This window comes from Arthrobacter sp. Ha26, assembly GCF_059091705.1.
In genome coordinates, this window is sequence record NZ_JBNHGX010000001.1 from 285,022 (window position 1) to 396,958 (window position 111,937).

Genomic DNA, 111,937 nt, shown 5'->3' on the forward strand with positions numbered 1-111,937 from the left:
GGCATGCGAGGCAGCGGCGGTGCGCTTGCACTCGGCCACATCCAGAACGGCATTAGTTGCGACCACAACAAGGGTGGTGTTAAGTCCAGGTGCTTCCGGAGCTCCCGGGGTTGGGTCCCTCTGCGCGCTCGGGCGTTCCTCCCCAAGGGCTCCCTCGCCTCGCCAGCTCGGCCAAGGAACCCCGCCGTCGTGGCCCCCGCTGAGACGCGCGCTGCTGGGCCACAGCTCCGCCTGCTCGGTGCCAGCCCGGCCACCAGCTTCATCCCCCACGAATGGGAGCCCCAGCGCGTTAACCACGGCGATTGCCCCGATAACAACACCGTTCTCGAGGGTGATCGAGGCGGTCCCCACTCCGCCTTTGTACGTGCGGGCGATGACTGCGCCGGTTCCGGCGCCCACGTTGCCACGGCCGACGTCGTGACCTTCCTTTTCGGCAGCAGCGGCAACAGTTGCCGCATAGCCCATGTCCGGCGTCGGACGTGCGGAAAAGTCGCCGCCGCGGCCCAGGTCGAAGATCGCAGCCGCCGGGACGATCGGCACCACTCCCCCGGGAACGGCAAATCCCCGGCCGTTTTCTTCGCACCAGCGCTGGGCGCCACCGGCCGAGGCGAGGCCGTACGCGCTGCCACCGGTGAGGACCACGGCGTCAACGGCGCTGACCAGCGTGGTGGGATCTAGGGCGTCCGTCTCATGCGTTGCCGGTCCCCCGCCCTGGACATCAACGGATCCAACGGTGCCAGGTGGTGGCAGGACCACCGTGACCCCGGTGAGCCAGCGGTCGTCGGACTTCTGCACATGCCCAACCCGGATCCCGGCTACATCGGTGATTGCTCCCATGCGCACCATTCTCCCCTGCGACGCGCAGACTCCCCATGGACGCGCAAAATCCCTGGCGCAGCCCATACATGAGCACGCCAGGGATTATCTGTGTCGCCGGAGAATATACGCGTCGAAACTTACGGGATCGGCACCGGGGTGACGCCGAGGGGCACCAGGTGCTCCGCACCGCCGTCGGGCGCTGACAGCACCCAGATGCCCTTCTCGTGGACCGCAACGGAGTGCTCCCACTGGCAGGAGCGCGCACCGTCGGTAGTGATAACGGTCCAGTCGTCCTCCAGCACAGCAGTCTCGATGCTGCCGCGGACCAGCATGGGCTCGATGGCCAGGCACAGGCCGGGCCGGATCTTTGGGCCGCGGTGGCTCGTGCGGTAGTTGAGGACATCCGGCGCCATGTGCATTTCTGAACCGATGCCGTGGCCAACGTAGTCCTCGAGGATGCCCAGCGGCTTGCCGGGAACCGACGAGACGTAGTCGTCGATGGCGGCGCCGATATCGCCCACGTGCTTTCCGGCGGCCAGCGCCGCGATCCCGTGCCACAAGGCTGCCCGGGTCACGTCGGAAAGGCGCTGGTCCTCGGGATCAGCGGTGCCCACAATGACTGTCCGCGCCGAGTCGGAGTGCCAGCCGTTGACAATGGCGCCGCCGTCGATCGAGATGATGTCGCCGTCGTTCAGGACGCGGCTGCCGGGGATGCCGTGAACCACCTCTTCGTTGACCGAGGTGCAGATGGTGGCGGGGAACCCGTGGTAGCCGAGGAAGTTGGACTTGGCGCCGGCCTCGTTCAGGACAGCGGCGAAGACGTCGTCCAGGTGCTTGGTGGTGACGCCGGGAACGGCGGCTGCAACAGCGGCATCAAGCGCACGGCTCAGGACCAGGCCCGCCTCGTGCATGGTGCGCATCTGGGCGTTGGTCTTGTATTCAATGCGGGGCTGGCCAAAGGCCATGGTGCTTCCTTTCAAATGGCTGAGGCTCCTCCCGTGTACCGGGAGGAGCCTCGGAAAAACTTGCCTGGATCAGGCTGCCTGGGCGGCCTTGATGGCCTGCATCACGCGGTCCGTCACTTCATCAATGGGGCCGATGCCGTCCACCTGGGTGAGGATGCCGCGCTCGGCATACTTGGCCACCACTGCTTCGGTCTGCTCGTGGTACAGGTCAAGGCGGTGGCGGATGACGGCTTCATTGTCGTCGCTCCGGCCCGTTTCCTTGGCCCGGCCCAGCAGCCGGTGCACCAGTTCTTCGTCGTCGGCCGTGAGCTGCAGGACCACGTCCAGCTTCTCCTGGTCCTTGGCGAGGATCTCATCAAGGTAGTCCACCTGTGCTGTGGTGCGGGGGTACCCGTCCAGCAGGAAGCCGTTCTCGACGTCGGACTCGCTCAGGCGGTCACGCACCATCTTGTTGGTGACGCTGTCCGGAACGAAGTCGCCGTTGTCCATGTACTTCTTGGCTTCGATGCCAAGCGGGGTCTCACCCTTCACATTGGCCCGGAAGATATCGCCGGTGGAGATGGCCACAACGCCGAGGCGCTCTGAAATCCGCTCCGCCTGCGTTCCTTTTCCGGAACCGGGAGGTCCAATAATCAGCATTCTCGTCATCGCAAAAGCCCTTCGTAGTGACGTTGTTGTAGCTGCGCATCAATTTGCTTGACGGTCTCCAGGCCAACGCCCACCATGATCAGGATCGAGGTGCCACCGAACGGGAAGTTCTGGTTTGCGTTGATCAGTACCAGTGCCACCAGCGGAATCAGCGCCACGAAGCCCAGGTACAGGGCACCGGGGAGCGTGATCCGGGAAAGCACGTACTGCAGGTAGTCAGCGGTCGGTTTACCGGCGCGGATACCTGGGATGAAGCCGCCGTACTTCTTCATGTTGTCGGAGACTTCTTCAGGGTTGAAGGTGATCGCGACGTAGAAGTAGGTAAAGAAAACTATCAGGATGAAGTAGATCGCCATGTAGATCGGGTGGTCACCGCGGGTCAGGTTGTTGTTGATCCATTCAACCCACGGCTGGAGCTGCTCGCCCGGCTTTGGCTGGTTGAACTGGGAGATCAGTCCAGGCAGGTAAAGCATCGAGGAAGCAAAAATGACGGGGATGACGCCGGCCATGTTGACCTTGATGGGGATGTACGTGCTGGTACCTCCCACGGTGCGGCGGCCGATCATCCGTTTCGCGTACTGCACCGGGATGCGGCGCTGCGATTGCTCAACGAAGACCACCAGGGCCACTGTCAACAGGCCCACTGCCAGGACAATGAAGAACGTTCCCGGGCCCTGCGAAGTCCAGATGGCACCCAGCGAGGTGGGGAACTGGGCTGCGATCGAGGTGAAGATGAGCAGGGACATACCGTTGCCCACACCCTTCTCGGTGACGAGCTCGCCCATCCACATGATCAGGCCGGTGCCGGCTGTAAGGGTGATGATGATCAGGATGGTGGTGATCACGCTGGTGTCAGGGATGATCGGCAGGTTGCAGCCGGGAAGGAGCTGACCGGAACGCGCCAGGGATACCAGCGTGGTGGCGTTGAGGAGGCCCAGGGCAATAGTGAGGTACCGGGTGTACTGGGTCAGCTTCGACTGCCCGGACGCGCCCTCTTCGTAGAGCTCCTGGAACCGGGGAATAACCACCCGGAGCAGCTGGACGATGATGCTGGCCGTAATGTACGGCATGATGCCCAGCGCGAAGATGGACACCTGGAGCAACGCGCCGCCGCTGAACAGGTTAACGAGCTGGTACAGGCCACCTGCGGTCTGACCGTTCTGCAAGCATTGCTGGACATTCTGGTAGTTCACACCGGGCGAGGGAATGAAAGCACCCAAGCGGAAGATGGTGATGATTCCCAGCGTGAACAACAACTTGCGTCGCAGATCAGGCGTGCGAAAGGCCCGGCCAAATGCGCTAAGCAAGCGTCCTCCTGGTGATGTGGATAAAAGTGTGTGATGGGGATCTAAGAATCCCAACAACCGAGTCTAACGGTTGGATGCGCCATGCGAACAATCCGGGCAAGGCTGCATGCGCCCGGTGGCGGGAAAAATACGTCCGATGGATGTGAAAAACTCCCGGTACCGGGGCCTGGGCCCCGGTACCGGGAGTTCAACAACGGGCTTTCACCCACCAGCTCTAGAGAGCGGTGGTGCTTCCGCCTGCTGCAGCAATCTTTTCAGCGGCGCTGGCCGAGAATGCGTGGGCGGTGACGTCAACCTTGACGGTGATGTCGCCGGTGCCCAGCACCTTGACGGGCTGGTTCTTGCGAACGGCGCCCTTTTCGACCAGGTTCTCGACGGTGACTGAGCCACCTTCCGGGAACAGCTCGTTGAGCTTGTCCAGGTTCACAACCTGGAACTCAACGCGGAACGGGTTCTTGAAGCCGCGCAGCTTGGGCAGGCGCATGTGCAGCGGCAACTGGCCGCCGGCAAAGCCAGCCTTGATCTGGTAGCGGGCTGCAGTACCCTTCGTACCGCGACCGGCGGTCTTACCCTTGGATGCTTCACCACGACCAACACGGGTCTTGGCGGTCTTTGCACCCGGGGCGGGACGCAGGTGGTGAACCTTCAGTGCGCTCTGCTTCTCAGCAGCGGCGCTCTGAGCCTTTTCAGGAGTGTTCTCTGCCATTGTTACTTCGCCTCCTCTACCTGTACCAGGTGCGGAACCGTGTTGAGCATTCCAACGGTTACGGCGTCGGCGGTGCGGACAACGGTGTGTCCGATCCGCTTCAGGCCGAGGGACCGCAGGGTGTCGCGCTGGTTCTGCTTGCCGCCAATGGCGGACTTGATCTGAGTGATCTCCAACTGGGCGTCGGAGGGAATCAGGTTCTTTGCCATAACTAGACACCTGCCTTCGGGCTCAGGAGTGCCTTCACCAGTGCCGCCGGAGCGATCTCGTCGAGGGGCAGGCCGCGGCGTGCTGCCACTGCTGCCGGCTCTTCGAGGCGCTTGAGGGCATCAACGGTCGCGTGAACGATGTTGATGGCGTTGGAGGAACCGAGCGACTTGGAGAGGATGTCGTGGATGCCCACGCACTCCAGTACTGCACGGACCGGGCCACCGGCGATAACACCGGTACCGGCGGAAGCCGGACGCAGCATAACGACGCCTGCGGCGGCTTCACCCTGAACGCGGTGCGGGATGGTGTTGCCAACGCGGGGAACGCGGAAGAAGGACTTCTTGGCCTCTTCAACGCCCTTTGCGATTGCGGCAGGAACTTCCTTAGCCTTGCCGTAGCCAACGCCGACCATACCGTTGCCGTCACCGACGACGACCAGGGCGGTGAAGCTGAAGCGACGACCACCCTTGACCACCTTGGAGACGCGGTTGATGGTGACAACACGCTCTACGAACTGGCTCTTCTCGGCTTCGCGGCCGCCGTCGCGGCCACCACGGCCACCACGGTCGCCGCGGCCCTGGCCACGGTCGCCACGCTCGCCGCGACGAGCGCCGCCACGGCGGTCGTCGGCAGCTGCGGGGGCAGTGGTCTCAGCGGCAGCTACGTTTTCAGTAGCCTTCTGATCTGCAGACACAGTGTCCTTTTCCTTGTTTGCTTCCGTCACAGTGACAGCCCACCTTCACGTGCACCGTCAGCGACGGCGGCGATCCGGCCGTGGTATTTGTTACCACCGCGGTCGAAGACAACAGCTTCGATACCGGCAGCCTTGGCACGCTCTGCGACGAGTTCGCCAACGCGCTTGGCCTTGGCAGTCTTGTCGCCGTCGAATGCACGAAGGTCGGCTTCCAGAGTGGAGGCGCTCGCTACGGTCAGGCCCTTGGTGTCATCGACAACCTGGACGAATACGTGGCGTGCGGAGCGGTTGACGACCAGGCGAGGACGTGCAGCCGTACCGGAGATGCGCTTACGGATACGAAGCTGGCGGCGGCTGCGCGAAGCAGACTTGCTCTTGTTCGTACGCTTCTTGTTAATTGAGATGGCCATGGTTACTTACCAGCCTTTCCGACCTTGCGGCGGATGACTTCGCCGGCGTAACGGATGCCCTTGCCCTTGTAGGGGTCCGGTTTCCGCAGCTTGCGAATGTTGGCAGCAACCTCGCCGACCTGCTGCTTGTTGATACCTGAAACAGAGAGCTTGGTCGGGGTCTCAACTGCAAAGGTGATGCCCTCCGGTGCGGAGACATTGACCGGGTGGCTGAAACCGAGAGCGAACTCAAGGTCAGATCCCTTGGCCTGAACGCGGTAACCGGTACCGACGATTTCAAGCTTCTTCTCGTAGCCCTTGGTAACGCCCTCGATCATGTTGGAGATCAGGGTGCGGGTCAGGCCGTGGAGTGAACGGGAGGCGCGCTCGTCGTTCGGGCGGGCGACAGTCAGGGTGTCTGCATCCAGGGTGACCTCGATCGGGCTGGCCACAGTGTGGTTCAGCTCGCCTTTGGATCCCTTGATGCTGACGACAGAGCCGTCAACCTTGACCTCAACGCCGGCAGGAACGGTGATGGGGAGACGTCCAATACGTGACATTATTCTCTTCCTTTCCCGTTACCAGACGTAAGCGAGGACTTCGCCGCCCACGCCCTTCTTGCCGGCCTGCTTATCAGTCAGGAGGCCGGAAGAGGTGGACAGGATTGCGACACCCAGGCCACCCAGCACGTGCGGCAGGTTGGTGGACTTTGCGTAAACGCGCAGACCGGGCTTGGAAATACGGCGAACACCAGCGATTGAACGCTCGCGGTTCGGTCCGAACTTGAGCTCGATGGTCAGCTTCTTGCCAACCTCAGCGTCTTCTTCCTTCCAGCCGGCGATGAAGCCTTCTGCCTTCAGGATGTCAGCAACGCGTGCCTTGAGCTTGCTGTACGGCATGGACACGGAATCGTGGTATGCCGAGTTTGCATTGCGCAGACGCGTGAGCATGTCTGCGACAGGATCTGTCATTGTCATTGTGGGCTCTTGCCCTTCCTCATAACGGTTTCCGCGGTCCCGCACCCACAGGTGGGAGCCGTACCGCCGGACCTTTTACGTAGTTAGATTAGTCTTCGGCCTTGAACGGGAAACCAAGCGCCTTGAGCAGCGCGCGGCCTTCGTCATCGGTCTTGGCAGTGGTGACGACCGTGATATCCATACCGCGGGTGCGGTCGATCTTGTCCTGGTCGATTTCGTGGAACATAACCTGCTCGGTCAGACCGAAGGTGTAGTTGCCGTTACCGTCGAACTGCTTGCCGGAGAGACCACGGAAGTCCCTGATACGGGGCAGCGCAAGGGTGACCAGGCGGTCCAGGAATTCCCACATGCGGTCGCCACGCAGGGTAGCGTGCGCACCGATGGGCATGCCTTCGCGCAGCTTGAACTGTGCGATCGACTTGCGGGCCTTGGTTACCTGCGGCTTCTGGCCGGTGATCTGGGTGAGGTCGCGGACAGCGCCGTCGATCAGCTTGGAGTCCTTGGCGGCATCTCCAACACCCATGTTCACAACGACCTTCACCAGGCGGGGAACCTGGTTGACGTTTTCGTACTTGAATTCCTCAATGAGCGTGCTCTTGATGGAATCGGCGTACTTGGTCTTCAGACGAGGAACGATCTTCGTTGCCGGAGTCTCGAGAGTCTCAGTCATTAGATGTCCTTCCCTGAGCTCTTGGCCACGCGGATGCGCACTTCGCGCTGCTTGCCGTTGCGCTCAACGGTTTCAGTGCGGAAGCCGACGCGGGTGGGCTTCTTGGTGGAGGGGTCTACCAGAGCCACGTTGGAGATGTGGATCGGAGCTTCAACAACCTCGATGCCACCGGTCTTGGTGCCGCGCTGCGACTGACCGACCTTGGTGTGCTTGGTGACGCGGTTGATGCCTTCAACCAACACGCGGTTGGTGTCGGTGAACACGCGCAGGACCTTGCCCTGCTTGCCGCGGTCGCCGCCGCGCTCAGCCTTGGCGCCAGTGATGACCTGAACGAGGTCACCCTTCTTGATCTTTGCAGCCATGGACTAGAGCACCTCCGGAGCCAGAGAAACGATCTTCATGAACTTCTTGTCACGCAGTTCACGACCAACCGGTCCGAAGATACGGGTACCGCGGGGGTCACCGTCGCCCTTCAGGATCACAGCTGCGTTCTCGTCAAACTTGATGTAGGAACCATCCGCACGGCGGCGTTCCTTCTTGGTACGGACGATGACTGCCTTGACAACATCGCCCTTCTTTACGTTGCCGCCCGGGATTGCATCCTTGACGGTGGCGACAATGACGTCACCGATGCCTGCGTAGCGACGACCGGATCCACCGAGAACGCGAATGGTAAGGATTTCCTTAGCACCCGTGTTGTCGGCGACCTTGAGCCGCGACTCCTGCTGAATCACTATTTACTCCTTGCGTCGCGCCGGTTCTCAGACCGAAAAACTTCCTACGGAATGAGCCTTGCGGAACGGTTGATCGGGGTGTCTCTTGACCTGCCTGGATTTTGCCAGACCAGGCCTAAACGCCCGTGCCAGAAGCAGTTGCTCCCATCCGGTCCAGGACTGGTCCTGGGCGCAAGGGGGCACTATGCCGTGGCACGCTTGTTTACGAGTTTGATGACGGCGCGCGAAAGGCGCCATACAAACTCAATATCCTAGCACGCTTTCCTCCCATCCCCATATCACCGGCTGGGGCTCCCCCGCAAGACGGACGACGGCGTCACCCACGGCAGCCTATTGGCCCGCCCTGGCTGCCGCTCCCCCGGGAAGCCGTGTCGCCGCCGTCGTACGTTCCCGAGGCTTAAACGAGGAAGCCCCCGCTCTCCGAAGGGAGCAGGGGCTTCAGGCTAGGCAGCAGGTGCTACTTGGCCTTCTCGAGGATTTCCACGAGCCGCCAGTTCTTGGTGGCGGACAGCGGACGGGTCTCGGCGATGACAACGAGGTCGCCGATGCCGGCGGTGTTGTTCTCATCGTGTGCCTTGACCTTGGAGGTACGGCGGATGACCTTGCCGTACAGTGCGTGCTTCACGCGGTCTTCAACCTGGACAACGATGGTCTTTTCCATCTTGTCCGAGACCACATAGCCGCGACGCGTCTTGCGGTAACCGCGCTGCTCAGCCGTGGCTGCGGTAGCAGTTTCGGTCACGTTCTGGTCCTTTTCACTCACTTGGCATCCTCCTCGGTCTCAACCGTCTCAGCCTTCTCGGCCTTCTTGGTTGCAGCCTTCTTGGACTTCTTCTCTTCTTTGGCTTCCACAACAGGTGCGGCAACCTCAGCACGAATGCCCAGCTCGCGCTCACGGAGAACGGTGTAGATGCGGGCGATGTCCTTCTTTACCGCGCGCAGCCGACCGTGGTTCTCCAGCTGTCCGGTGGCGGACTGGAAACGCAGGTTGAACAGCTCTTCCTTGGCCTTGCGGAGTTCTTCAACGAGACGCTCGTTGTCGAAACCGTCCAGCTGTGCGGGAGCCAGATCCTTGGATCCTACTGCCATTTCTATTCACCACCTTCGCGACGCAGAATGCGTGCCTTCAACGGGAGCTTGTGGATTGCCAGGCGCAGTGCCTCGCGTGCTACCGATTCTTCGACGCCGGAGATCTCGAAGAGAACCCGGCCCGGCTTGACGTTTGCGACCCACCATTCCGGTGAACCCTTACCGGAACCCATGCGGGTTTCGGCAGGCTTCTTGGTGAGGGGGCGGTCCGGGTAGATGTTGATCCAGACCTTGCCGCCACGCTTGATGTGGCGGGTCATCGCGATACGGGCGGACTCGATCTGACGGTTGGTGACGTATGCCGGGCTCAGGGCCTGGATGCCGTACTCACCGAAAGTGACCTTGGTGCCGCCGGTAGCAGCGCCGGAACGACCCGGGTGGTGCTGCTTACGGTGCTTGACTCGACGTGGGATAAGCATTTAAGCCTGTCCTCCTTCTGCTGCGGGAGCAGCAGCTTCAGCTGCCGGAGCCTCTGCAGCAGGAGCTGCGTCAGCGGCCGGACGGTCGTTGCGACGGCGGCGGTCACCACGGTCAGCGCCACCCGGGCGGCCCGGACGGTCGCCTGCGCGGCCTCCACGGGACGGGGCGGAAGCGGCCTGCTGGGCCAGTTCCTTGGCGGTGACGTCACCCTTGTAGATCCATACCTTCACACCGATGCGGCCGAAGGTGGTCTTGGCTTCGTAGAAGCCGTAGTCGATGTTCGCGCGGAGGGTGTGCAGGGGCACACGGCCTTCGCGGTAGAACTCCGAGCGGGACATTTCAGCGCCACCCAGTCGACCCGAGCAGGCGATACGGATGCCCTTGGCACCTGCACGCTGCGCGGACTGCATGGCCTTCTTCATCGCGCGGCGGAATGCCACACGTGAAGTCAGCTGCTCAGCAACGCCCTGGGCAACAAGCTGCGCTTCCATCTCGGGGTTCTTGACCTCGAGGATGTTCAGCTGGACCTGCTTGCCGGTGAGCTTTTCGAGCTCGCCGCGGATGCGGTCTGCTTCTGCTCCACGGCGGCCGATGACGATGCCCGGGCGGGCCGTGTGGATGTCCACGCGGACACGGTCACGGGTGCGCTCGATCTCGACCTTGGCGATACCGGCGCGCTCCATGCCCGTGGACATGAGCTGGCGGATGCGGATGTCTTCGCGAACGAAGTCCTTGTACCGCTGGCCGGCCTTGGTGCTGTCAGCGAACCAGTGCGATACGTGATCGGTGGTGATGCCGAGTCGGAACCCGTGCGGGTTTACTTTCTGTCCCACTTAGCGAGCCTCCTCTTTCTCCGGGGTAGCGACTACCACGGTGATGTGGCTGGTGCGCTTCTTGATCTGAAATGCACGACCCTGGGCACGCGGCTGGAACCGCTTCATGGTCGGGCCTTCATCAACAAACGCTTCGCTGATGATGAGGTCGCCTTCGTCAAACGCCAGGCCGTCGCGGTCTGCGAGGACCCGGGCGTTGGAGATTGCCGACTGAACTACCTTGAATACCGGCTCCGAAGCTGCCTGCGGGGCAAACTTCAGAATTGCCAGAGCCTCATTCGCTTGCAAACCACGAACAAGGTTGACGACGCGCCGGGCCTTCATAGGCGTTACGCGGATGTGGCGCGCAATTGCCTTGGCTTCCATTGCTTTCCTTCTCTCGTCTTTGACGTAAGTGCAGGCGCCTAGCGGCGCTTGCCCTTACGGTCGTCCTTGACATGGCCGCGGAATGTCCGCGTGGGAGCGAATTCGCCGAGCTTGTGCCCGACCATCGACTCAGTGACAAACACCGGGATGTGCTTGCGTCCGTCGTGTACGGCGATCGTGTGCCCGAGCATGTCGGGGATGATCATCGAACGGCGGGACCAGGTCTTGATGACGTTCTTGGTGCCCTTTTCGTTTTCCCTGGCTACCTTCACAAAGAGGTGCTGGTCAACGAAAGGACCTTTTTTCAGGCTGCGTGGCATGTGTCCAGGCTCCTATCGCTTGTTCTTGCCAGTACGACGGCGACGCACAATAAGCTTGTCGCTCTCTTTGTTGGGGCGGCGCGTGCGGCCTTCCCGCTTACCGTTCGGGTTGACGGGGTTACGTCCACCGGACGTCTTACCCTCGCCACCACCGTGCGGGTGGTCAACCGGGTTCATGGCGACACCACGGACGGTCGGGCGGACGCCCTTCCAGCGCATACGGCCGGCCTTGCCCCAGTTGATGTTCGACTGCTCGGCGTTGCCCACCTCGCCGACGGTTGCGCGGCAGCGCACGTCAACGTTGCGGATTTCACCGGAGGGCAGACGCAGCTGGGCGAAGCGGCCTTCCTTGGCGACGAGCTGGATCGATGCACCGGCGGAGCGGCCCATCTTGGCGCCGCCACCCGGACGCAGTTCAACTGCGTGGATAACGGTACCCACGGGGATGTTGCGCAGGGGCAGGTTGTTGCCAGGCTTGATGTCAGCGTTGGCACCTGCCTCTACGAAGTCACCCTGGGACAGCTTGTTCGGGGCGATGATGTAACGCTTGGTGCCATCAACGTAGTGCAGGAGGGCGATGCGAGCCGTACGGTTCGGATCGTACTCAATTTCAGCAACGCGGGCGTCAACGCCGTCCTTGTCGTGGCGACGGAAGTCGATCAGACGGTACTGGCGCTTGTGTCCGCCACCCTTGTGACGGGTGGTGATCTTACCGGTGTTGTTACGGCCGCCCTTTTTGGGCAGCGGACGTACCAACGACTTTTCCGGCGTTGACCGCGTGATTTCGATGAAGTCCGCTACGCTCGAGCCGCGACGGCCCGGGGTAGTCGGCTTGTATTTACGGATTCCCATAATTTATTTCCTCGTTAAAGTGGTCTCCGCTACGCGAGCGGACCGCCGAAGATGTCGATGGTGCCTTCTTTGAGGGTGACAATCGCACGCTTGGTGTTCTTGCGGGTACCCCATCCGAATTTGGTGCGCTTGCGCTTACCGGCACGGTTGATGGTGTTGATCGATTCGACCTTGACGGAGAAAATCTTCTCCACGGCCAGCTTGATCTCGGTCTTGTTCGAACGGGGGTCCACCAGGAAGGTGTACTTGCCCTCGTCGATCAGGCCGTAGCTCTTTTCCGACACGACGGGCGCAAGCACGACGTCGCGGGGATCCTTGATGGTGGCTGCACTCACTTGGCATCCTCCTCGTTCTTTGCCACTGCCTTGCCGGCAACGAATGCTTCGTAGGCAGCCTTGGTGAAGACAACGTCATCAGAGACGAGAACGTCGTAGGTGTTCAGCTGGTCTGCGTACAGAACGTGAACACCGGCGAGGTTGCGCACGGACAGTGCAGCAACATCGTTGGCGCGCTCGATGACAACCAGCAGGTTCTTGCGGTCGGAAACGCCGCGCAGCGTTGCCAATGCAGTCTTGGCGGAGGGCTTGGTGCCTTCAACCAGTTCGGCGACAACGTGGATGCGTCCGTTGCGGGCCCGGTCAGACAGTGCGCCGCGCAGTGCAGCAGCAATCATCTTCTTGGGGGTGCGCTGGCTGTAGTCACGCGGGGTGGGACCGTGGACAATGCCACCGCCGGTCATGTGAGGAGCACGGATGGAACCCTGACGGGCGCGGCCGGTGCCCTTCTGCTTGAACGGCTTGCGTCCTGCACCGGAAACTTCAGCGCGGGTCTTGGTCTTGTGGGTACCCTGGCGTGCAGCAGCAAGCTGAGCAACGACAACCTGGTGCAGCAGCGGCACGTTGGTCTGGACGTCGAAGATTTCTGCAGGCAGGTCAACCTGGACAGTGTTAGCCATTGAAACTAGGCTCCCTTCACGGCGGTGCGTACGAGGACGACCTGGCCGCGGGCGCCGGGAACGGCACCCTTGATAAGGAGCAGCGACTTCTCGACGTCAACCGCGTGAACCGTGAGGTTCAGCGTGGTGTGGCGAACGGCGCCCATGCGGCCGGCCATTTTCATGCCCTTGAAGACGCGGCTCGGGGTGGATGCGCCACCGATTGAACCGGGCTTACGGTGGTTCTTGTGGGCACCGTGGGAAGCTCCAACGCCGTGGAAGCCGTGACGCTTCATAACACCGGCGAAGCCCTTACCCTTGGTGGTGCCGATGACGTCGATCTTCTGGCCGGCTTCGAAGACCTCTACGGAGAGCTCCTGGCCCAGCTCGTACTCAGCAGCATCTGCGGTACGAAGTTCGACGACGTGGCGGCGAGGCGTAACGCCTGCCTTCTCAAAGTGACCAGCCAGCGGCTTGGTGACCTTGCGGGGATCGATCTGGCCGTAGCCGATCTGAACGGCTACGTAGCCATCAGCTTCTGCGTTGCGCAGCTGGGTGATGACGTTCGAATCTGCCTGGACCACAGTGACGGGGATGAGCTTGTTGTTCTCGTCCCAGACCTGGGTCATGCCGAGCTTCGTGCCCAGCAGGCCCTTTACGTTACGGGTTGCGGTCATAGTCTCTCAGCACCTCCCTACAGCTTGATTTCGATGTTCACGTCTGCCGGCAGGTCGAGACGCATGAGCGAGTCAACAGCCTTGGGCGTGGGATCGATGATGTCGATAAGACGCTTGTGCGTGCGCATTTCGAAGTGCTCGCGGCTGTCCTTGTACTTGTGCGGAGAGCGGATGACGCAGTACACGTTCTTCTCCGTCGGCAGCGGCACGGGGCCCACTACCGTTGCGCCTGCGCGCGTGACCGTCTCAACGATCTTCCGTGCTGAAGTGTCAATGACCTCGTGGTCGTATGACTTCAGCCGGATGCGGATTTTTTGTCCCGCCATGTCGCCTGACTCTCTTTCAGTCTGTGCTTCCCCTGGTTGGGGCTGCCCTGTTCACTTACTCGTTGTATGGCTGCCGAAGCAATTGAGGTCGTAACCACCATCCGCCGCACAAACTGAATCCGGATGAATCCGGGTTCCTCACCTTGCCGGCGCAACCGACCCCCGCGGTCGGGCGTGTCGCGCTTGGCACGCATACAAATCCGCAATTCCATGGGGAGTGGGTTATGTTTGGTCTTCCACTTGGACCCTGGCACCCGGCATTATCCGGATCGGGACACGAAGAAGCGCTTGAACAACTCATCTAGTATGCCGGAATTTGGCGCCAGAAGCGAATTGGCCCTTTCCCGGGGCCGCTGAAGGGATCATTGCCAACCACCACGCCGAAACGGATGATAGGGGCATGACGCTGGAAAGCACCGAAACCGTGACCGAACTGGCCAGCCGCATGCCGCCGTCGTTCACTTTGGGGGTGGCCGCAGCTGCCTTCCAGATCGAAGGAGCCCTCACATCGGGAGGCCGGGGACCCTCCGGCTGGGACGCCTTCGCCGAGAAGCCGGGAAGCATCACGGACGGGCACTCCCCCGCCATGGCCTGCGACCATTACAACCGGGTCCCGGAGGACATCGCCCTGCTGCAGGAGCTGGGCGTGGACTCCTACCGGTTCTCCCTGTCCTGGCCGAGGATCCAGCCGGACGGACGGGGAGCCTTCAACGCGGAGGGGCTGGACTTCTACGACCGGCTGATCGACCAGCTGCTCGAGGCCGGCATCTCCCCCATGGCAACCCTCTACCACTGGGACACCCCGCTCCCCCTGGAACACCGGGGCGGCTGGATGAACCGGGAAACAGCCGAACGGTTCGGGGACTATGCCGCTGCCGCAGGGGAACGCTACGGAGACCGCGTGGCGCAGTGGGTCACGCTTAATGAACCGGTGTCCGTCACGCTGAACGGGTACGCCCTCGGCGTGCATGCCCCGGGTCATACCCTGATGTTCGACGCCCTGCCATCCATCCACCACCAGCTCCTTGCCCACGGACTGGGTGCGCAGGCCCTGCGTGCTGCCGGCGTCAAGGGCGGGGTGGGAGTCACCAACCTGCACTCCCCTGTCCGTCCGGCTACCAGGAAGCCCGGGGACAGGCTGGTGGCCAGGATGTACGACCTCCTGATGAACAGGATCTACGCGGACCCCGTGCTGCTGGGCCGCTACCCCAGCCTGCCGCTGTACGCCAGGCCGTGGCTGCGCTCCATCGGGCGCATCTCCGACGCCGACCTTCGGACCATCCACCAGCCGCTGGATTTCTACGGCCTTAACTACTACTTCCCCGTGAAGGTGGCGCTCGGCCGGGGGCTGACGCCAATCCCGGCCAATATGTACAAGGCCATGGCCCGGCTCCCGTTCCACGAAGTGGGATACCCCGAATACGAGAGCACCGGGTTCGGCTGGCCGGTGGCTCCGCGCCATCTGGGCGTCCTGCTGAAAGAACTGCAGGACCGGTACGGCGACATGCTGCCTCCGGTGTACATCACCGAAGGCGGAGCCAGTTTTCCCGAGCCGGACCAGGTATCCGGCCCGGTGCAGGATGAGGACCGCGTTCACTACCTCGCCTCGCATCTGCAGGCTGCGCTGGATGCGACCGCTCCAGGCGGACCGGCTTCAGGTGTGGACCTGCGCGGCTACTACGTGTGGACCCTGATGGACAATTTCGAGTGGGCCGCCGGGTACTCGCAGCGCTTCGGACTGGTGCACGTGGACTTCAAGACGCTGGAGCGGACCCCCAAGCAGTCGTTTTACTGGTACCAGGAGCTGAGCAAGGCGCGGAAGGCGCTCCGGGCCTAGCCTCCCTGCCTACTGGTTCTTGTTTGCCCGGTTGATCCGCTTGGCCCGGTCTATCTCGTGGCGGAAATGCTTCTTGGCCCAGAACACTCCGGCCACCACGGCAACCGCAACAATGAGGAAAATAAGCCATCCCATGATGAACTCCTTTCAGTCCAGCAACCCTATCAGCCGCCGTTAACGCAAAAAACAGCCCCGCTGCAGTGCAGCGGGGCTGTTTTTCAGTTCAACAAGAATTACTTGATGATCTTGGTAACACGTCCTGAACCGACGGTGCGGCCGCCTTCGCGGATTGCGAAGCCGAGGCCCTCTTCCATAGCGATGGGCTGGATGAGCGCAACGGTCATCTCAGTGTTGTCGCCAGGCATAACCATTTCCGTGCCCTCGGGCAGGGTGATAACGCCGGTTACGTCCGTGGTACGGAAGTAGAACTGCGGGCGGTAGTTGGAGTAGAACGGGTTGTGACGTCCGCCTTCGTCCTTGGAGAGGATGTAGACGTTAGCCTCGAAGTCGGTGTGCGGGGTGATGGAACCCGGCTTGACGACAACCTGGCCACGCTCTACGTCATCGCGCTTCAGACCGCGGAGCAGCAGGCCACAGTTCTCGCCGGCCCATGCTTCGTCGAGCTGCTTGTGGAACATCTCGATACCGGTAACCGTGGTCTTCTGGACCGGGCGGATGCCGACGATCTCGACCTCGGAGTTGATGGCGAGGGTTCCACGCTCGGCGCGGCCCGTAACAACGGTGCCACGGCCGGTGATGGTGAAGACGTCCTCGATCGGCATCAGGAACGGCTTGTCGCGGTCACGTACGGGGTCCGGAACGGACTCGTCCACGGCAGCCATCAGTTCCTCAACGGACTTGACCCACTCGGGGTCGCCTTCCAGAGCCTTCAGGCCGGAAACGCGAACAACCGGAGCCTCATCGCCATCGAAGCCCTGCGAGCTGAGCAGCTCACGAACTTCCATCTCAACGAGGTCAAGGAGCTCTTCGTCGTCAACCATGTCAGCCTTGTTCAGGGCGACCAGCAGGTAGGGAACACCAACCTGGCGGGCGAGCAGAACGTGCTCGCGGGTCTGCGCCATGGGGCCATCGGTAGCAGCAACCACGAGGATTGCGCCGTCCATCTGGGCAGCACCGGTGATCATGTTCTTGATGTAGTCAGCGTGACCCGGAGCGTCTACGTGTGCGTAGTGGCGCTTCTCGGTCTGGTACTCCACGTGGGAGATGTTGATGGTAATGCCACGCTGACGCTCTTCGGGAGCAGAGTCGATCGACGCGAAGTCGCGCTTCTCGTTGAGATCCGGGTACTTGTCGTACAGCACCTTGGAAATGGCGGCCGTCAACGTCGTCTTACCGTGGTCAACGTGACCAATGGTGCCGATGTTAACGTGCGGCTTAGTCCGCTCGAACTTTGCCTTTGCCACAGGTTCCTCCTAGAACTTTTTCAAATGACATACCCTTCAACCGCGCTTGTCGCGGCAGAAACTCAGGTAAGTCTACTTGGGGGGCTTTGGATTGGTGAAATTGCAGATTCAGGAACTAATACTAGTCCCTCGAGCCTGTTCGTGCAGATGGCCGGAACCGGCGTAACCGGATGAATCCGACCGTTCCCGGCCACCTGCACCGGCTGTGCTTTCCGTTACCGGCAAGCGCACCCGAATTTGTTCGCTGCGAGAGTCCGAAGACTATTCGCCGCGGGTCTTCTGGATGATCTCGTCGGCAACTGCCTTCGGGACCTCGGCGTAGCTGTTGAACGTCATGGAGTACACAGCGCGGCCCTGGGTCTTGGAGCGCAGGTCGCCGATGTAGCCGAACATGCCGGACAGCGGAACGTGCGCACGGATGACCTTGACGCCCTGTGCGTCTTCCATGGACTGCATCTGGCCACGGCGGGAGTTGAGGTCACCGATAACTTCACCCATGTATTCCTCAGGGGTGCGGACCTCGACATCCATCAGCGGTTCGAGCAGAACAGGGTTCGCCTTGCGTGCGGCTTCCTTGAAAGCCATACGGCCGGCGATCTTGAACGCCATTTCCGAGGAGTCAACATCGTGGTACGCGCCGTCAATCAGCGTGGCCTTGATGCCGACAACCGGGTAACCTGCCAGGACGCCGTCGTTCAGTGCATCCTGGATACCGGCGTCAACCGACGGGATGTACTCGCGGGGAACGCGGCCACCGGTGACCTTGTTCTCGAACTCGTACAGCTCGCCCTCGGCGGTGTCCAGCGGCTCGATCGCGATCTGGATCTTTGCGAACTGGCCCGAACCACCGGTCTGCTTCTTGTGCGTGTAGTCGTGGCGTTCGACGGCGCGCTTGATGGTTTCGCGGTAAGCAACCTGGGGCTTGCCCACGTTTGCTTCGACCTTGAACTCGCGGCGCATGCGGTCCACCAGGATGTCCAGGTGGAGCTCGCCCATGCCGGCGATGATGGTCTGACCGGTGTCTTCGTTGAGGGACACCTGGAAGGTGGGGTCCTCAGCGGAGAGCTTCTGGATGGCCGTGGAGAGCTTCTCCTGGTCACCCTTGGTGTTCGGCTCGATGGCAACCGAGATCACGGGCTCCGGGAAGCTCATGGACTCGAGCACGATCTGGTTTGCGGAGTCGCACAGGGTGTCACCCGTGGTGGTGTCCTTCAGACCGATAGCTGCGTAGATGTGGCCGGCGGTAGCGCCCTCGACGGGCATTTCCTTGTTGGCGTGCATCTGGAAGAGCTTGCCGATGCGCTCCTTCTTGCCCTTGGTGGAGTTGACCACCTGGGCGCCTGCCTCCACGTGACCGGAGTACACGCGGATGAAGGTGAGCTGGCCGAAGAACGGGTGCGCGGCAATCTTGAAGGCCAGTGCGGAGAACGGCTCTTCGGAAGAAGGCTTGCGGGTCAGTTCCTTCTCTTCGTCGCGAGGATCGTGGCCGACCATCGGGGGGACGTCGAGCGGGTTCGGCAGGTAGTCCACAACTGCGTCGAGCATGGGCTGCACGCCGCGGTTCTTGAACGCAGAACCGCAGAAGATCGGGTAGAGCTCGGAGTTGATCGTCATCTTGCGGATGCCGGCCTTGAGCTCGTCGATCGAGATCTCTTCGCCTTCGAGGTACTTCTCCATGAGTTCCTCGGAGGATTCCGCGACGGTCTCAACGAGGTTCGCGCGGTACTCTTCGGCCTTTTCCTGGAGGTCAGCCGGGATCTCGCGGATCTCGTACTTGGCACCCATGGTCACGTCACCCTTGGCATCGCCGGGCCACACCAGTGCACGCATGTAGAGCAGGTCCACGACGCCGATGAAGTCGTTCTCGGCACCGATCGGCAGCTGCATAACCAGCGGCTTGGCGCCGAGGCGGCTGATGATGGTGTCTACGGTGAAGTAGAAGTCGGCACCGAGCTTGTCCATCTTGTTGACGAAGCAGATGCGCGGGACGTTGTACTTGTCAGCCTGGCGCCAAACGGTCTCAGACTGGGGCTCAACGCCTTCCTTGCCATCGAAGACGGCGACAGCGCCGTCGAGGACGCGCAGGGAGCGCTCAACCTCAACGGTGAAGTCAACGTGGCCGGGGGTGTCGATGATGTTGATCTGGTTGTTTTCCCAGAAGCAGGTCACGGCGGCAGACGTGATGGTGATGCCGCGTTCCTTTTCCTGTTCCATCCAGTCAGTGGTCGAAGCGCCGTCGTGCGTTTCGCCGATCTTGTGGTTCACACCCGTGTAGAACAGGATGCGCTCGGTTGTGGTGGTCTTGCCGGCATCAATGTGGGCCATGATGCCGATGTTGCGGACCTTACTAAGGTCGGTAAGCACGTCCTGTGCCACGGGGTCTCCTTTTGGGATGGACTACACGTTCGCCGCCGGCTCGGTTGAGCCGGCGGCGGCCGGGGAGTATTACCAGCGGTAGTGTGCGAAGGCCTTGTTGGACTCGGCCATCTTGTGGGTGTCTTCGCGACGCTTCACAGCGGCACCGAGACCGTTGGAGGCATCCAGAATTTCGTTCTGGAGGCGCTCGGTCATCGTCTTCTCGCGGCGGGCCTTGGAGTAGCCAACCAGCCAGCGCAGGGCGAGTGCGGTGGAGCGGCCGGGCTTGACCTCAACCGGAACCTGGTAGGTAGCGCCACCGACACGGCGGGAGCGGACCTCGAGGGAAGGCTTGACGTTGTCCATGGCCTTCTTGAGGGCTGCAACGGGGTCGCCGCCGGACTTGGCACGTGCACCTTCGAGGGCACCGTAAACGATGCGCTCTGCGGTGGACTTCTTTCCGTCAACAAGAACCTTGTTGATGAGCTGGGTCACCAGCGGGGAGCCGTAAACGGGATCTAGTACGAGCGGCCGCTTGGGGGCCGGACCCTTGCGAGGCATATTACTTCTTCTCCATCTTTGCGCCGTAGCGGCTGCGGGCCTGCTTACGGTTCTTGACACCCTGGGTATCGAGGGCGCCACGGACGATCTTGTAGCGGACACCCGGGAGGTCCTTCACACGACCACCGCGGACGAGCACAATGGAGTGCTCCTGCAGGTTGTGTCCCACACCGGGGATGTAGGCGGTTACTTCGACGCCGCCGTTGAGGCGCACACGTGCCACCTTACGCAGAGCCGAGTTCGGCTTCTTCGGGGTGGTGGTGTAGACGCGGGTGCAAACACCGCGGCGCATGGGGCTGCCCTTAAGCGCGGGAGCCTTGGTCTTTGAGACCTTAGGCGTGCGGCCCTTGCGGACCAGCTGGTTAATCGTAGGCACTCTCGTGTTCTCCGTTGGTTTGATCTCTACCGGAACATTCAGGCGTCAGCCGTCTCTGCATCGGTTTTGGCGTTGTCCCTGCAGCCTTGGCGTATCGACTCGTGCTTAGGCGTGCAAAATGGTGGCATTCATTGCGCACCTTACCCGCAACCCGGAAACAAGCTCACACCCGGCATCATGAGAACAAAACCAAAATGATGCCGCGGCGGCCTTCATCCACTGCCACACAGAACAATTACCAAAATTCTAGCACGGCTTGATCCCGGGCCTTAATCGGGTGTATACGAAAGGCCCCGCCTCCCCCTGCGAAAAGCAGGCGGAGACGGGGCCTTCAACTGATCTCCGGGCTACCGGAAGTCGTTGCCCAGGTCGTAGTCATCCAGCGGGATGGCGTGGAACTCAGGAGCTCCGTCGCCGCCCAGCGTGTCGTACGAGAAGTCACTGAACGCGCTGGGGCCGGTGAACAGGTTGGCCTTTGCTTCTTCAGTGGGCTCCACGGTGACCTCGGTGTAGCGCGGGAGGCCCGTGCCGGCCGGGATCAGCTTACCGATGATGACGTTCTCCTTGAGGCCGAGCAGCGGGTCGCTCTTGCCTTCCATGGCCGCCTGCGTCAGGACGCGGGTGGTCTCCTGGAAGGAAGCCGCGGACAGCCAGGACTCGGTGGCCAGGGACGCCTTGGTGATGCCCATGAGCTCAGGACGTCCGGATGCCGGAGTCTTGCCCTCGGACACCACGCGGCGGTTGGCCTCCTCGAAGCGGCTGCGCTCGGCAAGCTCGCCGGGCAGCAGGTCCGATTCGCCGGACTCGATGACCGTGACGCGGCGCAGCATCTGGCGGACGATAACCTCGACGTGCTTGTCGTGGATACCGATGCCCTGGCTGCGGTACACGCCCTGGACTTCGTCCACCAGGAACTTCTGTGCCGCACGCGGGCCCATGATGCGCAGGACCTGCTTGGGATCCACCGGTCCGTTGATCAGCTTCTGGCCGACGGTGACGTGGTCGCCATCCTCGATCAGCAGGCGTGAACGGCGCAGGACCGGGTAGGCGATCTCTTCGGTTCCGTCATCGGGAGTGATGACCAGGCGCATCTGGCGCTCGGACTCTTCGATGGTGATGCGGCCGGCTGCTTCAGCAATCGGTGCAACACCCTTCGGAGTACGGGCTTCGAAGAGCTCCTGGATACGGGGCAGACCCTGGGTGATGTCGTCGCCGCCGCTGGCGGAAACAGCACCACCGGTGTGGAACGTACGCATGGTCAGCTGGGTACCGGGCTCACCGATGGACTGTGCGGCGATGATGCCCACGGCCTCGCCGATGTCCACGGTCTTGCCGGTGGCCAGCGAACGGCCGTAGCACAGGGCGCAGGTACCGACGCTGGACTCACAGGTGAGTACGGAGCGGACCTTGACCTCGGTGATGCCTGCCTTGAAGAGCTCATCGATGACCACGTCGCCACAGTCGGTGCCGGCGGCTGCGAGGACCTTGCCCTCGGAGTCAACGACGTCGACGGCGAGCGTACGTGCGTAGGCACTGTTCTCGACGTTCTCGTCCAGCACCAGCTCGCCATTGGAATCGGCGACGGCGATGGGCGTGACCAGGCCACGCTCGGTGCCGCAGTCCTCTTCGCGGACGATGACGTCCTGGGACACGTCCACCAAACGACGGGTCAGGTAACCCGAGTTGGCGGTACGCAGAGCGGTGTCAGCCAGACCCTTACGGGCGCCGTGGGTGGCGATGAAGTATTCCAGCACCGACAGGCCCTCGCGGTAGGAGGACTTGATGGGACGCGGGATGATCTCACCCTTAGGGTTGGCCACCAGTCCACGGATACCCGCGATCTGGCGGACCTGCATCCAGTTACCACGGGCACCGGAGGACACCATGCGGTTGATGGTGTTCATCGGCGACAGGCTGTCGCGCATTGCCTGGGCAATCTCGTTGGTTGCCTTGTTCCAGATCTCGATCAGTTCCTGGCGACGCTCGTCGTCGTCGATCAGGCCCTTGTCGTACTGTCCCTGGATCTTGGCGGCCCGCTCCTCGTAACCGGCGAGGATTTGCGGCTTTGCGGCCGGAACCTCGATGTCGGAGATGGCAACGGTGACGCCTGAACGGGTGGCCCAGTAGAAACCGGCGTCCTTCAGGTTGTCCAGCGTTGCTGCGGTGACAACCTTGGGGTAGCGCTCGGCGAGGTCGTTGACGATGCGGGACAGTTCGCCCTTGTCGGCAACAGCCTCAACCCAGGGGTAGTCCTCGGGCAGGGTCTCGTTGAAGAGGACCTGGCCCAGGGAGGTCTGGACGAGCGCGGGCTGACCCGGCTCCCAGCCTTCCGGAGCTTCCCAGCCCGCGTAGGGCACGAAGGCTTCGAGGCGGATCTTGACCTGCGAGTTCAGGTGCAGCTCGCGGGCGTCGAACGCCATGATGGCTTCCGAAACCGAACCGAACACGCGGCCCTCGCCAGCCGAACCGACACGCTTGGTGGTCAGGTGGTAGAGGCCGATGATCATATCCTGCGACGGCAGGGTGACCGGACGTCCGTCAGAGGGCTTCAGGATGTTGTTCGAGGACAGCATCAGGATGCGGGCCTCAGCCTGGGCCTCGGGGCTCAGCGGCAGGTGGACTGCCATCTGGTCGCCGTCGAAGTCAGCGTTGAACGCGCCACAGACCAGCGGGTGAAGCTGGATGGCCTTGCCTTCAACAAGCTGCGGCTCGAACGCCTGGATGCCGAGGCGGTGCAGGGTAGGTGCACGGTTGAGCAGCACCGGGTGTTCGGTGATGATCTCTTCGAGCACGTCCCAGACCTGCGGACGGTAACGCTCCACCATGCGCTTGGCCGACTTGATGTTCTGCGCGTGGTTGAGGTCGACCAGGCGCTTCATCACGAACGGCTTGAAGAGCTCCAGCGCCATCTGCTTGGGCAAGCCGCACTGGTGCAGCTTCAGCTGCGGGCCGACCACGATGACCGAACGGCCGGAGTAGTCGACGCGCTTGCCGAGGAGGTTCTGGCGGAAACGGCCCTGCTTGCCCTTGAGCATGTCGCTCAGGGACTTCAGGGGACGGTTGCCCGGCCCGGTGACCGGACGGCCGCGGCGGCCGTTGTCGAAGAGGCTGTCAACAGCTTCCTGAAGCATGCGCTTCTCGTTGTTGACGATGATCTCCGGAGCACCCAGGTCAAGCAGGCGCTTGAGGCGGTTGTTGCGGTTGATCACGCGGCGGTACAGGTCGTTAAGGTCGGAGGTCGCGAAGCGGCCACCGTCCAGCTGGACCATGGGGCGCAGTTCCGGCGGGATCACCGGGACGGCGTCGAGGACCATGCCAAGCGGGCTGTTGTTGGTGGTCAGGAACGCGTTGACCACCTTGAGGCGCTTGAGGGCACGGGTCTTGCGCTGGCCCTTGCCGTTGGCGATGACGTCGCGCAGCAGGTCGGACTCGGCCTGCATGTCGAAGCCTTCAAGGCGCTTCTTGATGGCTTCGGCGCCCATGGAGCCTTCGAAGTACATGCCGTAACGGTCGCGCAGCTCGCGGTACAGGCCTTCGTCACCTTCGAGGTCTGCGACCTTCAGGTTCTTGAAACGGTCCCAGACCTGCTCGAGGCGCTCGATATCGGCGTCGGCACGCTTGCGCACGTTGGCCATCTGGCGGTCGGCGGAGTCGCGGGCCTTCTTCTTGTCGGCAGCCTTGGCGCCTTCACCCTCGAGGCGTGCGATTTCGCCTTCGAGGTCGCGGGCGATCGCCGCGATGTCGGAGTCGCGGTTGTCGATGAGCTGCTTCTTCTCGATGTCGTGCTCAACCTGCAGGTTGGGCAGTTCCTCGTGCCGGGCGGCCTCGTCAACGCTGGTGATCATGTAGGCGGCGAAGTAGATGACCTTTTCGAGGTCCTTCGGTGCCAGGTCAAGGAGGTAGCCCAGGCGGGAGGGAACACCCTTGAAGTACCAGATGTGGGTAACGGGAGCGGCGAGCTCGATGTGGCCCATGCGTTCGCGGCGTACCTTTGCGCGGGTGACCTCAACGCCACACCGCTCGCAGATGATGCCCTTGAAGCGCACGCGCTTGTACTTGCCGCAGTAGCATTCCCAGTCCCGGGACGGGCCGAAGATCTTCTCGCAGAAGAGGCCGTCCTTCTCGGGCTTGAGCGTGCGGTAGTTGATGGTTTCCGGCTTCTTAACCTCGCCGTAAGACCAGCCGCGGATGTCTTCCGCGGTGGCGAGGCCGATCTGCATGAGGCCGAAGGAGGATTCGCTGGACATATGGTCCCTGTTCTCTCTTGTTCTCTAAATTCTGAAGTCTTGGGTGCGGGGAGGAGGGAGGCAAGGTACGACGGCGGGCGGTCACCCGCCGTCGTACCGCACCTGCTAGACCTCTTCTACGGAACTGGGCTCTGCACGGGACAGATCGATACCCAGTTCCTCCGCAGCCGTGAAGACTGCGTCATCAGAGTCGCGCATTTCAATTGTGGTTCCGTCCGTGGAGAGGACTTCCACGTTCAGGCACAGCGACTGCATTTCCTTGATCAAGACCTTGAAGGACTCGGGAACGCCCGGCTCGGGGATGTTCTCGCCCTTGACGATGGCTTCGTAGACCTTCACGCGGCCGTGGATGTCATCGGACTTGATGGTGAGGAGTTCCTGGAGCGTGTATGCGGCGCCATATGCTTCAAGCGCCCACACTTCCATTTCACCGAAGCGCTGGCCGCCGAACTGTGCCTTACCACCCAGCGGCTGCTGCGTGATCATGGAGTACGGGCCGGTGGAGCGCGCGTGGATCTTGTCGTCCACCAGGTGGTGGAGCTTCAGGATGTACATGTAGCCGACCGAGATCGGATCCGGGAACGGCTCGCCGGAGCGGCCGTCAAACAGGCGGGTCTTGCCCGAGGAGTCGATCAGGCGCTGGCCATCGCGGGTCACGTTGGTGGAGTCCAGCAGGCCCGTGATTTCCTCTTCGCGGGCGCCGTCGAACACCGGCGTGGCAACAGTGGTCTGGCCACTCTCGCGCGGCAGGTTCGGCAGCTGCTTGACCCACTCGGGCTCGCCTTCGATCTTCCAGCCGGTCTTGGCAACCCAGCCGAGGTGCGTTTCGAGCACCTGGCCCACGTTCATACGGCCCGGGACACCCAGCGGGTTCAGGACGATATCAACGGGGGTGCCGTCGGCAAGGAAGGGCATGTCCTCGATCGGGAGGATCTTCGAGATAACACCCTTGTTGCCGTGGCGGCCGGCGAGCTTGTCGCCGTCGGTGATCTTGCGCTTGGCGGCGACGTAGACGCGGACCAGCTGGTTCACGCCCGGGGGCAGTTCGTCGTCGTTGTCGCGGTCGAAGACGCGCACGCCGATGACGGTGCCGGACTCGCCGTGGGGCACCTTCAGGGAGGTGTCGCGGACTTCGCGGGACTTCTCACCGAAGATGGCTCGCAGCAGGCGCTCTTCCGGGGTCAGTTCGGTTTCACCCTTCGGGGTGACCTTTCCGACCAGGATGTCGCCGGCTTCGACCTCGGCACCGATGTGGATGATGCCTCGCTCGTCCAGGCCTGCCAGGACTTCCTCGGACACGTTGGGGATGTCACGGGTGATTTCCTCGGCACCAAGCTTGGTGTCGCGGGCATCGATCTCGTGCTCCTCGATGTGGATGGAGGAAAGAACGTCCTCGGCAACAATGCGCTGCGAGAGGATGATGGCGTCCTCGAAGTTGTGGCCTTCCCATGACATGAATGCCACGAGCAGGTTCTTGCCGAGGGCGAGCTCGCCCTGGTCCGTTGCCGGGCCGTCAGCGATGATGCCGCCGACCTCGAGGCGCTGGCCTTCGTTCACCAGGACGCGGTGGTTGTAGCAGTTGCCCTGGTTGGAGCGGGCGAACTTGTTGATGCGGTAGTTGGTTTCCGTGCCGTCGTCGTTGAGCATGATGACGAGTTCGGCGGAAACCTCGGTGACCACACCGGCCTTCTTCGCGATGACAACGTCACCGGCGTCGACGGCGGCGGCGCGCTCCATGCCGGTGCCCACGAACGGAGCCTCGGAACGGACCAGCGGCACGGCCTGGCGCTGCATGTTGGCACCCATGAGTGCGCGGTTGGCGTCGTCGTGTTCGAGGAACGGGATCAGGGCGGTAGCCACGGACACCATCTGGCGCGGGGAAACGTCCATGAACTCGACGTCCTCGGCGGGAACGAGGACGGGCTCGCCTCCACCACCACGGGCACGCACCAGGACGGTGTCCTCGGCGAACTTCTTGTTCTCGTCCAGCGGCGCGTTGGCCTGGGCGATCAGGACCTCAGCCTCGTCGTCAGCCGTCAGGTACTGGACGTCGTCGGAAACGACGCCGTTCTTGACCAGGCGGTACGGGGTCTCGATGAAGCCGAACGGGTTGATGCGTCCGTAGGATGCCAGCGAACCGATCAGGCCAATGTTCGGGCCTTCAGGGGTTTCGATGGGGCACATACGTCCGTAGTGGGACGGGTGCACGTCACGGACTTCCATGCCGGCGCGGTCACGGGACAGACCACCGGGGCCAAGCGCGGACAGGCGGCGCTTGTGGGTCAGGCCCGAGAGCGGGTTGTTCTGGTCCATGAACTGCGACAGCTGGGAGGTTCCGAAGAACTCCTTGATGGCTGCAACCACGGGGCGGATGTTGATCAGGGTCTGCGGCGTGATGGCCTCGACGTCCTGGGTGGTCATCCGCTCGCGGACAACGCGCTCCATACGCGACAGGCCGGTGCGGACCTGGTTCTCGATGAGCTCGCCGACGGCGCGGATGCGGCGGTTGCCGAAGTGGTCGATGTCGTCGATTTCGACGCGCAGGTCCACTTCCTGGCCATCGCGGGTGCCCTTGATGGTCTTCTCGCCGGCGTGCAGCGCAACGAGGAACTTGATCATGGCAACGATGTCTTCAACGTGCAGGACCGAAGCTTCCTTGTCGCCAAGGGAGCGGTCGATGCCAAGCTTGCGGTTGATCTTGTAGCGGCCAACCTTGGCCAGATCGTAGCGCTTGGAGTTGAAGTACAGGTTGTCCAGCAGCGACTGGGCAGCCTCGACGGTGGGCGGCTCGCCCGGACGCAGCTTCCGGTAGATGTCCAGCAAGGCGTCTTCGCGGGTCTCGGTGGCGTCCTTCTCCAGGGTTGCCCGCATGGAGTCGTACTGGCCGAACTCTTCGAGGATCTGGCCTTCGGTCCAGCCGAGAGCCTTCAGCAGCACCGTGACGGACTGCTTGCGCTTGCGGTCGAGGCGGACGCCCACCTGGTCGCGCTTGTCGATCTCGAGCTCGAACCAGGCACCGCGGGACGGGATGATCTTCGCAGTGAAGATGTCCTTGTCGCTGGTCTTGTCGGCGGCGCGCTCGAAGTAGGCACCCGGGGAGCGGACCAGCTGGGAGACGACGACACGCTCGGTGCCGTTGACAACGAAGGTGCCCTTCTCGGTCATCAGCGGGAAGTCACCCATGAACACGGTCTGCTGCTTGATTTCGCCCGTGTTGTTGTTCATGAATTCGGCCTTGACGTACAGCGGAGCCGAGTACGTTGCGTCCCGGTCCTTGCATTCGGCCATGGTGTATTTGGGGTCAGCGAACTCCGGATCGGAGAAGCTCAGGGACATGGTGCCCTGGAAGTCCTCGATCGGGGAGATCTCTTCGAAGATGTCCGAGAGTCCGGACGTGGTGGCGACGCTAAGATCGTTTTCTTCAACAGCCTTCGCTACGCGTGCCTGCCAGCGCTCGTTTCCGACCAGCCAGTCAAAGCTGTCAGTCTGGAGGGCAAGCAGATTCGGAACGTCAAGAGGTTCGTGAATCTTTGCGAATGAAAGCCGGCGAGTGGCACCATCAGTGCTGTCGGCGGTGTTAGCGGTTTCGTTATTAGAGGTGCTCGAGGCGACCAAGAGGGATCCTTCCACAGACCTTCAGGCGTTTTCAGATCTCCCCCGCTGCACCCTGCGGAATGACTCCGCAGTGCTACCATCCGGTTCCGCTATATGACCCGGGGCCGGTGCTGACCATGCTGTGACGTTGTTGACGGCACGTTGATTGCCAGCTGCCAGGCGAAAGCCCACCGCTATATGAAGGCTGAAGGTAAACAGGGAAGACGCAAATATCTACGATACGGCAAAATAACCTACATGTCTACCCCACATCCGGTCCGATTGCAAGCACTGGTTTTTCCAGGCCGCTTCCGAAGAGCCGGTTTAGAGACGCAGGGTGACGCCTTCGGCGGTGCAGGTCCCGGCATTGGCAAACACAGCGTCCCGCAGGGCATCCTTGGATTCCTGCCCGGGTCCGCCGCCGGATTCCGCTGCCGCAGAGTGGTCGATGGCGAGCAGGCTCAGCGCAGCAAAAAGCCCTTCCAGGTCCCCGCTGACAGTGTCCTTGGCGTCTTCAGCCTGCAGGTAGATGTCCTCGAAGCCGTTGGCATCGCCGGCCGGGACGGCCCGGTAGTCCGCGAAGAGGGAGTTGAAGAGTTCGCAGGCTTGCCTGGCTCCTCCCGCAGAGGGAGCGGCGGTTGAGGGAGCGGATGCGGAGGGTTCCCCTGCAGCGCCGGTCCGTGTGGAAGAGGACGACGGCGGCACGGCAGTTCCGCTGCCGGCGGCGGGATCAGGGGCGGAAACGGAGCAGGCAGTGAGTCCGGCGATACCGGCGGCCGCTGCAAGGGCCACGAATTTTTTCACGATGCTGCTCCCAATTCCGGGGCACGGACCTGCTGCCCCCTGCAAAAGTGTCCGCCGTCCACCCTACGCAGGGCGCCGTCGTCGTGCACGTCAGGGAGATGGGGACCTCTCCCCTGCCGCCCGCCGGACCGGGGCGTTACAGTGCGGGGAAAGCCCCGGTCTTTTCGGAATGCCTGCGGTAACTGGGACGTTTGAATAGATGGGTGACCGGCGTCACGGTAGCCTTGGTGGCCTATAACCGGACCAGATCGGGAGAGATAAACATGGGCAACTCCGTTGACAACACTGAGGTTGTCATCCTCGCAGCAGTGCGGACGCCACAAGGCCGCATCAACGGGCAACTGGCGAGCTTCACCGCCGTCGACCTCGGGGCGCATGCCATCAAGGCAGCGCTCGATGCCAGCGGGGTGGATGCCGGCCAAGTGGAGGCCGTGATCATGGGGCAAGTGCTGCAGGCCGGCGCCGGGCAGAACCCTGCGCGGCAGAGTTCGATCGGAGCCGGCATCGGCTGGAATGTTCCGGCCGTGACGGTGAACAAGGTGTGCCTTTCGGGCCTGACAGCCGTGATCGACGCCGCCAGGATGATCCGTGGCGGCGAGGCCTCCGTTGTGGTGGCCGGCGGGCAGGAATCCATGACCCGGGCACCTCACGTGCTGCCAGGCTCCCGGCAGGGCTGGACCTACGGTTCCATCCAGGCACTGGACGTAGCAGCGCATGATGGACTGACCGACGCCTTTGACGGCCAGTCGATGGGGCTGTCCACCGAAACCCGCAACCTCGCACTCGGCATCGACAGGACGTCCCAGGACAACGTGGCCGCGCAGTCGCATCAGCGCGCCGCACTGGCTGCCAAGAACGGAACGTTCGACGACGAGATCGCACCGATCAGCGTCAAGCAGCGCAAGGGCGATCCCCTGGTGGTCTCCACCGACGAAGGCGTCCGCCCCAACGCGTCAGTGGAATCGCTGGCCGGGCTGCGCGCAGCGTTCGCCACAGACGGCACCATCACCGCCGGCAACTCCTCTCCCCTGTCCGATGGAGCTGCCGCACTGGTCCTGTCATCCCGGGCCTTCGCGGAAGAACACGGGCTTGATTACCTGGCCATTGTGGGCAAGCCGGGGCAGGTAGCGGGGCCGGACAACTCCCTGCATTCCCAGCCCTCCAACGCCATCCGGAACGCCCTGGGACGCGCAGGCTGGACCACGGCAGACCTGGATTTCATAGAAATCAACGAAGCGTTCGGCTCCGTTGCGGTCCAGTCACTCAAGGACCTGGACTACCCCCTGGAGAAGTGCAACCTCCACGGCGGCGCCATCGCCCTGGGCCACCCCATCGGGGCATCCGGTGCGCGCCTGGCAGGCCATGCCGCGCATGAACTCAAGCGCCGCGGCACGGGCAAAGCCGCGGTGTCCCTGTGCGGCGGCGGCGGGCAGGGCGAAGCCCTCCTGCTGTACCGCGACTGATGGCGCGCTTGTCCACACATGAAACGGACGGCGTCGGACGGGAACGGTTCCTGGCCGACGCCGCCGCCCGTGGCCTGCAGGTCGAGGTGGTGAAAAGGCCGGCAGCCAAAAGCCTGGAGGAGGCGGCCGGCATCCTGGGGATCAGTCCTGCTGACATCGTGAAGTCCCTGGTGGTCAAGCACAAGGATGGCTCATTCCTGTTTGCGCTGATCCCGGGTGACCGCCAGATTTCGTGGCCCAAGCTCCGCGGCCTTGTGGGGGTCAACAAACTCTCCTTGCCTCCCGCGGACGTGGCGCTTGACGCCACCGGCTATGAGCGCGGCACCATCACCCCGTTGGGCAGCACCACCAGCTGGCCTGTCTACGCGGACGCCACCATCACCGGCCGGAGGATCTCGATGGGCGCCGGCGCGCACGGCTACAGCGCGTTTGTGGATGCCGATGCGCTGACTGCCGCGCTGGGTGCCGTCGTCGCGGACATCTCCGATCCCGCCTGACCTCCGGACAGCACAAAGCCCCGCCCACAAACGTGGACGGGGCTTTGTGCGGAAAAGCGCTGTTACTTGAGGGTAACGGTGGCGCCTGCAGCCTCGAGCTGCTCCTTGGCCTTCTCGGCAGCTTCCTTGGTTGCACCTTCGAGGACAGCCTTGGGAGCGCTGTCAACCAGGTCCTTGGCTTCCTTCAGGCCCAGGGAAGTGATGGCGCGAACTTCCTTGATCACTGCGATCTTCTTGTCACCGGCAGCTTCGAGGACGACGTCGAAGTCAGTCTTCTCTTCAACCTCTTCAGCAGCAGCGCCGGCGGGGCCAGCAACAGCAACAGCAGCAGCGGTAACTTCGAAGGTCTCTTCGAAGAGCTTGACGAACTCGGAGAGCTCGATGATGGTCAGTTCCTTGAAAGCTTCAATGAGCTCTTCGTTGGTGAGCTTCGCCATGGTAGGCGTCCTTCCTGTTGTGGTCCCGGCACAGCGCGAAGCCGTGCACGACACCGGAGTCTGGTGGGGTAAAGAGAATTAGTTCTCTTCGGCAGCAGGAGCTTCGGCCGGGGCCTCTGCTGCTGCTTCGGGAGCTTCTTCAGCGGCAGGCGCTTCGGCAGCTGCCGGTGCACCGTTCTCTTCTTCAAGCTTGAGGCGCAGTGCGTCAATGATGCGTGCAGCTGCGGCGGCGGGTGCCTTGAGGACACCTGCAACCTTGGCGAGCTGCAGCTCGCGGGACTCGAGGGCAGCCAGTGCGGCAACCTCGGTGGCGTCCAGTGCCTTGCCCTCGAAGTAACCGGTCTTGATGACCAGCTGCTTGTTGGTCTTGGCAAAATCCGTCAGGCTCTTGGCAGCGGCAACTGCGTCACCCTTGATGAACGCGATTGCAGTGGGGCCGGCAAGCTGGCCGTCGAATGCTTCGACGCCGGCTTCCTTGGCTGCAATGGCGGTCAGGGTGTTCTTGACGACCGCGAACTTGGTGTCCTGGCCGAGAGAAACACGCAGCTGCTTGAGCTGTGCAACGGTGAGCCCGCGGTATTCGGTCAGGACAGCGGCGTTCGATTCCTTGAAATCGTTAGTGATCTCAGCTACTGCTGAAACCTTGGTAGGCGTTGCCATAACCCTCCTTCCGGGGATAGTGCCGGTATGCGACGGTCCCCGCTCAAGAGAGCTAAAACTAAAAACGCCCCGCGCAGATGCACGGGGCTTGGCTCAACACGGATCAGTCCATGAAGCTTTGCTTCGTTCACCTGCGCCGGCCGCCCTGCGTTGAGGGTCCTTCGTCCAGAAACCCACTGCTTCCCCCGCGCACAACTGCAGAGTTGAGCCATGTTCGAGAGAGTGGATTTCCAACAACCGACGGTCTTTGGTCATCCCAGTCTACGGGAGAGCGTTCGGGTCCACCAAATCGGGGCGTCAGCTCTTGCTGGTGTGCAGGTGCGGGAGCTCCTTCTGCCAGATTCCGGTGACCCCGGCCGTCTGGAAACCGAGCTGCTTGTTGACGGTCAGGAGGTACCGGTTCTCCGGGGCGTTCCACGTGTAGATGACCCGCGCGTCGGGGAACTGCTCGGTGAGCCGCTCCATGTTGGCCACCTTGATCAGCAGGCCCAGCTTGTTGCCACGATGTTCCTGCAGGACCAGCGTGTCGTCCTGGAAGACGACGTCGGTGCGGTGCGCCAGCACGGTGATGGTGGTCAGGCCCACCAGCGTTCCGCTGGCGAGGTGCTCAACGGCGGTGACCACTGTCCGCCTGCCCTGCGCAATGGCAACTTCTTCGGCCTCCCGGAGGATGCCGCCGTCGAACACCATCTCCTGCTCAACGGGAGCGTCCAGGGAGGGATCGACGTCGGCCCCAGCCTGGTTCTCCAAGGCCGCAACAGCCTCCAGCCACTGGTCGGGGCAGCGGTCCGTCCAGTGGTGGAGCCGGTACCGTCCGTTGTTGGCCTCGTCCGCTTCCGCCTGCAGGTCGGCCACCAGCTTTGTGTCCAGCGGCAGCAGGCAGGAGCTGAACTGCTCGATGTGCTGGAGCGTGTACCCGGTCCGCTGCGCGAATTCGACCTCGCGGCTTTCCAAGGGCACGAATCCCTGTCCCGTACCAGGGACAAGCTGGGCACGTTCGAATTCGTGCAGGGACGCCCCGGGGTGGTTGGTGTCCACGAGGATCATGGTGCGGCCCTCTTCACGGGCCAGCTGTTCCGCCGCCTGCAGCAGCCGCCGGCCCACGCCCTGGCGCTGGTACTCAGGCAGGATGTCGAGCGTGAACTCCGCCAGGTCCAGGTTGTCGGTGAGGGGCAGTGCGATGTCCACGGTGCCCACAATCTCCCCGTCCACCTTGGCAACGAGGATGAGCTGACGTTCGTAGGGGTCCTGGAACTCAAGCAGCTTCTCCAGCGGGCCGTAGGCCAGATCGTCACTGCCCCACGTCTGCATCCGGACTTTCCGCCCCACTTCGACGGCGGCGAGGAAGTCGGCGGCGTCCGGCCCGTCCAGTGCGTCGGGGATCCAAAGCAGCTCGATCTTCACGTCTTTTGCCATAGGCGAATCATCCCAGCCGTTTCTGCCACTCGCCTTCAAAACCTGCGGGCTTGAATCCAAGTGCAATATTTATGGCCAGCATATGTTGGTTTTCGTTGGCATTCCATGTCAGGACCGATCGGGCTGATGGCCATCTGGATTGTGCCCGCCGCAGGTTTGCCACTTTGATGAGCATGCCCAGGCGCCGCCCACGGTGTTCGGACCTGACCAGGGTGTCCTGCTGCACCATCGACTCCGGGATCCCTGGGCGCCAGTTCAGTACGGTGTAGGCCACGAGTTCCCCGGTGGTCCGGTGAACAGCAGCTGTTACGGCTGACTGGACCCCGCCCCGCATCAGCGCCTTTTCCTCCTCGTGCACCCGGGCGGCGTCCCAGTCCTCGCGTTCCCAGTCCAGTCCGGCGATGGGAACGTCCGTGCTCATTGTCGCTTTGAGCCGGGCATAGGCGTCCACCAGATTGTCCGGGCAGGTATCGTCCCACCCGGTGATGCTGTAATCCTCCGCCCTGGGTTGGGCCTCTGCCGCCAACCGGTCCAGCGCCACCGGCGGGACGGGCAGCTCGAGCCGGCTGGACCGCTCCACCTGCTCCAGCTGATAACCCGCAGCAACAGCAAAGGCTACCGCCGGCTCGTTCAGCGGCAGGCCGCCGGCCCCGGATTTGGCGGGAACCAGGGCGCCCCCTCCCGCAGCCGCGAGCGGCACCTCGTGGTAGGCGTCCAGGGAAGTCCTGCCGCGGTTTCGGGCGACTGCTTCGGCATGATCCAGCAGGGCCCGGCCCAATCCGCGGCGGCGGTGGGCAGGGGCTACCAGGACGTCAATTCCGGCAGTGTGGGTATTCTCTCGCAGAGGGAGCGTCACCGAGCACATCCCCACCGTTTCCGGTCCGACCCTGGCCAGGTAGAGGTACCGTTCCTCATACTCGTTGCCTCGCCAGTACTCGAGCGCTTCCGGCAAGGTAGGGCAGCGGTCCAGGTTCCCCCACTGGGCCAGCTCGTGGGCTACCCGTAGGGCATGGCATTCCTCGAAATCCGCGGACGCTTCCCTTCCCGCGCCAGCCACACTTCCATCAGTTCCGCTGCCGCGGGCAGGCGGGACCTCGACGGCGGTGATCGTCAGGCCAGCCTCTGCCAGCCGGGTGCGTGCAGCCGCCACTGCATCCGGTTCAAACTCGGGATCGGCCACGCCCCCAGCTTAGGCAGTACCGGCCGGCAAGTTAAGCAAGAACCGCCCGGCGCAGGCGCCGGGCGGTTCTTGTATGCTGCGGAAATCCGCGGCAGGTGCTTCGGGACGACTTACGCGTCGGTCAGAACCTTGGTGACGTTGGGGTCGACGGAGATGCCGGGACCGAACGTGGTGGCAACGGTGGCCTTCTGGATGTAGCGGCCCTTGGAAGCGGACGGCTTCAGGCGAAGCACCTCTTCCAGTGCTGCTGCGTAGTTCTCAGCCAGCTTGACGGAGTCGAAGGACACCTTGCCGATGATGAAGTGCAGGTTGGAGTGCTTGTCGACGCGGAAGTCGATCTTTCCACCCTTGATGTCGTTGACGGCCTTGGTGACGTCGGGGGTCACGGTGCCCGTCTTCGGGTTCGGCATCAGGTTACGCGGACCCAGGACCTTACCGAGGCGGCCAACCTTGCCCATGAGGTCAGGGGTGGCGACGGCGGCGTCGAAGTCGGTCCAGCCGCCGGCGATCTTTTCGATCAGGTCATCGGAACCAACGAAGTCGGCGCCGGCAGCGATTGCTGCCTCAGCCTTGTCGCCCGTGGCGAAAACCAGGACGCGGGCAGTCTTACCGGTGCCGTGGGGCAGGTTGACCGTACCGCGGACCATCTGGTCAGCCTTACGGGGGTCAACGCCGAGGCGGAATGCGACCTCGACAGTGGCGTCGAACTTGGACGGGTTGGTGTCCTTGGCCAGCGTTACTGCCTCGAACGGCGCGTAGAACTTCTCCGCGTCGATCTTGGCGGCTGCTGCCTCATATGCTTTGCTGCGCTTTGCCATGCTGCTTATTTCTCCTTGTGCAGTTGTGGTCTGCGGACCGCGCTGGGCCCTGCCACAGTCGGGGATCCGGCGAGGATCCTCGACATTTCAATGATGTGGTTACCGGTTGCCCGGTGGTTGAAAGCTGGTATTAGCCTTCGACCGTGATGCCCATGGAGCGGGCGGTGCCGGCGATGATCTTCGCTGCGCCTTCGAGGCTGGTGGCGTTGAGGTCTTCCATCTTGGTGGAGGCGATCTCGTTGACCTGGGCCTGGGTCAGCTTGGCAACCTTGACGGTGTGCGGGGTAGCTGAACCCTTGGCGACGCCTGCAGCCTTCTTGATGAGCTCTGCAGCCGGCGGGGTCTTGGTGATGAACGTGAAGGAACGGTCCTCGTAGACCGTGATTTCCACGGGGATGACGTTTCCGCGCTGGGCTTCCGTCGCAGCGTTGTACGCCTTGCAGAATTCCATGATGTTGACACCGTGCTGGCCAAGCGCAGGACCGATCGGCGGAGCCGGGTTGGCGGCACCTGCCTGGATCTGCAGCTTGATGAGGCCGGTGACCTTCTTCTTGGGAGCCAATGTAGGGTCCTTCTCTCAATAACGTCCTGGGACACAGGAGCGTGCCTCAGGTTTTTGGCCGCCATGGCAAGGCGGCCGGCCGTCCCGGTGCTGCTAAAGCGGGCAGCGCCGGGACGAATTCTCGGAATATCAGATCTTGGTGACCTGGTTGAACGCCAGGGTAACCGGCGTTTCGCGCTCGAAGATGGACACCAGTACCACGAGGGTCTGGGATTCGACCTTGATCTCGGAGATCGTGGCGGGAAGGGTCTCGAAGGGACCTTCCTTGACGATGACGGACTCGCCAACTTCGAAGTCCACATCCACGGGAGCCTGGTTCTGCTTGTTGACCGGCTTGCCCTTCTCGGCCTGCTCTTCCTCGAAGACAGGGGCGAGCATGGAGAAAACCTCATCCAGGCGCAGCGGCACGGGGTTGTGGGCGTTACCCACGAAGCCGGTGACGCCGGGGGTGTGGCGGACGGCGCCCCAGGAGGCGTCCGTCAGGTCCATCCGGACCAGGACGTAACCGGGGATGCGGACGCGGTTGATGACCTTGCGCTGAGCGTTCTTGATCTCAACGACTTCTTCCATAGGCACCTGGATTTCGAAGATGTAATCTTCCATGTCCAGGGTCTGGATGCGGGTTTCCAGGTTGGCCTTCACGCGGTTTTCGTAACCGGCGTAGGAGTGGATGACGTACCAGTCACCTTCCTGGCGGCGCAGCTTGGCCTTGAACTCCTCAGCGGGATCGACCTCAGCCTTGGCGGCAGCAGCGGCGAGGGCGTCGGCTGACTCTTCCTCGGAGCCGGCGTCGTCACCCTCAGCGTCGTCATCGGAATCGGCGTCGCTGGCTTCGGGCGCGGAGGATTCAACCTCAGACTCGTCACCGGCTTCTGCCGTGATGTCCGCGGACTCTTCCAGCTCAGTCTCGGTTACCTCGAGCTCCTGCTCAGACACTTGGTCTCCTGCTTCCTCATTGCCTAACATGCCTATTTAAATGGCTCAATTCCGCACACCGGTGTTTCCCTCCGGTTTTCCCGGACGGAAACACGCAGCTGCGGATGGTTCAGCCTTAGCTGTCCGTGGGACCGGTACCGCCGAAGACCCAGCCGACAGCGGTTCCGAAACCGATGTCCAGCAGGCTGACGATGACCATCATGATGGCCACGAACACCAGCACCACGAGCGTGTAATTGATCAGTTCCTTGCGGGTTGGCGCAACAACTTTCTTCAGTTCGCCGATGGTCTGGCGGACAAAGAGTGCAATGCGGGCGAAGAAGTTTGCCTTGGCGTCCTTCTTAGCTGGGCGGCCCTTGGAGCTGCTGGCAGCTGTTTCGGTCACCTGGTCCTCGCTCATCTTTGCAATGTTGGATTACCCGGCCCTGATCAGAACCATGGTTGCTGCGCGTGCCCCGGATTTTCGCCCGGGGCAGCTTGCGCAGGGCAGACAGGACTCGAACCTGCAACCTGCGGTTTTGGAGACCGCTGCGCTACCAATTGCGCCACTACCCTATGGAGTGAATGTCACCTTGACCACGACGAACCGCCAGCTTGCACTGGGGCGCACGTCATCATCTGTGTTTCAACACCGGTGAACCAGTCTACGCAACAACTTCGCGTTCGTCGAACCGGCCCGATTCCGGCCCTTCCAGCTGCCCTCGGCCTGACGCTGGCTGCAGGGCAGTCACATTCAAAACCGGCAACCCGGAGGGTCCGCTGAACAGCATAGAGTAGAACTCGTCGAATCCCACATTCCAGCCTTTCCGGCTGCAAGCGAAGAACGGACCTGCCATGTCTGCCGCCCGCGTTTCCCAGCGCATATCCGCAATTGCCGAATCCGCCACCCTTGCCGTTGACGCCAAGGCGAAGGCGCTGAAGGCAGCAGGCCGGCCGGTTATTGGGTTCGGAGCCGGCGAACCTGACTTCCCCACCCCGGATTACATTGTCCAGGCAGCCATCGAAGCGGCAAGCCAGCCGAAGTACCACCGCTACTCCCCCGCAGCCGGCCTGCCCGAGTTGAAGAAGGCAATCGCCGAAAAAACCCTGCGCGATTCCGGGTACGCCGTGGAGGCTTCCCAGGTGCTGGTGACCAACGGCGGCAAGCAGGCCGTCTACAACACTTTCGCCACGCTGGTGGATCCGGGCGACGAAGTGATCGTGCCCACCCCTTTCTGGACCACGTACCCGGAGGCCATCCGACTCGCCGGCGGGGTGCCCGTTGAGGTTTTCGCCGGCCCGGAGCAGGACTACCTGGTGACAGTCGAGCAGCTTGAGGCAGCCGTCACCGACAAAACGAAGATCCTGCTGTTCGTTTCACCGTCCAACCCCACCGGTTCGGTCTACTCGCCGGAGCAGGTGGCGGAGATCGGCAAGTGGGCCGCGGCGAAGGGCCTGTGGGTGGTCACCGATGAGATCTACGAGCACCTGACATACGACGGCGTTCCTTTCACGTCCATCGCCACCGCCGCCCCCGAACTCGGCGACAAAGTAGTCATCCTCAACGGGGTGGCCAAGACGTACGCCATGACCGGCTGGAGGGTGGGCTGGATGATCGGTCCGGCAGACGTCATCAAGGCCGCCACGAACCTCCAGTCCCACGCCACCTCCAATGTCTCGAACATCATGCAGATTGCCGCCCTGGCCGCGGTGTCGGGCCCGCTGACCGCCGTTGACGAGATGAAGGTGGCATTCGACCGCCGCCGGAAGGCGATCGTCGCCGGCCTGAACGCCATCGAAGGTGTGGAATGCCCGACGCCGAAGGGCGCCTTCTATGTCTACGCGGATGTCCGTGCGCTGCTGGGCAAGGAATTCCCGACGGCGTCCGGCACCTCCACGCCGCAGACCTCCGCCGAACTGGCTGCCTTGATCCTGGACGAGGTTGAGGTGGCAGTGGTTCCGGGCGAGGCTTTCGGGCCGTCCGGCTACCTCCGCCTCTCCTACGCCCTGGGGGACGAGGACCTCGCCACCGGCGTGCAGCGGCTGCAGGACTTCCTGGGCAAGGCCCAGTAAGCACCGCAATCCCCGATGCGCTATCAGTTTTGGTCCTTAACATGATCTGTTGGGGACCAAAACTGATAGCGCATTTTCCATTTAGAGGAGGCGGCGTTCGGCGGCCCACTTGGTGAGTTCGTGGCGGCTGGACAGCTGGAGTTTGCGGAGTACGGCGGAGACGTGGGTTTCCACCGTCTTGATGCTGATGAACAGTTCCTTGGCCACCTCCTTGTAGCTGTAGCCGCGGGCGATCAGGCGCATGACTTCGAGTTCGCGGGCGGAGAGCTTGTCCAGTTCGTCGTCCGCGATGTCTGAAGGGGCGGTGCCGAAAGCGTCCAGCACAAAGCCCGCGAGCCGCGGCGAGAAGACGGCATCTCCCCCGGCCACCCGGTATACGGCATCGGTGATTTCCGCTCCGGAGATGGTTTTGGTGACGTAGCCCCGGGCCCCCGCCCGGATGACCGCCACAACGTCCTCGGCGGCGTCTGAGACGCTGAGGGCAAGAAACCTCGTGCTGGACAGCAGGGGTGCTGAGCCGGAGATGACTTCCCGCCCTCCGCCGCCCAGGCCGCCGGGCAGGTGGACGTCCAGGAGCACCACCTCCGGGCGTTCCCGGGCTATCACGGCAATGGCCTGCTCCACGGTGGCTGCCTCGCCCACCACGTGGATGCTCGGATCCAGGTCTGCTTTCAGGCCGGAGCGGAAGATGGCATGGTCGTCGACGATAACCACCCGGACGGGTGTGGCGGGCCGGACGGGTCCTGTTCCGGCCCCCTGCGTGGTGTTCATGTTTTGCCTTCCGTGCTGTCATGCGGGCTGGCCGGGTAGCCGAGCCGCACTTCCGTGCCTTCTGTGGTGCTGGTGATGGTGGCGGTACCGCCATGGCGGCTCATCCGGCCGATGATGGATTCGCGCACGCCGAGCCGGTCCTCCGGCACATGCTGCAGTTCAAAGCCGGGGCCCCGGTCCTTGATGAACACTTCGGCCCGGCCGCCGGATACCTCCAGGTAGACCGAAACGGTCCCGCCCCCATGCCGGGAGGCGTTCAGCATTGCCTCGCGGCTGGCCTGGATCAGGGCCTCGTGGCCCTCTGTGACGGCGGTGTCACCCACGCTCACCACGTCCACGGCGTTGCCCAGCAGGTCCTCCACCTCGGCAGCAACAGCCTTGATCCGGTCCGACAACTGCCCGGCATCCTTTCCCGGATCGGCGAACAGCCAGCCCCGCAGCTCCCGTTCCTGGGCACGGGCCAGCCGGACGACGTCGTGCTCGTTCGATGCCCGCCGCTGGATCAGGGCCAGTGTCTGGAGCACTGAGTCATGCAGGTGGGCGGCTATTTCCGCACGCTCCGTTTCCCGGACCCGGCCTGCGCGCTCCGCTTCGAGGTCGCGCCAGAACTTCAGTGCCCAGGGAAGCAGGACCAGCACCACGCCACCGAGGACCGCCACTGAGGCGAGCAACGCCAGCCAGGTCTGTTCCCAGGAGCCGGAACCGGACACCATCACCAGGACACCCGCCACCACCAGTGCCAGGCCTGCCGCAAGCCGGGCCCAGCCGCCGGCCTGGTCCGCCTTGGTTTTGTCCACGAGCCCCGCGCGCCGGGTTTCATCCAACTGCATCCAGGCGATGGAGGCCCCGCCAAGGACGGCCGCGGCCGGAATCAGGGTGCCCAGCGGAACGTCGACGCCGAGGATCTGGGCGATCAGGATGCCCGCCACGAGCAGCAGCCCGACGCCGAGCAGGATTTCCTTGCCGTAACGCATCTCCCGGAACCGGAACCAGGGCGGCCGCACCGGCCCCGGCATAATCCCTGCCGTGTCCCCTGCGCCCGGGTATAAGGGGCCGCCCCGGGAGGGCGGAACGACGCCGGGCAGGCCTGCGGTTTGAAGACCTGGCCCGGCCGTTCGGGGATCACCTGGAACCCCACCCGGCGCATCGGTCCGGGCAGCACCCTGCGGAGGGCCTTGGCTCACTGCGGGAGCAATCGGCGACGCCGGGCGGCGCGCCTGACGCCGTGCGCTTTCGTCCGCGGTGGGCACCATGATCCACAGCCAGGCATAGAAGACCAGGCCCGCGCCGCCCGCGAGCGTGGCCAGGACCATGCCCACCCGCACGTTGCGGACCGGCCAGCCCAGGTGCGCGGCAAGGCCGGAGCACACGCCCGCGATGAAGCGGTCGCTGCGCCGGACCAGCGGGGGCCGGATGGGGGCGGTGGTCATGGATCAATCCAAACACGGATCAGGGTTCCCCGGACCCGGTTTGGGCATGAACCGGGGGCCACTCAGGGACCGTTCAGGGTGTCCCCCAGTAGAGCGGAAGCGCCCCGGACGGAAGGATCGAGGTATGAACTCGCAGACCCCCACCCCTGATGACGACCATCGCACGGAACCCCTCCCCGAACGGGACAACGCCCACCCCACCGAGCCCCTGCCCCCGGCCTCGCCGTCCCCGCAGCACCAGGAGCCGGCGCAGGAGTCCAGTGCGGAATCCAACGGTGAAGCCAACCGCGGCTCCAACAACACGGACTCCGCCAGCAGCACCTACACCGGTACGTCGGCCGGACCCCACTCCGCCCCGACGGCGGGCAGTTACGCCTATGCCGGAATTCCCGCCCAGCAGGCGGACTTCTTTGGCTGGGTCCGCAGCCATGGCGTCAGCCGCGGCCAGGACCGTTGGATCGGCGGCGTATCCAGCGGAATTGCCCACCGCCTGGGAATCGACCCGCTGATTGTCCGCGGCGTCTTCATTGTCCTGACCCTCTTCGCCGGCATCGGCGTACTCCTGTACGGCCTGGCGTGGGCGTTCCTTCCGGAACCTGACGGCCGCATCCACGTCCAGGAAGCCGGCGCGGGCCGCTGGACCAGCGGCATGACCGGTTCCCTGATCGCCACGATCCTCGGCTTCAGCGGGCTGGGCGGCGGTTTCTGGGGCTGGGGAAACCATGGTTTCGGCGCCTTCCTCTGGACCATATTCTGGGTGGGCGGCGCCATCTACCTGATCTACTACCTGGTCCAGCGGAACAAGGCCGCAACCGGATCTCCGGCCGGCCTGGCAAGCGCCGGCAACACCGCCTACGCTTCGGGAACCTCCGCAACAGCCACTCCTCCCTACTCAGACGTCGCAGGCACCGGTCCCTTCACCGGCAGCCCCTACGGCGGCACCTCCTCGGGCGCGCGGTCCGGCAGCGGCAATGAGGGCAGCGCGTATGGAAGCGGTGCGTACGGTGGCAGCGGGTCCGGCGGCAACGGCTGGGACAACGGACGGAACGGCGGCCCACGCCCGCCCCAAGGCCCCCCGCCGGCACCCAGGCTACGGCCCGCCGGCCCCGGTGCCCCCGCCGTCGCGATCGTTGCCGGCAGCGCCCTGCTGGCAGGCGCGGGACTCAAGGCCCTGGACGTCACCAACATCATTAACCTCGGCGATTCCACCAACGCCATCGCCTGGGCCAGCGCGGCAGCCGTCCTGGGCCTGGGGATCCTCGCCATGGGCCTCCGCGGCAGGACGTCCGGCATCCTCTCGTTCTTCGCCGTGGCAGCACTGATCATCGGCGGCATCTTCAACGTGGTGGGCAACAACGGCGACCGCGTCCGTTTCCAGGAAGTCAGCTGGACCCCCACGAGTATCGGGCAGGCAAGCGACGGGTTGAACATCACCGCCGGCCGCGGCACCGTGGACCTTACCGAACTGGCCCTGGACGCCCCGCTCCAGTCCGAGGTCCTGGTCCCGCTGGACATTACAGCCAGCAACGTCACGGTGCTCATACCGGACACGGTGCCCGTGGACGTCAAGGCGGACATGACCCTCGGGAACCTGAACGAGGCCGGAAGCCGGCGCAGCGGCATTTCCAGCCGGGAGAGCACCTACAACACAGACAAGCCCGGCAGCCACCTGGTGATCCAGATCGATGGCACCGTCAGCAACGTCACCATCAAGGAAGGTAACTAAGATGAGCAGCCACACTCCGGCCCCGGACCCTTACGGTCCGGATCCGTACACCCCAGGAAGCACGACGGCGGACGCCACTGCTGCCCCAACCTCCGGAGCGCGGGTGGGCACGGTGGTGTGGGGCCTGATCGTCCTGGCCCTCGCCGCACTGATCATCATCGCCCAGTTGGGCATCGTCACGCTGAACGGGACCTACGTCCTGATCGGCCTGATGATTGGAGCCGGCGCGGCCCTGGTGGTGGGTGGACTCCTCTCCGCCCGGAAACGTGACAACAACCCCACAACACGGAAGTCTTGAACCATGGACAAGTTTTTCAGCATCGTCAGGGGCCTTGGCCTGAAGCGCGGACCGGAACGGTGGCTTGGAGGTGTGCTGGGAGGACTCGCGGCAAAGCTCGACGTGGACGTAGCTTTTGTCCGGATTGCATTCCTGGTCTTCTGCCTGCTCCCGGGCCCGGCTGTCATCTTCTACCTCCTGGCCTGGGTGGTCCTGCCGGACCAGCGCAACGTCATCCCGCTCCAGTCATTCCTTGAACGGCGGTCCATCAACCGCCCCTGAGCACGCCAGCCTCAAGGCTCCCGCTCCCGCTCCCGTAATGGGGCGGGAGCCTTTGCGCGTTGGCACTCCATGGCGACGACGCTGAAACCGGGCAGTTCGATGTAACGGGTTTGTGTCGTACCCCACACCCCCTACTAGACTCTAGGTGAGCTCAGCGTGGCGCTCTGCCTGTATAACTTCTCCCCAGGATTTGAGCCAGAGACATGAAAATTGGAATTCTCACCAGCGGTGGCGACTGCCCCGGACTGAACGCCGTGATCCGCGGAGCCGTCCTCAAGGGCATTGCCATCCACGGTCACGAATTCGTGGGTTTCCTTGACGGTTGGCGCGGTGTCGTCGAGGGCGACATCATCGACATCCCCCGCACCATGGTCCGCGGTATCGCCAAGCAGGGCGGCACCATCCTTGGCACCTCCCGCACCAATCCCTTCGAAAACGGCGGCGGCCCCGAAGTCATCAAGGCCCACATGGACCGGATGGGCATCGACGCCATCATCGCGATCGGCGGCGAGGGCACCCTGGCAGCAGCGAAGCGCCTGACCGACGCCGGGCTGAAGATCGTGGGCGTCCCTAAGACCGTGGACAACGACCTCGACGCCACCGACTACACGTTCGGCTTCGACACCGCCGTGCAGATCGCCACCGAAGCCATCGACCGGCTCCGGACCACCGGAGAATCACACCACCGCTGCATGATCGCCGAAGTGATGGGCCGCCACGTGGGCTGGATCGCCCTGCACGCGGGCATGGCCGCCGGCGCCCACGCCATCCTCATCCCGGAGCAGAAGGTCAGCATCGACCAGATCACCGAATGGGTGAAGGAAGCCCACCACCGCGGCCGCGCACCCCTGGTGGTGGTCGCTGAAGGCTTCGTGCCCGAGCACATGGAAACCCCGCACTCCGAACGCGGCCTGGACACCTTCGGCCGGCCCCGGCTGGGCGGCATCGCAGACCAGCTCGCCCCGGAACTCGAAGCACGCACCGGCATCGAGACCCGAGCCACGATACTGGGCCACATCCAGCGCGGCGGCGTTCCCTCGGCCTTCGACCGGGTCCTGGCCACCCGGCTTGGCATGGCCGCCATCGACTCCGTGGTGGAAGGCTACTGGGGCACCATGGTGGCCCTGAAGGGCACGGACATTGAACACGTGGGCTTCCAGGAGGCGCTGGGCCAGCTGAAGACCGTTCCGCAGAAGCGCTACGACGAAGCCGCTGTCCTCTTCGGCTGAGCCCGTCGCGGGACCCGTTTGCTGGGCCGGGCACAGTCCGTGGATGTGTCCTGTTCGGCGCCGCCGGTTGCCCCACCTAGGCTGGGGTTATGACACTTGACCCCGGTTCTGCCGCCATCATCCAGCTTGCGTGGGCCCGGCGCCTGGAACTTGACGACGACGCTTTCGGTTCTGCCCTGGCCTCCGGGGAACGGATTGTCCGCGCCGATGACTCTGCCCGGACCGTGGAGTTCGTGCGCCTGTTTGGGAGTTCGGCGCTGGTGGGGCCGCAGTGGGTCATCGATGCCGCAGCGGGCATTCCGGATGAGGAGATGGCCCAGCACGTCACGCTCCTGACGCTGACCCGGTCCCACGGCGGCCACGGGCTGGGGGCGGCGGCGTTGTTCTTTGCGGACGACCTGCCCCTGAAACAGCCCTCGGAAGACATGACCATTTCGCATGGCAACCCTGAAGCCATCGAGCTGGAGGGCCGCTGCCCGCCGGACGACGTGAACGAGGTGGGCCTTTCGGACCTCGAAAACCGGTACACGATTGTGCACGAGGTGGAGGGCCGGCGCGTTCCCCTTGCCTGCGGCGCCTACTCCGAATGGGTGGGCCTGCTGGCCCACCTCGGTGTTTTGGTGGACCCGGAATGGCGGCGCCGGGGCCTGGGCTCGCTGGCCGTATCCATCGCGGCGCACGAAGCCTTGGCCGCGGGGCTTACCCTGCAGTGGCGCACCGACGTCAGCAACACGGGATCCCTGGCGCTGGCCCGGAAGCTCGGCCTGTCAGCCGGCGGAATCCAGACCAGCGTCCACCTTGGCTGACGGGGAAGTGACGCCCCAGCCCTGAACCGGCTGCGGCTTGGCGAAGAACAGCGCCACGGCCGCGCCCACCAGGATCACGCCGGCGGGCAGCAGCATGGACTGGCCCATCGCCGTCGAGAACCCACTGTGGAGGGCCTCCGGCAGGCTCCCGGAGAACATCATGCCCTCCCCCGCAGCTCCACCCGGTCCGCCCGACGGAAGCTCGGCAGCCAGCCGGGACTGGATCAGCACGGCGATGGCAGCGCTGCCCAGGACTGCACCGATCTGCCGCGTGGTGTTGTAGACGCCTGAGCCGGCACCGGCCTGCCGCGGCGGAAGATTGCGCGTGGCGGTGGTGCTCAGCGGCGCCCAAATGCCCGCGTTCGCAAATCCCAGGACTGCGCTTGGCAGCAGGAACATCAGGATCGGTGTCTCCGGCTGCATCAGGACCGAATTCCACACCAGCGCCACGGCCATCAACACCAGGCCGGCGGCGGTGATGAACTTGGGATTGACCCTGTCGATGATCTTGCCCACCACGGGCGCCAGGCCCCCGGAGATCAGGGCCATGGGCACCATCATGAGGGCCGACTGGGTGGGCGTGAGGCCACGGACCAGCTGGTAGTAGAAGATCAGCGGCAGGCTGAAGGCCGTCACCGTGAAGCCCACGGTGGTGATGCCGATGTTGGCCAGCGAGAAGTTGCGGTCACGGAAAAGGGCCAGCGGCAGCAGAGGTTCGCCCTTGTTGAAACGCTGCCACAACACAAACAACGCCAGGACGGCGATTCCTGCGATGATCAGGCCCCACACGGTGACGGGCCCGGTGATGGTGCCCCAGTTGTACGTTTCGCCTTCCTGGATGCCGAAGACCAGCAGGAAAAGGCCGACGGCGCTGAGCAGCACGCCGGGGATATCGAACCGGTGCGGGTGGGTGCTGAGGGCGGGAACGTTGCGCCAGGCGAGGATGAAGCCGGCGATGCCCACGGGCACGTTGATAAAGAAGATCCACTCCCACCCGAGCCCGTCAACCAGGACACCGCCCAGGATGGGGCCAACCAGCGTTGCCACCCCTGCCGTGGCTCCCCAGACAGCCATCGCGGCACCGCGGCGGTCCGGCGGGAAAATCCGGGTGATCACGGCCATGGTCTGCGGCGTCATGAGGGCTGCGCCGAGGCCCTGCAGGACCCGTGCGGCAATCAGGGTCCGGACATCACCGGACAGGCCGCACCACAGCGAGGCCAGGGTGAAGACCACCAGCCCGGACAGGTAGAGCTTCTTCGGCCCGAAACGGTCGCCCAGCCTGCCGGTGATCAACAGCGGAACGGCATAGGCCAGGAGGTAGGCGCTGGTGACCCAGATGACCGAGTTGATGTCCGCGTCCAGGCCCTCCATGATCCGCGGATTGGCCACGGACACGATCGTGGTGTCGATCAGGATCATAAAGAACCCGATCACCAGGGACCAAAGGGCCGGCCACGGCCTTGCTACGTTTTCCACTGGGTCATCTTTCGTCAGGTGGTGAGCTGCCGGGCGGGCCCGGTGATGCTAGCCCAGGAGGTCAAGGATCTCCTGGCGGGCGAACATTTGCGCGGCGGCGCGGGCCGTCGGTGAACCTGCATCCGGGTCGGCTCCGGCATCCAGCAGGACCCGGGCAACCTCGGTGTAGCCCTTGAACGCTGCACCTGCCAGCGGGGTCTGGCCACGGTTGTTGGCGGTGTTCGCCTCTGCGCCGTGCCTCAGGATCAGCTGAACAGTTTCTGCGTGGCCGTGATAGGCGGCCAGCATCAGGAGTGAATCGCCGGCCGCATTGGTCAGCGTGGCGGGAGCGCCGGCCTCGAGATAGGCCCGCAGCAGTGCCGAGTCCCCCTCCCGGGCGGCCTGGAAGAGCGTATGCGCCAGGGCCAGTGCCTCGTCGTCGGGCTCTCCCTTGGCAAGGTGAGGCTCGGACGGTGCGGCGTTGGACGGTACGGCGTTGTCAGTCATCAGCGTGGCCCCTTGAGGAATCCGGTCTGGCGCCCCACCACCTGGCCGGCGTCCGGGGCAACGATCAGTTCCTGGGCGGCAGTGTATGGCTCGTCCCCGTCCAGGACCGTCAGTATTTCATCCGCCGCCACGGATCGCTTTATGACTGCCAGCGCAACCGGGCCCATCTCGTAATGCTGGGCCACGGAGGTGACCGCTCCCACTTTCCGCTCCCCCACCAGGACGGCGCTGCCGGCCTGGGGCAGCGTGTGCTGTGATCCGTCGAGCTGGAGGAAGACCAGCCGCCGCGGCGGGTGCCCCAGGTTGTGGACGCGCGCGATCGTTTCCTGGCCCTTGTAGCAGCCCTTGGCCAGGTGGACCGCCGTGCGGAGGAGGTCGAGTTCGTGCGGGATGGTTTTATCGTCCGTTTCGGCCCCGATGCGGGGACGCCAGGCAGCCACGCGCAGAGCTTCGGCGGCAAGGACCCCGGCGAGGGGCCGCCCTGCCACGGTTTCCTCCAGCCCGGCGGCAGGAACCAGGTACTCGAACCACGGGCGCTCAAGTCCGGGGTGGTCAGCCGGCGCAACCGTGGCATATGAGTACCCACCCGGGGCCACGTTGGGCCAGGGGTCCTGCCACACCAACAGTTGGGACCACTCGGGCACTGCCCGGGTGCTCCCCAGCACTGCCCAACTGTCCGAGACGTCGGCGATCTCCACCCGCAGCATGAACTTCATCCTGTTAAGGAACTCTGCCAGCGGGGCTGCTTCGGGGGCCTCTACGATCAGCCAGGTGGTCCCGCCGTCGTCGACCACCCGGGCCTCGAAATCGATCCTGCCCTGCACGCTCAGGAGCAGCAGCTCACTGGACTCCCCCGCCTGCAGGCCCGTGACCTGCTGGGAGGACAGCGTGTTCAGCCAGCTCAGGCGGTCCGGCCCGGTGACCGTCACCACGCCGCGGTGGGAGAGGTCGACGACGGCCGTTCCGGCGGCGAGGGCGCGCTGCTCGCGCAGCGGCTCGCCGTAGTGGGCTGCCACGCCGGCGTCGGCACCCGCCGCCTCAACGGCTCCGGGGCGCGACAAAAGAGGGCTGGGAGTAGTCATACTTGGGGCAACGTCCTTTGGTCAGGGAGTATTCCGGAGTTTCAACCCGGCCTGTTAGGCAGGTTCGTTTTCGACCCCGCTCAGCCACCGGCGGCTAGCGGTATTCCGGGTTTTCAAAATCGAAACGGGTTCCGGCGGCCCATTCCTTGGGCAGGTTGCCGTATGCGGGGTAACCGCCCGCATCTTTGAGGGTGCGCGCCAGGTGGAGGAGGTTCCAGGTCATGAACGTGGCGTTGCGGTTGGTGAAGTCGGTTTCCGGACCCCCGGAACCCTCATCGAGGTAGCTCGGCCCCGGACCAACCGGGCCGATCCAGCCTGCATCGGCCTGCGGCGGAATGCTGAACCCGATGTGCTGCAGGCTGTAGAGGACGTTCATGGCGCAGTGCTTGATGCCGTCCTCGTTGCCGGTGATCAGGCAGCCGCCCACCTTGGGATAGAACGCCCACTGGCCCTTGCTGTTCAGTTCACCGGAATGGGCGTAGAGGCGTTCGATGAGCTTTTTGGTTTGGGAGGAGTTGTCGCCCAGCCAGATCGGCCCGGCCACCACCAGGATGTCCGCCTCCTGCACGACGGGATACAACTCGGGCCATTCGTCCGTGGGCCAGCCGTACTCGGTCATGTCCGGGTAGACGCCGCTGGCAATATCGTGGTCCACGGTGCGGATCACCCGGGTGCTGACGCCCTGCTTTTCCATGATGAGCCGGCTGATGGCGATCAGCCCGTCCGTGTTGGAAACCTGCGGAGACCGTTTCAGCGTCCCATTGAAAAAGACGGCCTTCAGGTCGCTGTAGTTCCGCCCGTTCGGCGGTGCCTGCAGGTTCCGGGGATCTTCCATGCGCCGTGCCCCTCTTTCATTCCGCCGGACCTGGGTGGTCAGGAAACTCTTTTGAGGAAAGCCGACGCGTGGGCTTCAAGCCCCTTGCCTTCCTTGCCCCCCACGGCCACATCCCAGCGCCAGAGCAGGTTCCCGTCCACCAGGCCGAAGATGCGGGTGGCAGCACTGTAGTCCTTGGAGTGGCTCCCGCGCATCACCATATCCGTGGTGAGCTGGATCTGCGGGCCCTTGATCTGCCCGTAGTACAGCTCGGAAATGCCCCCGGGATGGGAGATGGACACGGAAATGTCGAAGCCGCCCTCGCTGTTGCGGAGGGCCTCAACTTCGTCCGCGCTCTTCAGTGCCGGCACAATGTCCGCAGGGATCAGGCCGGGGCCGCCGTCGGCATCCAGCTGTTTGCGCTCCAGTGCCCAGAAGCCAGTCTCGACCGTCAGCGGCCGAAGGCGCGTGCCGTCGTCGTCTGTAAGCCAGCTCTCCGCACGGTACTGCAGGTACGGCAGCCCGTTGTGCGTGAAGGACACATGCTGAACGAAGTGCTCAGAATCCTCGTCGCCGCTGCCCAGCCGGCCGCGGCCCTCCCACTCGCCAATGAGCCAGGAAAGGGGGACGAGTTCAGGAGTCAGGTCTGTGGGAATCTCAATCGGCACAGCAATTACCTCGAAAAACCGCTAGCTCCGGAAAGGATCTACTTCTGGCCTTTGAAGAGGCGGTAAACCACAAAGCCGGCAAACCACGCCATGGACAGGCTGGCGATGCCGAGCAGGACAAGGAAGAAAATTTCAAAAGCAAGTACGGACATGATGCCATCCTAACGCGTTAGTAGATGAGTAGTTTGTCTATGAAGTAGGCCAGCGAACCCACCGCTGAGACAGGCGCCAGACCCATGCTAAAGGCAGCGGGAATGTTCAACGGGGCCCCGCGGAGTGTTACGAGACGGCGGAAGCTGACCAGCACCGCGCCCACCACGATGCCGAAAATTGCGGCCGGGAGCACGGCGATGTCGGACAGGACCAGCCCGGCAAGGGGGCCGGCAAGTCCGGCCATAACGATCCCCAGCGGCGCCACGATGCTGTCCGGCCAGCGGATCAGGCCAACCAGCAGGGCCACTGCCGCGCTGATGGCCGCCACGAGGAGCATCTCCCGAACGCCGTTGAAGCGGGCGCCCGCGATCCACCCTGCGCCCAAACAGGACAGCAGGACGCCCACCGAGCAGCCGAGCGTTGATTCCAGCCGCTGGGCCTGTCCCGTTCCCCGGATCAGCTGCACCACAAACACGGCCATGATTCCCAGGGCGATGAAAGGCGGCATCCAGTCCAGGTACCCCGGAGCAGGGGCGTAGGCGGCGGCCAGCGCGGATCCGGCTCCGGCGAGGCCGATCACGGCGGCGAGCGTCTTTTTGGCCGGTATCCGGAGGAAGTGCGGCCAGCCGATGCCCACGGCAGCCGCAATGACCACGGCAACGGCCACAAGGGCCTCGCGGGAGCCGTAGACGCCGGCGATGATTGCCGCCAGTCCCGCCATGCCTGCCACACCGATGGTCCATGAGCCCAGGGAGCGCGCGGGTGCCTGAAGTTCAGCCGTCATTCGGATCCCGGCCGGGGCTTAGTCTCTGCACTCACTGCGCTGCATCCCATCCTGCGTTGACGTTCAAAGGCGACGCCCGCCTCCTGTGCCAGGGCGTCGGGCCCTGCCCCAATCCTGCCTTATATGAACGGGATATGTCGCAAAACGTCCATTGATCCGAGGCTAATCCATGCTTGCTAAGGGGCCGCCGGGTATACTCAAGGCTCAGCTACGTTCCTTGTTCAGGTGGCTGGTTCGCTGCTGTTGGCAGCGGCCCAAACCCGGGGCAGGGAGCCAGTACCGGCCGGTGAGAATCCGGTTCAGTCGCTCAACGATGCGCGGACGGCCCTTGGAGGAACAATGTCGCACATCCTGTTATTGACGAACAGCACCGGTTCTTCGGTTGACATCCTGCCTGCCTTGGAATTGCTGAACCACCGGGTGCACATTCTCCCCGCCGAGCCAACAGCCCTGCTCGAGACGGATCCCTGCGATATTGTCCTTCTGGACGCGCGCAAGGATCTGGTGGGTGCCCGCTCCCTTACCCAGTTGCTCAAAGCCACCGGCCTCAGCGCACCCCTGGTGCTGATCCTGACTGAAGGCGGCATGGCCGCCGTTTCGTCCGCCTGGGCCGTGGACGATATCGTGCTTGAATCAGCTGGCCCCGCCGAGGTGGAGGCCCGCATCCGGCTCTCCGTCGCGAGGGCCGTCCCCGAGCAGGAAGACGCCCCCTCCGAGATCCGGGCGGCCGGCGTCGTCATTGATGAAGCGAGCTACACCGCGCGGGTGAACGGTGCGCCGCTGAACCTGACCTTCAAGGAATTCGAGCTCCTGAAGTATCTGGCGCAGCACCCGGGCCGGGTGTTCACCAGGCAGCAACTGCTCACCGAGGTGTGGGGCTACGACTACTACGGCGGCACGCGCACCGTGGATGTCCACGTCCGGCGCCTGCGCGCCAAGCTGGGCGCCGACCACGAAAACCTCATCAGCACGGTCCGGAACGTTGGCTACCGGCTCACCCTGGTCCGGCAGCAGGAAGACGAGCTGACCGAAGCCTGAGCCGGCTCCCCTGCGGACTGGTGTCCGCCATCCCGTAGCCTTGCTTCATGACTCCAGCGCACCCTGAGAAGTGGCCCGTCCATGTAGTCCAAGGCGGGGTTGACCAGCAGCTCCTGAAGGACTGCCGCGGCCTCCTGGCCGCGGCAGAAGAGTCGGACGGCAACCCGTCCATCTCGGAGCAGACCCTGATCAGCATGCGCACCGGCGACTCCGTCCAACACAAGCTGCTGACCCTGGCCCTTTATGCCCCGGACGAGGACTCAGATCCCTCCTCCGGCCAGGACCTGGCCGGTTTCGCCGCCGTGGTGGAAGAGCCGGACGGCACGGGTGTGGTGGAGATCGCCGTGCATCCGAGCTACCGCAACCAGGGTGTGGCGGACCGGCTGGTGGGCGCCCTGCAGGACCGCCGGGGCTTCCATGGGTTGAAAGCATGGTCCCATGGCAACCACGAGGCGGCCGCCGATCTTGCCGGCCGCTACGGCTACGTGCCCGTGCGCGAGTTGTGGAAAATGCGGATGACGACGACGACCGCGGACCTTCCCGACGTCGTCCTTCCGCCTGGGGTGACCATCCGCGCGTTTGTCCCGGGGCAGGATGAGGACCGCTGGCTGGCAGCGAACCGCGCCGCCTTCGCACACCACCCCGAGCAGGGCAGCCTTACCCGCGCCGATCTTGATGCCCGCATGGCCGAATCCTGGTTCGACCCCGCAGGGTTCCTCCTTGCAGTGGATGAAGAAGGGCGGCTGCTCGGCTACCACTGGACGAAGGTGCATCCGCAGCACGGCTCCCATCCCGCCATCGGGGAGATCTATGTGGTTGGGGTGACGCCCGAAGCCCAAGGGTCAGGTTTGGGCAAGGCCCTCACTGTTGCCGGCATCAAGCACCTGCAGGCCCAGGGGCTGCACGCCGTCATGCTGTACGTCGACGCTGACAACGCACCCGCGGTTGTCCTGTACCGGCGGCTGGGCTTTACCCGCTGGGACATGGACGTGATGTACGGCCCGGCGGAGGGTTAGTCCCCTTCCCGGCCGCGGGCCGGTCCGGCGCTGAATCACGGGCCGTGGCGTACTGAATGCTTGTAAGGTTGAGAAAGAACCGCGCCGGCCGGAAACGGCAGCATCAAGCGCCAGGTAAAGGAGATGCCATGAACCCGGAACCTTCCGGAGCAGCCACGTCCCAAGAGACTCCCGTCCCGGTGCGTGCGCGCTTCGGCTCCTCAGAGGTCCCCGCGTCGCGGGCCACCCAGGACCGGATCGATATCCCCGACTTTGCACCCAACCTTGAGCCTGAAGGGGACATCCGGCCGGACCGTTTCCTGGACCGTGAACTGAGCTGGCTCAGCTTCAACTCCCGCGTCCTGGAACTTGCCGAGGACCCCACCCTGCACCTGCTGGAACGCGTCAGCTTCCTCTCCATCTTCGCGTCCAACCTGGACGAGTTCTTTATGGTCCGCGTGGCCGGCCTGAAGCGGCGCATCGCCACGGGACTGGCTGTCCCCTCCCCCGCCGGCCTGAGCCCCGTGGAGGTGCTGGAAAAGATCGGGGAGGAAGCGCACCGGCTCCAGCAGCGCCACGCGCAGGTCTTCGCCGAGCAGATCCGCCCGGCCCTGGCTTATGAGCACATCCACCTCATGCACTGGGATGAACTCGATGACGCCGCCAAGCAGCAGCTCAGCCAGATGTTCGCCGAAAAAGTGTTCCCCATCCTGACGCCCCTGGCTGTGGATCCCGCGCACCCGTTCCCCTACATTTCCGGGCTTTCGCTGAACCTGGCCGTAGTGGTCCGGAACCCGGTGAGCGACAAGGAGCTCTTCGCCCGTGTCAAGGTGCCGGACCAGCTGCCGCGCCTCATCTCGATCGACGGCCCGCGGGCCGGTGCGGTCGCCGGCCGGGTAGCCCGCTTCATCGCACTTGAGGAAGTCATCGCCGTCCACCTGGACCGCCTGTTCGCCGGCATGGAGGTCCTGGAGCACCACACCTTCCGAGTGACCCGCAACGAGGACGTGGAGGTCGAAGAGGACGACGCCGAGAACCTCCTGCAGGCGCTGGAAAAGGAACTCCTGCGCCGCCGTTTCGGCCCTCCTGTAAGGCTTGAAGTCACCAATGACATCAACCCCAACATCCGCGCCCTGCTGATCCGCGAACTGGGCGTTGAGGAGTCCGAGGTCTACTCGGTCCCCGCACCCCTGGACCTGCGCGGCCTCTCGGTCATTGCGGGCATCGACCGCGCGGACCTGCACTACCCCAAGCATGTTCCGCACACCTCCCGTTACCTCAACGAATCCGAGACCTCGAAGGCAGCCAACGTCTTCGCGGCCATGCGCCGCCGGGACATTCTGCTCCACCACCCTTACGACTCGTTCTCCACCTCGGTTCAGGCGTTCCTGGAGCAGGCGGCAGCGGATCCCAAGGTGCAGGCCATCAAGCAGACCCTGTACCGCACCTCCGGCGATTCCCCCATCGTGGATGCCCTGATCGACGCGGCGGAGGCCGGCAAGCAGGTCCTGGCCCTGGTGGAAATCAAGGCCCGTTTTGATGAGCAGGCGAACATCTCCTGGGCCCGCAAGCTGGAACAGGCCGGTGTGCACGTGGTGTACGGCATCGTGGGCTTGAAAACGCACTGCAAGCTCTCCTTGGTGGTGCGCCAGGAAGTGGACGGGCTGCGCCGCTACTGCCACATCGGCACGGGCAACTACCACCCGCGCACCGCCAGGTACTACGAGGACCTGGGCCTCCTGACCGCCAACGACCAGGTGGGCGAAGACCTGTCCAAGCTGTTCAACCAGCTCTCCGGCTATGCGCCCAAGTCGACCTTCAAGCGGCTCCTGGTCGCCCCGCGTTCGGTGCGCTCCGGGTTGATCGACCGGATCGAGACCGAAATCCGCAATTCCCGGGCGGGCCGGCCGGGCCGCGTCCAGATCAAGGTCAACTCCATGGTGGACGAAGCGATCATCGACTCGCTGTACCGTGCATCGCAGGCCGGCGTGAAGGTGGACGTGGTGGTCCGCGGCATTTGCTCGCTGCGCCCTGGCGTGCCGGGTCTGAGCGACAACATCACCGTCCGTTCCATCCTCGGCAGGTTCCTTGAGCACTCGCGCGTGTTTGCTTTCGCGAACGGCGGTGATCCGGTGGTGTACATCGGCTCGGCTGACATGATGCACCGCAACCTTGACCGCCGGGTGGAGGCCCTGGTCCAGCTGGCCAGCGCTGATGACATCAGCTATGTCCTGGACCTGATGAACCGCTACGTGGCGCCGGAAACGGCCAGTTGGCACCTGGATAACGAGGGGAATTGGACGCGCCATCACCTGGCCGACGATGGCAGGCCGCTTGAGGACGTCCAGTCCTTCCTGCTGGCGTCACGGCCGCGGCAACGCAGCCTGAGCCGACGGTAAGGGCGCGCTTTTGTCCAGCGACGCACTAGTAGCAGACCAGACAGACCACCCAGGTGAACCGGTAGCCGTCACGGCTGCCGGTGCAATCCCGTGGCGTCTCACCAAAGACCAGCTGGAGGTCCTGTTGATCCACAGGCCCCGCTATGACGACTGGTCCTGGCCGAAAGGAAAGATCGACGACGGCGAGACCGTCCCGGAGTGCGCCGTCCGCGAGGTGCGGGAGGAGATCGGGCTGACCGCCTCACTGGGCATACCGCTGCCCCCGATCCATTACCACGTGGCATCGGGCCTGAAGGTGGTCTACTACTGGGCGGTCAGGGTCAACGGCGACAGGCTGGTGCCCGACGGCAAGGAGGTGGACAGCGTGATGTGGTGCGCCCCCGAAAAGGCGGCCCGGCTGCTGTCCAACCCCTCCGACGTCGGGCCGCTTGAATACCTGCGGGAAGCCCATGAGCGCGGCGAGCTGGACACATGGCCCCTCCTGGTGCTCCGCCACGCGAAGGCCAAGCCCCGCTCGTCCTGGTCCAAGGCCGAGGGCGACCGCCCGTTGGCGGCCACCGGAAACCGGCAGGCCCAGGCTGTGGGCCGACTGCTCCAGGCGTGGAAGCCCCCCCGCGTGGTCACCAGCCCGTGGCTGCGGTGCGTGGCCACGGTGGCTCCCTATGCGAAGGCGGCCGGCGCCAAAGTGAAACTGGTCGAGGCGCTGACCGAACAGCGGCATGAGCGGAACCCGAAGAAAACCGCCGCAGTTATGGAGGCCCTCTTTGATAAACAGCGGCCCGTAGTCCTTTGCACCCACCGCCCGGCATTGCCCACCGTGTTTGGGCAGTTGGCAAACCATATGCCGGGGCGCCTTGCAACGCTCCTGCCCGCCAAGGAACCATACCTGTCCCCCGGCGAACTCGTGGTGTGCCATGTGGCCCCGGGGGCTGCAAACAGCGTCGTGGCTGTGGAGCAGTTCAAGCCCTTCGACGACTGATACAGGCAGCCCAGTGCTTGACCACGGAAGTTCCGGATCAAACACTGAGTAGATTGACGCACGATTCTTGGGGGAAATGTGCCTGGTTCCGATGTTGCCGCCTTAGCCTCTGTTGCGCCCTGGGCTGGGCTCTGGCTGTTCCTGCTGGCCGCGGGAGCCTATTTCCTGCTTCGGTGGGTGATCCGGGGGTCGGGCAAGGAAGCGTCCGCAGCCACAGCCTCCCGCCACGCCTTCTGGGTAGGTTTTATGGGCTGGCTGGTCAGCTCGCTGCAGCCGGCCGGCAACGCCGGGATTCTCCCCGCGGATTCAAGGAGTGGGCCCCTCGCCAGCCCGGGCAGCATCATCGCCGCCCTGGCATGGCCGGTGCTGGGCTGCCTTGCTGTTCACGCTGTCGGCCAGTTGAGCTACCTCAGGCCGCGGCCACGGGGGGTGACGGGGCGGGAGGTGCGTCGGATCCGGGATTTTTTGCCCCGCCGGCTCGCCTGGACCACGCTGGCCATCTTTGCCGCAGTGGCACTGGAGATTACGTGGGTGGCAACACTGCCCGGCTTTCCGTCAGTCCCTTACGGCTCCCGGCCGCCCTCGCCCTATGACGCAGCCACCTACGGCGGCGACGGCAGGGTGGCTGGCATGGAACTTGCCGGTTACCTGGGCCCCGCCTTGCTTGTCCTTGCTGCCGGCACGTGGCTGGTGCTTGAGCTCATCACGCGGCGCCGTCCGCTGGAGCCACTGACACAGCGGGAGAACGATCTCCTTCGGACAATTGCCATGAACCGCCTGCTCCGGACCGTGGCAACCATTGCGGCTGGGCTTGGAGCGATCGCGGGCAATCACGCGGCCCGTCCCGATCCTTCGGCAGGAGCTACCGGAGGCTGGACTAACGCTGCCGGGGCTGTTGGACTGGCCGTCCTGCTGATCATGTGGTGGTGGGCCCCACCCAGGCTTGCCGGTGCAGAGGCCGCAAATGACGTGCCTGCAACCAGCGCAGCAACCCACCCGGCCACACGCCTCTCGGTGTCGCTGGGCGCCGCGCTGGGACTGGCGGTGCCGGTTCCGGCGGTGGTAGCTCTGCTCGTCCCGGGAGCCGTTACCGGCCACCCGGCCGTGGTAGTCGCCATATCGGCAGCCTCAGTGCTGGTGGCCACAACCGGTGGGGAACTGCTGATGCAGCGCAATTATGGAACTGTCCAAGCACCCCGGGCGTGGCCGCAACAGGCTGTCAGCCCGGCGCTGCTCGCCACCGGGTCGGCGGCGCTCACTCTACTGGTGGTGTTGGTTGCACTTACTGCCGCTGCCGAGGCGGCAGTGAAGGTTTTGCCGTCGTGGCCCGCTACCGCCTGGACGGCGGCGGCGGTGGCAGCCCTGTCCCTGCTGCCGCTGACAGTCGCGCGCCTGCGCCGGGGAATTCCGGAGGCAGTCCGCGGACTCGATGCGGCCCTTCGTGCCATCACTGTGCACCGGGTTGTCCGGGCGCTGGCAGCCTGCTTCACGGTACAGGCGGGCGTGCTGCTGCTGTCCGCCGGGCCCAGCGTTCGAAGGGCGGCAGCCCTGGAACCCGTGCCGTGGACTTGGCTCTGGGAGGCCTCCGGGGTGCTGGGTTCGCTGCTGGCTGCAACAGGCGTGGTGATCGCCTGCATCCCGGTGCGGAGTTTTGCCCGGCCATCTGCAGGGCGTCCTGCCGGACCTGCCCGGTACTCGGCTGCCAGGACTTGAGCCGCGCCGCGAGGGGCCGGCCAGGGGCAAGTAGACTTTAGGAGTGAGCATCCCAACGCCTTATGAAGACCTCCTGCGCGATGTCCTGGCCTCCGGCACGCACAAATCGGACCGCACCGGAACCGGAACCACCAGCGTTTTCGGGCGCCAGATCCGCTTCGACCTCTCGAAAAGCTTCCCGCTGATCACCACCAAGCGGGTCCACTTCAAGTCCGTGGCAGTGGAGCTCCTGTGGTTCCTCCGCGGCGAAACGAACATCAAATGGATGGTGGACCAGGGCGTCACCATCTGGAATGAGTGGGCAGACGCGGACGGCGACCTGGGGCCCGTCTATGGTGTCCAGTGGCGCAGCTGGCCCACGCCGGACGGCGGGCACATCGACCAGATCGCCGAGCTCGTGGAGAACCTGAAATCCAACCCGGATTCCCGGCGGCACATCGTCTCCGCCTGGAATGTCTCTGAACTCCACGACATGGCCCTGCCCCCGTGCCACGCGTTCTTCCAGTTCTACGTGGCGGACGGCAAACTCTCCTGCCAGCTGTACCAGCGCTCGGCGGACATGTTCCTGGGCGTTCCGTTCAACATTGCCTCCTACGCGCTGCTGACCTGCATGGTGGCGCAACAGGTGGGACTCGAACCCGGTGAGTTCGTCTGGACCGGCGGGGACGTCCACATCTACGAGAACCACATGGACCAGGTCCTCAAGCAGCTGGAGCGGGAGCCGTACGAGTACCCGCAGCTCAAGATCACCCGGAAGCCGGCCTCCATCTTCGACTACACCCTCGAGGACTTCGAAGTGGTGGGCTACAGGCACCACCCCACGATCAAGGCTCCGATCGCCGTATGAGCACCGAGAACTCCACCGATCCGCAGTCGTTCACAGAGGAGCTGGCCGCCTCGGTGACCGGGGTGGGCCTGGTATGGGCGCAGACCCCCGAGGGTGTCATCGGCAAGGACGGCGACATGCCCTGGCACCTGCCCGAGGACCTGAAGCACTTCAACCGGCTCACCATGGGCCATCCTGTGGTGATGGGGCGCAAGACGTGGCTGTCGTTCCCCGACAAGTTCCGTCCCCTGCCCGGCCGCACCAACATTGTGATCACCCGGCAGAAGAGCTGGGCCGGCACGCCTGAGGCGGAGGGCGCCGTCGTGGTTCCTTCACTTGATGACGCGCTGCTTGAGTCCCAGTTTGTCGACGGCGGCGAAACCGTCTGGATCCTGGGCGGCGGCGAGATTTTCCGCCAGTCCACCGAGCTCGCGAACGTCGCCGTGGTCACCACCATCGACGTCGCTGCTGACGGCGACACCTTCGCCCCCCAGCTTGGCACCGGTTGGGAAGCTGTTGCCTCCGTCCCCCCGGACGGCTGGCTGACGGCCGCCAACGGCACACGCTACCGATTCACCAAATGGTCACGGACTGAGGGCTAGGAATGTTGAAGAAACCGGAAACCCTCTTTGTGCTGGGCTATATGCTGCTCCCCCTGCTGGCGCTGCTGTCCGCCATCGTAGGGTTCACCATGATCCTCGGCGGCAACAAGATCGCCGGCGCCATCGTGCTGGTGGTGGTGACCCAGGTGTTCGCCTTCGGTGCGTTCTTCGCCCTGCGGGCGCGCAAGGCAGCGGTGCTGGAGGATTCCGAGCGCAGTTAGGAGCTGTGCCGCATATGGGGAGGACACCCCATCGCGGCGGCTGAATGTTGCCATTAGGCTGAGCTGGGTTTCAGCTTGAAAGACGGCTGGTCGATTATCGGGGGGATTGCCGGGTGGCAGGAAATTTGTGGGGCGCGGACGTTGCCGAGTTGCGGACGCTGGCGAAGCAGTTCGGTAAGACGGCCGATCAGCTGCTGCAGCAGTCCACGCAGCTGACAAGCCACATCAACAGCACCACGTCATGGAGGGGCCAGGACGCCGTTGCGTTCCGCTCCGAATGGAACGGCAGCCACCGGGCGATGCTCCAGCAGGCTGCCTTCGCGCTGCAGCAGGAGTCGAAAAAGCTCCTGGAGAACGCGGACCAGCAGGAGAAAGCGAGTGACGGAGGCACCGGTTCCGGTGGAACCGGCCCCGGCGTAGAGGCAGGCCCCGGAGGGCACGGCCCCGTCCCCGGACAGCGCAGCAATGACCCCTGGGGCCCGGACTGGCTTGCCGATCCGGACTCCCCGTTCCGCGATGGCTGGGACATCTACGGCCTCACTAAGGCGTTCCCCAACCTGCGCGCGGGCCTTTTCGATCTCGGTGCCATGCTTCATAAGTCGCGTATCGGCGACTTTATGGATCCCGCGGCCTGGCGGGCTTTCCAGAACTCCAATGAGTTCAGCAAATTCTTCAACCTGTCCAACAACCTGTTTGAAGGCAAGTTCCACGAAGTGCTGAACCTCGCCGAGGGGTCCAACGCGTTCAAGTACATTGACGGCTTCAGCAAGGGCCTGGGAGTTCTGGGAGTAGGACTGGACACCCTGGACGCGTTCAACAACTTCCAGGAGGGGGACTACGGCTCGGCTGCCTACTCCACCACCAAGGCGCTGCTGGGCGCCGGCTCGTTCCTGCCGCCACCCGCCGGTACCGCCTGCATGGTGGCCAGCGGCGCCCTTGCCCTCTACGACAACGTCCCCCTTGTCCACGATTCCGTGAACTACGTCGGGGATAAGATCGCCGATGGAGCAGAAGCCGTTGGCGGCGCCATCAGCGACGGGGTCGACGCCGTCGGCGACTTTTTTGGCTTCTGAGAACTGAGGAGAACAACCAGTGACTGAAACAACGACAGCCCAGTCCTCGACGTCCGGCCAGGGTTACCCGGATGCGATCGGTTTCGGCTTCGCCGAACTCCTGGTGCTCCTGAACTTGAGGCGCGGCCCGGCGTCGGAGGCGTCCGCCACAGCGCTTCGGCTTAAAGATGAATTGGGCGACGCCTCCCTGCTCTCCGCCGGTGCTTCCTCCCTGGTAGCCCGGGGCGCCGCCACGGTTGGACCGGGCGGTGAACTTTCAGTGGCCGGCCCGGTCGCCGCCGTCACCCATGCCCTGACCGAGGCAACCAAGCGGGTCCAGGTGAACCTCCTGACGGCGGACGCTGTGGACAATGTCCTCTCCGTAGAATCTGCCGAGTACCGGATCCTGCTGCAGCCCCGCGCCTACCTCAGCTGGTTTGCGATGGCCCAGCGTCCCGATTCCACGCCAGCGGAAGCCACCTTCTTCATGGTGCGCAAGCACCTCGAAGACAATCCGTCCGGCGGAGCCACCATCCGGTTGCTGCAGGACGGTGCCGAGAAGCAACTTCTGGTCAAGCGCGGCAGCCAGGGCTGGGCAGTGGGGTATGGCGTCATCGACGCGCCGTCCGAACCGATCCAGGAGCTCACTGGCCTGACTGACGGCCAGGTTCGGGACCACATCCGATCGATCCGACAGGACTAGCGTGCAAAACGGCTTTCCAGGCAACACCCCCGGCAGCAGCCCCAATCCCGACGACCAGGTCCGGGCCTACCACGACCAGGCGCTGGCACGCGGTGACAAGCGGGTCCTCCTCCGAACCGTGGAGGGCAGGCTGCACAGCTATGCCAAGGATGAGCTCGGTGTAGTGACTGCGAGCTCCCACCCGCAAGTGCGGTCCGCCGTCGGATTCCTGGTGTTGGCTGCCTTCTTCGCTGCTTTGACCGTGTTCTCCATCCTGCTGGTGGCCGGGCCCACCAGCCGGGGACAGGACCCCTTGTGGGGCGCCCTGATCCTGACGCTCGCCGGAGCGTGCGGCGTGCTGTATGCCGTCCGCATGGCGGGTATAGCGTCCAAGGCGAAACGGCTCCGCGCGGAACGTGGAATCCCCGAGCCCACCGCCCGCCAGTTCGACAGGTAGCACAGGCTCGCACACGCCGGTGTGGTCCATTGAGCCTGAACCCGTGGGGTGCGTGACGTAACCGACTGCGCCGGGCCGGTTCCGAAGTCTAAACTGTACGAATGACTACAGCAGCTACCCCTTCCGTCGGCCTGGTCGGATGGCGCGGCATGGTCGGTTCCGTCCTCATGCAGCGCATGCAGGACGAGGGCGACTTCGCCAACATCAACCCGGTGTTCTTCTCCACCTCCAACGCGGGGGGTGCAGGGCCGTCTATTGCTGGAACAGCAGGAGGCAGCGCCGGCAAGCTTGAGAACGCGTTCGACCTCGACACCCTCGCGAAGCTGCCCATTATTGTCACCGCCCAAGGCGGCGACTACACCAAGCAGGTCCACGGCGAGCTGCGCAGCCGCGGCTGGGACGGCCTCTGGATCGACGCTGCCTCCACCCTGCGCATGAACGACGACTCCATCATCGTCCTGGACCCCATCAACCGTGATGTCATCGACAAGGGCCTGGTCAACGGCACCAAGGACTTCATTGGCGGCAACTGCACGGTGTCCTGCATGCTGATGGGCCTCGGCGGCCTGTTCAAGAACAACCTGGTCGAATGGGGCACTTCCATGACGTACCAGGCTGCTTCCGGTGGCGGCGCCCGGCACATGCGTGAGCTCCTGAGCCAGTTCGGCACGCTCAACGCCGAGGTCAGCACGGAACTGGACGACCCGGCGTCGGCCATCCTGGACATCGACCGCAAGGTCCTGGCCCACCAGCGCACCGATATCGACGCCACGCAGTTCGGTGTTCCCCTGGCCGGCTCCCTGATCCCCTGGATCGATGCGGACCTGGGTAACGGGCAGTCCAAGGAAGAGTGGAAGGCCGGGGTGGAAACCAACAAGATCCTGGGCACCTCCGACGAAAACCGCATCATCATGGACGGTCTTTGCGTCCGCATCGGCGCCATGCGCTCCCACTCCCAGGCGCTGACCCTCAAGCTCCGCGAGGACCTGTCCGTCGCCGAAATCGAGAAGCTGCTCGACGAGGACAACCAGTGGGCCAAGGTGGTGCCCAACACCAAGGAAGCCTCCATGGCCGGCCTGACCCCCGTGGCTGCCTCCGGCACCCTGGACATCCCCGTGGGCCGCATCCGCAAAATGGAGATGGGCCCGCAGTACATCAGCGCATTCACCGTGGGCGACCAGCTCCTCTGGGGCGCCGCCGAGCCGCTGCGCCGCATGCTCAACATCGCCACCGGGAACCTCTAGCGCTACAGGTTCTGCACGAGCGGCCCTGGCCCGCACAACCGTTGCTGCCCGGCACCGGTTATGCGGTCCAGGGCCGCTCTCGTTTCAGGCGGACATCCGTCGGGAGCGCTCCGCCATAACCTGCAGGCGGAGCCTTAACTCTGCAGGCCGGTCAAGGTGCTTCCAGTTCAGCCGGAGGACCAGCCACCCCTCTTCAGTCAACGCATTCTCCCGCCGGCGTTCAGCAAGAAGAACTTGCTCCGTGGGCCTGTAATCCGTGTACTTCCCGGCACCGTCAAACTCGACGATGATCCTCGCTTTCACGTCAGCGAAGTCCGCCCGGAACAGCCCGGAAGCAGTTGGAATTTCTCATTGGGGCATGAAGCTATGAATGCCAAAGGAACTCAGCAACAGCCTGGTCCGGGTCTCACCCGCAGATTGAGACCGTTCATCCAGTGCATCGAGGAGGACTCGGGCCCGCCGGCTCCCCCTTTTCTCAGGTCCCGTGTTCAGAAGCCGCTGGATTTCAGCGAGTTTAGCCCCCTTGCGCAGCGCGTGGTCGCCGATCACAGCCGCCTGTTCGAGCGGCAGGATCCGCGCGCAGTCCAGCACCGTCCTTTCCAGGCTGGTTACCCTGAAGATTCTCCCGTCGGGAGCCAGGAAAGTGGTGGTGTCAGGAGCCGGTCCCCGATACCGGCCTCGTCAAGCTGCGTGGTGGACGCCAGGTGCTTTGAAGGCCAGGGGTCCTCTATCAACTGCCGGGTTCTCTCGAGCTTCATGGACCAATACTTCGTCCGCCGACAGTGTGGCGGGAAGCCGCGGGCTGCCGGGTGTGGACAACTTTTCACCCTGAATGGGCAGCAGCGGCCGTGCCCCGCTCAAACGGCGGTGCCCAGCACCGTTTATGCGGCCCAGGGCCGCTCGTACGCAGTCAGGACCCGAGGAAGGCCCGGTAGCGTTGGGCGGCGCGGGCGAACGCTGCTTGAGCGGTGACTCCCAGCGGACGGGACGGGTCAAAGAGTTCAGGCACGACGCCGGACTTCGCGCCGGTGCCTTCCCGGGCCCACGTGCCGATCACCTCTCCCCCTGCCACCACGGTCTTCTTGAACACGCCGTTGCCGCCGGGGACGATCTTGTTGGCGTGCTCCGGCGCCAGGACCAGGCTCCGGTCCTGGTACCCCAGCACAAACTCGTCAAAGCCGGGCAGGAGGAGGACGGATCGCTGGCCGGGCACGCCGCCGTCGAGCAATGATGCCGTCTCCAAGGACAGCCAGTAGCTTGTGCCCTCGAATTCCAGCTCCACAAGTTGGTCTTTGATGTCCTCGAACGCTGCCCGGACCTCGGTCAGCGGGATCTGCGTCCACCATGCGAAGTCCCGGACGGTGGCTGGGCCGTGGCTCCGGAAGTAGCGGAGGGCGAACTCGGCAATGGCTTCCTGCCGGCCGAGCCTGCGCGACACGGGGATCCAGCTTTCGAAGTCCACCAGCAGCTGCTGGTTTCCCGCAAGGGGCCCCTGCACCAGCCAGGCGTGCCGGCACAACGTCCCCAGGATGTGGATGCCCCGTTGGCCCTGGGTGGACTGCCCGGCGGCGTCGAAAACCTCGAAAAGCTCACGGCGGCTGACAGCGCCGACGCTGGCTATGCGTTCCAGCGCCAAGTCCCGGCATTTCTCGATATCGGCCCATGCGATACCCAGTTCGCGGTGCCGGGCGGCGATGCCCTTGGTGAGCCGTTCCGCCGTGAGGTCCAGCATCCAGCGCAGGTCCTCCGGCGCCACCAGGTGCAAAGTTCCGCGCATCGGCCACGAGCGAACCACGGCACCCGAATCAAGTGCGGACCGGACATCCGCCAGGCCAGAGCCGGGAGTCCTGACGCCCGCGGCCCACATGGCCGCCTGCAGGTCCTGGGCCTGCATGGCCGTCATCCAACGGACTGTTTCGGCTACGGATGCGCCGCCGTGTGGTCGCCCTGGAACGGCCGGGAGCGGGAGTAGACGTTGGGAGACCAGCCGAAGCCTGCCCAGGGTTCTACGGTCAAGACGGGCCCCCACCTTCACAGTCATGGCCCCCATCCTATGGCCAGGGGCTAGAGTTCCAGGCCGATCAGCAGCGGTTCCGGGTGCAGCTCAATGCCAAAACGGCGTTCGACGCCGGCACGCACCTCGCGGGCCACCGCCACCACGTCTGCGGCCTTGGCTGAGCCGCGGTTAGTGATGGCCAAAGTGTGTTTGGTGGACAAGGAGGCCCTGCCGCCGCTGACGCTGCCCGGCTCGAGTCCAAAGCCTTTACCAAAGCCCGCCTGGTCGATCAGCCATGCGGCGGAGAGCTTCACCAGCCCGTCCTTGCCCGCAGGATAACGGGGTGCGCCCTCGGGAAGGGCCTCAGCCACGTCCGCCGCGACGATCGGATTGGTGAAGAACGAACCGGTGGAATAGGTGTCGCGGTCTGTTGGATCCAGGACCATGCCCTTGGAAGCCCGGAGCCGCAGCACTTCCCGGCGGACGTCTGTGGCGTAGGCGCGCTTCCCCTGCTCCACGCCCAGCGTACGGGCAAGCTCCGCGTACCGGATGGGCGCGCTCATGCGCCCGATGGGCAGCTGGAACTCCACCGTCAGCACCACGTAGCGGGGTGAACCGTTGACGGTGGTCTGCTTGAGGATGGAGTCCCGGTAGCCGAACTTCAGCTCCGAGTTGGTGAAGGTCTTGACGGCGTTCCGCTCACGGTCCCAGGTGCGCACGGCGGCGATGGTCTGGGACACGTCCGAACCGTAAGCGCCGACGTTCTGGACGGGGGTTGCCCCGGTGGAGCCCGGGATACCGGCGAGTGCTTCGATCCCGGACCAGGCGTGAAGGACCGCATGCTCAACCAGTTTGTCCCAGTTGTGGCCTGCCTGCACCACCACGGCGACCCCGCCACACGAGTCCTCGGCGTTGACGGAGAACCCTTCGGTGGCAATACGGACCACGGTTCCGGGAAACCCGTCGTCGGAGATCAGCAGGTTGGAGCCGCCGCTGAGGATCAGCAGCGGCTCCCCGGCCGCATCCGCAGCGCGGACGGCGTCAATGATCTCAGCTTCGGTCCGGGCCTCGATGAATGTGCCCGCGGGGCCTCCGACGGCGGCCGTGGTCAGCTGGGAAAGCAGGGTGGAAGTCACCACACAACCCTATCGCCGAAAGTGGAGCGCGCTTCCCGGCTCAGCTGAGCCGGACGACGGCCTGGGCTTTCATCAAGACTTTCTGCCCGGCGGCAACAACGGTGAGGTCGATACGGGCCGTATTGGCCTCGGCGTCGAGCTTTCCGATGAGGCCGCTGACTTCGATGGTGGCGCCGGGTTCGTCGGTGCCGGTGGTGTCGGTGACCAGGACGGGCTTGGTGAAGCGGGTCTGGAAGTCCACCACGGCGGCAGGGTCACCGGCCCAGTCGGTGACCAATTGCACGGCGGAGCCCATGGTGAACATGCCGTGGGCGATGACGCCGGGCAGTTCCACTCCGGTAGCGAAGGCTTCGTTCCAGTGGATGGGGTTGAAGTCACCGGAAGCACCGGCGTATTTGACCAGATCGGTGCGGGTGACCGCTACGGTGCGGCTGCCGATCTCCTGGCCGGGGCTGAGTTGGTGAATGCTGAGGCTCATGGGTTACTGTCCCTCTCCGCGGACCAGGATGGACGACGTGGTGGTGGTGACCGGCTCGCGGGAGTCATCGGCGCCTAGGGCGAAGATTTCAGAGCGGGTGGTGATCATCGCTCCCCCGCCCATGGCCCGGACGCCGTCCACGTGCAGTTCAGCCACCAGCCGGTCGCCGGCGAAGATGGGCCGGTGGTGGGTGAAGCGCTGGTCGGCGTGGACCACGCGGGAGAAATCGATCCCGGCCTCCGGATCCTCGATGAGCTGGGCATCGGCGCGCTGGGCGATGATGATGGCAAACGTCGGCGGGGCTACAAGATCGGTATGGCCCAGGGCCTTCGCTGCCTCAAGGTCGAAGTGTGCAGGGTGGGTGGCCTTGACAGCGCGGGCGAACTCGCGGATTTTCTCGCGGCCAACGTCGTACACCTCTGCGGCAGGGTAGCTACGGCCCTGCAGGTCCGGATTGATAGTCATGGGTTCCAGCCTATCGTCAGGCCTTTGAGAGGCAGAAAGGGGCCGCTGAAAGATTACCGCCTGAGGTTCTTGCGGATGGCCTGGCCGCGGACCACGATGCCGGCGATGTGCAAGACGAGTCCCAGTCCGATCAATGGCAGTGAAGCCACGGCCAGCGCCTGCTTGCCGCTGGTGTTGCCGATGAGGTTCAGGAGGATACCGGCGGCGATCAGTCCCATCGCGCTGAAAACCAGGACTTTGTAGCGGGTTGGCGCAGTGGCCCAGAATTCGTTCAGCACTGTGCCAGTCTACCGGGGCCTCAGAAAAGCGTTTCCTGGACCGCCGGGACCTCGGAGGAATGGTGCCCCAGTTCGATGGTCCGGCCTTTGAGCCGGCCCAGGTCCAGGACGAACTCCAAACCGCTGCCATCGAGGGCTGCCAGTACAAAACTGCCGCAGACGGAGCGGACGGTGAAGCCGTGGGATCCTGAATCCAAGGGGTGCGGGTAGGTGTGGCGTGATGTCTCCGCGCACAAGCGTCCGGCCAGCCCCGGACGGTTCCAGGTTTCCTTCACCACCTCAAAGCCGTCTTCTTCCGCCCCGGACAGAAGCCGGCGTGCGTCGTTCGCCAGCGCGGCGTTGTGGGAGCTGATCCAGTCCGCAGGTGCCGGAGCTGCGAGGGCGGCCGCCTTCGCCGCGGAACGCACCTGCTGCGGCAGCCCGCCCTCGCGGGTTACGAGGTCCTCGAGGATGCGCACCACGCGGCCGTCGGCGGCGCGGGCGATGTAGCTGCCGGCTACGGCGCCCTGTTCGGCGAGCCGCTGCCATTTTCGACCGTCGGACGCGGTCCCCACCTTGCTGGCCCCGTTGGCGAAGGTTGCGACGTAAAGCCAGTGCGGCTGCATGAGGTAGCTGCGCAGGCCGGGCGGGACGCCGCCGCCCCGGTGGAAGTCGTGCATACGGCGGAAGTCGTCCGCCACAAAGCACCGTTCACACTGATGTCCCCGGGCAGCCGGAGACAGGCCTTTGCACCGGATATGGTCCCGGCGGCCCGGGCCGTGAACGCGGTGGTGCCCCAGGCAGGACTTCCCCTCCGCGGCCAGCCGGAAGCCCAGCCGCGCGCCGTCGTCGAGCGGTATTTCGGTGAACGTTCCGTCCGGGGCCTGCAGCCGCAGGAGAGGAGCGGCTCCATCCACACCTGGACCGTCAGTGGGCCCAGGCCAAAAAACCCCGTGGACCAGATAAGGCGTATCGGTCACGGGGTCTCCTGGAACAATCGGGCGATGCTAGAGCGCGGGCTGCACCCCAAAGGCTACCGCGAGCTTCATGATCTTCTCGGCGCGGCCCAGGCGGGGCAAATCGGAGCCGTCACGGATGACGCGGCCATTGGCTTCGAAATCTGCCATGAAGTCGGTGGCCCAGGCGACGTCGGACGGGGTGGGGCTGATGACCTCATTGATGACAGGCGTCTGGTCGATGGCCAGGCAGAGTTTGCCGGTCATGCCCATCATCACGGTGATACCGGTCTGCTCACGGAGGATGGGGTGGTTGGTGCCGACGGTGGGGCCGTCGATGGGCCCCGGCAGGTTGCCCACCCGGCTGGCGACGACGAGCTTGGCGCGGGGGTAGGCCATCGCTTCGGCGGTGGCGGCCATGCCCGTGTCGCGGCGGAAGTCGCCGGACCCGAAGGCAAGGCGGAACGCGCCCTGGGCCTTGGCGATGTTGTTGGCTTCTTCGATGCCCACGGCGGATTCCACCAGCGGGATAACGGGGGTCTTGCCGTCCATCCGGTGGAAGCTTTCGGTGACCTGGTCCGCGGACTCGGTCTTGGCGAGCATCACGCCGAGCAGGCCCGGAGTACCGCGAAGGCCGGCGAGGTCGTCAGCCCAGAAGGGGCTGGTGGCGTCATTGATGCGGACCCAGGCCTTGCCGCCGGCGGTGAGCCAGTCGACCACGTTGTTCCGGGCCTGGTCCTTCTGCGAGGGGTCCACGGCATCTTCAATATCCAGGATGATCGAGTCAGCGCGGGACACTGCCGACTGGTCAAAAAGCTCGGTCTTCATGGCATTCACGAGGAGCCAGGAGCGGGCGATCTCTGCTGGGATATTGCGTTCCGGCCTTACGGTCTCGGTGGCGATGGTAGACGTCATGTATCTACCGTATCCGCCCCGCAAGCGGCACGGCGAAGAAAATGGCCCGGTTGTGAGGATCAATACGAACTAAACGGGTTATGACCCGGTCCTGCTTAAAGCAGGCAGCAGCAAGTGCCGTCATGAATCGTCCAAACGGCACTTGCTGCTACCTGGTTGGGGTGGCTCAGGGGATGTTGCTGCCGCGCGCGGCCACCCAGAGTTTGTACCAGTCGGCGCGGGTCATGGTCTCGGCTACACGGGCGGCGTCGGCGCATGCCCGGATGCGGCCGGGGTTGACCGTGCCGATCACCGGAGCGATGCCGGCGGGGTGCTTCATCAGCCACCCGAGGAGCACCGATTCGCCGGTGCTGCCGTACTCCCCCGCCAACTCCGCCACGAGCTCCGTGGTCGCGGCCTCTGCGGAGGTGGGGCTCTCCGGTTCCGCGCCCGTGTACGCGCCCTTGGCGAGGGAGCCATACGCCTGCAGGGTGATGCCGTTTCGGACGCAGTACTCCAGCGTGCCGTGCGGGAAGCTGTAGTCCAAGTGCTCGGCGTGGTTCACCAGCACCTGGCTTTCCAGCCATGCCCGCTTGAGCAGGCTCATCTCCAGCTGGTTGGCCACTATTGGGGTCTCCAGCCGGTCCTGCAGCGCCTCGATCTGGACTCCGGACATGTTGGACACGCCAAGCTGCCGGACCTTGCCTTCAGCCATCAGCTGTCCGACGGCGGCAGCCACCTCCGCCGGATCCGCCAGGGGGTCCGGGCGGTGCAGCAGGAGGATGTCCACGTAATCCGTCCGCAACCGTTTAAGGCTTTCGTTGACCCGTTCCAGGATGGCGTTCCGGCTGAGGTCGTAGTGGGTTTGCAGGCCACGTTCATTCAACCTGATCCCGCACTTGGTCTGGAGCCGGATGCGGTCCCGGAGTCCGGGCGTGGCGGCCAGCACCTCACCAAAAACCGCTTCGGACTTGCCTCTGCGGTAGATGTCCGCATGGTCAAAGAGCGAGATCCCGGCATCGAGCGCAGCCTCGACGGCGGCAGCGGCCTCGTCCACATGCTCGCCGGCATGAGGCTCCTCGGACCAGCTCCCGCCCAGTCCCATGCAGCCGTATATCAGTTCCTGCATCAGGCGGGCCGCCCCTCGTTGCTCGAGGACATCAGCGCAGCCAGGCGGTGGTGTTGCCGGGAAGCTTCCCGTCCTCAAGGGGTGCGCTGCTGACCAGCACCTGTCCTGCCGGCAGGTCGACGGCGGTGTCCCCGAAGTTGGTCACGGACTGCCAGCCGTTGGGCCGGCGGAAGTGCAGGACCTCCGGGTTGCCCGTCTCCACCCATGCCAGCTCTTCGTCGGTCAGCAGCTCACGGCGGAGCTTCAGGGCCTTGCGGTAAAGCTCCAGCGTCGAGCCTTCGGTCCCGTCCTGTGCTTCCACGGCGTACTTGCTGAACCAATCGGGCTGCGGCAGGTGCGCGCCGCCGTCGCCGAAGCCGAAGGAGGTCCCCTCAACCTTCCAGGGCAGCGGCACACGGCAGCCGTCGCGGCCGATGTCCACGCCCTTGTTGCGGAAGAAGGACGGGTCCTGGCGCTCGGACTCGGGGATCTCGGCCACTTCCTGCAGGCCCAGTTCCTCGCCCTGGTACAGGTAGGCCGAGCCCGGCACAGCGAGCATCAGGAGCGTGGCGGCGCGGGCGCGCCGTTCACCGAGCTCCACGTCCAGCTGCTCCTTGGGGCCGCCGGCGAGCAGCCAGTCTTTGCCGTCCTGGCCCTTGTGGTGGCCCGTGCCCTTGGCAAGCTGCGGCAGCCCGTAGCGGGTGGCGTGGCGGACAACGTCGTGGTTGGAGAACACCCAGGTGGAGGAGGCGCCGGTTGCTGCAGCTTCAGCCAGGTTGCGGGTGATGATCTCCTGGTACTCGGCGGCGTCGAAGTCGGCCTGCAGGAGGTCGAAGTTGAAGGCCTGGCCAAGGCCCTGCGGGCTGGCGTAGCGGGCCCGCCGGGTCGCGTGGACCCAGGCTTCGGCGACGGCGGTGCGCGGCGGGTTGTACTCGTTGAACACCTCGCGCCATTCGGCGTAGATCTCGTGCACTTCGTCACGGTCCCAGAACGGGTGGGTGCCGTCGTCGAAGCCGTCCACACCCGTGTTGGCGGCACTCAGTTCCAGCTTGGACAGCAGCGGCTCGGTGAGGTCCTTGGTGAGCGCGTGGGCCACGTCCACGCGGAAGCCGTCAACGCCCCGGTCAGACCAGAAGCGCAGGGTCTTCAGGAAATCCTCGCGGATCTCACGGTTGGACCAGTTCAGGTCCGGCTGCTCCTTGGCGAAGATATGCATGTACCACTGGCCCGGGGTGCCGTCCGGTTCGGTGATGCGCTCCCAGGCGGGGCCGCCGAAGACGGAGTCCCAGTCCGACGGCGGGAACTCGCCGTTCGGGCCCTTGCCGTCGCGGAAGATGTAACGGTCGCGGGCGGGTGAGCCCTTGGGCGACGCGAGTGCCTCCTGGAACCACTGGTGCCGGTTCGAGGAGTGGTTGGGCACGATATCCGCGATCAGCTTGATGCCGGCTTCGTGGAGCGCCTTGGCCATCTCGTCAAAGTCCGCCAGGGTTCCCAGCTTCGGGTCCACATCGCGGTAGTCGTCCACGTCGTAGCCCCCGTCGGCGAGCGCTGAGGGATAGAAGGGGCTCAGCCAGACGGCGTCGATCCCCAGGGACTTCAGGTACGGGACCTTGGAGGTGATTCCGTTGAGGTCGCCGATGCCGTCACCGTTGGAGTCCGCGAAGCTGCGCGGGTAGATCTGGTAGACGGAGGCCTGGCGCCACCAGTTCGGATCGGCCAGGCGGTCGGAATCGGACAGGGTTGCCAGCGTGGCGGTGGTGGACAAGGGGTGATCCTTTGCTTCTGATCGACTATATTTATTTTGAATCTAAATTTAGTTGCTCAAGCATTATCCGGCGTGATGTACAGAAAGGTCAACAGCATGGCTGAAACCTCCGCCGCCACCCCTCAGCTGCTGCGCAGGGTCAGCGCCGGCGCGGTGCTGGAATTCATGCGCTCCGCCGCGGTGGTTACGGTCACGGAGGTCATGGAGGCCACCGGGCTGACCCGGGCTACCGCCATCGCCGTGTGTGAGGACCTCAAGGAGCGGGGCTGGATCCGGGAACTGGAAAACCAGCGGGCGTTCGGCGGGTACCAGAAGGGGCGTCCGGCCAGGCGGTTCGAGCTCAACGAGCGCGCCGGTTACGTGCTGGGCATGGACGTGGGCGTCTCCAAGGCCACAGTGGTGGTGTCGGACCTTCGCGGACAGCCCCTGGGCCGGTCCAGCCAGCCGTTCGCGGAAGCGGAGATTTCCGCCGAGGAACGCGTGTCTGTTATTGACCGCACGGCCCTCATGGCGCTGGACCAGGCAGGCGCCTTCCCCCGTTCGGTTCTCGCCGCCTGCGCCGGCATCGCTGCCCCGGTGGACCGCAACGGGGACGTGCTGGCGGCCCAGCACTTCTGGGGGTTGTTCGACGTCGGCCTGAAGGCGGCGCTGCGGGACCGGCGCGGCTGGACGGTGCTGCTGGAAAACGACGCGAACCTTGCCGCCTTGGGCGAGCGCTGGCAGGGCGCCGCCACGGGAATTGACGACGTTGTGGTGATCCTCGCCAGCGAACGCTTCGGCGCAGGAGTGATCGACGGCGGCCGGCTGCTCCACGGCAGCCGCGGCGGCGCCGGCGAGCTGGCGTTCCTTGAACATGTCGAGGGCGTGGGCGACACGTACGGCATCGCCAGCCTTGCCAGGACGTGGGCCGCCGAGGCGCTCGCCGGGAAAGCCGAAACATCCCTGCGTGCCCATGCGCGCGAGGGCGGAGCCGAAGCCGAGCATGTGTTTGCCGCCGCCGCGGACGGCGATGAAGTGGCGCTGCAGATTCTGGAGCGCTTGGCGGACAGGATGGCCCGCATCATTGGTGCCGTGTCCACGTTGCTCAACCCGGAGCTGGTGGTGATCGGCGGTGCGGTAGCCAACTCCGCGGGGGTGCTCCTGGAACCGATCGCCCGGCAGTTGGTGGATCTCACCGCCACACCCCCGCGGGTTGCAGTCTCACCGCTGGGCGACTCGATGGTTACGGTGGGTGCCGTCCGCGCCGCCCTGGACTACGTGGAGAGGCACTCCCTGGACCTGGAGCTGGCGGAAACTGTCAGCTGAGCGAGTCGAGTGCCGCCGCAACCGGCAGTGAACCGTCGCAGAACTCGATAGTCCTGCCGGCAGTCTCCGGCAGGTCCAGTACAGCGGCCGCCACGATGGCCGTGTTGCTGCGCGACGTTGCCCGGTCCCCCGCTGGATCCGGGTCCACAGTGATCATGCCGCTGCCTGGCTTGTCCGTCAGTGCCCCCGGGCCGAGGATGGTCCAGGCGAGGCCGGTTCCCCGGAGGTATTCGTCAGCGGCGGCTTTGGCCTCGGCGTAGGCAAAGAAGGCCTGGTCCTCCGGCACCCCGTGGTCCTTGCGGGCGCCCAGATAGGAGACCATCACGTAGCGGTTGACTGCCGCCTGGGCTGCGGCATCCATGGAGCGGATGGCAGCGTCCCGGTCCACCGCGTAGGTCCGCTCCGGATTTCCGCCCCCTGCCCCGGCGGACCAAACCACCGCATCGTGGCCCCGCAGGGCCTCGGCGAGGGCCATCGTCGTCGAGTTCTCCACGTCGAGGACCGACGGCGTGGCACCCGTTGCCGCGACATCGGCGGCGTGGTCCGGGTTGCGGATGAACGAGGTGACGGCGTGGCCTTCTTCCGTGAGCATGGTGGACAGGTGCAGGGCCACTTTGCCGTGGCCGCCGATGATTGCGATTCGGGTCATGGCCCCATTCTGCTCCCCCGCCGCACAGATGCCACACCCGGGCGGCAGGGGCCGCGCGGGGCCAGTGGGATCAGGAGCTCAATCAGCTGAGGCAGCGGTAGCGGAGGTACACCACGCCGTTGCTGAACCTGCGCTGGTCGAGGAGATCGAGCCGCAGGTTCAGCCCGTCGGGCAGGAACCGCAGGCCGCCGCCTACGGCTACCGGGTTGAGGAAGATCTGGCATTCGTCCACCAGCCCGGCACGGAGCGCCGCTTCAGCCAGGGTGGCGCCGCCGATGCTGATGTTCTTGTCGCTGCCCTCCTTCAGCGCCCGGACCGTCCCGGGGTCGAATGTCCGCTCGATCCTGGTGCGGGCCGTGGATGGGGCGGCGAGCGAGGAGGAGTAGACCACTTTTTCGGCGCCATGCCAGATCCGGGCGTAGTCCTGGATGACGGCAGGTTCATCGCTGGTATCCCAGGACTCCCACACCTTCATCACCTCGTACATGCGCCGCCCAAGAAGGTACGTGCCGGCGTCGCGCTCCACATCGTTCACGAAAGCGTGGACCTCCTCATCCGGCGCACTCCAGTCGAAGTTGCCCTCACTGTCAGCGACGTAGCCGTCCAAGGAGGTGATGCCGGAGTAGATGAGCTGGCCCATCCGCCCATTCTGCCGGTGCAGCGGGGATTGCGTAAGGGCAGGAGCTCCCTAAGCGGAATCCGGCCTGATACTGCCGGCAGGCGGCCGTTCCCGGACGGCGAACTGCTGGGCCAGGGTCCAGATATTCGTGACCGTCCAGTAGACCAGGACGCCGATGGGGAAAAAGACGCCGCCCAGGCCAAACACGAGCGGCAGGCTGTAGAGCAGGATCTTCTGCTGCCGCATAAAGGGGGTTTCCGGGACGCCCCCTGATGCGTTCCGGGCGAAGATCAGCTTCTGGGTGATGAACTGTGCGGCGATCATCGCAAGGATCATCAGGACGGTCAGCACCACGACGGCGGACTGGTCGCCGCCGCCATGCAGGACCGAGGCTGTGAGCGGTGCGCCGAAGATGGCGGATTGGTCAAACTGCACCACCTGGTCACGGCTCATGGCACCTATCCCCACCCCTTGCCGGGCCAGGGTGTTGATGCCGGAGAGGACCTGGAACAGCGCCAGGAAGAACGGCACCTGAATCAGCAGCGGCAGGCACGCCGAGAAGGGATTGGTCCCATGTTGTTTATACAGGGCCATCTGCTCCTGGGCCATCGCCTGCCGGGAAACAGCGTCGGTCCGCCCCTGATACTTCTCCTGCAGCTTCATCAGGTCCGGCTGCAGCAGCCGCATCCGGCGCTGGGCCTTCACCTGCTGGAGGAACACCGGGATCAGGGCGGCACGGATGACGAGCACCAGGCCGATGATGGACAGCGTCCACGTCCAGCCGCTGGCCGCCGGCATCCCGACGGCTCCCAGTCCTTCGTGGAAGCCCACCATGATCACGGAGACGAGCCACCTGAACGGAATCATGATTTCGTCTAGAAAGCCCACACGTTTCCCCCTCCATCGGATGCCGCAAAGCTACGGCGAAACGGGAAGCTTGTCACGCAGGAAGTGATGGAACGTTTCCGGATGTGCTGCGGGAGGTGATGGAGCGTTGCCGGGCCACCGCCACACAACAGGAAAGCCCCCGGAATCTCGGGGATTCCGGGGGCTTAGCCTGTAGCGGTGGGGAGGCTCGATCTCCCGACCTCACGATTATGAGTCGTGCGCTCTAACCAACTGAGCTACACCGCCACGAATGAGAAAAACCTGCGCCAAGCCGGTCAAAACCGCCTTGACACAGGCCCTCATCCAGAGCCCCCCACCGGAATCGATCCGGTGACCTCGTTCTTACCAAGAACGCGCTCTACCACTGAGCTAGGGGGGCAACGAGTAAATACTCTACCGGAAGATTTCACCACCAACAAATCGGCTCCCGGGCCGGTCAGGCAGCCGTGCAACACTTGCACTTCCGCCGGTTGCCGGGCCCGATTTCCGCGCCATTGTTGGGATGCAGGGATAGGCCGGCGCCCACAGAGATGAGGTCTATGACAGGTTTTGCCGCGTCACTGTGAGCGCGGTGTGTCGAGTCCCACATGCGCCTGCTTCTTTCAGGGGTTAAAGGCTGATGGGCCGGCTCGAAAGCCGGCCCATCAGGAAAGCACTAACCTACGGGAGGTTTACCACTTGCCCTTGCGGTTGAAGTCGCGGTGACCGCCGTCGCCGCCGCTGCGGGGCTTGCGGGAGCCATCGCCGTGGCCGCCGAAGCGGGAGTCGCTGGACTGGCCACGGCTGGCGCCGCTGTCACCAAAGGAACGCTCGGAGTACGAGCGGCCGCCACGGTCTGCGGAGCTGCGCTCGCCGTCCGTCTTCCGGAATTCCTTCTTGAACCCGCCGCTGCCCTTGAAGTTGCCGCCACGGTCGCCGCCGCGGTTGCCCTGGTACGCGCCACGCTCGCCGGAGGGCTTGCGGCCGTTGTCCAGCTCAAGGTGGATCAGCTCGCCGCCGATCCGGGTGCGGGACAGTGCACGCAGCTGCTCCGGGCTCAGGTCTGCCGGCAGCTCCACGAGGGAGTGGTCCGAGCGGATGTCGATGCCGCCGATCTGGGCCGAGGAAATGCCGCCCTCGTTGGCGATCGCACCCACAATGGAGCCGGGCATCACGCGCTGGCGGCGTCCCACGGCGATCCGGTAGGTGGCGTTGCCCTCGGTCAGGGTGCGGGTAGGCCCGCGGGAGCCGAAGCCGTCCTTGGACCGCTCGCGCTTCTGGAACTCGGGAGCTGCAGGCAGTTCCTTGACCAGCAGCGGCTGTCCGCCCTGCGCCATCACGGCAAGGGCGGCAGCGATCTCCGCAGCGGGAACGTTGTGCTCTTCCTCATAGGAGGCGATGAGGTCGCGGAACGCGGAGACGTCCTCGGACTCGAGGGTCTCGGTGATGCGCTCGGCGAACTTGCCCAGGCGCAGCGTGTTGACGGTCTCGGCCGTGGGCAGGTGCATCTGCTCCACCGGCTGGCGGGTGGCCTTCTCGATGGAACGCAGCAGGTACTTCTCCCGCGGCGTCATGAACAGGATGGCGTCGCCGGAACGGCCTGCACGGCCGGTGCGGCCAATGCGGTGGACGTAGGACTCTGTGTCGTGCGGGATGTCGTAGTTGACCACGTGGCTGATGCGCTCCACGTCAAGGCCACGGGCCGCGACGTCGGTGGCCACAAGGATGTCGATGCGGCCTTCCTTGAGGGCGTCGACGGTGCGTTCGCGCTGCTGCTGCGGGATGTCGCCGTTAATGGCGGCGGCCTGGAAGCCCCGCGCCTTCAGCTTGTCAGCCAGGTCCTCGGTGGCCATCTTGGTGCGCACGAAGGCGATAACGCCGTCGAACTCTTCAACCTCGAGGATGCGGGTCAGCGCGTCCAGCTTGTGCGGGCCCATCACCTGCAGGTACCGCTGGCGGGTGTTGGCGCCGGTGGTGGTCTTGGACTTGACGGAGATCTCGGCCGGGTTGTTCAGGTACTGCTTGGACATGCGGCGGATCTGGCTGGGCATGGTGGCGGAGAACAGCGCAACCTGGCGGTCAGACGGAGTCTGCTGGAAGATCTGCTCCACGTCCTCGGCGAAGCCCATGCGCAGCATCTCGTCAGCCTCGTCCAGCACCAGGTACTGGAGCTCGGACAGGTCCAGGGAGCCCTTGGAGATGTGGTCGATCACGCGGCCGGGGGTACCCACAACCACCTGGGCGCCGCGGCGCAGGCCTGCAAGCTGGGGGCCGTAGGCGGAGCCGCCGTAGACGGGGAGGACGGTGAAGTCATCGATGTGCTTGGCGTACGAGGTGAAGGCCTCGGCAACCTGGAGCGCCAGCTCGCGGGTGGGCGCCAGCACCAGGGCCTGGGTCTTGCGGGACGGGCCGTTGAGGTCGTGCAGTTCGGCCAGGCGGGACAGTGCCGGTACTGCGAATGCTGCAGTCTTACCGGTGCCGGTCTGGGCGAGGCCAACCACGTCGCGGCCTTCGAGCAGCAGCGGGATGGTGGCTGCCTGGATGGGTGACGGCTTCTCGTAGCCAACATCCTGCAGGGCGGCCAGGACACGGCCGTCGATGCCGAGGTCAGCGAAGCGGACGCCGTCCTCGTCGGAGTCCTCAGCCTTGGCTGCGGGCGCAGCCGGAGTTTCTGCTGCCGGAGCAGGAGTCTCGGCTGCGGGAGTGGCCGGAGCGTCTACGGAAGCTTCGGCGGCGGGCTCTGCTGCGGGAACAACGGCCTCGGTGAATTCGACGGCGGCGGTGTCGGCAGTTGCCGCTTCGAAAGTGGTTTCGTTTTGATTTTCGGGCATAGGGGAATATTCCTCATCCATAGGGGGCCAGGCGGCACTACCCGAGGTGAGCGGAGCCGCAGTACGTGTGCCGTGGTGCCGGGCAAACGTTGACCGGCCGGTCACAGAAGTCCGGCGCTTTCGCAATCCCGTGGCAGGACTTCGCGCTGCATCTCTTGGCTGCTATCCCAGCAGTCTGTACAGCGTTTTCTTTAGCCGGCTCTCCCTATGAAAATGCCCGCATCACAGTTGCGGGCCCCAACACTTGCCAGTCCTGCCTCAAAAATTGGGCAGGAATAAGGGATTTCCGGAGTGGGGGATGTTTCAAGTGTAGGGCACGCACCTGCCACAACGGTAATTGAGCGTACGACGGCGGGCAGTGAGCTTACGCACATCCCCGTCATGGGCGCTCCCCGGCAGCGCCCCTACCGGGCAAGCTGCCGTTCCAGCGCCTCGAACTTCTTCCTGAACTCCGGCTGCTGCAGGCGGATCTGGCCCTCGGCATCGGCATCTTTCAACGCTTCCATGGATTCAAGGTCCGGTTCACTGAACCACTTGCCCACTGTGACCCCGTGCTTCGGGACGTACAGCCTGTGGACGTGGTCGCCGGCCCGGATGGTGCCGACCCGCAGCACCCGGAGGTAGGCGCCCACCCTGCCTTCCCCGGTAAACCGCTTGACGAACTGCGGCTCCCCCATCCGGCGCTGGAAGGTGGCGCAGGGCGTGCGCGGGGAGGTGACCTGAACCTCCACGTCCAGGCCAATTTTCCACCGCTCCCCAATGACGGCGTTGGTGGCGTCGAGGCCGGACAGGCGAAGGTTTTCGCCGAAGATTCCCGGCGGCAGGTCGCGTTGGAGTTCGCCTGCCCAGTAATCCGCGTCCGCCTGGGAGTAGGCATAGAGTGCCTGGTCCGGCCCGCCGTGGTGGACGCGGTTGGCTTGGATGTCCCCCTGGAGGCCCAGCTTGTGCACCTTCACCGGCCCTTCCACCGGCCGCTTGTCGATGGCTGTTACTCCCACGGTGGAAGTGTCAGGTAGAAGCTGGTGGACACTGCAGACGGCAAGCACTGAGGCGGTTTCCATGGCACCAGTGTAGGGGTGCAGGCGGACCGGTCCCTCCACCCGGTAACCCGCATTTCGCCGCTGTCAAAGGGCCGTTCCACGGCGTTTATTGCGAGCCAGTGGGCTCAGCCGGGGCCGGCAGGGATTACGCTGATTTGAGGATTGCAATTGGGGGTGCAGCGCTGTGCCCAATTCATGTGGACAACTGAGGGGGACGCCATGGACCCGAGCAAGGATCCGGAGCAGCAGCCGCCGGGCGACGGCGGCAAAGCCACGGGTGCGAACGGCGGCAAACCGGCCGGCGACGGCGGCACGCCCAACCCTCCCCCATGGCAGGTCCCCAAGCCGGAACTGCATCCCGAACTCCTGGACCAGCCCGTCACCCCGGTGGATCCGTTCGCCCGGGACCGCGAGAAACAGCTGAACGAGGCAGCGGCACGGAAGAAGCGCTCCCAGCGGCGGACCGTGGTGGTGGGGCTCGGTGTCACGGCCCTGCTCGCCGGCACCATCACCGCCGTCGTGGCAACTAACCAGGACGACCCCGAATACGCGCAAGTGTGCTTCAACGACGAAACCGGCGAGCGCGTGGAGGACAGGAACTGCGACAGTTCGGCAGGGAGGGGCGGCGGCATCTTCGCCTGGTACTTCTTCTCCCGCGGCGCGTACGTCCCACCCATTGGCCAGAACCGCTCCACCGCGCCCAATTACACCAGGACGGTGCCCAGCGGCGCCAAGGCGTCCACCGGATACAGCAGCCAGGGCGGCACTGTGAGCCGCGGCGGTTTCGGCACCAGCGCCAAAAGCGGAACCAGCGGCGGCGGCGGCAAGGTCTCGGGGGGTTAGGCGTGAAGCGGAAGTTGAGCCAGCCCAGGCCCGGGTGGAAGCAGAAGATCGAAGAACAGGGCCTGGTCTTCTCCACCACCACCATGGACGACGGCCGCAGGATCGAATACTGGAACGAGTCCGCGTACTACGAATTCACCATGGACGAGGTGGAAACCCTTGAGGTGGCCGCCGAAGAGATGCACAAAATGTGCCTGGAGGCCGCACGCTTCCTGGCCACCGGGGCCATGGGGCATATCGGCATTGGCCCGCAGGCCCTGGAACTGGCGGCGGAATCGCTGCAGGCCGGGGACGTGGATGTCTACGGCCGGTTCGATTTCATCTACGACGGCCAGGGCGGCCCGGCAAAGATGCTGGAGTACAACGCGGACACGCCCACGGGCCTGATCGAGGCGGCCGTTGCCCAGTGGTTCTGGCTCCAGGACGTCTTCCCGGAGAAGGACCAGTGGAACGGCATCCACGAGGCGTTGATCCGCCAGTGGAAGAAATTCCAGTTCCGCACCGGAATGAGCACCCTGCACGTGGCGCACTCCGAAGTGGAGGAGTCCGGCGAGGACTGGATGACCGCCGGCTACATGCGGGACGTCGCCAGCCAGGCAGGGTGGACCACCATCGGCATCAACATGTCCGACATCGGCTGGGACCCCAACCTGAACCGCTTTGTGGACCTGGACAACTTTATGATCAGCACCATCTTCAAGCTGTACCCGTGGGAGCTGATGATGAAGGAGCCGTTCGGGCACCGCCTGCTGGAGCGCGCCCACAACCCGCGCTGGGTGGAGCCGGCCTGGAAGATGCTGCTCTCCAACAAAGCACTCCTGGCCGCACTGTGGCACCTGTACCCCGGGCATCCCAACCTGCTCCCGGCATACCTGAACGAGCCGGGGCCGCTGAAGGAGTGGGTGGCCAAGCCGCTGCACGGCCGCGAAGGCGACAACATCCGGATCCATGCCCAGGGCATCAACCTTGAACAGCCCGGCGGGTACGGCCGTGAAGGCTGGTGCTACCAGCAGTACCAGCCCCTGCCTGACTTCGACGGCAACCATCCCGTCCTGGGCATCTGGGTGGTGGACGGCGAGTCCGTCGGTTGCGGCATCCGCGAATCGGACGGCCCGGTCACCGACTACTTCTGCAGATTCGTGCCCAACACTATTGACGCCCCGGCCCCGCTCTCTGCCGCGGCCAATTCCAGCAAAGCAGGTATCGCACTATGAGCACAGAAACCACGACGGCGGGAGGCCCGGGCGGAGCGCCCGGCGCCGGCGTCCCCGCCAAAGGGCTCCGCGCCGGGATCCTGGACCTCGGCGACTCCGTCATGCTGGGCCTGGCATCCACCGCCCCGGTCTATTCGCTGGCCGCCACCCTGGGCCTGATCGTGGCGGTGAACGGGGACTACACGCCGCTGATCCTGCTGCTGGGCTTCATCCCGGTGCTGTTCATTGCCTATGCCTTCCGGGAACTGAACAGTGCCATCCCGGACTGCGGCACCACGTTCACCTGGTCCCGGCGGGCCTTCGGGCCGTGGGCCGGGTGGCTGGGCGGCTGGGGTGTTGCGCTGGCCGGCATCATTGTCCTGGCCAACCTCGCACAGGTTGCCGGCCAGTACGTGTGGCTGCTGGTGGGTGACGGCTCGCTGGCTGAAAACAAGGTTCTGGTGACCGCGACGGGCGTGCTGTTCATCGCTGTGATGACGCTGGTCAATTACCGGGGCATCCGGCTCGGCGAGCACGTGCAGCGGGTCCTGACCTACGTCCAGTACGTATCGCTGGGCATCTTTGCCCTGGCGATCGTGGTGGGGATCATCCGGGGTTCGGCGAGCGGCGACACCACAATCCAGGCCTTCGACTTTGAGTGGTTCAACCCCGCCGGCGCCTTCGCCGACCCAGGAGCCGTGGTGCACGGCGCACTGCTGGCCCTCTTTATCTACTGGGGCTGGGATACCTGCCTGGCGGTCAACGAGGAAACCGAAAACCCCTCCACCACCCCTGGCCGCGGAGCCGTGATTTCCGCCTTTGTCCTGGTGGCCATCTATGTGTCCGTTGCCCTCCTGGTGATGATGTACGCCACCGTGGGGACCGAAGGGATCGGCCTTGGCAACGAGGCGAACCAGGACGATGTTTTTGTGGCCATGAAGGACCTGGTGCTGGGACCATGGGGCTGGCTGATCGTCGTCGCGGTTTTGGCTTCGGTCCTGTCCTCCACCCAGACCACCATCCTCCCCACCGCCCGCGGCACCCTGTCCATGGGGGTCCACGGCGCCCTGCCCGCCAGGTTCGGCGAGGTGCACCCGAAGAACCAGACCCCCGGGTTTTCCACCCAGGTGATGGGCGGCGCGGCGATTGCCTACTACGTTGCCATGAGTTTCCTCAGCGAAAACCTGTTGTCTGACTCCATCAGCGCCATCAGCCTGTTCATCGCCTTCTATTACGCCCTCACCGGTTTTGCGTGCTTCTGGTTCTTCCGGAACACCCTGCGGCAGTCGGCGCGCAACCTGTGGTTCCGGGGCATCCTGCCCCTTATCGGCGCGCTGCTGCTGACGGCCGCCTTCTTCATCTCCGCCATACAGATGTGGGACCCGGCGTACGGCGATACCCGGATCTTCGGCGTGGGCGGTGCGTTCGTCAGCGGGGTGGTGCTGCTGGCCCTGGGCGTGGTGCTGGCGGTTCTCTGCCGGTTCCTCCCTGCGACCCGCGATTACTTCACGGGCAAGGCCGCGGCCGCGCAACACAGCACCCCCTCCCCCAAGTAGGTGGCGCGAGGTGTCGTTGTGAGGGGTCAGAACGACACTTCGCGCTACCTACTAGGGGTGTTAAGCCGAGAAGCCGCCGTCGGCCTTGATCAGCTGGCCGGAGACCCAGCGGCCAGCAGGTGAGAGCAGGAACGCCACAGTACCGGCGACATCGGCAGGGGTGCCCAGGCGGCCGGTGGGCTGGCGGGCCAGCACAGCGTCCCTCACGTCGTCATTCATCCAGCCGGTGTCCACCGGCCCGGGGTTGAGGACGTTGGCCGAGATGCGCAGCGGGCCCAGCTCCCGGGCGGCAGCGATCACGATCCTGTCCAGCGCCCCCTTGGAGGCGCCGTAGGGAAGGTTGAACGCTGTGTGGTCACTGGTCAGCGCCACGATCGCGCCGCCGTCATCCGTTGCCTGCGTGGCGAAGGCGGCGATCAGCTGCCAGCTTGCCCGGGTATTGACAGCGAAGTGCCGCTCGAACGATTCCAGGCTGGTGTCCAGGATTCCGGAATCAACGGACTCAGCGTGGCTGAGCACCATGCCCTGCAGCGGCCCGGCCACCCTGACGGCGTCGGCCAGCAACTGCTCCGCAGCGGCCGGGTCCTCCAGGTCCGCGGGCAGGGTATACACCTGGGCGCCGATCGCCTCGAGTTCGGCAGTTAGACGGACGACGTCGTCCGGCTCGCTTCCCCAGGGCATCCGGGCATCGTAGTCCTGCCAGTACGCCAGGACCAGGTCCCAGCCTTCAGCCGCCAACTGCCGGGCGATCCCGGCGCCGATGGAGGCAAGGCGGCCTGCGCCGGTGATGAGGGCGACATTGCGGACGGGGGCTTTGGGTGGGATTTCCATGGCACCAGCGTAATGGCGCCGTTGCTGCCAGCGGACTACGCGGCTGCTCCGGCGGGGGAAGGTTCCCGGGAGCCGGAGTGCCGGCGGATGGTGGCGCTGATGACCGCGGCGATGGTGCACATGGCCGCGGCTCCGAACCAGGCGTAGGTGTACTGGCCGGTCGAGTCCCGGATGGCACCGGCGGCCAGTGCGGCTGCGGCAGCGCCCAGCTGGTGGGCGGCGAAGACCCAGCCGAAGACCACGCTGCCGTCCGCGCCGAAGGTTTCGCGGCAGATGGCGGCCGTGGGCGGGACGGTGGCCACCCAGTCCAAACCGTAGATCACCACGAAGACGATCATGCTGGGCTGCACTTCGGCGCTCAGGAGCAGTGGAAGCACCAGCAGGCCGATGCCCCGGAACTGGTAGTACACGGCCAGCAGGATGCGGGGGTTGAAGCGGTCGGTCAGCCAGCCGGAGGCGATGGTCCCCGCGATGTCAAAGATCCCGACGACGGCGAGCAGCCCGGCGGCGGTGGTTTCCGGCATCCCGTGGTCGTGGGCGGAGGGGATGAAGTGGGTGCCGATCAGCCCGTTGGTAGTGGCACCGCAGATCGCGAAGCCGGCCACGAGGGCCCAGAATGTGCGGACCCGGCTGGCCCGCCGGAGCACCTGCAGGGCCCTGACGGCGGCGTTGGTGCGGGGGCCGCCGGCCGCGGCCGGCGCCTGTGTCGGTGCCTGGGGCGGTGTTCCCGCGCTTGGTGATTCTGTTCCATAGGGCAGCACCCCGGCGTCCGCCGGCGAGTTCTTGAGGAATTTCAGTACCAGCGGGACCACCGCCAAGGCGCCTGCCGCGATGAGCAGCGAGGCCTGCCGCCAGCCCGGATCCTGCGCGAGCATGGCGATGAACGGGAGGAAGACCAACTGGCCCGCTGCGCTCCCGGCGGTGAGGATGCCGATCACGAGCCCACGGTCCTTAACAAACCAGGTATTGGCGATGGTGGCCGCGAACACCAGGGCCATGGAACCCGTACCCAGCCCGATCAGCAGGCCCCAGGTCAGCAGGATCTGCCACGACTGGTTCACCAGTACTGTGAGCGCACTGCCGGTGCCGATCAGCACCAGCGCCGTCGCCGTCACCGCGCGGATGCCGAACCGTTCCATCAGGGCGGCCGCGAACGGCGCCGTCAGCCCGAACAGCACCAGGTTGATGCTGACAGCCGCGGACAGCACGGTGGTGGACCAGCCAAACTCCTCCTGCAGCGGGACCATCAGGACGCCGGGCGCGGCCCGGAATCCGGCCGCACCCACCAGGGCCAGGAAGGCGACAGCGGCGACGATCCATGCTGGGTGCAGCCGCCTGCGTGGCGGCAGGATTCCGGGCAAGCCGCCGACGGCGGGGGCTGCGCTGCCGGCTGTGCCGCCGTGGCCCGGACTGACGTCCGGGGCTGTGCCTGTGGCGGTTCCGTTGACGGTGTCCTCAGCGCTCACGCGGCTGCTCCCTTCGGGGACGCTGCGGTGGCAAGTTCCACCGGCGAAGTTGTCCTGGTCTGGCTGTGCCAGCTCGTGGTGGCCGCGGTCAACCGCTCACCGCACTCAGTACAGGTATCCGCGGAGCTGGTGCGCCCGCCGCAGACGTTGTGGATGACGTACATGTGTGCCTGCTCGGTCGGTGCCGGGAGGTGCTTTTCCGCCCAGATGGTCACGGCGTTCAGCACCGGGAGGGCGTCCTCGCCTGTCGCAGTGAGCACGTACTCGCTCCTGGTGCGGCCCCCGTCGTCGTACGCCCTTTTGGTCAGCAGCCCCGACTCCACGAGGCGCGCCAGCCGCTTGGTGAGCACGGAGTCGGCCACCTCCAGCGTGGACTTCATCGCATCGAAGCGGCCGTTGCCGAAGAAGACCTCCCGGAGCACCAGGACAGTCCAGGGGTCACCGAGGATATCCAGGCCACGGGCCATGCTGCAGTTGCGCCGGGACCAGTCAGATCGAAGTGCCATGTCCGCACCCTAGCTGACTTCTTTCAAGAAAGCCAGAGCTCCCTGTTCCGGCCCCTGCAACCCGCCCTTCAGACCACTACGGGATCGAGGTAAAGGCGTTCTCCAGGTCCGCCACCAGGTCCTCAACGTCCTCGATGCCGCAGGAAAGGCGAAGCAGGTTCACCGGAACAGCAAGCTCAGTTCCCTTAACGGAGGCATGCGTCATCTCGGACGGGTAGTTCATCAGCGACTCGATGCCGCCCAGGGATTCGGCCAGGGTGAACACCGAGGTTGATTCGGCCACCTTCCGGGCCGCGGCTTCACCGCCTTTGAACTGCACGGAAACCATCCCGCCGAAGCTGCGCATCTGCTTCCTGGCCAGCTCGTGGCCCGGGTGGGAGGGCAGGCCCGGGTACAGCACGGCCTCCACTTCGGGGCGCTCCAGGAGCCATTCCGCCACGGCCTGGCCATTGAGGCTGTGCCGGTCCATCCGCACCCCGAGCGTCTTGAGGCCGCGGGTGGTGAGGAAGGCGTCCATGGGACCCGAGACCGCGCCCACGGCGAACTGGACGAAGCCGATCTTCTCGGCGAGCTCAGCGTCCTTGACCACCACGGCGCCGCCCACCACGTCCGAATGCCCGCCAATGTATTTGGTGGTGGAGTGGACCACCACGTCGGCACCCAGGGCGAGCGGTGTCTGGAGGTAGGGGGACGCGAAGGTGTTGTCGACTACCAGGAGGGCGCCGGCGTCGTGCGCTATCTCTGCGAGCGCGGCGATATCCGTGATCTTCATGAGCGGGTTGGAGGGGGTTTCCACCCACACGAAGCGGGTCTTGTTGGCGGCCACGGCCTTGGCAACGGCGTCGAGGTCGGCCATGTCCACCGGAGTATTGCCGATGCCCCAGCCGCCCAGCACCCGGCTGATGAGCCGGTAGGTGCCGCCGTAGGCGTCATTGCCCAGCACAATGTGGTCGCCGGGGCGGGTCAGTGCCCGGATGAGCGAGTCCTCGGCCGCCAGGCCCGAACTGAAGCTGTAGGCGTGGGTGCCGAGCTCCAGCGCGGCGAGCTGTTCCTGCAGGGCGTCTCGGGTGGGGTTGCCGCCGCGGCCGTACTCATAGCCGTCGCGCAGCCCGCCGATGCCGTCCTGGGCGTAGGTGGAGCTGAAGTGCAGCGGCGGAACCACGGCACCAGTGCGGGGTTCAAAGGCCTGGCCGGCGTGGACAGCGCGGGTGTTGAAACCCTGGTTTTCAGAGGCGGACATGATGCTCCTTAATGTGGGGGAAGCGTTCAGTTGCTGAGGTAGGCCAGGAGGTCGTGCCGGGTGAGGATGCCCACCGGGGCACCGACGAACGTCACCATCACGGTGTCCACGTCCGAAAGCAGTTCCCTGGCAGCGGAGATGGTTTCCAGCGATCCGATGACGGGAAGCTTGGGACCCATATGTTCGGAGATCTTGTCCGTCAACCTCGCCTCACCGCGGAAAAGCTTGGCGGTGAGGGTGCGTTCGTCCACCGCGCCCAGCACCTCCCCCATCACTACCGGCGGCTCCTGCGAGAGGACCGGGATATGGCTGACGCCGAACTCATTCATGATGTTGATGACGTCGCGGACGGACTCGTTCGGGTGGATGTGCACCAGGTCCGGCAGTTCGCCGTTCTTGGACTTGATCACCTCGCCCACGGACGTTTCCTCGCCGCCGGAGAGGAACCCGTAGGAGCGCATCCACTGGTCGTTGAAGATTTTGGCCAGGTAGCCACGGCCGGAGTCGGGCAGGATCACGACGACGACGGCGCTCTCCGGCAGGTCCCGCGCCGCCTGCAGCGCAGCCACCACAGCCATTCCCGAGGAGCCGCCTACCAGCAGTCCCTCTTCGCGGGCCAGGCGGCGGGTCATGGCGAACGAGTCAGCGTCGCTGACGGCGATCACCTGGTCCGGGACGGACTTGTCGTAGTTGGCCGGCCACATGTCCTCGCCCACGCCCTCCACGAAGTACGGACGCCCGGTCCCGCCGGAGTAGACCGAACCTTCGGGGTCGGCGCCGATGATCCGGACCGGGCCGCCGTCGGACTCCTGCCTGCCTGCCGACACTTCCTTGAGGTACCTGCCGGTGCCGGTGATGGTGCCGCCGGTGCCGGCGCCGATCACGCAGTGCGTGACCAGGCCGTCCGTATCCCGCCAGATCTCGGGGCCGGTGGTCTGGTAGTGGCTGGCCGGAGCGGCAGGGTTGGAGAACTGGTCCGGCTTGTACGCGCCGGGCGTTTCGCGGACCAGCCGGTCCGAGACGCCGTAGTAGCTTTGGGGGCTGTCCGGCGGCACGGCCGTGGGTGTCACCACTACTTCGGCGCCGTAGGCCTGCAGCACGGCGCGTTTGTCCTCGCCCACCTTGTCCGGGACCACGAAGATGCATTTGTAGCCTTTTTGCTGCGCTACGAGTGCCAGTCCGACGCCGGTGTTTCCGGAGGTGGGTTCGATGATGGTGCCGCCGGGCTGCAGCTTGCCGTCCCGTTCGGCATCCTCAATCATTTGGGCCGCGATGCGGTCCTTGATGGACCCGCCCGGGTTCACGTACTCCAGTTTGACCAGGACAGTGGCTTTGATGCCCTCCGTCACGTGGTTGAGTTTGATGAGCGGGGTATTGCCGATGAGGTCCAGGACGGACTGGGCGTACTTCATGGATACAAAGCTACCGCTTCCGGCGGCGCAATCGATGACCTGTCCTGCGGTCAGCCCCCTCGCGGGTCCACCGGGTAACTGATGGGATTCCGGCAGCAACCAATGGCATCATTGGGCGGTGCAGCGGTTCGCGTGGTTGAAGAAAGTCCGGAGTTACCTCCTCCCTGGAGTGATGCTCCTCGCAGGCGTTTCCACACTGATCCTCGGCACACTGCCGGTGCAGGCGCTCGCTGAATTAGCGGACCGCACCATACCCGTTTTGTCCTTCGTGCTGGCAATGTCCCTGCTGACCGAACTCCTTGACGACGCCGGTCTTTTCCAGGTGGTGACAGACCGGGTGGCCAAGCTGGGCCGCGGAAGCGTGTTCCTCCTGTGGCTGCTGGTGGTGGCCCTGGCAACCGTTGCAACGGTCTTCCTCTCCCTCGACACCACAGCCGTGCTGGTGACACCGGTGGTGGTGCTCCTCGCAGTCCACGCCGGCATCCAGCCCCTGCCGTTTGCGCTGACCACCATCTGGCTCGCCAACACCGCGTCCCTCCTGCTCCCGGTGTCCAACCTGACCAACCTGCTGGCACAGGACGCCATGGGACTTAGTCCCCTGGGTTTCGCCCGGACCGTCTGGGCACCGGCCCTGGTGGGAGTAGTTGCTCCCCTTGTCCTGCTGTGGCTGGCATTCCGGAAGGACCTGCGCGGCAGGTACCGGCCACCGCTTGCGCAGGCCATAACGGACCGGCCCCTGCTGATCTTCGCTGCCGCCATCCTGGTGGTTCTGCTGCCCGCGCTGGTGTCAGGCGTGCCGGTGCAGTACCCGGCCATGGCGGCCGCAGCTCTTTTGCTGCTGGTCTACCTGTGGCGGCGTCCTTCCGTTCTGCGGTGGTCAATGGTTCCATGGCGCCCCCTGATGCTGACCATTGGACTGTTCATGGTGGTGGAGGCGCTGCACGCCAATGGGTTGGCCTCGCTCCTGGCCGGCGCTGCCAGCCGGGGCGAAAGCCTGCCGGCCCTCCTGCACCTGGCCGCGCTGGGCGCCGGGGCGGCCAACGCCGCCAACAACTTGCCTGCCTATCTCGCCCTTGAGCCCGTGGCGGGGTCACCGGTGCGGCTGGCCGCCCTGCTCATCGGAGTCAATCTGGGACCCCTGGTCACCCCGTGGGCGTCGCTGGCCACATTGCTTTGGCACGAGAGGCTTCGGGCGCTCAACGTCTCCATCAGGTGGAGCGGCTTTGGACTGGCAGGGTTGGTGACTGCTGGCCTTACGGTTCCCGGCGCCGTCATAGGCCTTTGGGTGACATCAGGAATGCACTGACATGCGCCCTGCCGGCTGCCCGACGTTTTCCTACCCGGCCGTCTCCGCCTGCTGGCCGGCTGGAAGGTTTTGCCACAGCCCCAGGATGTTGCCTTCGCAGTCCTTGAAGTAGGCGAAGGAGCCCATACCCGGGATCTCGCTCTTGGGCGCCACCACGGCGCCGCCAAGCTGCTCCACCGTTTTCAGGGTGGTATCGATGTCCTCAACATCCACGGTGATGATGGGGTTCTTCAAGTCGCCTTCGCGGGCCATCATCCCGCCGTTGATGGCTCCGGGCTCCGTGGGCCGACCTGTGTCATCCATGGGTGTGGTGATGACGGTGTTGTAGTTCATCTCCGGCATGGGGTCAATCCGCCAGCCGAAGGTTTCCTTGTAGAAGTTGCGGGCCCGGTCCTGATCGTCCGCGGGGATTTCGAAGTGCACTACTCCGCCCATTTGGGTTCTCCTGGCTTTCCGATGTTTTGGCGCGGACGCCCCGCGCCACATGTGGGATTCTAGTCCTCCGTCCCCTGCCGGTTAAGGGCCCCGGGGAACGCTGCATCAGCGGGATTTTCATCCAGAAATACAGTCGTCTGCGGCCCCGGGGCCTGCACATCCGGGAAAAATCCGTGGCATGGGAGGTGACAGCCGTATTGTCAGCCCGGCATGGGACGATGGCTGGTATGACGATTGCAGAGGCACCACCGCGGCTGGCGTCCGCCGCGGATGCCTCGCTCCGGTGGTATCCGCGCGGCCCCTACGACCTTCCCCGCACGCTCGGCCCGCTCCTGCGTGGCACCAGCGATCCTTCTTTCAGTGTTCAGGGAAGCGTCATCTGGAATGCGTTCACCACGACGGAGGGCCCGGCTACAGTGCGGCTCACCGCTGCCCGTACGCCGGAGACGGAGCACTGGATCGACGCACAGGCCTGGGGCCCCGGTGCCGGCGCAGCAATAGCGTCGGTGCCGCGCCTCCTGGGGGCCCATGACGACTGGCGTGCCTTTGACGAGCCGGCGTTCCATGCCACGCTCCCGCGCATGGTCCGCGAGGCGCGCCGGCGAACCCTGTCCCTCCGGCTGCCCTCGACCGGACGCATGATCGACCAGCTCGTGCCGATCATCCTGGAGCAGAAGGTGACGGTGATCGAGGCCCGCCGGGCCTACCGCTACCTGGTGCACCGCTACGGCTCACCGGCCCCGCAGGCAGGGCTGCTGGCACCTGGCACCCTGATGCTGCCTCCCACTGCAGCGCAGTGGGCGCAAGTCCCCAGCTGGGAGTGGCACAAGGCCGGCGTGGGCCCGCAGCGCTCGGCAACCGTAATGCGCGCGTTGTGCTCCGCCGTCGCGCTTGAACGTCTGGCAGCGCTGCCGGCCCTGGAGGCGGCGGCGAAATTGCAGACCATCCCGGGCATCGGCATCTGGACGGCCGCAGAGGTAGTTCAGCGCACTCATGGCTGCCCGGATTCGATCTCAGTGGGCGACTACCACCTCGCCGCTTACGTGGGCGCTGCCCTGACCGGCCGGCGGACGGACGACGCCGGCATGCTCCGGCTGCTGGCACCGTGGCTTGGGCATCGGCAGCGCGTGGTCCGGATGATCCAAGCCACAGGCTTCCGCAAACCTACGTTCGGCCCCCGGATGACCATCCAGGACCATCGCCGGCACTGACCCCCCTTTACCCTAGGCAGAGCGAAAGCGACCCCTCGGTGGGGTCAGAGCCCCAGCCGGGCCACGGCTTCCTCGCGCATCTCCACCTTCCGGACCTTCCCCGAGACGGTCATCGGGAAGCTCTCGCGTACATCGACGTAGCGGGGGATCTTGTAATGGGCCAGCTTCCCGCGGCAGAACTGGGCTACAGCCGCCGCATCCAGTGGCGCAGCCCCGGGCTTGAGGATAATGCAGGCCATCAACTCCTCCCCATACGTGGTGTCCGGGACTCCGATAACCTGCACGTCCTGGATGGACGGGTGGGTATAGAGGAACTCCTCGATTTCGCGCGGATAGATGTTCTCCCCGCCCCTGATGACCATGTCCTTGATCCTGCCCTCAATCACCACGTACCCGTCCTCGTCCATCCGGGCCAGGTCGCCGGTGTGCATCCAGCCGTCGGCGTCGATGGCCTCCGCTGTCTTGTCCGGCTGGTTCCAGTACCCTTCCATCACCGCGTACCCGCGGGTGCACAGCTCCCCGATCTGCCCGCGCTCCAGAACCTCCCCGGTGGCGGGGTCCACCACCTTGCTTTCCAGGTGCGGCATGGTCCGCCCCACGGTTTCCGTGCGCTGCTGCAGCGTGTCACCCTGCCGGGTCATGGTGGACACCGGGGAGGTTTCAGTCATCCCATAGCAGATAGCCACATCCCGCATGTTCATCTCAGAGATGACCCGGTTCATCACTTCGATGGGGCACAGCGATCCGGCCATTACGCCGGTGCGGAGCGTGGAGAGGTCGTAGGAGGCGAAGTCCGGCAGCGCGAGTTCGGCGATGAACATGGTGGGGACGCCGTACAGGGACGTACCACCAAAGTCCTGCACCGCTTCCAGCGCCGCGGCAGGGTTGAAGCCACGGCCAGGAATGATGGTGGCCGCACCGTGGCTCAGGGCGTTCAGGTTGCCGATCACCATACCGAAGCAGTGATAGAACGGCACGGGAATCACCACCCGGTCATGCTCGGTGTAGCCCAGCAGCTCCCCGATCGAGTAGCCGTTGTTCAGGATGTTGTGGTGGGTGAGCGTGGCCCCCTTGGGAAAGCCGGTGGTCCCGGAGGTGTACTGCAGGTTGATTGGATCGTGCGGGTTGAGTTCGGCCATGCGGGCCTTCAGGGCCGAGTGTCCGACGGCGTCCGCCCGCCTGAGCAGTTCAGCGTACGTCAGCTCGGCGTCGCGGACCGGGACGGCGCCGCCGTATCCTTCCCCTCCAGGAGCCGGAAGGAACACGAGTTCCCGCAGGTCGGGGCACTCTGCGAGCGCACTGCGGGCCATGCCCACATAGTCACTGTTGCGGTCTGATGGTGCGGTGACCAGCATCCGCATGCCGTTTTGCTTCACCACAAACTCCAGTTCGTGGCTGCGGTAGGCGGGATTGACGTTGACCAGGATGGCACCCACCTTGGCGGTGGCGTACTGGAGCAGCGTCCACTCGGCGCAGTTCGGGCTCCAGATGCCCACCCGCTCCCCCTTGGCGATGCCCAGGGCGAGCAGTGCGCGCGCCAGCCGGTCGACGTCGTCGTTCATTTTGGTGTAGCTCCACCGCCTCGCATCCCCGCCGGGCACTGGGGCCGCCTCTATCAGTGCGTCGTGGAGAGGGAACCTTGCCACCATCCGCTCGAAGTTCGCGCCGATGGTTTCCTCGAGCAACGGGACGTCAGTGTCCCCGGCTGTATAAGCGCGCATGAGGGCACGCTACCAAGTGGTCCCCGGCAATCAAAGCATTCGGAAGCGCAACAGACCGCCCGCCTGGCGTCAACAGGAGCGGTGCCGGGCGCGGCGGCCGGTATTGTGAAATCCATGAGTTCACCCATTGACCTGCAGGCAACGTTCATCCCCAACGACGGCGAGTTCTACCGCGTAAAACTGGCCCTTGAAATCGCCATTGACGAAGTGGTGAATGAACCAGGCTGCATCCGTTATGAGCTGACCGAAGCCACCGAGGAAAAGCTGGTCCTGACGGAGCAGTGGGCGTCCGAGGAGGACCTGGCCAAGCACTCCAAGGGCATCGCAGTCCAGGACCTGAACGAGTCGCTCAGCGCGCTGCTGGCCGAGCCCGCCAAGCTGGAACGGATCTAAGTCCGGTTAACGTCGAAGCGGCCCCTCCGTGCGGAGGGGCCGCTTCGACGTTTAAGGGATCAGGCCCTCGGGATCACGCGTCGGGGATCTGTGTGCCGTCCTGCTGACCGGGCGCGGCCGCAGCCGCTTCCTCACGCTGGCGCGCCACGTGGGCGTGCACCTCGTCCATGTCCAGGGCCTTGACGGCGTCCACCACCTGTTCCAGCTGCTGGGAGTTCAACGCGCCGGGCTGTGAGAACACCAGCACCTTTTCGCGGAAGGCCATCAGCGTGGGGATGGAGGAAATGCCTGCCTCGGCTGCCAGCTGTTGCTCGGCCTCGGTGTCCACCTTGGTGAAGAGGACGTCCGGGTGCTTCTCCGAGACTGCGGAGTATGTGGGCCCGAACTGCTTGCAGGGGCCGCACCATTCTGCCCAGAAATCCACCAGGACAATGTCATTGCCCTCGATGGTCGATGCGAACTGTTCGCCAGTGATGTCAACGGTAGCCATGGTTCAACCGTACGCGTGACCGGCCGCGATGTCGCGGCGGGAGTCCGATGTTCGCTCCCCGCGTCATCGGGAATAAAGCGGACGCCGGGCCTACGGGCGGTGGCGGGTGTCAGGGCCAGAGGTGCGGCGCCGGCGTCCGGCTCCCCGGCAGGGTACTGGACGCACGCCACTCGTGAACCCACTCAGGAAGCACCATCTCGGCCGGGGGCTCGCCGAATTCCCGCAGGATCTCGTCCTGGCTGACGGGCCGGCCTTGATGAACCAGCCGGGTGGCGATGTAGGCACTGGCGTAAATCTCGCCGTCGGCCACCATGCGCTGCTCGAAGTAGATGGCCTTGGCGTCCAGCCCGATGATCCGCGTTTCGATGCTGTACTGCTGCCACAGCTGAAGGGATTTCCGGAACGAAATGGTCTCCGCGGCCACCACGGGGCCCCAGCCACGGCGGCGCATCCGGTTCCACACGCCGCTGCGCACCATCAGGTCGAACCGGCCGAGGTCCATCAAGGACAGGTACATACCGTTGTTGACGTGCATGGCGATATCGATGTCCGTGGGCAGGACCCGAAGCGGCAGCGAGGAGCTTTCCCAGACGGTCAGCGGCGGCCGGCGGGATGAGGTGATGAGCAGCAGGAGGGTTCTCAACAACAGGTGCATGCCTTCATGTTACCGCTGGGTAACATCTGAGTTTGCCAATTCCAGCCTGATTCCTGAAGAGCTGCCAGTCCGCTCAGATCCCGGCCTGCGGCAGCAGGTAGCCGGCTGATCGGGCTTGAGTAGCCGGGGCGCTGCCCCCAAGTACCGGCCCAAAATATTCGGGTAATCCCTACTGGTGCCCGCGGCACCCCGCCCTTCCTAAACTCGGGATTCCTAGGACCGAACATGTGCTGGCCTGTTCACCGGGTGGCTTCCGGATGGCAGTGCCCTCTCGCGGAGCCTTCCGTATTTTCCGGGTATACGGGCGCCTCCATCATGCGTCTGCCGCGACCTTCCTAAAGGCCAGGCGGCCGCCGCATCACACTTCGATCCGTCCTGCCACTTTCGCTGCTCCCGCAGTTGCCGTGGCTGGCCTGAACCTCCGATGGGTTACCCATGAACGAGCCATATCTCTCCACCCCCGACGGTCCACCCCGTAGTTTCGCCACCGATATCCCCCGTTCCGACTTGACGGCGGGCCGGCACTCCATCAGCAACAAGCTGTGGGCGGGCATGGCCACCGCCGCCGTTGTGGCGGCAGTCGGAGTCGGAGCGCTTGCCGCTCCGGCCACCCGCCTGTCGTCGGACACGACGGCGGCAGCTCCCGTTGCCGACGCCGTGTCCGTTTCCCAGGAGCAGAACAACGGGGGTGATGTTTCCGGCGCAGGTTCCCCGGAAGCGGCCCAGTCACCGGCAGAACCACCGGCAGAGGTTCCCGCCGCAGCCCCGCCCGCTGAGGCGCCTGCTGCGGAAGCGCCGGCGGAAGCAGCGCCGCCCCCGCCCGCCGTCGAGCCCGTATCCGCTCCTGCCCCTGAACCAGCACCCGCTGATCCCAACCTGTACACGGTGGTTCCCGGCGATACCGTGGGCGCCATCGCCGCGAGGTTCGGGGTGGACATGAACGCCATGCTCGCGGCGAACGGATTGGGGCAGTACAGCATTATTGTCCCCGGGCAGACTCTGGTCCTGACGGGTCCTGCGGTTGCCGCCCCCGCCCCCGCAGCGGCAACGGCGCCTGCCCCTGTTCCTGTTCCGGCCCCCGCCCCCGTAGCCGCTCCTGCGCCGGCACCTGTCGCGGCTCCTGCGATCCGGACCATTTACGTCGCTGGTGCAGGAGGACAGTCCATGGTGGATGCCTGCATCGGGCCCATCCACTACACCCCGAATGACGGTTACTCGTTGTTCATCACCGAACATGATTTCTGTGGCGGTTGGGCCCGCTTCTCCGGAATCGGGGTGGGGGAAACGGTGAGCATCCCGGGCTACGGAACCTACACGGTGACGGGCCGGGGGCAGGTACCCAACCCGGGAACAACCAACGACGTCATTAATGTATTCGGCGGTTTCCCCCGCGCGATCCTGCAGACCTGCATTCCGGGAACCAGCCAGATGCTCCTGATTGCGCTGAACTAGGGTGTCCCAATTTTCCGGACCGTATGAATGCTTGTCCGCGTCTCCCGACCCTCAAGGCCGGGAGCTGCGGCAATGCCAGGACCGGGCATAAAGCAACGCCACAGGGCGGACCCCATGGCGTTGGTCAGGACGTTTGGGCTAAGCGTTCATCCGTTTGCGTTCCGAGATGTGCTCCACGAGCTCGCCGACCCGCTGCTCCGAGTAGTTCCGGGCGATGTCTCCCTGGCTGATGATCCCCACCAACTTGTGGTCGGCGATGACAGGAAGCCGGCGGACCTGGTGGGTCTCCATCATTTCGATGGCTGCGTCAACGTTCGCATCGGCGTCGATCCAGTAAGGCCGGCCCGAGGCGAGGTCGCGGGCCATCATTTCGCGGGGATCGCGTCCGGCGGCCACGCATTTGAGCACGATGTCACGGTCGGTGATCATGCCCCGCAGCTTGCCGTCGTCACCACAGATCGGCAACGATCCGCAGTCAAGGTCCAGCATCATCCGGGCAGCATCTGCGAGGGACTGGTTTTCCTTAATACACTGTGCGTCCGTAGTCATGAATTCACGTACGGCACTCATTGGTCCTCCTTTATCGATTCCTTGATCGATGCAGGGCATCGGGCGCTTGCGCCGATGCTGCCAGACTACGCCCGTGCCGCTGCCCTGTCGACGGCGGTTTTGCGGCATTCGTGAACCGTTCCCGCACTGTTTGTACCGGCTCTCTGCTACCAGCACTACCGCTCTGCGCCAGGGGTCAGCGAGCGTAAAAGTGCCAGTACCGGCTGGTGGCGTTGGCATCGGCAAGCACCAGCAGTCCGCTGTTACTCGTGCCCCATGCGGCGCTGTTGAGGTTCTGCTTGGTGGAGGTGACATTGTGGACGTACTGGTCCGCGTCCACAATGCGGGGTGTCTTCGCGGTGGTGAAGCTGATGTTGTCCAGCCGTGTTGACTTCTCGTAGATCGCGCCCCCTGAGCTGGTGCAGACACCGCCGTTCGTGGTTCCACTCGGCTTCGGGTATGTAGCGAAGGTCCGAATCTTTCGCGCTGCCTCGTCAATCAGGACGATCACCCTGTTTGGGCACTCGGACACAGTGGCGATCGTGTGTGCCGACCAGGAAGTACCACTCAAGGCCAATAGCTGAATCAGCGGCTGGGATGCCGACGTGAACGACGTCTTTATCGCGGCGAAAACCCGTCCAGCGGAGGAATCCAGCCACTTCAGGTTCATATGGTCATCAGCGCTGCGTTGCCCCTTCACGGCGGCAACAGGAGTGGACCACGCAGTCTTCGCCGCTCCGTCTACGTGGTAGCTCCAGTACATACCGTCAGTGGAGTCACCAACCTGCCGGCTCCACATCACACCCATCTTGTTCCCGTCGAACGCGATCACGGCGGATGTGTCGTCCAAGGACACGTTACTCAACGCTGCAGGATGCGCGAACGGTGTCCCCCAGGTGGTGCCATCCGTGCCGGTAACGTTCAGATAGATCCTGTTCCCCTGCTGCCAGGTGGCCCACACCCGGCCAGTCGAGTCCTTGTCGATGGTCAGGGTCTCAACGCGTTGGTTGTGGATGGTCGTAGAACTCAGCAGTTTGTACTTCTTGGCACCCGGGTCGTAGCTGTACCGCCGCATGGTGGTGGGGAAGTTCGGCTCAGCCGGCAGCCCGTCATCAAGGAACCGGTAACTAGCCACATTGAGGGTCTTCCCGTCCCACAAAACGTCATGGTGGGTATTCGCCCTCGTGTCCGTCGCGACCCCCGTATCCGCCCACGAACTGGTCAAGGGATTGAACCGAAAGATATGGAAATCCGAACTGGCTTCGTCCCACAAGTTCCCCCACCAAAACCCGTCGTTGAACCATAACGCGCTCGTCGCCCGCTTCGTGCCCGTGGGCGTCCCCGTCCCCGAATGCGACGGACCCTCTACTCCGACGTCGCCCGTGGCCGCCGAGGCTGGAAACGGCATCACCAGTAGACCGAGCGAAACAAGGAGCACTGTCAGCAGTGCATACAGCCTCAGATTAGGCAGTCTGCGTCGACGGAGAGCAGCCGATCCATCTTCGGGACCTGCGCCAGACCGGAAAGTCCGGCGGCCTTGACTGCGCTTGCCCAAAAGAAAATAGGGATAAGACAGCATTTTTTGCTCCCTGAAATAAAGGAAAGCCTTAATGTTGCCAGTGTCATTCCCAGTAATACGAATAGCAATCCCTAATTGTGTGGAGTGGGTCCCTAATTATTGATCCCCGAATCCCCTAACGGAGGCGGTCAGGCGTAGCGCCCCACGCCCTGCTCAAGGACTAACGGGCGCGCTTTTTTCTGCCCTGAATTTGTGGCCGGTTCTGCTTCCGCAATACTGGCCACTCCTATATCGTGGCTACAAAGTTCTACGAGGGATCCATGAAGCCTTTATACGCGGTACCCGCCCTTGTGATAACTCTTACTGCCTGCTCTGCCCCTGCACAGGTACGTGATAACCCTGCCTCTGGCAATGTCGAATCACCCGCTGCATCCCCGACGGTGGCGGCATCCCCAACGGCTGTACCGGCGCATCCCTACAAGCTCACAACGGCATCGGGTGCCGAGATCAGCTTCACGGTGCCCACGCCGTCCACTGACCCCGCTGTGGGGGCAGTCGAGGCCTACAGGGTAAAGATTGGAGCGGCCCCCGTCACGTATCTCGTGGCGGACGTGGACAACCGGAGAGGGACCGCGCCCGTCGACATGTACATGGTGAGCGTCCTCAATGAAGAAGGACGTCAGTTCACGTTCTCCAGGGTTAGCCTTGTCATCCAAAGCTGGGGCCCCACGTACAGCTACGACTTCAAGTGGACAATGGGCGATGGCCGCGCCGTAGACGAAGTGCTGGGTCAGCAGCTCAAGCGCGAGGCTACGGAGCTATACAACTCGACAACCAACAATGCGGACGTAGCGGAGCGGACCACGATCGTTTTGGCGTCCACCGACGCCGAACTGCCCGCCAAAATCACCCGGGTCACTGTCCAGCCCTCCGGCATGGGCGTTGAAGAGGAAGCCCGGCCTGTGAGCCAGTCCGGGTAAGCGTCAGCACGTGGTGGGCACACCTCGAAGGCAACTGCCCTTGGCCAGGTATGCGAAAGGCCCCGTGGCATTGGGGGTCGCCGCGGAGCCTCTCAGGCGCCCTCCCAGATGGGGGAAAATGGGAAGCCGCCTCGACAAAGTTACTGGCGGGTACCCGCTTCGGCAAGTTGCATTTATGCAGGCTGGGCCTGCGTTTCTACAGATTCGTCCGTCCCGCCAAAGCTACTTGCGGCCGGGCTACCCGTCGAAGCAGTTCGAGGCGCTGGGGAGAAGGGGGGCCTTTCTGTGATGCGCGCTTCCACGACATGCGGCACCTCACGGCTTCCTGCGAGTCTGTGCTCACGGAGCAATAAAAAGACCCGCCCGGACCTCCGAAGAGATCCGAACGGGTCTAAATTTCCCGGAAATCCGGGACTGTGGCAGATGAGGGATTCGAACCCCCGTAGGCGTTGCCAGCTGATTTACAGTCAGCCCCCTTTGGCCGCTCGGGTAATCTGCCGAACTTCAAAAGAAGATCACCCCCGGCTGCAGTCCGTGGAACGTCCGTTTCGGGCCGTTCCGCTTCCAGTAACCGCGGGCAAGACAACTTTACAGAACTTCCGCCGAAGAATCGAATCGGCGCGGGAAAGCCCGGTATGTCGCGGAATTTAGCCCTGCAAGGCCCCTCAGGAGCTGCTTTCGCCGAGGATCCTGCCGGCCAGTTTTGCCTCGAACTTTACGGCCTGCTCTTCGGTGATCTGGTTCAGCTGCACCGCCCGGAGGAGATCCTCCCTGACGCCGTCCATCCGGGAGGACGCATCCGCCACCGGGCTGAAGATGATGGAGGCTGCCACCGCCGCCGCCGCCACCGAGGTTGCTGCTGTTGCGACTGCCCCGGCGGCTGCCGATGTGGTTCGCGTGACGTAGTGGATGGCTTTGCGGTGCATGATGGTCCCTTCGTGCAGCTTTCAAACTGCTTCAACTCTGCCGGGGCCTTCTTCGTTCCCCCGGGGTATCCGCTGAGAGGGAACTGTGAAATACCGTTCGCCACCAACTGCGGCATCCGTATTAGGCTTGAATTCAGCGATCCCGGCCCGGTCTGCGGACAGGGTCCCACCAGCACAAGGAGAGTCATGGCAGGCGAGTCAACGTTCGACGTCGTAAGCAAAGTGGACAAGCAGGAAGTGGCCAACGCGCTCAACCAGGCACAGAAGGAACTGGCCCAGCGCTACGACTTCAAGGGCGTCGGCGCGGAAGTGGACTTCAGCGGTGACAAAATCCTGATGAAGGCAAACTCCGAGGAACGCGTCCTCGCGGTTCTGGACGTGCTGCAGTCCAAGCTGATCCGCCGCGGTATCTCGCTGAAGTCCCTGGACACCGGCGAGCCCTACGCCTCGGGCAAGGAGTTCCGCCTCGAGGCTTCGATCAAGGAGGGCATCGCGCAGGACCTGGCCAAGAAGATCAACAAGCTGATCCGCGATGAAGCCCCGAAGTCGGTCAAGTCCCAGATCCAGGGCGACGAACTGCGTGTTACGTCCAAGTCCCGGGACGACCTCCAGGCCACCATGGCACTGCTGAAGGACTTCGACGAGGCAGACCTGCAGTTCGTGAACTTCCGCAGCTAGCCGCCGCCGTCGTTTTCGACGCGCAAAAGTTTTACCGCCACGCGAAAAGGCTGGCGCTCCCCGAATATGGGCAGCGCCAGCCTTTTTGCGCGTCGGGATGTAGCCTGCGCGTCGCCGGATAGTCTGCGTGGGGGAACCACGACGGCGGCGCCCCGGGTGTGCCGGTCAGCGTCAGTTAAGGGGGCGGCCGGCCATCCGTTCCAGCCGGGAGATCCGGTCCCGCATAGGCGGATGCGTGGCGAACAGCTTGTTCATGGCACCACCGCGGAACGGATTGGCGATCATCAGGTGCGAAGCGTTCACCAGCCGCTGGTCCTGCGGCAGCGGCGCGATCCTGACGCCCTGTTCGATCTTGCGAAGGGCTGAGGCAAGCGCAAGCGGATCTCCGGTCAGCGCGGAACCGTCCTCGTCGGCGTCGTACTCCCTGGTGCGGGAGATGGCGAGCTGGACCAGGGACGCAGCAAAGGGAGCAAGCAGCGCCATGGCCAGCATTGCCAGCGGATTGGAGTTACGCCGGTCACCGCCGCCGAAGAACAGCAGCATCTGGCCCACCGATGTAATCACGCCTGCGACGGCGGCGGCCACCGAAGAGGTAAGGATGTCGCGGTTGTACACGTGCATCAGTTCGTGTCCGAGGACGCCGCGGAGTTCGCGGATGTCCAGGAGCTGCAGGATTCCCTCGGTGCAGCACACCGCCGCGTTCCGCGGGTTCCGGCCGGTAGCGAACGCGTTGGGGTTCATGGTGGGCGAGAGGTAGATCCGCGGCATCGGCTGGTTGGCCCGCACGGAGAGCTCCCGGACGATCTGGTACAGCTGGGGCGCCTGGGCTTCGGTGACCGGGTAGGCCTGCATGGACCGGATGGCGATCTTGTCGCTGTTCCAGTAGCCGTAAGCGGTGGTGGCAACTCCGAGCAGCGCCATGATCCAGATGGGAGCGGAGCTGCGGGTGCTGGTGCCGATCAGCGCCCCGAGGCCCAGCAGCACCGCCCACAGGATGCCGAAAAGCGCTGCTGTTTTCAGTCCGTTGTAGTGTTTGTGCACGTTTCCTCCAGGCTCATCTATGGAAACGGCTTACTAAGGAGCCGGGTTCCGCACGTCGTATTTCGCGCACCGCTTTGCACCGCCACCAGGAGGTACACGGCCCAGACGTTGCCCAGGTGCAGCCACGACTGCAGGGCGATCAGGCCCGTGGTCAGCCACAGCACGGTAGTGGCCCGCAGGGCGACGCGCCGCTGGTCGTGGGAATCGGAACGGCGGGATGTCAGCGAGCAGTTTCCCCACCCTGCAACCCTAGTGTCAGCGGCGTCCGCGACGCGTCACCTCAGGTTAGCCAATCCTTATTGTGAGAAACTCAGAATAAGTGCTTCAATGGATCCATGACAGAGCACTTTGACGGCGAGGAGGCATGGGCTGCCGCCCTTCGCGCCCACGGCCGCAGGGTGACCAAGCAGCGGCTGGCGGTGCTCGCCGCCGTCGAACGCCACCCACACTCCCCCGCCGAGAGCATCCTGGCCGCCGCGCGTGCGGACCTGCCCGAGCTCACGGCCCAGTCCGTTTACGTGGTCCTCGGGGACCTGACGGACCTGCACATGCTTCGCCGCTTCGAGCCGCCGCATTCCCCCGCCCTGTATGAAACCCGGGTGGGCGACAACCACCACCACGCCATCTGCATCAGCTGCGGGCGTGTTGAGGACGTGGACTGCGCCGTGGGCCACGCCCCCTGCCTCACGCCGCACTGGGATGAGAACGCCAGGCCGATGACCATCCAGATCGCCGATGTGATGTACCAGGGCATCTGCCAGGACTGCCAGCAGTCCCAACAACTTTCTTCCAATCGTCCGTCACAAGAAACACAGAAATAACAGAAATAGGAGAACAATGACTGCCATTTCAACAACCCAGTCAGGTGCCCCCGTTACGTCCGACGCGCACTCCAAGTCAGTTGGTGCCGACGGTGCCATCATCCTGACCGACCACTACCTGGTGGAGAAGCTCGCCCAGTTCAACCGTGAGCGGGTGCCGGAGCGCGTAGTGCACGCCAAGGGCGGCGGTGCATTCGGGACGTTCAAGACCACCGAGGACGTGTCCAAGTACACGAAGGCAGCCTTCCTCCAGCCCGGCGTCGAGACCGAGATGCTCATCCGCTTCTCCTCCGTAGCGGGCGAGAACGGCTCACCGGACACCTGGCGGGACCCTCGCGGCTTCGCCGTGAAGTTCTACACCTCCGAGGGCAACTACGACCTCGTGGGCAACAACACCCCGGTGTTCTTCATCCGCGACGGCATCAAGTTCCCGGACTTCATCCACTCCCAGAAGCGCCTTCCCGGCACGCACCTGCGGGACGCCGACATGCAGTGGGACTTCTGGACCCTGTCCCCGGAGTCCGCGCACCAGGTGACCTGGCTCATGGGTGACCGCGGCCTGCCCGCCTCCTGGCGTGAAATGCAGGGCTACGGCTCACACACCTACCAGTGGATCAACGCCGAGGGCGAGCGTTTCTGGGTCAAGTACCACTTCAAGTCCAACCAGGGCGTGAACTCCATGACCAGCGAGCAGGCCGAAGCGCTGGCCGGCTCGGACGCGGACTTCTACATCCGCGACCTGTCCGAGAACATCGAAGCCGGCAACTTCCCGTCCTGGGACCTGCACGTCCAGGTCATGCCCTACGAGGACGCCAAGACCTACCGCTTCAACCCGTTCGACCTGACCAAGGTCTGGCCGCACGCCGACTACCCGCTGATCAAGGTGGGCACCATGGAGCTGAACAAGAACCCGGAGAACTACTTCGCGCAGATCGAGCAGGCCACCTTCGCGCCGTCGAACTTCGTGCCGGGCATCGCCGCCTCCCCGGACAAGATGCTGCAGGCCCGCATCTTCTCCTACGCCGACGCACACCGCTACCGTGTGGGCACCAACCACGCCCAGATCCCGGTGAACCAGCCCAAGAACCAGGTCAACAACTACAGCCAGGACGGCCAGGGGCGCTTCCTGTTCAACGCCCCCTCGGTTCCGGTCTACGCCCCGAACACCTTCGGTGGCCCTGCTGCCCTTGAGCCGCAGAACCCGGCCGGCGGCTGGGAGAACGACGGCGAATTGACCCTCGCTGCGCACTCCCTCCACGCCGAGGACGGAGACTTCGTCCAGGCCGGCGCGCTGTATCGCGAGGTCTACGACGAGGCCGCCAAGGCACGCTTCCTGGAGACCATCACCGGAGCCGTGGGCGGCGTCAAGCGTTCCGACATCAAGGAACGCGCCATCCAGTACTGGACCAACGTGGACGCCGAACTCGGCGCCAAGCTGCGCGCCAACCTCGGCGCAGCGCCGCTCTCCGAGGCAGAAGCTGCCAACAAGATCGGCTAATCCAGCCCTCCTTGGACTGCAGGAAAACCACCCTGCCACGGTTTACGTGGCGGGGTGGTTTTTTCTTTTCCACATAGCCGGTTCAGGGCATGGCCGCCGTTGCCGGGTGTCCCTAGGATCGACCCATGACTACTTTCCAGGGCATCCCTGCCTCCGCCTTTGAGTTCTATAAAGAGCTGCAGGAAAACAACAACCGTGAGTGGTGGCTGGAAAACAAGGACCGCTACGAGTCTCTGGTGCGGGTACCCTTCACTGCACTGCTGGCCGAGCTGGAGCCCCGGTTTGGCCCCGGGAAGATCTTCCGGCCCAACAGGGACATCCGGTTCTCGCAGGACAAGTCGCCCTACAAGACCGCGCAGGGGGCTTTCGCGTCCGTCCAGGAAGGCGTCGGCTTTTACCTGCAGGTGAGCGCGGACGGACTGCTGGTGGGCGGCGGATACCACTCCCACACGCCCGCGCAGCTCGCCCGGTACCGCAACTCGGTGGACGCCTCGGGAACGGGCGAAGCACTCCGGCACATTGTTCAGGCCGTCAGTGCTGCCGGTTTCGTGGTGGAGGGAGAAAAGCTCAAGACCGTTCCGCGCGGATACCCCCAGGACCATCCACGGGCCGAACTCCTGAAGCACAAGTCCCTTTCCGCCGCCACGGACCTCGGGCAGCCTGCCTGGCTGGGCACCCCTGCTGCGGTCCAGGAGATCGCTGCCCTGTGGGAAGAGCTGCGGCCGCTGGTGGACTGGGTAGGCAGGCACGCCGCCCCGTAGTCCGGTCTCACTGTCGTCAGGCCGCACTGTAGTCAGGTCACGCGGTGGTCCGGTCTGCACCACAGTCAGGTCGCAACACTGGTCAGGTTCCCCCGGGTGCGCAGGCGGGATTGCGCTGCCACCGAAACGCCCCTGCCCCGCACCGCTTCAGCGGTACGGGGCAGGGGCTGGGCGGGGTACCAGGGTTCGCAGGCCCGGACGAGATCCGGATCAGGTGCGGGAGAGCTCGTCCTCGTCGTCTTCTGCCGCCACCACAGAAGCACTGGCCGCAGCGGGAGCACCGTTCACGGCGGCGCTGGCCTTGGCGAACCTCCCGTTCAGGCGGGAATGGCGCTGGCCGTAGGAGAAGTAGATGGCCAGGCCGATCGCCAGCCAGATGGCGAAGAAGATCCAGGTTTCCACGGCCAGGTTGGTCATCAGGTACAGGCATAGCACGGCGGACACTATCGGCAACACCTTGCCGAAGGGCACCCGGAAGGCAGGCTTGAGGTCCGGGCGCTTCTTGCGCAGCACCAGGATGCCGAGGCTCACCACCACAAAGGCGGACAGCGTGCCGATGTTGATCATTTCCTCGAGCAGGTCCACATTGGTCAGCCCTGCCACCAGTGCAACGGCGGCGCCGCAGATGATCTGGAGGCGGACCGGCGTCGAGCGCTTCTCGCTGGTCTTGGACAGCGCCCGCGGCAGAAGTCCGTCACGGCTCATGGCCAGGACCACTCGGGACAGTCCCATGAGGAGCACCATGATCACGGTGGTCAGGCCTACCAGCGAACCGAAGGCGATGACCTTGGCGGCGGAGGTGTCTCCCACAGCTTCGAAAGCGGTGGTCAGCGTGGGACTCTTTGCCTCTGCCAGCTGGGTGTAGGACACCATGCCGGTCAGGGCCAGGGAAACCAGGATGTACAGCAGCGTCACCAGGGCGAGCCCACCGAAGATGCCCCGCGGCAGGGTCTTCTGCGGGTTCTTGACTTCCTCGGCCGAGGTGGCCACCACGTCGAAGCCGATGAAGGCGAAGAACACCAGGGCGGCACCGGCGAAGATACCCATGGTGCCGTATTGTGCCGGGGCGGCACCGGTGAGGAAGCCGAAGAACGACTGCTTCAGGACGTCGGCGGTGCCGGCGCCACCGGTGGGCTCCGCAGCGGGGATGAAGGGGCTGTAATTCTCAAACTTTACGTAGGTGAAGCCGACAACGATCACGAAGAGGACCACGCCGATTTTGATCAGCGTGAAGATGTTGCCCACCCGGGCGGACAGCTTGGTGCCCAGCACCAGGAGCACGGTGAAGACGGCGACGATCAGGAAGGCGCCCCAGTAGAGGTCAACCCCGCCCAGGGAGATTGCCGGCGGAATGTCAGCACCCATCAGCGCGAAGACCTTGCTGAGGTAAATGCCCCAGTACTTGGCGATCACGGCCGCGGCCGTGAAAAGTTCCAGGATCAGGTTCCAGCCAATGATCCAGGCCAGTAGCTCACCCATGGTGGCGTAGGTGAACACGTAGGCGGAGCCTGCCACGGGGATGGCGGTGGCGAACTCGGCGTAGCACATGATGGCAAGGGCGCAGGTGACGGCAGCGATGGCGAAGGACAGGGTCACAGCAGGGCCGGAGAAGTTGGCGGCGGCCTTGGCGCCGACGGAGAAGATACCGGCACCCACCGCCACGGCGACGCCCATGATCATCAGGTCCCACGTGCTGAGGGACCTTTTGAGCTTGCGTCCGGGTTCATCGGCGTCGGCGATGGACTGCTCGATTGATTTGGTCCGGAGGAGGTTCATAGGGGGATCACAATCCTGATTTCTGATGGAAACAGACCTATCAACGATAGTGTCCATCCACTGGACGGTCCCAATTGTTCCGAATGGTGAGACGGGAAAAGCCCGGCCCGTTGTTCGGGCCGGGCTTCTCCTTACAGAATTTTTGCTCCTAAACGGGCCAATCCATCAGTGCGGAGCGGATCAGGAAGCGCTTGCCTTCGGGCGCTTCCACGGAGAATCCGCTGCCCCGGCCCGGGACCACATCGACCGTCAGGTGGGTGTGGCTCCAGTAGCTGAACTGCTCCCGGGACATCCAGAACTCCAAAGGTTGGGGTTCCGGCCCTTCGGACAGGTCGAACAGGCCCAGCAGCACATCTGAATCACCGGTGATGAATTCGCCCGCGGGATAGCACATGGGCGAGGACCCGTCGCAGCAGCCGCCGGACTGGTGGAACATCAGTGCCCCATGCTGGAGCCACAACGAGCGCAGCAGCTCCGCGGCCGCCGGCGTGAGCGCCACCCGGGAAAAGTCCTCCCCGGGCAGCGCCACTGCTGCTTCGAGGCTGCCCGGGACCATCAGAACCTCAGGACCACGCGGCCGTCGATCTTGGCGTGCTTCATCTCGTCCAACACTGCATTGACCTCGCCAAGCTCCCTGACGGATACCGTGGGGTGGATTTTGCCCTGCGCGTAGAAGTCCAGAGCTTCCTCCATGTCCTGCCGGGTTCCCACAATGGAGCCGCGGACCGTCAGGCCCTTGAGCACAATCTCGAAGATCGGCGCCGGGAAGTCCCCTGGCGGCAGGCCGTTGAACACGATGGTGCCGCCGCGGCGGGCCATGCCAATGGCTTGCCCGAATGCTGACGGGTGCACCGCAGTAACCAGGACTCCATGGCAACCTCCGGTTTCACGCTGGATGACTTCCACGGGGTCCTCGCGCAAGGCGTTGACAGTCAGTTCAGCCCCATGGGCCTTGGCCAGCGCGAGCTTGTCATCGGCGATGTCCACGGCGGCAACACGCAGTCCCATGGCGACGGCGTACTGCACGGCAATGTGCCCCAGCCCGCCAATTCCGGAGATGGTGACCCATTGGCCTGGCTTCGCCTCGGTCATCTTCAGGCCCTTGTAGACCGTGACACCGGCGCAGAGCACCGGCGCCACCTCGACGGGATCGGATCCCGCCGGTATCCGGGCGGCGAAGCGCGTATCGACGAGCATGTACTCGCCAAAGGAACCGTCTACGCTGTAGCCGCCGTTCTGCTGCGCCTCGCACAGGGTTTCCCAGCCGGTGCGGCAGTACTGGCAGTCGCCGCAGGCGGACCACAGCCACGCGTTGCCCACCAGGTCACCGACGGCGAGGTCGGTGACGCCGCCACCCAGTGCCACCACTTCGCCAACCCCCTCATGGCCCGGAACGAAGGGCGGCGAAGGCTTAACCGGCCAGTCCCCTTCGGCGGCGTGCAGGTCGGTGTGGCAGACGCCCGTGGTAAGCACCTTGACCAGCGCCTCCCCCGGACCTGGTGTCGGTATGGGGAGGTCCTGGATGCTGAGGTCGGTGCCGAACCCGGTTACTACGGCTGCTTGCATTGTCGTCGTCATTGGCGAAATCCTTGCGTCGTTGTGCTGTGGTGTGGGGGTTAGAAAAAGCCGAGCTTGTTTTCGTTGTAGCTGACCAGCAGGTTCTTGGTCTGCTGGTAGTGGTCCAGCATCATCGCGTGGTTCTCGCGCCCGATGCCCGAGGACTTATAGCCGCCGAACGCGGCACCAGCCGGGTAGGCGTGGTAGTTGTTGACCCAGACGCGGCCGGCCTGGATTTCGCGGCCTGCGCGGTAGGCAATATTGCCGTTGCGGGACCAGACGCCCGCACCCAAGCCATAAAGGGTGTCGTTGGCTATGCCCATGGCTTCGGCGTAGTCGCTGAATTTCGTGACCGCCACCACCGGGCCGAAAATCTCCTCCTGGAAGATCCGCATCTTGTTGTGGCCCTCGAACACGGTGGGCTGAACGTAGTAGCCGCCGGCCAGGTCACCGGGCAGTTCGGCCCGGGCGCCGCCGGTGAGGACTTTGGCGCCCTCCTGCTTTCCGATGTCGATGTAGGAGAGGATCTTTTCAAGCTGGTCGTTCGAAGCCTGGGCGCCCACCTGCGTCGCCGTGTCCAGCGGGTTGCCCTGGATCATCTTTTCCACCCGGGCAACGGCGTCCGCCATGAAGGATTCGTAGATGTCCTCCTGGACCAGTGCACGGGAGGGGCAGGTGCACACTTCGCCCTGGTTGAAGGCGAAGAGCGCGAAGCCCTCCTGCGCCTTGTCGTAGAACGCGTCGTTGCCCTGTGCCACGTCATTGAAGAAGATGTTCGGGCTCTTGCCGCCCAGTTCCAGCGTCACCGGGATGAGGTTCTGGCTCGCGTACTGGCTGATCAGCCGGCCGGTGGTGGTCTCGCCCGTGAACGCGATCTTGCGGATGCGCGGGCTGGACGCCAGGGGCTTGCCGGCCTCGACGCCAAAACCGTTGACCACGTTCAGCACGCCTGCTGGCAGCAGGTCCCCGATCAGTTCCACCAGGACCAGGATGGAGGACGGCGTCTGTTCCGCCGGCTTGAGGACCACGGCGTTGCCGGCGGCGAGCGCGGGCGCAAGCTTCCACACGGCCATGAGGATGGGGAAGTTCCACGGGATAATCTGGCCCACGACGCCGAGCGGTTCGTGGAAATGGTAGGCGGTGGTGTCGTCGTCGAGCTGGGACAGCCTGCCCTCCTGGGCGCGGACGGCGGAGGCGAAGTACCGGAAGTGGTCGGCGGCCAGCGGCAGGTCCGCGTTGAGGGTTTCGCGGACCGGTTTGCCGTTGTCCCACGTCTCAGCCACCGCGAGCATCTCCAGGTTCTCGTCGATGCGGTCGGCGATCTTGTTCAGGATGGCGGCGCGTTCAGCCACGGACGTCTTGCCCCAGGACGGCGCAGCCTTGTGCGCGGCATCCAGCGCGAGGTCGATATCCTCGGCTGTTCCGCGGGCCACCTCGCAGAAGGCCTTGCCCGTCACCGGCGTGATGTTTTCGAAGTACTGGCCTTTCACGGGGGCCACCCACTCCCCGCCGATCCAGTTCTCGTAGCGGTCCTTGAACGTAACCTTCGAACCGTCGGTTCCGGGCTGTGCGTAAACGGTCATTGCTAGCTCCTTTGCTGTGCAGTCCAGGCTTTCGCCGTTGTGGCCAGCGTAGGAGCAGGCAGGTTGCAGCAAGGTTGCAACGAAGTGAGCCAACTCACTCCGGATTGATGTGGTGTGACGCCGGCGCGGTGGAGCTCAGGCGCCCAGTTCGGCTTCCAGCCGTTCGAGGTCTGCCACGACGGCGGCCCGCTTGGGTGAGCGGGCTGGAAGGAGGCGGAGAGCAGCGCGGCGGATGCCGACGTCGTTCCTTGCCTCGGGAAGTTCACCGTACTTGAGCAGCGAATCGGCGCTGCCGTCCGTCAGGACCGCCTCGCGCAGCAGCAGCGAAACCTTGTTCCGCAGTTCCACGATGCCGGGCGCCTCGGACCGCGGCAGGACAGCTCCCCGGTAGATTTCCAGTGCGATGCGGTGGGCGCCGCGCTGCAGGCAGCTGAGTACCTGGGCACTGTCCGGTACCAGGTCCAGGGGAAGCCGGTATGGCCGTGAGTCCGGAACGGCCTCCGGGTTGAGCTGATGCAGCACCTTGCGCAGGCGAACCATCTCCGCACGCAGCGTGATGGTGGAACCATCGCCGGGATAGAGCAGGAGGCTGAGCTCCTCGGCGTTGAGCCCGTCGGGGTGGGTGCTCAGCAGGGCAAGGATCTCGCTGTGCCGGGCGGACAAAGCCACAGTTTTGCCCTCGAGGCTGAGCAGGGCCTGGTCCCTGCCCAACAGTTGCAGGCTGTTCCGGTAGAGGCTGCCTTCCTTGGGCGGTGCTCCGGCCGGGCGGGACGCGGTACTGGACTGCCGGCGTCGTACTGGCGCGCCGGAAAGTTGGGCTGCCAGCTGAAGGCGCTCAACACGTAATTGTGCCTGGGCGGCGGCCACCGTTGCCTCCACGAGTGACAACGTGTGCGGAGCCACCGCAATGTCGCCGCCGGTGATGTCCACCACCCCAAGCACGGCGCCGGAATCCGGGTCATGGAACGGGACGGCAGTGCAGCTCCACGGGTGCACCGTGCGCTGGTAGTGCTCGGCACCGGTAATCTGGATGCCACGGCCCAGGGCCAGGGCGGTACCCGGCGCGCTGGTGCCCACGCTGGCCTCCGACCAGTCGGCGCCGGGGACGAACATCATGCCTTCAGCCCGGCGCTGCAGGGCAGGATCGCCTTCCACCCAGAGCAGCCTGCCAACTTCGTCCCCCACGGCCACCAGCAAACCGCTGTCGTGGCTGGGCTGGACCAGTAGCTTATTGATGACCGGCATGATGGCCGCCAGGGGGTGCTGGCTGCGGTAGTCCTCCAGCTCATCCGTGCCCAGGGCCAGCGGGGCTGCAGGGCTGTCCGGATTCGCCTTGAAGCCGGCAGAACGCTGCCACGACTCGCGGATCAGGCTGCGCAGGCCAGTGGGAGCATCCGCAAAAGCCCCGCCGTCGAGCTGTTCATGGGCCATCAACGCGCTGCGCTGCAGCGGTTCCCGCTGAATCAGGTTCTTCATCGAACTCCTGTCATGCTGCAGGCACGACGTCATGATGCCGGCCAGGGGTGGTCGCCATTCTAACCCCGCCCCGCTGCTGGCAGGTGAAGAGAATTTTGCCGCTGTCCTCAGCCGCGGGAGATGCGGATCATCTCTTCGCGCGGCACCACCTTGATTCGTTCGCGGACCACATGGTCCAGGCCTTCAGGCCCGGTCCACGCTGCGCCGAGGCCGGCTTCGTGGGCATCGAGCTTGTTCCAGCCTTCCCACGTGGTGTATTCGATGCCGCGCTCTTCCAGCAGGTCGATGATGGCCTGGGGGTCGGGGTTCTGGGCGGGCGGCAGGGTGAGCCGGTCCTCGAGCAGGAAGC

117 protein-coding genes and 4 tRNA genes (2 of these 121 running past the window's edge) are annotated in these 111,937 nt (G+C 64.6%); 34 read left to right on the top strand and 87 right to left on the bottom strand.

Translation table 11 applies throughout. The annotated features are described in order from the left end of the window. From AC5RVY_RS01275 to rpsJ, 24 genes are all read right to left on the bottom strand, one after another. A protein-coding gene (locus tag AC5RVY_RS01275) for a P1 family peptidase (protein WP_493952904.1) crosses the window boundary here: on the bottom strand, nt 1–837 show its 5' portion. Its footprint begins 237 nt before the window's first position; the window shows 837 of its 1,074 coding nt (coding positions 1–837); it begins with the start codon at nt 835–837; its stop codon lies off the left edge, out of view. Nucleotides 838–956: 119 nt separating this feature from the next. Further along, nucleotides 957–1,784 carry a type I methionyl aminopeptidase gene (map, locus tag AC5RVY_RS01280; protein ID WP_493952905.1) on the bottom strand — a complete coding sequence of 276 codons (828 nt, stop codon included), beginning with the start codon at nt 1,782–1,784 and terminating at the stop codon, nt 957–959. Nucleotides 1,785–1,853: 69 nt separating this feature from the next. Continuing rightward, nucleotides 1,854–2,423: an adenylate kinase gene (locus AC5RVY_RS01285; protein ID WP_493952906.1), complete on the bottom strand. Its 570-nt coding sequence runs from the start codon at nt 2,421–2,423 to the stop codon at nt 1,854–1,856. Nucleotides 2,424–2,428: 5 nt separating this feature from the next. Beyond that, nucleotides 2,429–3,739, bottom strand: coding sequence for a preprotein translocase subunit SecY (secY, locus tag AC5RVY_RS01290; RefSeq protein WP_493952907.1), 1,311 nt, complete (start codon nt 3,737–3,739; stop codon nt 2,429–2,431). Between the two features lie 214 nt (nt 3,740–3,953). Further along, nucleotides 3,954–4,445, bottom strand: a complete 492-nt coding sequence (gene rplO, locus AC5RVY_RS01295) for a 50S ribosomal protein L15 (protein ID WP_493952908.1) — start codon at nt 4,443–4,445, stop codon at nt 3,954–3,956. Nucleotides 4,446–4,447: 2 nt separating this feature from the next. Beyond that, on the bottom strand, nt 4,448–4,654 hold the full coding sequence (gene rpmD, locus AC5RVY_RS01300; RefSeq protein WP_142038794.1) for a 50S ribosomal protein L30: 207 nt from the start codon (nt 4,652–4,654) through the stop codon (nt 4,448–4,450). 2 nt (nt 4,655–4,656) lie between these two features. Continuing rightward, the gene (rpsE, locus tag AC5RVY_RS01305; protein WP_493952909.1) at nt 4,657–5,379 is read right to left on the bottom strand and encodes a 30S ribosomal protein S5; all 723 of its coding nucleotides are present in this window, start codon (nt 5,377–5,379) and stop codon (nt 4,657–4,659) included. Beyond that, nucleotides 5,376–5,759 carry a 50S ribosomal protein L18 gene (rplR, locus tag AC5RVY_RS01310; protein ID WP_493952910.1) on the bottom strand — a complete coding sequence of 128 codons (384 nt, stop codon included), beginning with the start codon at nt 5,757–5,759 and terminating at the stop codon, nt 5,376–5,378. The genes rpsE and rplR overlap by 4 nt, the downstream gene beginning before the upstream one ends. Before the next feature lie 2 nt (nt 5,760–5,761). Next, complete coding sequence (gene rplF / locus AC5RVY_RS01315; protein ID WP_493952911.1) at nt 5,762–6,298, bottom strand: 50S ribosomal protein L6; 537 nt, start codon at nt 6,296–6,298, stop codon at nt 5,762–5,764. Between the two features lie 18 nt (nt 6,299–6,316). Further along, nucleotides 6,317–6,715 (bottom strand): 30S ribosomal protein S8, encoded by a 399-nt coding sequence (rpsH, locus tag AC5RVY_RS01320; protein ID WP_050054318.1) that lies wholly within the window; start codon nt 6,713–6,715, stop codon nt 6,317–6,319. 88 nt (nt 6,716–6,803) lie between these two features. After that, a complete protein-coding gene (rplE, locus tag AC5RVY_RS01325) occupies nt 6,804–7,385 on the bottom strand; it encodes a 50S ribosomal protein L5 (protein ID WP_493952912.1) in 582 nt (193 codons plus the stop codon). Further along, complete coding sequence (rplX, locus tag AC5RVY_RS01330) at nt 7,385–7,747, bottom strand: 50S ribosomal protein L24 (RefSeq protein WP_013601824.1); 363 nt, start codon at nt 7,745–7,747, stop codon at nt 7,385–7,387. Before rplX ends, rplE begins: the two co-directional genes overlap by 1 nt. Nucleotides 7,748–7,750: 3 nt before the next feature. Next, nucleotides 7,751–8,119: a 50S ribosomal protein L14 gene (rplN, locus tag AC5RVY_RS01335; RefSeq protein ID WP_009358299.1), complete on the bottom strand. Its 369-nt coding sequence runs from the start codon at nt 8,117–8,119 to the stop codon at nt 7,751–7,753. Nucleotides 8,120–8,576: 457 nt separating this feature from the next. After that, nucleotides 8,577–8,882, bottom strand: coding sequence for a 30S ribosomal protein S17 (rpsQ, locus tag AC5RVY_RS01340; protein WP_009358300.1), 306 nt, complete (start codon nt 8,880–8,882; stop codon nt 8,577–8,579). Next, entirely contained in the window at nt 8,879–9,208 is a 330-nt protein-coding gene (gene rpmC / locus AC5RVY_RS01345) for a 50S ribosomal protein L29 (protein ID WP_018760452.1), read from the bottom strand. Before rpmC ends, rpsQ begins: the two co-directional genes overlap by 4 nt. 2 nt (nt 9,209–9,210) lie before the next feature. Next, nucleotides 9,211–9,627: a 50S ribosomal protein L16 gene (rplP, locus tag AC5RVY_RS01350; RefSeq protein ID WP_050054315.1), complete on the bottom strand. Its 417-nt coding sequence runs from the start codon at nt 9,625–9,627 to the stop codon at nt 9,211–9,213. Next, complete coding sequence (gene rpsC / locus AC5RVY_RS01355) at nt 9,628–10,461, bottom strand: 30S ribosomal protein S3 (RefSeq protein ID WP_493952913.1); 834 nt, start codon at nt 10,459–10,461, stop codon at nt 9,628–9,630. Then, nucleotides 10,462–10,827: a 50S ribosomal protein L22 gene (gene rplV / locus AC5RVY_RS01360; protein WP_461172065.1), complete on the bottom strand. Its 366-nt coding sequence runs from the start codon at nt 10,825–10,827 to the stop codon at nt 10,462–10,464. 38 nt (nt 10,828–10,865) lie between these two features. Further along, nucleotides 10,866–11,147, bottom strand: coding sequence for a 30S ribosomal protein S19 (gene rpsS / locus AC5RVY_RS01365; RefSeq protein WP_003803803.1), 282 nt, complete (start codon nt 11,145–11,147; stop codon nt 10,866–10,868). 12 nt (nt 11,148–11,159) lie between these two features. Then, the gene (gene rplB / locus AC5RVY_RS01370) at nt 11,160–11,999 is read right to left on the bottom strand and encodes a 50S ribosomal protein L2 (RefSeq protein ID WP_043454598.1); all 840 of its coding nucleotides are present in this window, start codon (nt 11,997–11,999) and stop codon (nt 11,160–11,162) included. Nucleotides 12,000–12,028: 29 nt separating this feature from the next. Beyond that, complete coding sequence (gene rplW, locus AC5RVY_RS01375; protein ID WP_011692807.1) at nt 12,029–12,334, bottom strand: 50S ribosomal protein L23; 306 nt, start codon at nt 12,332–12,334, stop codon at nt 12,029–12,031. Next, complete coding sequence (rplD, locus tag AC5RVY_RS01380; protein ID WP_493952914.1) at nt 12,331–12,954, bottom strand: 50S ribosomal protein L4; 624 nt, start codon at nt 12,952–12,954, stop codon at nt 12,331–12,333. Before rplD ends, rplW begins: the two co-directional genes overlap by 4 nt. Nucleotides 12,955–12,959: 5 nt before the next feature. Continuing rightward, the gene (gene rplC, locus AC5RVY_RS01385; RefSeq protein ID WP_013601833.1) at nt 12,960–13,610 is read right to left on the bottom strand and encodes a 50S ribosomal protein L3; all 651 of its coding nucleotides are present in this window, start codon (nt 13,608–13,610) and stop codon (nt 12,960–12,962) included. Between the two features lie 17 nt (nt 13,611–13,627). Further along, nucleotides 13,628–13,936 (bottom strand): 30S ribosomal protein S10, encoded by a 309-nt coding sequence (gene rpsJ, locus AC5RVY_RS01390; RefSeq protein WP_043119398.1) that lies wholly within the window; start codon nt 13,934–13,936, stop codon nt 13,628–13,630. Nucleotides 13,937–14,336: 400 nt separating this feature from the next. On the opposite strand from rpsJ, the gene AC5RVY_RS01395 reads away from it, so the two are divergent. Further along, nucleotides 14,337–15,773 carry a GH1 family beta-glucosidase gene (locus tag AC5RVY_RS01395; RefSeq protein ID WP_493952915.1) on the top strand — a complete coding sequence of 479 codons (1,437 nt, stop codon included), beginning with the start codon at nt 14,337–14,339 and terminating at the stop codon, nt 15,771–15,773. Nucleotides 15,774–15,782: 9 nt separating this feature from the next. On the opposite strand, the gene AC5RVY_RS01400 is transcribed toward AC5RVY_RS01395, so the two are convergent. The 8 genes from AC5RVY_RS01400 to AC5RVY_RS01435 all read right to left on the bottom strand — a co-directional run bounded on the left by AC5RVY_RS01400 (nt 15,783) and on the right by AC5RVY_RS01435 (nt 29,134). Then, nucleotides 15,783–15,908 (bottom strand): hypothetical protein, encoded by a 126-nt coding sequence (locus AC5RVY_RS01400; protein ID WP_493952916.1) that lies wholly within the window; start codon nt 15,906–15,908, stop codon nt 15,783–15,785. 98 nt (nt 15,909–16,006) lie between these two features. Then, entirely contained in the window at nt 16,007–17,197 is a 1,191-nt protein-coding gene (tuf, locus tag AC5RVY_RS01405; protein ID WP_493952917.1) for an elongation factor Tu, read from the bottom strand. Nucleotides 17,198–17,458: 261 nt separating this feature from the next. After that, nucleotides 17,459–19,573 carry an elongation factor G gene (gene fusA, locus AC5RVY_RS01410; RefSeq protein ID WP_091415057.1) on the bottom strand — a complete coding sequence of 705 codons (2,115 nt, stop codon included), beginning with the start codon at nt 19,571–19,573 and terminating at the stop codon, nt 17,459–17,461. 69 nt (nt 19,574–19,642) lie between these two features. Beyond that, the gene (rpsG, locus tag AC5RVY_RS01415; RefSeq protein ID WP_026531948.1) at nt 19,643–20,113 is read right to left on the bottom strand and encodes a 30S ribosomal protein S7; all 471 of its coding nucleotides are present in this window, start codon (nt 20,111–20,113) and stop codon (nt 19,643–19,645) included. A 1-nt stretch (nt 20,114) separates the two neighbouring features. After that, nucleotides 20,115–20,489: a 30S ribosomal protein S12 gene (gene rpsL / locus AC5RVY_RS01420; RefSeq protein WP_009358312.1), complete on the bottom strand. Its 375-nt coding sequence runs from the start codon at nt 20,487–20,489 to the stop codon at nt 20,115–20,117. A gap of 347 nt (nt 20,490–20,836) precedes the next feature. Beyond that, the gene (locus tag AC5RVY_RS01425) at nt 20,837–24,736 is read right to left on the bottom strand and encodes a DNA-directed RNA polymerase subunit beta' (protein WP_493952918.1); all 3,900 of its coding nucleotides are present in this window, start codon (nt 24,734–24,736) and stop codon (nt 20,837–20,839) included. A gap of 105 nt (nt 24,737–24,841) precedes the next feature. Then, on the bottom strand, nt 24,842–28,351 hold the full coding sequence (rpoB, locus tag AC5RVY_RS01430; RefSeq protein ID WP_493952919.1) for a DNA-directed RNA polymerase subunit beta: 3,510 nt from the start codon (nt 28,349–28,351) through the stop codon (nt 24,842–24,844). A gap of 303 nt (nt 28,352–28,654) precedes the next feature. After that, a complete protein-coding gene (locus AC5RVY_RS01435) occupies nt 28,655–29,134 on the bottom strand; it encodes a hypothetical protein (RefSeq protein ID WP_493952920.1) in 480 nt (159 codons plus the stop codon). 263 nt (nt 29,135–29,397) lie between these two features. On the opposite strand from AC5RVY_RS01435, the gene AC5RVY_RS01440 reads away from it, so the two are divergent. Both AC5RVY_RS01440 and AC5RVY_RS01445 read left to right on the top strand, forming a co-directional pair. Beyond that, on the top strand, nt 29,398–30,597 hold the full coding sequence (locus tag AC5RVY_RS01440) for an acetyl-CoA C-acetyltransferase (protein WP_493952921.1): 1,200 nt from the start codon (nt 29,398–29,400) through the stop codon (nt 30,595–30,597). Between the two features lie 8 nt (nt 30,598–30,605). Next, nucleotides 30,606–31,094, top strand: a complete 489-nt coding sequence (locus tag AC5RVY_RS01445; RefSeq protein WP_493952922.1) for an aminoacyl-tRNA deacylase — start codon at nt 30,606–30,608, stop codon at nt 31,092–31,094. Nucleotides 31,095–31,156: 62 nt separating this feature from the next. On the opposite strand, the gene rplL is transcribed toward AC5RVY_RS01445, so the two are convergent. From rplL to AC5RVY_RS01490, 9 genes are all read right to left on the bottom strand, one after another. Beyond that, on the bottom strand, nt 31,157–31,531 hold the full coding sequence (rplL, locus tag AC5RVY_RS01450; protein WP_066277893.1) for a 50S ribosomal protein L7/L12: 375 nt from the start codon (nt 31,529–31,531) through the stop codon (nt 31,157–31,159). A gap of 78 nt (nt 31,532–31,609) precedes the next feature. Continuing rightward, entirely contained in the window at nt 31,610–32,191 is a 582-nt protein-coding gene (rplJ, locus tag AC5RVY_RS01455) for a 50S ribosomal protein L10 (protein WP_493952923.1), read from the bottom strand. A 297-nt stretch (nt 32,192–32,488) separates the two neighbouring features. Next, nucleotides 32,489–33,607, bottom strand: a complete 1,119-nt coding sequence (locus AC5RVY_RS01460) for a GNAT family N-acetyltransferase (RefSeq protein ID WP_493952924.1) — start codon at nt 33,605–33,607, stop codon at nt 32,489–32,491. A gap of 7 nt (nt 33,608–33,614) precedes the next feature. Next, nucleotides 33,615–34,787, bottom strand: a complete 1,173-nt coding sequence (locus AC5RVY_RS01465; RefSeq protein WP_493952925.1) for a GNAT family N-acetyltransferase — start codon at nt 34,785–34,787, stop codon at nt 33,615–33,617. Nucleotides 34,788–34,897: 110 nt separating this feature from the next. Then, on the bottom strand, nt 34,898–35,605 hold the full coding sequence (gene rplA / locus AC5RVY_RS01470; RefSeq protein WP_493952926.1) for a 50S ribosomal protein L1: 708 nt from the start codon (nt 35,603–35,605) through the stop codon (nt 34,898–34,900). Between the two features lie 130 nt (nt 35,606–35,735). After that, on the bottom strand, nt 35,736–36,167 hold the full coding sequence (gene rplK / locus AC5RVY_RS01475) for a 50S ribosomal protein L11 (protein WP_003803853.1): 432 nt from the start codon (nt 36,165–36,167) through the stop codon (nt 35,736–35,738). Nucleotides 36,168–36,296: 129 nt separating this feature from the next. Next, nucleotides 36,297–37,103 (bottom strand): transcription termination/antitermination protein NusG, encoded by an 807-nt coding sequence (gene nusG, locus AC5RVY_RS01480; protein ID WP_493952927.1) that lies wholly within the window; start codon nt 37,101–37,103, stop codon nt 36,297–36,299. A gap of 115 nt (nt 37,104–37,218) precedes the next feature. Continuing rightward, entirely contained in the window at nt 37,219–37,503 is a 285-nt protein-coding gene (gene secE, locus AC5RVY_RS01485; protein WP_493952928.1) for a preprotein translocase subunit SecE, read from the bottom strand. 82 nt (nt 37,504–37,585) lie between these two features. After that, nucleotides 37,586–37,658, bottom strand: a tRNA-Trp gene (locus tag AC5RVY_RS01490). A gap of 279 nt (nt 37,659–37,937) precedes the next feature. On the opposite strand from AC5RVY_RS01490, the gene AC5RVY_RS01495 reads away from it, so the two are divergent. Next, nucleotides 37,938–39,155 (top strand): pyridoxal phosphate-dependent aminotransferase, encoded by a 1,218-nt coding sequence (locus tag AC5RVY_RS01495; protein WP_493952929.1) that lies wholly within the window; start codon nt 37,938–37,940, stop codon nt 39,153–39,155. Nucleotides 39,156–39,236: 81 nt separating this feature from the next. Here AC5RVY_RS01495 and AC5RVY_RS01500 read toward each other — a convergent pair whose 3' ends face one another. Both AC5RVY_RS01500 and AC5RVY_RS01505 read right to left on the bottom strand, forming a co-directional pair. Then, on the bottom strand, nt 39,237–39,926 hold the full coding sequence (locus AC5RVY_RS01500) for a LuxR C-terminal-related transcriptional regulator (protein ID WP_493952930.1): 690 nt from the start codon (nt 39,924–39,926) through the stop codon (nt 39,237–39,239). Continuing rightward, entirely contained in the window at nt 39,923–41,356 is a 1,434-nt protein-coding gene (locus AC5RVY_RS01505; protein WP_493952931.1) for an ATP-binding protein, read from the bottom strand. Before AC5RVY_RS01505 ends, AC5RVY_RS01500 begins: the two co-directional genes overlap by 4 nt. Nucleotides 41,357–41,480: 124 nt before the next feature. Here AC5RVY_RS01505 and AC5RVY_RS01510 point away from each other — a divergent pair, with 124 nt between their 5' ends. The 5 genes from AC5RVY_RS01510 (at nt 41,481) to AC5RVY_RS01530 (ending at nt 45,676) form a co-directional block, all read left to right on the top strand. Beyond that, nucleotides 41,481–43,082 (top strand): PspC domain-containing protein, encoded by a 1,602-nt coding sequence (locus AC5RVY_RS01510; protein WP_493952932.1) that lies wholly within the window; start codon nt 41,481–41,483, stop codon nt 43,080–43,082. A gap of 1 nt (nt 43,083) precedes the next feature. Next, entirely contained in the window at nt 43,084–43,380 is a 297-nt protein-coding gene (locus AC5RVY_RS01515) for a hypothetical protein (RefSeq protein ID WP_493952933.1), read from the top strand. A 3-nt stretch (nt 43,381–43,383) separates the two neighbouring features. Continuing rightward, nucleotides 43,384–43,641 carry a PspC domain-containing protein gene (locus AC5RVY_RS01520; protein ID WP_493952934.1) on the top strand — a complete coding sequence of 86 codons (258 nt, stop codon included), beginning with the start codon at nt 43,384–43,386 and terminating at the stop codon, nt 43,639–43,641. A 203-nt stretch (nt 43,642–43,844) separates the two neighbouring features. After that, the gene (locus AC5RVY_RS01525; RefSeq protein WP_493952935.1) at nt 43,845–44,870 is read left to right on the top strand and encodes an ATP-dependent 6-phosphofructokinase; all 1,026 of its coding nucleotides are present in this window, start codon (nt 43,845–43,847) and stop codon (nt 44,868–44,870) included. 89 nt (nt 44,871–44,959) lie between these two features. Further along, nucleotides 44,960–45,676 (top strand): GNAT family N-acetyltransferase, encoded by a 717-nt coding sequence (locus AC5RVY_RS01530; RefSeq protein WP_493952936.1) that lies wholly within the window; start codon nt 44,960–44,962, stop codon nt 45,674–45,676. Here AC5RVY_RS01530 and AC5RVY_RS01535 read toward each other — a convergent pair. From AC5RVY_RS01535 to AC5RVY_RS01560, 6 genes are all read right to left on the bottom strand, one after another. After that, nucleotides 45,638–47,152, bottom strand: coding sequence for a DHA2 family efflux MFS transporter permease subunit (locus AC5RVY_RS01535; RefSeq protein WP_493952937.1), 1,515 nt, complete (start codon nt 47,150–47,152; stop codon nt 45,638–45,640). The two genes, AC5RVY_RS01530 and AC5RVY_RS01535, sit on opposite strands and share 39 nt — an antisense overlap. A gap of 48 nt (nt 47,153–47,200) precedes the next feature. Next, complete coding sequence (locus AC5RVY_RS01540) at nt 47,201–47,638, bottom strand: ankyrin repeat domain-containing protein (RefSeq protein WP_493952938.1); 438 nt, start codon at nt 47,636–47,638, stop codon at nt 47,201–47,203. Continuing rightward, a complete protein-coding gene (gene ygfZ, locus AC5RVY_RS01545) occupies nt 47,638–48,720 on the bottom strand; it encodes a CAF17-like 4Fe-4S cluster assembly/insertion protein YgfZ (RefSeq protein WP_493952939.1) in 1,083 nt (360 codons plus the stop codon). The genes AC5RVY_RS01540 and ygfZ overlap by 1 nt, the downstream gene beginning before the upstream one ends. A gap of 94 nt (nt 48,721–48,814) precedes the next feature. Further along, nucleotides 48,815–49,555 carry a flavodoxin family protein gene (locus AC5RVY_RS01550; RefSeq protein ID WP_493952940.1) on the bottom strand — a complete coding sequence of 247 codons (741 nt, stop codon included), beginning with the start codon at nt 49,553–49,555 and terminating at the stop codon, nt 48,815–48,817. A 38-nt stretch (nt 49,556–49,593) separates the two neighbouring features. Then, the gene (locus AC5RVY_RS01555; RefSeq protein ID WP_493952941.1) at nt 49,594–50,202 is read right to left on the bottom strand and encodes a nitrobindin family protein; all 609 of its coding nucleotides are present in this window, start codon (nt 50,200–50,202) and stop codon (nt 49,594–49,596) included. Nucleotides 50,203–50,371: 169 nt separating this feature from the next. Next, nucleotides 50,372–51,139: a permease gene (locus AC5RVY_RS01560; protein WP_493952942.1), complete on the bottom strand. Its 768-nt coding sequence runs from the start codon at nt 51,137–51,139 to the stop codon at nt 50,372–50,374. 339 nt (nt 51,140–51,478) lie between these two features. Here AC5RVY_RS01560 and AC5RVY_RS01565 point away from each other — a divergent pair, with 339 nt between their 5' ends. From AC5RVY_RS01565 to asd, 12 genes are all read left to right on the top strand, one after another. Next, complete coding sequence (locus AC5RVY_RS01565; protein WP_159827101.1) at nt 51,479–52,177, top strand: winged helix-turn-helix transcriptional regulator; 699 nt, start codon at nt 51,479–51,481, stop codon at nt 52,175–52,177. A gap of 47 nt (nt 52,178–52,224) precedes the next feature. Then, complete coding sequence (mshD, locus tag AC5RVY_RS01570) at nt 52,225–53,193, top strand: mycothiol synthase (RefSeq protein ID WP_493952943.1); 969 nt, start codon at nt 52,225–52,227, stop codon at nt 53,191–53,193. Between the two features lie 128 nt (nt 53,194–53,321). Continuing rightward, nucleotides 53,322–55,571, top strand: coding sequence for an RNA degradosome polyphosphate kinase (locus AC5RVY_RS01575; protein ID WP_493952944.1), 2,250 nt, complete (start codon nt 53,322–53,324; stop codon nt 55,569–55,571). Nucleotides 55,572–55,581: 10 nt separating this feature from the next. Further along, nucleotides 55,582–56,550, top strand: a complete 969-nt coding sequence (locus AC5RVY_RS01580) for an NUDIX hydrolase (RefSeq protein ID WP_493952945.1) — start codon at nt 55,582–55,584, stop codon at nt 56,548–56,550. A gap of 78 nt (nt 56,551–56,628) precedes the next feature. Next, nucleotides 56,629–58,263, top strand: coding sequence for a hypothetical protein (locus AC5RVY_RS01585; protein ID WP_493952946.1), 1,635 nt, complete (start codon nt 56,629–56,631; stop codon nt 58,261–58,263). A 43-nt stretch (nt 58,264–58,306) separates the two neighbouring features. Then, nucleotides 58,307–59,110: a thymidylate synthase gene (locus AC5RVY_RS01590; protein ID WP_493952947.1), complete on the top strand. Its 804-nt coding sequence runs from the start codon at nt 58,307–58,309 to the stop codon at nt 59,108–59,110. Then, entirely contained in the window at nt 59,107–59,691 is a 585-nt protein-coding gene (locus AC5RVY_RS01595) for a dihydrofolate reductase (protein WP_493952948.1), read from the top strand. The genes AC5RVY_RS01590 and AC5RVY_RS01595 overlap by 4 nt, the downstream gene beginning before the upstream one ends. A 2-nt stretch (nt 59,692–59,693) precedes the next feature. Beyond that, complete coding sequence (locus AC5RVY_RS01600; RefSeq protein ID WP_050054275.1) at nt 59,694–59,912, top strand: NF038396 family protein; 219 nt, start codon at nt 59,694–59,696, stop codon at nt 59,910–59,912. Nucleotides 59,913–60,025: 113 nt separating this feature from the next. Continuing rightward, complete coding sequence (locus AC5RVY_RS01605; RefSeq protein WP_493952949.1) at nt 60,026–60,985, top strand: WXG100 family type VII secretion target; 960 nt, start codon at nt 60,026–60,028, stop codon at nt 60,983–60,985. 19 nt (nt 60,986–61,004) lie between these two features. Further along, nucleotides 61,005–61,667 carry a hypothetical protein gene (locus AC5RVY_RS01610; RefSeq protein ID WP_493952950.1) on the top strand — a complete coding sequence of 221 codons (663 nt, stop codon included), beginning with the start codon at nt 61,005–61,007 and terminating at the stop codon, nt 61,665–61,667. Nucleotide 61,668: 1 nt separating this feature from the next. Further along, the gene (locus AC5RVY_RS01615; RefSeq protein WP_493952951.1) at nt 61,669–62,103 is read left to right on the top strand and encodes a hypothetical protein; all 435 of its coding nucleotides are present in this window, start codon (nt 61,669–61,671) and stop codon (nt 62,101–62,103) included. A gap of 101 nt (nt 62,104–62,204) precedes the next feature. Further along, complete coding sequence (gene asd / locus AC5RVY_RS01620) at nt 62,205–63,347, top strand: aspartate-semialdehyde dehydrogenase (RefSeq protein ID WP_493952952.1); 1,143 nt, start codon at nt 62,205–62,207, stop codon at nt 63,345–63,347. Nucleotides 63,348–63,431: 84 nt separating this feature from the next. On the opposite strand, the gene AC5RVY_RS01625 is transcribed toward asd, so the two are convergent. The 10 genes from AC5RVY_RS01625 to AC5RVY_RS01670 all read right to left on the bottom strand — a co-directional run bounded on the left by AC5RVY_RS01625 (nt 63,432) and on the right by AC5RVY_RS01670 (nt 72,402). Further along, nucleotides 63,432–63,692, bottom strand: coding sequence for a DUF559 domain-containing protein (locus AC5RVY_RS01625; protein WP_493953676.1), 261 nt, complete (start codon nt 63,690–63,692; stop codon nt 63,432–63,434). Nucleotides 63,693–64,257: 565 nt separating this feature from the next. Next, a complete protein-coding gene (locus tag AC5RVY_RS01630; RefSeq protein WP_493952953.1) occupies nt 64,258–65,250 on the bottom strand; it encodes a winged helix DNA-binding domain-containing protein in 993 nt (330 codons plus the stop codon). Between the two features lie 161 nt (nt 65,251–65,411). Then, nucleotides 65,412–66,479, bottom strand: a complete 1,068-nt coding sequence (locus AC5RVY_RS01635; RefSeq protein WP_493952954.1) for a UDP-N-acetylmuramate dehydrogenase — start codon at nt 66,477–66,479, stop codon at nt 65,412–65,414. A 40-nt stretch (nt 66,480–66,519) separates the two neighbouring features. Further along, nucleotides 66,520–66,957 carry a MaoC family dehydratase gene (locus AC5RVY_RS01640; protein WP_493952955.1) on the bottom strand — a complete coding sequence of 146 codons (438 nt, stop codon included), beginning with the start codon at nt 66,955–66,957 and terminating at the stop codon, nt 66,520–66,522. A 3-nt stretch (nt 66,958–66,960) separates the two neighbouring features. Continuing rightward, nucleotides 66,961–67,422: an FAS1-like dehydratase domain-containing protein gene (locus AC5RVY_RS01645; RefSeq protein ID WP_493952956.1), complete on the bottom strand. Its 462-nt coding sequence runs from the start codon at nt 67,420–67,422 to the stop codon at nt 66,961–66,963. Between the two features lie 53 nt (nt 67,423–67,475). Beyond that, nucleotides 67,476–67,700 (bottom strand): DUF3188 domain-containing protein, encoded by a 225-nt coding sequence (locus AC5RVY_RS01650; protein ID WP_493952957.1) that lies wholly within the window; start codon nt 67,698–67,700, stop codon nt 67,476–67,478. 20 nt (nt 67,701–67,720) lie between these two features. Continuing rightward, nucleotides 67,721–68,659 (bottom strand): DUF2797 domain-containing protein, encoded by a 939-nt coding sequence (locus AC5RVY_RS01655; RefSeq protein ID WP_493952958.1) that lies wholly within the window; start codon nt 68,657–68,659, stop codon nt 67,721–67,723. Between the two features lie 27 nt (nt 68,660–68,686). Continuing rightward, on the bottom strand, nt 68,687–69,550 hold the full coding sequence (locus AC5RVY_RS01660; RefSeq protein WP_493952959.1) for an HpcH/HpaI aldolase/citrate lyase family protein: 864 nt from the start codon (nt 69,548–69,550) through the stop codon (nt 68,687–68,689). Between the two features lie 166 nt (nt 69,551–69,716). Beyond that, on the bottom strand, nt 69,717–70,658 hold the full coding sequence (locus tag AC5RVY_RS01665; RefSeq protein WP_493952960.1) for an aldo/keto reductase: 942 nt from the start codon (nt 70,656–70,658) through the stop codon (nt 69,717–69,719). Nucleotides 70,659–70,689: 31 nt separating this feature from the next. Further along, a complete protein-coding gene (locus tag AC5RVY_RS01670; protein ID WP_493952961.1) occupies nt 70,690–72,402 on the bottom strand; it encodes a glycoside hydrolase family 13 protein in 1,713 nt (570 codons plus the stop codon). Between the two features lie 96 nt (nt 72,403–72,498). On the opposite strand from AC5RVY_RS01670, the gene AC5RVY_RS01675 reads away from it, so the two are divergent. Next, the gene (locus AC5RVY_RS01675) at nt 72,499–73,707 is read left to right on the top strand and encodes an ROK family protein (RefSeq protein WP_493952962.1); all 1,209 of its coding nucleotides are present in this window, start codon (nt 72,499–72,501) and stop codon (nt 73,705–73,707) included. Here the strand turns inward: AC5RVY_RS01675 and AC5RVY_RS01680 are convergent. From AC5RVY_RS01680 to AC5RVY_RS01710, 7 genes are all read right to left on the bottom strand, one after another. Beyond that, on the bottom strand, nt 73,700–74,356 hold the full coding sequence (locus AC5RVY_RS01680; RefSeq protein ID WP_493952963.1) for an SDR family oxidoreductase: 657 nt from the start codon (nt 74,354–74,356) through the stop codon (nt 73,700–73,702). The genes AC5RVY_RS01675 and AC5RVY_RS01680 overlap by 8 nt on opposite strands. Nucleotides 74,357–74,438: 82 nt before the next feature. Beyond that, nucleotides 74,439–74,996, bottom strand: a complete 558-nt coding sequence (locus tag AC5RVY_RS01685; RefSeq protein ID WP_493952964.1) for a dihydrofolate reductase family protein — start codon at nt 74,994–74,996, stop codon at nt 74,439–74,441. Nucleotides 74,997–75,044: 48 nt separating this feature from the next. Next, nucleotides 75,045–75,863 (bottom strand): membrane protein insertase YidC, encoded by an 819-nt coding sequence (gene yidC / locus AC5RVY_RS01690; RefSeq protein WP_493952965.1) that lies wholly within the window; start codon nt 75,861–75,863, stop codon nt 75,045–75,047. Between the two features lie 172 nt (nt 75,864–76,035). After that, a tRNA-Met gene (locus AC5RVY_RS01695) sits at nt 76,036–76,109 on the bottom strand. Nucleotides 76,110–76,170: 61 nt separating this feature from the next. Then, nucleotides 76,171–76,242 (bottom strand) — tRNA-Thr (locus AC5RVY_RS01700). A gap of 292 nt (nt 76,243–76,534) precedes the next feature. Continuing rightward, nucleotides 76,535–78,673, bottom strand: a complete 2,139-nt coding sequence (locus AC5RVY_RS01705; RefSeq protein ID WP_493952966.1) for a DEAD/DEAH box helicase — start codon at nt 78,671–78,673, stop codon at nt 76,535–76,537. A 404-nt stretch (nt 78,674–79,077) separates the two neighbouring features. Continuing rightward, nucleotides 79,078–79,734, bottom strand: a complete 657-nt coding sequence (locus tag AC5RVY_RS01710; RefSeq protein ID WP_493952967.1) for an MOSC domain-containing protein — start codon at nt 79,732–79,734, stop codon at nt 79,078–79,080. Between the two features lie 198 nt (nt 79,735–79,932). Between AC5RVY_RS01710 and AC5RVY_RS01715 the strand changes: the two genes are divergently transcribed. Genes AC5RVY_RS01715 through AC5RVY_RS01725 form a run of 3 tightly spaced genes read left to right on the top strand, consistent with a single transcriptional unit; the run spans nt 79,933 to nt 83,305 of the window. Continuing rightward, nucleotides 79,933–80,556 (top strand): Tat pathway signal protein, encoded by a 624-nt coding sequence (locus AC5RVY_RS01715; protein ID WP_493952968.1) that lies wholly within the window; start codon nt 79,933–79,935, stop codon nt 80,554–80,556. A 2-nt stretch (nt 80,557–80,558) separates the two neighbouring features. Beyond that, nucleotides 80,559–81,770: a glutathionylspermidine synthase family protein gene (locus AC5RVY_RS01720; protein WP_493952969.1), complete on the top strand. Its 1,212-nt coding sequence runs from the start codon at nt 80,559–80,561 to the stop codon at nt 81,768–81,770. Continuing rightward, complete coding sequence (locus AC5RVY_RS01725) at nt 81,767–83,305, top strand: APC family permease (RefSeq protein ID WP_493952970.1); 1,539 nt, start codon at nt 81,767–81,769, stop codon at nt 83,303–83,305. Before AC5RVY_RS01720 ends, AC5RVY_RS01725 begins: the two co-directional genes overlap by 4 nt. A 60-nt stretch (nt 83,306–83,365) precedes the next feature. Here AC5RVY_RS01725 and AC5RVY_RS01730 read toward each other — a convergent pair whose 3' ends face one another. The 5 genes from AC5RVY_RS01730 to AC5RVY_RS01750 all read right to left on the bottom strand — a co-directional run bounded on the left by AC5RVY_RS01730 (nt 83,366) and on the right by AC5RVY_RS01750 (nt 88,760). Next, complete coding sequence (locus AC5RVY_RS01730; protein WP_493952971.1) at nt 83,366–84,136, bottom strand: SDR family oxidoreductase; 771 nt, start codon at nt 84,134–84,136, stop codon at nt 83,366–83,368. A gap of 35 nt (nt 84,137–84,171) precedes the next feature. Further along, nucleotides 84,172–85,497, bottom strand: coding sequence for an MFS transporter (locus AC5RVY_RS01735; RefSeq protein ID WP_493953677.1), 1,326 nt, complete (start codon nt 85,495–85,497; stop codon nt 84,172–84,174). A 101-nt stretch (nt 85,498–85,598) separates the two neighbouring features. Then, a complete protein-coding gene (locus AC5RVY_RS01740) occupies nt 85,599–86,108 on the bottom strand; it encodes a winged helix-turn-helix transcriptional regulator (RefSeq protein WP_493952972.1) in 510 nt (169 codons plus the stop codon). A gap of 76 nt (nt 86,109–86,184) precedes the next feature. Beyond that, entirely contained in the window at nt 86,185–87,348 is a 1,164-nt protein-coding gene (locus AC5RVY_RS01745) for a cystathionine gamma-synthase (RefSeq protein ID WP_493952973.1), read from the bottom strand. Nucleotides 87,349–87,374: 26 nt separating this feature from the next. Then, on the bottom strand, nt 87,375–88,760 hold the full coding sequence (locus AC5RVY_RS01750) for a cystathionine beta-synthase (protein ID WP_493952974.1): 1,386 nt from the start codon (nt 88,758–88,760) through the stop codon (nt 87,375–87,377). Nucleotides 88,761–88,932: 172 nt separating this feature from the next. Between AC5RVY_RS01750 and AC5RVY_RS01755 the strand changes: the two genes are divergently transcribed. After that, a complete protein-coding gene (locus AC5RVY_RS01755) occupies nt 88,933–90,066 on the top strand; it encodes an ArsB/NhaD family transporter (protein ID WP_493953678.1) in 1,134 nt (377 codons plus the stop codon). A 30-nt stretch (nt 90,067–90,096) separates the two neighbouring features. On the opposite strand, the gene AC5RVY_RS01760 is transcribed toward AC5RVY_RS01755, so the two are convergent. Continuing rightward, on the bottom strand, nt 90,097–90,501 hold the full coding sequence (locus tag AC5RVY_RS01760) for a VOC family protein (protein ID WP_493952975.1): 405 nt from the start codon (nt 90,499–90,501) through the stop codon (nt 90,097–90,099). Between the two features lie 227 nt (nt 90,502–90,728). On the opposite strand from AC5RVY_RS01760, the gene AC5RVY_RS01765 reads away from it, so the two are divergent. Beyond that, nucleotides 90,729–91,712 (top strand): DNA-3-methyladenine glycosylase family protein, encoded by a 984-nt coding sequence (locus AC5RVY_RS01765; protein ID WP_493952976.1) that lies wholly within the window; start codon nt 90,729–90,731, stop codon nt 91,710–91,712. Nucleotides 91,713–91,756: 44 nt separating this feature from the next. Here AC5RVY_RS01765 and AC5RVY_RS01770 read toward each other — a convergent pair whose 3' ends face one another. Continuing rightward, entirely contained in the window at nt 91,757–93,433 is a 1,677-nt protein-coding gene (locus AC5RVY_RS01770) for an AMP-binding protein (RefSeq protein ID WP_493952977.1), read from the bottom strand. Nucleotides 93,434–93,547: 114 nt separating this feature from the next. Between AC5RVY_RS01770 and AC5RVY_RS01775 the strand changes: the two genes are divergently transcribed. After that, on the top strand, nt 93,548–93,826 hold the full coding sequence (locus AC5RVY_RS01775) for a putative quinol monooxygenase (protein ID WP_493952978.1): 279 nt from the start codon (nt 93,548–93,550) through the stop codon (nt 93,824–93,826). A gap of 73 nt (nt 93,827–93,899) precedes the next feature. Here the strand turns inward: AC5RVY_RS01775 and AC5RVY_RS01780 are convergent, their stop codons facing one another. Continuing rightward, on the bottom strand, nt 93,900–94,316 hold the full coding sequence (locus AC5RVY_RS01780; protein WP_493952979.1) for a thioredoxin family protein: 417 nt from the start codon (nt 94,314–94,316) through the stop codon (nt 93,900–93,902). Nucleotides 94,317–94,425: 109 nt separating this feature from the next. After that, nucleotides 94,426–94,971 (bottom strand): acyl-CoA thioesterase, encoded by a 546-nt coding sequence (locus tag AC5RVY_RS01785; protein WP_493952980.1) that lies wholly within the window; start codon nt 94,969–94,971, stop codon nt 94,426–94,428. A 435-nt stretch (nt 94,972–95,406) separates the two neighbouring features. Here AC5RVY_RS01785 and AC5RVY_RS01790 point away from each other — a divergent pair, with 435 nt between their 5' ends. Then, the gene (locus tag AC5RVY_RS01790) at nt 95,407–96,423 is read left to right on the top strand and encodes a LysM peptidoglycan-binding domain-containing protein (RefSeq protein WP_493952981.1); all 1,017 of its coding nucleotides are present in this window, start codon (nt 95,407–95,409) and stop codon (nt 96,421–96,423) included. A gap of 138 nt (nt 96,424–96,561) precedes the next feature. Here the strand turns inward: AC5RVY_RS01790 and AC5RVY_RS01795 are convergent, their stop codons facing one another. Further along, nucleotides 96,562–96,993 carry a CBS domain-containing protein gene (locus tag AC5RVY_RS01795; protein ID WP_493952982.1) on the bottom strand — a complete coding sequence of 144 codons (432 nt, stop codon included), beginning with the start codon at nt 96,991–96,993 and terminating at the stop codon, nt 96,562–96,564. Between the two features lie 175 nt (nt 96,994–97,168). Further along, nucleotides 97,169–98,107 (bottom strand): hypothetical protein, encoded by a 939-nt coding sequence (locus tag AC5RVY_RS01800; protein WP_493952983.1) that lies wholly within the window; start codon nt 98,105–98,107, stop codon nt 97,169–97,171. A gap of 824 nt (nt 98,108–98,931) precedes the next feature. On the opposite strand from AC5RVY_RS01800, the gene AC5RVY_RS01805 reads away from it, so the two are divergent. Then, a complete protein-coding gene (locus AC5RVY_RS01805) occupies nt 98,932–99,471 on the top strand; it encodes a hypothetical protein (RefSeq protein WP_493952984.1) in 540 nt (179 codons plus the stop codon). Between the two features lie 417 nt (nt 99,472–99,888). Here AC5RVY_RS01805 and AC5RVY_RS01810 read toward each other — a convergent pair. Together AC5RVY_RS01810 and AC5RVY_RS01815 are read right to left on the bottom strand one after the other, a co-directional pair. Beyond that, nucleotides 99,889–99,970 (bottom strand) — tRNA-Tyr (locus AC5RVY_RS01810). Between the two features lie 166 nt (nt 99,971–100,136). Beyond that, on the bottom strand, nt 100,137–100,397 hold the full coding sequence (locus AC5RVY_RS01815; RefSeq protein WP_493952985.1) for a hypothetical protein: 261 nt from the start codon (nt 100,395–100,397) through the stop codon (nt 100,137–100,139). 186 nt (nt 100,398–100,583) lie between these two features. On the opposite strand from AC5RVY_RS01815, the gene AC5RVY_RS01820 reads away from it, so the two are divergent. After that, on the top strand, nt 100,584–101,075 hold the full coding sequence (locus tag AC5RVY_RS01820) for a YajQ family cyclic di-GMP-binding protein (RefSeq protein WP_104184409.1): 492 nt from the start codon (nt 100,584–100,586) through the stop codon (nt 101,073–101,075). Nucleotides 101,076–101,246: 171 nt separating this feature from the next. Here the strand turns inward: AC5RVY_RS01820 and htpX are convergent, their stop codons facing one another. Both htpX and AC5RVY_RS01830 read right to left on the bottom strand, forming a co-directional pair. Continuing rightward, nucleotides 101,247–102,116, bottom strand: a complete 870-nt coding sequence (gene htpX, locus AC5RVY_RS01825) for a zinc metalloprotease HtpX (RefSeq protein ID WP_493952986.1) — start codon at nt 102,114–102,116, stop codon at nt 101,247–101,249. Nucleotides 102,117–102,133: 17 nt separating this feature from the next. After that, a complete protein-coding gene (locus tag AC5RVY_RS01830; RefSeq protein ID WP_493952987.1) occupies nt 102,134–102,280 on the bottom strand; it encodes a hypothetical protein in 147 nt (48 codons plus the stop codon). Nucleotides 102,281–102,451: 171 nt separating this feature from the next. On the opposite strand from AC5RVY_RS01830, the gene AC5RVY_RS01835 reads away from it, so the two are divergent. From AC5RVY_RS01835 to AC5RVY_RS01845, 3 genes are all read left to right on the top strand, one after another. After that, nucleotides 102,452–102,937, top strand: coding sequence for a Fur family transcriptional regulator (locus tag AC5RVY_RS01835; RefSeq protein ID WP_493952988.1), 486 nt, complete (start codon nt 102,452–102,454; stop codon nt 102,935–102,937). Nucleotides 102,938–102,953: 16 nt separating this feature from the next. After that, complete coding sequence (locus AC5RVY_RS01840; protein ID WP_493952989.1) at nt 102,954–104,435, top strand: catalase; 1,482 nt, start codon at nt 102,954–102,956, stop codon at nt 104,433–104,435. Between the two features lie 125 nt (nt 104,436–104,560). Continuing rightward, on the top strand, nt 104,561–105,196 hold the full coding sequence (locus tag AC5RVY_RS01845) for a DUF2461 domain-containing protein (protein ID WP_493952990.1): 636 nt from the start codon (nt 104,561–104,563) through the stop codon (nt 105,194–105,196). 210 nt (nt 105,197–105,406) lie between these two features. Here the strand turns inward: AC5RVY_RS01845 and AC5RVY_RS01850 are convergent, their stop codons facing one another. The 6 genes from AC5RVY_RS01850 to AC5RVY_RS01875 form a co-directional block, all read right to left on the bottom strand. After that, nucleotides 105,407–106,972, bottom strand: coding sequence for an amino acid permease (locus tag AC5RVY_RS01850; RefSeq protein WP_493952991.1), 1,566 nt, complete (start codon nt 106,970–106,972; stop codon nt 105,407–105,409). 148 nt (nt 106,973–107,120) lie between these two features. Further along, nucleotides 107,121–107,528 carry a DUF779 domain-containing protein gene (locus AC5RVY_RS01855; protein ID WP_493952992.1) on the bottom strand — a complete coding sequence of 136 codons (408 nt, stop codon included), beginning with the start codon at nt 107,526–107,528 and terminating at the stop codon, nt 107,121–107,123. Continuing rightward, nucleotides 107,528–108,550: an alcohol dehydrogenase AdhP gene (gene adhP / locus AC5RVY_RS01860; RefSeq protein ID WP_493952993.1), complete on the bottom strand. Its 1,023-nt coding sequence runs from the start codon at nt 108,548–108,550 to the stop codon at nt 107,528–107,530. The genes AC5RVY_RS01855 and adhP overlap by 1 nt, the downstream gene beginning before the upstream one ends. A 38-nt stretch (nt 108,551–108,588) precedes the next feature. After that, entirely contained in the window at nt 108,589–110,112 is a 1,524-nt protein-coding gene (gene exaC, locus AC5RVY_RS01865; protein WP_493952994.1) for an acetaldehyde dehydrogenase ExaC, read from the bottom strand. Between the two features lie 135 nt (nt 110,113–110,247). After that, complete coding sequence (locus AC5RVY_RS01870; RefSeq protein ID WP_493952995.1) at nt 110,248–111,588, bottom strand: sigma-54-dependent transcriptional regulator family protein; 1,341 nt, start codon at nt 111,586–111,588, stop codon at nt 110,248–110,250. Between the two features lie 107 nt (nt 111,589–111,695). Next, nucleotides 111,696–111,937: the 3' end of an FAD-dependent oxidoreductase gene (locus AC5RVY_RS01875; protein WP_493952996.1), read on the bottom strand. 1,201 nt of this gene lie beyond the right edge of the window; 242 of the gene's 1,443 nt are visible here — the last part of the coding sequence; the start codon falls outside the window, past its right edge; it ends in the stop codon at nt 111,696–111,698.

Bases quoted from the DNA above. Each gene is read 5' to 3' on its own strand.
- AC5RVY_RS01515 (WP_493952933.1), top strand. From the start codon at position 43,084: ATGAGCAGCCACACTCCGGCCCCGGACCCTTACGGTCCGGATCCGTAC.
- AC5RVY_RS01730 (WP_493952971.1), bottom strand. From the start codon at position 84,136: ATGGAAATCCCACCCAAAGCCCCCGTCCGCAATGTCGCCCTCATCACC.
- AC5RVY_RS01815 (WP_493952985.1), bottom strand. From the start codon at position 100,397: ATGCACCGCAAAGCCATCCACTACGTCACGCGAACCACATCGGCAGCC.
- AC5RVY_RS01500 (WP_493952930.1), bottom strand. From the start codon at position 39,926: ATGAACACCACGCAGGGGGCCGGAACAGGACCCGTCCGGCCCGCCACA.
- rplJ (WP_493952923.1), bottom strand. From the start codon at position 32,191: ATGGCAACGCCTACCAAGGTTTCAGCAGTAGCTGAGATCACTAACGAT.
- AC5RVY_RS01685 (WP_493952964.1), bottom strand. From the start codon at position 74,996: ATGGGCCAGCTCATCTACTCCGGCATCACCTCCTTGGACGGCTACGTC.
- rpsH (WP_050054318.1), bottom strand. From the start codon at position 6,715: ATGACAATGACAGATCCTGTCGCAGACATGCTCACGCGTCTGCGCAAT.
- AC5RVY_RS01600 (WP_050054275.1), top strand. From the start codon at position 59,694: ATGTTGAAGAAACCGGAAACCCTCTTTGTGCTGGGCTATATGCTGCTC.
- rplF (WP_493952911.1), bottom strand. From the start codon at position 6,298: ATGTCACGTATTGGACGTCTCCCCATCACCGTTCCTGCCGGCGTTGAG.
- AC5RVY_RS01770 (WP_493952977.1), bottom strand. From the start codon at position 93,433: ATGCGCGCTTATACAGCCGGGGACACTGACGTCCCGTTGCTCGAGGAA.
- rplE (WP_493952912.1), bottom strand. From the start codon at position 7,385: ATGACTGAGACTCTCGAGACTCCGGCAACGAAGATCGTTCCTCGTCTG.
- AC5RVY_RS01285 (WP_493952906.1), bottom strand. From the start codon at position 2,423: ATGCTGATTATTGGACCTCCCGGTTCCGGAAAAGGAACGCAGGCGGAG.
- rpmD (WP_142038794.1), bottom strand. From the start codon at position 4,654: ATGGCAAAGAACCTGATTCCCTCCGACGCCCAGTTGGAGATCACTCAG.
- rpsJ (WP_043119398.1), bottom strand. From the start codon at position 13,936: ATGGCGGGACAAAAAATCCGCATCCGGCTGAAGTCATACGACCACGAG.
- AC5RVY_RS01505 (WP_493952931.1), bottom strand. From the start codon at position 41,356: ATGACCACCGCCCCCATCCGGCCCCCGCTGGTCCGGCGCAGCGACCGC.
- rplO (WP_493952908.1), bottom strand. From the start codon at position 4,445: ATGGCAGAGAACACTCCTGAAAAGGCTCAGAGCGCCGCTGCTGAGAAG.
- AC5RVY_RS01765 (WP_493952976.1), top strand. From the start codon at position 90,729: ATGACGATTGCAGAGGCACCACCGCGGCTGGCGTCCGCCGCGGATGCC.
- AC5RVY_RS01595 (WP_493952948.1), top strand. From the start codon at position 59,107: ATGAGCACCGAGAACTCCACCGATCCGCAGTCGTTCACAGAGGAGCTG.
- AC5RVY_RS01395 (WP_493952915.1), top strand. From the start codon at position 14,337: ATGACGCTGGAAAGCACCGAAACCGTGACCGAACTGGCCAGCCGCATG.
- AC5RVY_RS01630 (WP_493952953.1), bottom strand. From the start codon at position 65,250: ATGACGGCCATGCAGGCCCAGGACCTGCAGGCGGCCATGTGGGCCGCG.
- rpsS (WP_003803803.1), bottom strand. From the start codon at position 11,147: ATGCCACGCAGCCTGAAAAAAGGTCCTTTCGTTGACCAGCACCTCTTT.
- AC5RVY_RS01780 (WP_493952979.1), bottom strand. From the start codon at position 94,316: ATGGCTACCGTTGACATCACTGGCGAACAGTTCGCATCGACCATCGAG.
- AC5RVY_RS01845 (WP_493952990.1), top strand. From the start codon at position 104,561: ATGACTACTTTCCAGGGCATCCCTGCCTCCGCCTTTGAGTTCTATAAA.
- rplP (WP_050054315.1), bottom strand. From the start codon at position 9,627: ATGCTTATCCCACGTCGAGTCAAGCACCGTAAGCAGCACCACCCGGGT.
- ygfZ (WP_493952939.1), bottom strand. From the start codon at position 48,720: ATGACTACTCCCAGCCCTCTTTTGTCGCGCCCCGGAGCCGTTGAGGCG.
- AC5RVY_RS01790 (WP_493952981.1), top strand. From the start codon at position 95,407: ATGAACGAGCCATATCTCTCCACCCCCGACGGTCCACCCCGTAGTTTC.
- AC5RVY_RS01705 (WP_493952966.1), bottom strand. From the start codon at position 78,673: ATGCCCGAAAATCAAAACGAAACCACTTTCGAAGCGGCAACTGCCGAC.
- AC5RVY_RS01495 (WP_493952929.1), top strand. From the start codon at position 37,938: ATGTCTGCCGCCCGCGTTTCCCAGCGCATATCCGCAATTGCCGAATCC.
- adhP (WP_493952993.1), bottom strand. From the start codon at position 108,550: ATGACGACGACAATGCAAGCAGCCGTAGTAACCGGGTTCGGCACCGAC.
- asd (WP_493952952.1), top strand. From the start codon at position 62,205: ATGACTACAGCAGCTACCCCTTCCGTCGGCCTGGTCGGATGGCGCGGC.
- AC5RVY_RS01550 (WP_493952940.1), bottom strand. From the start codon at position 49,555: ATGGAAGATCCCCGGAACCTGCAGGCACCGCCGAACGGGCGGAACTAC.
- AC5RVY_RS01520 (WP_493952934.1), top strand. From the start codon at position 43,384: ATGGACAAGTTTTTCAGCATCGTCAGGGGCCTTGGCCTGAAGCGCGGA.
- AC5RVY_RS01575 (WP_493952944.1), top strand. From the start codon at position 53,322: ATGAACCCGGAACCTTCCGGAGCAGCCACGTCCCAAGAGACTCCCGTC.
- AC5RVY_RS01540 (WP_493952938.1), bottom strand. From the start codon at position 47,638: ATGACTGACAACGCCGTACCGTCCAACGCCGCACCGTCCGAGCCTCAC.
- AC5RVY_RS01755 (WP_493953678.1), top strand. From the start codon at position 88,933: ATGCTCCTCGCAGGCGTTTCCACACTGATCCTCGGCACACTGCCGGTG.
- AC5RVY_RS01710 (WP_493952967.1), bottom strand. From the start codon at position 79,734: ATGGAAACCGCCTCAGTGCTTGCCGTCTGCAGTGTCCACCAGCTTCTA.
- rplR (WP_493952910.1), bottom strand. From the start codon at position 5,759: ATGGCCATCTCAATTAACAAGAAGCGTACGAACAAGAGCAAGTCTGCT.
- AC5RVY_RS01560 (WP_493952942.1), bottom strand. From the start codon at position 51,139: ATGACGGCTGAACTTCAGGCACCCGCGCGCTCCCTGGGCTCATGGACC.
- rplV (WP_461172065.1), bottom strand. From the start codon at position 10,827: ATGGAAGCCAAGGCAATTGCGCGCCACATCCGCGTAACGCCTATGAAG.
- AC5RVY_RS01835 (WP_493952988.1), top strand. From the start codon at position 102,452: ATGACAGAGCACTTTGACGGCGAGGAGGCATGGGCTGCCGCCCTTCGC.
- AC5RVY_RS01840 (WP_493952989.1), top strand. From the start codon at position 102,954: ATGACTGCCATTTCAACAACCCAGTCAGGTGCCCCCGTTACGTCCGAC.
- AC5RVY_RS01740 (WP_493952972.1), bottom strand. From the start codon at position 86,108: ATGGCACTTCGATCTGACTGGTCCCGGCGCAACTGCAGCATGGCCCGT.
- AC5RVY_RS01680 (WP_493952963.1), bottom strand. From the start codon at position 74,356: ATGACCCGAATCGCAATCATCGGCGGCCACGGCAAAGTGGCCCTGCAC.
- AC5RVY_RS01425 (WP_493952918.1), bottom strand. From the start codon at position 24,736: ATGTCCAGCGAATCCTCCTTCGGCCTCATGCAGATCGGCCTCGCCACC.
- AC5RVY_RS01760 (WP_493952975.1), bottom strand. From the start codon at position 90,501: ATGGGCGGAGTAGTGCACTTCGAAATCCCCGCGGACGATCAGGACCGG.
- AC5RVY_RS01525 (WP_493952935.1), top strand. From the start codon at position 43,845: ATGAAAATTGGAATTCTCACCAGCGGTGGCGACTGCCCCGGACTGAAC.
- AC5RVY_RS01510 (WP_493952932.1), top strand. From the start codon at position 41,481: ATGAACTCGCAGACCCCCACCCCTGATGACGACCATCGCACGGAACCC.
- AC5RVY_RS01660 (WP_493952959.1), bottom strand. From the start codon at position 69,550: ATGACGTCTACCATCGCCACCGAGACCGTAAGGCCGGAACGCAATATC.
- AC5RVY_RS01565 (WP_159827101.1), top strand. From the start codon at position 51,479: ATGTCGCACATCCTGTTATTGACGAACAGCACCGGTTCTTCGGTTGAC.
- AC5RVY_RS01440 (WP_493952921.1), top strand. From the start codon at position 29,398: ATGGGCAACTCCGTTGACAACACTGAGGTTGTCATCCTCGCAGCAGTG.
- AC5RVY_RS01870 (WP_493952995.1), bottom strand. From the start codon at position 111,588: ATGAAGAACCTGATTCAGCGGGAACCGCTGCAGCGCAGCGCGTTGATG.
- AC5RVY_RS01665 (WP_493952960.1), bottom strand. From the start codon at position 70,658: ATGCAGGAACTGATATACGGCTGCATGGGACTGGGCGGGAGCTGGTCC.
- AC5RVY_RS01745 (WP_493952973.1), bottom strand. From the start codon at position 87,348: ATGTCCGCCTCTGAAAACCAGGGTTTCAACACCCGCGCTGTCCACGCC.
- AC5RVY_RS01675 (WP_493952962.1), top strand. From the start codon at position 72,499: ATGGCTGAAACCTCCGCCGCCACCCCTCAGCTGCTGCGCAGGGTCAGC.
- AC5RVY_RS01855 (WP_493952992.1), bottom strand. From the start codon at position 107,528: ATGGTCCCGGGCAGCCTCGAAGCAGCAGTGGCGCTGCCCGGGGAGGAC.
- AC5RVY_RS01530 (WP_493952936.1), top strand. From the start codon at position 44,960: ATGACACTTGACCCCGGTTCTGCCGCCATCATCCAGCTTGCGTGGGCC.
- rplD (WP_493952914.1), bottom strand. From the start codon at position 12,954: ATGGCTAACACTGTCCAGGTTGACCTGCCTGCAGAAATCTTCGACGTC.
- AC5RVY_RS01725 (WP_493952970.1), top strand. From the start codon at position 81,767: ATGAGCACAGAAACCACGACGGCGGGAGGCCCGGGCGGAGCGCCCGGC.
- AC5RVY_RS01645 (WP_493952956.1), bottom strand. From the start codon at position 67,422: ATGACTATCAATCCGGACCTGCAGGGCCGTAGCTACCCTGCCGCAGAG.
- AC5RVY_RS01640 (WP_493952955.1), bottom strand. From the start codon at position 66,957: ATGAGCCTCAGCATTCACCAACTCAGCCCCGGCCAGGAGATCGGCAGC.
- rplB (WP_043454598.1), bottom strand. From the start codon at position 11,999: ATGGGAATCCGTAAATACAAGCCGACTACCCCGGGCCGTCGCGGCTCG.
- secE (WP_493952928.1), bottom strand. From the start codon at position 37,503: ATGAGCGAGGACCAGGTGACCGAAACAGCTGCCAGCAGCTCCAAGGGC.
- rplC (WP_013601833.1), bottom strand. From the start codon at position 13,610: ATGACCGCAACCCGTAACGTAAAGGGCCTGCTGGGCACGAAGCTCGGC.
- rpmC (WP_018760452.1), bottom strand. From the start codon at position 9,208: ATGGCAGTAGGATCCAAGGATCTGGCTCCCGCACAGCTGGACGGTTTC.
- AC5RVY_RS01750 (WP_493952974.1), bottom strand. From the start codon at position 88,760: ATGAAGTACGCCCAGTCCGTCCTGGACCTCATCGGCAATACCCCGCTC.
- rplA (WP_493952926.1), bottom strand. From the start codon at position 35,605: ATGGCAAAGCGCAGCAAAGCATATGAGGCAGCAGCCGCCAAGATCGAC.
- rplX (WP_013601824.1), bottom strand. From the start codon at position 7,747: ATGGCTGCAAAGATCAAGAAGGGTGACCTCGTTCAGGTCATCACTGGC.
- AC5RVY_RS01850 (WP_493952991.1), bottom strand. From the start codon at position 106,972: ATGAACCTCCTCCGGACCAAATCAATCGAGCAGTCCATCGCCGACGCC.
- AC5RVY_RS01785 (WP_493952980.1), bottom strand. From the start codon at position 94,971: ATGCACCTGTTGTTGAGAACCCTCCTGCTGCTCATCACCTCATCCCGC.
- AC5RVY_RS01400 (WP_493952916.1), bottom strand. From the start codon at position 15,908: ATGGGATGGCTTATTTTCCTCATTGTTGCGGTTGCCGTGGTGGCCGGA.
- AC5RVY_RS01460 (WP_493952924.1), bottom strand. From the start codon at position 33,607: ATGGCAAAAGACGTGAAGATCGAGCTGCTTTGGATCCCCGACGCACTG.
- mshD (WP_493952943.1), top strand. From the start codon at position 52,225: ATGACTCCAGCGCACCCTGAGAAGTGGCCCGTCCATGTAGTCCAAGGC.
- AC5RVY_RS01715 (WP_493952968.1), top strand. From the start codon at position 79,933: ATGGACCCGAGCAAGGATCCGGAGCAGCAGCCGCCGGGCGACGGCGGC.
- map (WP_493952905.1), bottom strand. From the start codon at position 1,784: ATGGCCTTTGGCCAGCCCCGCATTGAATACAAGACCAACGCCCAGATG.
- AC5RVY_RS01795 (WP_493952982.1), bottom strand. From the start codon at position 96,993: ATGAGTGCCGTACGTGAATTCATGACTACGGACGCACAGTGTATTAAG.
- AC5RVY_RS01820 (WP_104184409.1), top strand. From the start codon at position 100,584: ATGGCAGGCGAGTCAACGTTCGACGTCGTAAGCAAAGTGGACAAGCAG.
- AC5RVY_RS01775 (WP_493952978.1), top strand. From the start codon at position 93,548: ATGAGTTCACCCATTGACCTGCAGGCAACGTTCATCCCCAACGACGGC.
- rpsG (WP_026531948.1), bottom strand. From the start codon at position 20,113: ATGCCTCGCAAGGGTCCGGCCCCCAAGCGGCCGCTCGTACTAGATCCC.
- rplL (WP_066277893.1), bottom strand. From the start codon at position 31,531: ATGGCGAAGCTCACCAACGAAGAGCTCATTGAAGCTTTCAAGGAACTG.
- exaC (WP_493952994.1), bottom strand. From the start codon at position 110,112: ATGACCGTTTACGCACAGCCCGGAACCGACGGTTCGAAGGTTACGTTC.